The sequence below is a fragment of the Plantibacter sp. MMLR14_011 genome, assembly GCF_001865025.1.
GTDB lineage: Bacteria > Actinomycetota > Actinomycetes > Actinomycetales > Microbacteriaceae > Plantibacter > Plantibacter flavus_A.
This window is the reverse complement of record NZ_MJGW01000028.1, coordinates 220,031-312,590: the sequence shown is the minus strand read 5'-3', so window position 1 is coordinate 312,590 and position 92,560 is coordinate 220,031. Positions and strand designations below refer to the sequence as shown.

Genomic DNA, 92,560 nt, shown 5'->3' with positions numbered 1-92,560 from the left:
CAGCAGATCATCCGCGAGCAGTTGATCGATTATGTGCGTGGTGCGGTGACGCACATGGGTGGGATCTCGCATCTGAAGAAGACGTTGGACTATGCGGCGCAGTACCAGATCAAGTCGGGCATGCACGGGCCGACGGACATCTCCCCGGTCGGGATGGCCGCCGCGATGCACCTGGGGTTGGCGATCCACAACTTCGGCATCCAGGAGTACATGAAGCACGGCGCCAAGACCGACGCCGTGTTCCAGCAGTCGTACACCTGGGAGGACGGCATGCTCCACCCGGGGGACCAGCCCGGCCTCGGTGTCGAGTTGAACGTGGACGAGGCGGGCAAGTACCCGTACCAGCGCGCCTACCTGCCCTACAACCGCCTCGCCGACGGCACCGTCCACGACTGGTGATCCCTGCGGCCAGCGCGGTGCGCTGACCCGACCGCGCCCCTGTGGCGTGAGTGCGCCCCTCCGGAGGCCCGCGCTCACGTCGCAGGGGCGCGCTCGCGAAGGCCTCGGAGCCAGGTCAGCCCGCGAGGAGGGCGACGCCGATCACGACGACGGTCGCCGCGGCGATCCGGCGCACGGGTCGGCCCTCGCGGAGCACGAGTGCACCGAACAGGCTGACGAGGATGACGCTCACCTCGCGCATCGGCGCGACGAGGGCGACCGGTGCCATGGTGATGGCGACGAGCACGAGGATGTACGACATCGGCGAGAGCACCCCGAAGGCGAGGATGCGTGGCCAGTGGGCGCGCAGGACCGCCGGCAGCTCGCGTGCCCGGCGACCGAGCGAACCGGAGAACAGCACGACCTCGACCGCGGTGCAGCCGACCATGTACGCGACGGGCGAGGCGCCCCACGTGCGGACGGCGTGCGCGTCCCAGATCGTGTAGGCCGCGATCGCGACCCCGGTGAGGAGTCCGAAGGCGACTGCAGGGTCGATGCGTCGTCGCGTGGCGCGTACGTCGACGGCGACCGGTGACGGGTCGCTCCCACGATCGACGAAACCGATCGCGACGACGCCGACCACGATCGCCGCGACACCGAGAAGCGCGAGCAGTGACGGGCGTTCACCGAGGATGAGGACGGCGATGATCACGCTGATCGTCGGGCCGGTGCCGCGCGCCGTGGCGTAGACGGTGGAGAGGCGTCCGCTGGCGTAGCCGCGTTGCAGCACGAGCATGTAGACGTAGTGCAGCACGGCGGAGACCACGACGCCGATGGCGAAGCCGGTGAGGTCGTCCGTACCTAGCCCGCCGGTGAAGGGGACGACGATCGCCCACAGCACGGTGCTCGACACGGCCCCCCACCAGAGGAAGGGCATGCCGATCCGGCTGACGCCGTGGGCGACGATGTTCCACGCCGCGTGGCAGACCGCGGCGGCGAGGACGATGGTGACGGCGAGCAGAGACACGTGAGACCCTTCCGATCCTCGCGGGCGCGACGATCAGGGTCCTCCGGGCTTTTGTCCTGTCAGATGACGGCCGTCGGCTGGCCGCCGACCGTGGCGCCGCTCGGACCAGTCGAGCTGTCGCTCCGGAACCCTAGGCGCTATCGCGCACCACGCTACCAGCCTCCGGCGAGACGTGTTCGTTCGCCCGAAGATGGGCGAACGAACGCTCATTCGCCCGAACTCGGGCGAATGGACGTGCGTCAGTCGACGATCGCGATGGCGTCGATCTCGACGAGCATCTCCTCGCGGGGGAGGCCCGTGAAGACCGTGGTGCGGGAGGGCAGGACGCCACCCTTGACGCGCGAGCCGACGAACTCGCCGTAGGCGTCGTTCATGATCGCGAAGTCCTCGCGCTTGGTGAGGTAGACGCGCAGCATCATGACGTCGTCGAAGGTCGCGCCGCCGGCCGCGAGGATGGCCTCGACGTTCTGCAGGGTGCGGGTGGTCTGCGCGGCGACGTCGCCCGGGAACAGGTACTCGTTCGTCGCGGGGTCGACGGGGCCCTGGCCGGAGACCTGGACGAAGTTGCCCTTGCGGACGCCCTGGGAGAAGGTGTGCGCGGGAGCCGGGGCGTCGGTGGTGGAGATGGCGGTGCGTTCGGTCATGGGGTGTGTCCTTCGGTTGGTGGCCCTTCGACAAGCTCAGGGACCGGGGTAGGTGATCAGGGACGGGACGGGTGGGAGGTCAGGAGGTTACGGGTGCCTCCGCGGGCGCCGGTGGCGCGTAGCCGAGTTCGGTGGAGATCGCGGTTGTGGTGGCAAGGAGCTGCGGCAGGAGGGCGCGGACGCCGCTGTGGGGGAGCACCATGGTGGGGACGGAGATCGACACCGCCGCGGTGACCCGGCCGTCGGGCCCGAAGACCGGAGCGGCCACGCAGTTCATGAAGCTCTCGTGCTCCTCGTGGTCCTCGGCCCATCCGCGTTCGGTCGAACGCTCGATCTCGGCGAGCAGGGCGTCGGCGTCGGTGATGGTCTTGTCGGTGTACCGCTCGAACACGATGCCCGTGACGACGCGTCGACGCTCCGCCTCGTCGAGTCCGCCGAGGAGGACCTTCGCGACGCCGGTCGCGTACAGGGAGGCCGGCAGGCCGACGCGCGAATACATGCGGAGGGGCTGACGCGACTCGACCTTGTCGATGTAGAAGACGGAGCCGCCCTCGTAGGCGGCGAGGTGCACCGTCTGGCCCGTGGCCGCCCCCAGCGCCCGGATGTGCGGAGCGGCGACGCCGCGGACGTCCTGCTCGTCGAGCGCGGTCTGGGTCAGCTCGAACATCGCGCGCCCGAGGTGGTACCGGAACGACGCGTCGCGCGTGACGAAGCCGTGCTCCTCGAGCGTGTTGAGCAGGCGCAGCACCGTGGTCTTGTGCACACCGGCCGTCGCCGCGAGCGCGTCGAGGGAGTTGGTGCCCGAGACGATCTCGCGGAGGAGGTCGAGCGCGCGGGACAGGGACTGGCTCATGCGTCGATCATCCCGTGTGCGCCGACGGTGGTCCACGGCAGTGGGCGCTCTGCGGTGATGCGCCACGACGCCCATTCCTCATCGGTCGCCTCGACGATGGTGCTGACACCCTGGGCGTCCGGCACGAGCTCGGGGCGGTCGCCGTGGCAGACGAGCGTCGACGCCGCTACCGCGTGGCCGAGCCGCGTGCAGGCGGTGTCGGAGCGACCCGAGGCCAGCCCGGCGAGGTAGCCGGCGGCGAACGCGTCGCCCGCACCGACGGTCTCGACGACGTCGACCGACAACGACCGCACGTCGACGCCCGCCTCGGACCCGCGGTGGAGGGTGGTCGCGGCGTTCTCCTCGTCCTTGAGCACGATGCGCCGCAGGGTCGGCAGCTCGGCGAAGAGGCGGGTGGCGTCCGTGTGGCCGAAGAACAACTCCGCTTCGTCGACGCCCAGGAACAGGACGGACGCCTGGTCGAGCAGGCGATGCAGCGGGGCGGTCGAGCGACGCTCCCAGAGTCGCGGCCGGAAGTTGAGGTCGACGCTCAGGACGGTGTCTCGGGGGAGCGCGTCGCCCAGCTCGCCTACGAGCAGCGCGGTCGAGTCGGACAGCGCCGGGGTGATGCCGGAGGTGTGCACGATGGCCGAGGCGGTGATGGCCGCCCGGGTCGCTTCGTGCCCAAGGGTGTCGGCGCTGAGCTGCGACGCGGCGGACTCGCTGCGGTAGTAGTGCATCCGCGGCCGACGGTCGCCGTCGGCGCTCACGACCGTCTCCTTGACGTAGAGGCCGGTGGGCCGGTGGTCGTCACGCTCGACGGCGTCGGTGAGGACGCCGTCGAGCCGGGCCGTCTCGAGGATGTAGTCGCCGAACCCGTCGTCGCCGAGGCGTGAGATCCAGTGGGTCGGGATGCCCAGGCGCGCGAGGCTGGAGGCGACGTTGAACTCGGCACCGCCGACGCCCGTCCGGTATTCGCGGGCTTCGGCGACCGGGAGCTGCCCCTCGGGCAGGAGGACGACCATCGCTTCGCCGATCGTGCTCACGGTGGACGGTGATGTCGTCATCACGGTTCCCCTCGCGTCTCGGCCGGGTCCGGTTGACGGCCTGTGGATGCAATGCTAGAACAGACGTAGCGCTGAGTGCAATGTGCGTTGCAAGATGCGCAACGCTCGACGCTCACGGTGTCGGTGGGCGCAGCGCTCGATCGCGAAACGAGGAGACCATGACGGACGACTTCGATGCCGGTGCACTGGGCGTGCTCGACGGCAGCCTCAAGGGCTTCCCACCGGCGTCCGTCGGGACCGACGCCGCCACGTTCCTCGCCGGCCGACCGGCGCTCGCCGACTTCACGACGCCGCTCGTCACGCTCGACCGCTCGGCGGTCACCGACAACGTCGAGACCATGCGACAGTGGTGCGACCGCGCCGGGGTGGGCCTCGCGCCGCACGGCAAGACCACGATGAACCGGGCCCTGTGGCAGCGTCAGCTCGACGCGGGTGCCTGGGGCATCACCGTCGCGACCCCGTGGCAGCTCTCCGTCGCGCTCGACTGGTCGATTCCCCACATCATGCTGGCCAACGCCCTCGTACAGCCCGAACACCTGCGCGCCGTCGGGCGGGCCCTCGCCAGCGGCGACGCCGAGATCGTCGTGTGGGCCGACTCCGTCCGCGCCGTGCAGATCATGTCGCGCGTGCTCGCCGAGCAGCCACCGCGTCGCCCGCTCCACGTGCTCGTGGAACTCGGTGCGCCGGGTGGCCGCACCGGAGCCCGGGACCACGCCACCGCGCTCGAGATCGCCGAGGCCGTCGTCGCCTCGCCCGAGCTCGCGCTCGCCGGCGTCAGCGGCTACGAGGGGGCCCTCGCGCACCACGGCGACGACGGCTCGCTGCAGATCGTGCGTGATTACCTGACCTCGCTCGCCGAGCTGCACACCGGGCTCCTCGCCGCCGGCCGCTACGACGATCGCGTCGAGACCCTCATCGTGACCGCCGGGGGCAGTGCCTACTTCGACGTGGTCGCCGAGGTCCTCGCGGAACTGCGCGACCTCGACGGTGCTCGCGGACGCGCCGTCGACGTGCTGCTGCGCTCCGGCGCGTATGTCACCCACGACGACGGCTTCTACCGGGGGATCACCCCGCTGGGCCGCCACGAGGGCACCGGCGACTTCCGCTCCGCGATCCACGGCTGGGCGACGATCGTCTCCCGCCCCGAGCCCGGCCTCGCGCTCGTCGACGGCGGGAAGCGCGACTTCCCCTTCGACGAAGGGCTCCCCGAGGTGCAGGGCGTCCGCCGCGCCGGATCCGCCACCGTCGAACCACTCCCGGGCGCGACGACCACGGCCATGAACGACCAGCACACCTTCGTCTCCCTGCCGCCCGGCAGCGACGTCGAGGTCGGCGACGTCATCCGCCTGGGCCTCTCCCACCCGTGCACCACCTTCGACAAGTGGCGTGCGCTCGTGGTCATCGACGACGTCCGTCTCGCCGAACCGAGCGCCGTCGACGCCGTCACCACCACCTTCGGCTGAGCCGAACCGAACAGGAGCCCCGCATGACGCTCGAGACCCCTCCCACCACGCCGCACCCCCTCGACGCCCTGTACGCCGACCGCGCCATCGCCGTCGTCCGCGTGCCCGTCATCCCCGACCCGGTCGAACTCTGCCGGGCGCTCGCCGCGGGCGGGATCCGCAGTGTGGAGTTCACCTTCACCACGCCGGGCGTCGAAGCCCTGATCCGTGCCGCGGCCGACGCGATCGGTGACCACGGGGCCGTGATCGGCGCGGGGACGGTCGTGGACCGCGACACCGCGCAGCGCGCCATCGACAGCGGTGCGCAGTTCCTGGTCACGCCCGGTCTGAGCGAGGAGGTGGCCGAGGTCGCCACCGCCGCCGGTATCCCCTTCCTGCTCGGTGCGATGACGCCGAGCGAGGTCATGCGCGCCGCGTCGCTCGGTTCCCACGCGGTGAAGATCTTCCCGGCCGCCGCCATGGGGCCCGGCTTCCTCAAAGACCTCAAGGGTCCGTTCCCTGGTCTCCGGCTCGTGCCGTCGGGCGGACTGCACGCCGGCAACGCCCGTGAGTACATCCAGGCCGGCGCAGCCGCCGTGACCGCGGGGTCGAGTGTGGTCGGTGCGGCCGACGTCGCCGCGGCCGATTGGGCCGGGGTCACCGAGCGTGCGACCGCCTTCACCGCGGCGGCACTCCTGCCGTGACGTCGCGACCGACGGACGGAGCGCGCGCGGTGGTCATCCGCGGCGCTCGCATCGTCGACGGCACCGGCGGACCGAGCGTGCACGGGTCGCTCCGCATCGACGGGGGCCGCATCGCTTCGATCGGGGCGTCTGCGGAAGCCGACGCACCCGCTGACGCCCTGATCATCGACGCCGTCGGTCTCGTCGCATCGCCCGGCTTCATCGACATGCACGCACACTCCGACCTCGCGGTCCTCCGCGACCACGAGCACCTCGCCAAGGTCTCGCAGGGCGTCACCACGGAGGTCCTCGGACAGGACGGGCTCTCCTACGCCCCGACGGACGACCGCACGATGTCGATCGTCCGGCAGCAGATCGCCGGCTGGAACGGGCAACCCGACGACGTCGACTTCGCGTGGCGGACCGTCGGCGAGTACCTCGACCGGGTCGACCGCGGGACCGCGCTGAACGTCGCCTACCTGGTGCCGCAGGGCTCCGTCCGGATGCTCGTGGTCGGCACCGAGAACCGGGCTGCGACCGCCGACGAGATCGCTCGGATGCAGGAGCTCGTCGCCGCCGGCATGCGGGAGGGCGCGGTCGGGATGTCCTCCGGCCTCACCTACGTGCCCGGCATGTTCGCCGACACCGAGGAACTCGTCGCGCTGTGCCGCACCGTCGCGGAGCACGGCGGCTTCTACGCACCGCACCAGCGCTCGTACGGCAAGGGTGCACTCGAGGCGTACGCGGAGATGATCGACATCAGTCGTCGTTCCGGCTGCGCACTGCACCTCACGCACGCGACGATGAACTTCGGCGTCAACGCCGGCCGGGCCGCCGAACTCGTGGCCCTCATCGACGCCGCCATCGCGGACGGCGTCGACATCACGCTCGACACCTATCCGTACCTGCCGGGTTCGACGACCCTGTCGGCGTTGCTGCCGAGCTGGGCGGCGGTCGGCGGGCCGGACGCGACGATCGAGCGTCTGGGCGACGAGGAGGTCCGGGCGCGGATCCGATACGAGCTCGAGGTGCTCGGCACCGATGGCTGTCACGGTGTCGTCACCGACTGGGCCACGATCGAGATCTCCGGCGTCGCGAACCCCGAGCTCGCCGGCTTCGTCGGGCGGACCGTCGCCGACATCGCCGCCGAGGATGCGGGACACGCATGGTCGGGCGACCCGACGGCCCTGTTCTTCGCGCTGCTCGAAGCCGACCGGCTCGCGACCGGCATCCTCCAGCACGTCGGCGACGAGGCCAACGTGCGCACGATGATGGTGCACCCGGCCCACACGGGCGGGAGCGACGGGATCCTGATCGGCGCGAAGCCACACCCGCGTGCCTGGGGCACCTTCCCGCGCTACCTCGGCCACTACGTCCGCGAAGAGGGGGTGCTCGGGCTGGAAGACGCCGTCGCCCACCTCACCTCGCGGCCGGCTGCGCGCCTCGGCCTCAGCGACCGCGGCGTGCTCCGCGTCGGAGCCGTGGCCGACCTCGTCCTGTTCGACCTCACGACCATCGCCGACCGCGCGACGTTCGCCGAGCCCCGGCAGCAGGCCGCCGGCATCCCGTGGGTGTTCGTGAACGGTGCCGCCGTCATCGCCGACGGTCGACGCACCGACGCCGTCCCCGGCCGCTCGATCCGCCGCCCGGCCTGACCGCTTCCCCCGCCTCCCACCGATCCAGAAGGTCTCCCATGCCCATCAACGCCCTCGCGCGCAGCGTCGCGGCCGCCGCTCCAGCATCGAGCGACCCCATCGGCTGGTTGCAGCAGACCACGCCCGGCCTGCTCATCCTGTGTGCCGTCGCCATCGCGGTGCTGCTGTTCCTCATCATCCGGGTGAAGCTCGAACCGTTCATCTCGCTCTTCATCGTCGGCATCGGCCTGGCTCTCGCGACCGGGACGAGCATCTACCAGATCGTCGGCGTGGCCGTGCCGGACCCCTTCGACGACGAGCAGATCAAGCCGGGGGCGTCGCTCCTCGAGACCGGCTTCGGCGGGATCCTCGGGCACATCACGATCATCATCGGTCTCGGCACCGTGCTCGGCGCGATCCTGGAGCGCTCCGGTGGCGCTGACGTCCTCATCCGGAAGCTGCTCGGTCGCTTCGGGGAACGCGGTGCTCCGATCGCGATGGGGCTCACCGGTCTCATCTTCGGCATCCCCGTGTTCTTCGACGTCGGCATCTTCGTCCTCGCGCCCCTCGTCTACATCACCGCGCGTCGCGGCGGGAAGTCGCTCGTGCTCTACGCGCTCCCGATGCTCGCCGGCCTCTCGATGACGCACGCGTTCCTGCCGCCGCACCCGGGCCCGACGGCGCTCGCCGGCACCTTCGAGGTCGGGCTCGGCTGGCTCATCCTCATGGGCTTCCTCTGCGGCATCCCAGCCTTCATCGCGTCGGGCATCGCCTGGCCGCTCTGGATCGGGAAGCGCGTCATGGTCTCGGTTCCCGAGGAGTACGTCCTGGAGCCCGAGGACGACGCCCCCGAGCGCAAGGACGTCTCGCTCTGGAGCGTCGGTCTCATCATCATCACGCCGATCCTGCTGATCCTCGCCGCCACCTTCGGTGCCCTCGCCTTGCCGAACGGACCCGTCCTCGAAGCGTTGACGCTCATCGGCAACCCGGCGGTCGCGCTCACGATCGCCGTCTGCCTCGCGTACTACGTGCTCGGGGTGCGGCGCGGCATGACGCTCGCCGAACTGGGCGAGCTCTCCGGCCAGTCGCTCCGACCGATCGGCATGATCCTGCTCGTCGTCGGTGCGGGTGCGTTCTTCGGCGCCGTCATCTCGGCGACGGGGGTGGGCGCGGCGTTGGCCGAGGTGCTCGGTTCGCTCGGCCTGCCGATCATCGTGTCCGCGTACCTCATCAGTTCCGGCCTCCGCATCGCGCAGGGCTCGGCGACCGCGGCCATCGTGATCACGGCGGGGATCCTGCAGCCGGTCGTGCTCGCGGGTGACTACTCGCAGCCGCAGCTGGCGCTCATCGGCATCGCGATCGCCGCGGGTTCGATCACGCTCTCGCACGTCAACGACGGTGGGTTCTGGATCATCGCGAAGTACTTCAACATGTCGGTGAAGCAGACGCTCGCGACCTGGACCGTGCTCGAGACGATCCTTTCGATCGTCGGCTTCGGGATGGTCGCCCTCATCTGGCTGTTCGTCTAGCCCGAGTCGTGACCGTCGGTCCAGTGCCTTTCTCAGGAGAGTCCGGGCGTGTCGGTGCCGGGTGAAGCCGGCGCGCCGGCGGACTCCTGAGAAAGGTCACTGAGCGGTAGGTTGTGCCTTTCTCAGGAGTGTGCGGGCGTGTCGGTGCCTGGTGAAGTCGGCGCGCCGGAGGACTCCTGAGAAAGGGACTCAGTCGACGTCAGAAGAGGCGGGAGTCGCTGTCGTCGAGGCCACGCATCGCGTCGTAGTCGAGGACGACGCAGCGGATGCCGCGGTCCTGGGCGAGGGTGCGCGCCTGCGGCTTGATCTCCTGAGCGGCGAACACGCCCTGCACGGGAGCGAGGAGTGGGTCGCGGTTCATGAGTTCGAGGTAGCGGGTGAGCTGCTCGACGCCGTCGATGTCGCCGCGGCGCTTCAGTTCGACCGCGACGGACGCCCCGGTCGCGTCGGTGGCGAGGATGTCGACCGGGCCGATCGCGGTCATGTACTCGCGGCGGATGAGTCGGTAGCCGTCACCGAGGAGCTCGATCTGCTCGGCGAGGAGCTTCTGCAGGTGTGCTTCGACGCCGTCCTTCTGGAGGCCCGGGTCGACGCCGAGTTCGTGCGCGCTGTCGTGGTGGACTTCGTGGATCGACACGATGAGGGCGTCACCGGTCTTCTTGTGCGTGACCTTCCACAGCTCGGTGATCCCGGCCGCGGCCTGCGTCTCGTCGGGCTCGACCGTCGTGAGCACGCAGGGCGGGCTCATCCAGTTCAGCGGCTTGTAGGAGCCGCCGTCGGAGTGGACGAGCAGGCTGCCGTCGTTCTTCACCATGAGGAGCCGTTTGGCGAGCGGCAAGTGAGCCGACAACCGTCCGGCATAGTCGACCGAGCACTCCGCAATCACCAAACGCACGACGACGAGCCTACCGCGACACCGCAGCACGTCCATTCGCCCATGTTCGGGCGACGGAACCCCGAATCGCCCGAATATGGGCGGACGAACGGGCTCAGCGCTTGCGGCGGCTGCTCTCGCGGGCGGCCGGAGAGGCAAGGCCGGCGAACACGATGAGCACGAGCACGACGAACAGGGCGTTCAGGAGACCGATGGCGTCGCCGAGGATGCCGATGAGCGGCGGACCGACGAGGAACGCGCAGTAGCCGATCATCGCGACGGCACTCACCCGTGCCGCGGCGCGCTTGGAGTCGTCGGCCGCGGCTGACATGCCCACCGGGAACCCGAGCGAGGCGCCGAGTCCCCAGAGCACGGTGCCGAGGATCATCAGTCCGGTCACCGGCGTCAGGATGAACAGGACGAGCCCGGCGATCGCGGCTCCAGCCGACACCCGGAGCACCGGCACCCGTCCGAAGCGGTCGATGAGGGGCCCGCCGACGATGCGACCGACGGTCATCGCGGTGACGAAGACCCCGTAGACGAGCGCGCCGGTCGTGTTGCTCTGCCCGTGGCCGTCGACGACGGCCAAAGCGAGCCAGTCGTTGGCACTGCCCTCGGCGAACGCCATTCCGAGGATGATGACGCCGATGAGGATGAGCCGGCCGTCCGCCCAGACCGAGAGGCTCTCGCGGAGACGCTCCTGCCACGGCGTCTTCGGTGCGTCGTCGGCCTCGGCGGCCACGTCCTGCTGGACCGGGACGAAGCGTACGGCGACGACGGTCGCGACGGTGATGGCGACCGCCATGATGAGCGCGTGCCAGAACACCTCGAGGCCGATCGCCGAGGCCAGAGCGCCGAGCCCCGCTCCGGCGACCGTGCCGAAGCTGAAGCACGCGTGCATCAGCGGCATCACCGTCTTGCCGAGTTCCTGTTCGGCCGCGGCTCCCTCGACGTTCATCATCACGTCGAGGGCTCCGTTTCCGAAGCCGAAGACGATGAGCCCGACCAGCACGATCCCAGCGAGCGGTACGAGGCTCGCGCCGACGCCGATGAGGAGGAGTCCGGTCGCGACGAGCCCGAGCACCAGCTGCATACCTCGCCGCGGTCCGAGTCGTGCGAGCAGGTGCTGGGAGGCGACGAGGCCGACGACCGATCCGATCGACATGCCCAGGATGAGCAGCCCGACGGTGCCGGTGGTGAGTCCGAGGTTGTCGCGGATGGCGGGGATGCGGGCCACCCACGTCGCGATGCTGAGGCCGCTGAGGGCGAAGACCACGAAGATCGCGTTCCGCCAGGCGAGCAGTTCGCGGCGTGGTCGTAGGGCGACGGGGTCGGTGTGCGGGTTGGTCGGCTCTGACACGTGGTCCTCGGGTTCGATGCTGGTGCGCCTGGGCGCCGTGTGGAACGGGTGGTGAAGCCCGTGGATCGGGAGGCTATCGAATCGATTCGATTCCGTCGACTAAGCTAGCAGACCGTGGACCAGGAAACACGCCCCTCGCGACCGACGCTCGCCGATGTCGCCGAGCGCGCGGGGGTGTCACCATCGACCGCCTCGCTCGCGTTCAGCGGCGCCGGACCCGTGTCCGAAGCGACCAAGCAGCGCGTGCTGCAGGCTGCCGCCGACCTCGACTACGCCGGACCCGACCCCCGGGCCCGCTCCCTCCGTCAGGGACGCAGCGGCATCGTGGGAGCCGTCGTCGCCGGCCGGATCGGGCACTCCTTCCGCGACCCCGTGATGGTCCAGACCCTCGACGGACTCGCCGACGAGCTCGGTGCGGTCGGCGCGGGACTCCTCCTGCTGAACGACGCGCAGGAGGGCACCCTGCAGTTGAGCAACGCGCCGATGGACGGCGTCGTCCTCATCGGCTGCAGTCCGAACCTCGACAGCTCGGTCGCGATCCTCAGTCGACGGGGGATGCCGATCGTGTCGATCGAGGGCCTCGCAGCCCTCGGCGTGCCCGACATCGCCGTCGACAACCGCGGCGGCGTGCGTGCGGAGGCCCAGCACCTCGCCGACCTCGGCCACGAGCGCGTCGCCGTCGTCACCCTCAACCTCGATCCGACCGAACGCCGCGGCCCGCTCACGCCCGAGTGGGAGCGATCCGCCACGACGGTCCCCGCGATCGAGCGCCTGCAGGGCCTCCGCGACGTCTTCCCCGACGCGCAGGGGTTCGTCACCACGGGGTCATCGCTCGAAGAGGGCCGGGTCGCCGGACACTCGATCCTCGACGTCCCGGCGGATGAACGCCCGACGGCGATCGCCGCGCAGAGCGACCTCCTGGCCGCCGGCGTCATCCGCGCAGCCGAGGAGCTCGGCATCGCCGTCCCCGCAGAGCTCAGCGTGGTCGGGTTCGACGGCATCCGGGTCGAGGGGCTCGACTACGACCTCACGACGGTGTGGCAGCCCTCACGCGAGAAGGGTTCGGCCGCGGGCCGTGCGATCATCGCCATGCTCGACGGCCGCGATCCGGAGTGCGAGCAGTTCAGCGTCCGCTTCCACCCCGGCGCGACGACGGCACGGGTCCCCGCTCCACAGCGCTGAGGTCTCGCCGGGGTTTCGACAGATCCTGCCGCGCGGCGGACCCGCCCCGTAGGGTGGAGGCGACGCTCGAAGGAGACCCATGACCGACCAGCCCATCGCCACCGCAGCACTCGTCCAGCAGGAGGCGGCGGCGCTCGCCGCGTCTCTCGCCCCGGTCTACAAGGATCTCCACGCCAATCCGGAGCTCTCCTTCGCGGAGCACCGGACCGCCGCCCTCGTCGCGGATCGCATCACCGGCCTCGGGTACGGGGTCGCGACGGGGATCGGCGGCACCGGCGTCGTCGGCGTCCTGGAGAACGGCGAAGGTCCGACGGTCCTGCTGCGGGCCGACATGGACGGCCTGCCCGTCCTCGAGGAGACGGGCCTCGATTACGCGAGCGTCGCACGCGGGGTCGACCCGGAGGGTAACGACGTCCCGGTCATGCACGCCTGCGGCCACGACGTCCACGTCACCTGCCTGCTGGGCGCCGCCGAACTGCTCGCCACACGGCGCGACACCTGGTCCGGGACGCTCGTCGTCCTGTTCCAGCCGGCCGAGGAGGCCGGTGGCGGTGCGCAGGCGATGGTCGACGACGACCTCTACGCACGCGTCCCGAAGCCCGACATCGTGTTCGGCCAGCACGTCGGTCCGCTGCCGGCCGGTGTCGTCGGCACGCACGGCGGGCCGTCGTTCGCCGCGACCGACGCCTACCGCGTCACCTTCCACGGCCGCGGCGGGCATGGATCCCGCCCGCAGTCGACGATCGACCCGATCGTGATGGCGGCGTCGGCGGTCGTCCGCCTGCAGAGCATCGTGTCCCGCGAGGTCGCCGGGACCGACACCGCGGTGCTCACCGTCGGCACGATGCACGCCGGCACCAAGAACAACATCATCCCCGACACCGCGCAGATCGGCGTCAACATCCGCAGCTACGAGCCGCACGTGCGCGACCGCGTCGTCGGCTCCATGGAGCGCATCATCCGGGCCGAGGCCGCGGCGTCGGGCGCCGAGCGGGAACCGGTGATCGAACACACCGAGGCCTTCCCGGTGCTCGTGAACGATCCCGCGGCGACCGGTGCGGTGAGCGCCGTGTTCGCCGACGCCTTCGGTGCCAACCGCGTCGTCGACCCCGGGCTCGTCACGGGCAGCGAGGACGTCGGCATGCTCGCCACGGCCGCGGACGCGCCCATCGTCTACTGGATCCTCGGCGGCGCCGACCCGCAAGCCTTCGCCGCGGCCTACGCGTCGGGGCGCATGGAGCAAGACCTCCCGGGCAACCACTCCTCGAAGTTCGCCCCGCTCATCCACCCGACGCTCGACACCGGCATCGCCGCCCTCTCGCTCGCCGCCCTGTCGCGGCTCTCCGGAACGGCGGCGACCGCGTGATCGTCGTGACGACGGACACCGTCGCCGGACACCGCATCGACGCCGTCCTCGGCGAGGTCGTCGGGCTCACCGTGCGGGCTCGCGACTGGGGATCCTCGATGTCGATCGGCTTCTCGGCGCTCGGCGGCGGCGAAGTCCCGGGGATGACCCAGCTGCTGTTCGAGTCCCGCCAGGAGGTCATGCGACGCCTGGTGGCCGACGCGGAACAGCGCGGCGCGAACGCGGTCCTCGCGATGCGTCTCGAGACCACCGACATCGGCGGTGCGTGGACGCAGCTGACCGCCTACGGCACCGCGGCGTACCTCGTCCCGATCCCCGCGGGCGAGCCCGGAGCCACCGGCCAGTCCGCCTATGCAGCGGCGCAACCCGACGCCCCGAAGCCCCGGGGTCAGGTCTAGTCCGACGATCGGTCGCGAACGGCGGGAGTGAATCGATCGCACCCGCCGCTCGCGAAATCGGTGGTTGATGGCTGTGGTGTCCGCGCGCTAGCGTGGCTGCACTGCGGCGACAGGGGGTCGCCGCAAGGAGGATCGGGGGATCTGATGCGCAGACGAATGGCGAGGTTCCTGGCCGCGGTAGGCCTCGGCGCGGCACTGGTGGTGGGTGGTGCAACGGCGCCGGCGAGCGCCGCGCCGCAGGTCTGGTACCAGATCACCGGGTCGGTGAAGGCCGACTGCTCGGCCATGTCCGCCAAGTACCGGGGCCTCGGAGCTCGCATTTACACGGGATGCCACCAGCGTTCCTACGACAAGCAGTGGGCGTTCTCCTACTACTGGCCGAGCTGAGCCGCGGAGCCGGGGGCCTTCGTCGGTCGGCCTTGCAGCGCGAGCTGGTCGAGGTCGAAGTCGTCCGACCCGCCCCGTGGCTCGCGCCGGTGCGGTGCGGCTCAGAGCAGGCGGAGCTCCTGGGCACGGGTGACGGCCCGGGTGCGGTCGGCCACCTCGAGCTTCTCGAAGACGTGCAGCAGGTGCGTCTTCACCGTCGACTCCGAGATGAAGAGCGCTGCCGCGATCGCGCGGTTGCTGTTTCCGGCGGCGACGAGCGCGAGGACCTCGAGCTCGCGAGCGCTGAGCTGCGGGCGGGTCGGTGCCCCACCCTGCATGCGGCCGACGAGCGTCGCCGCGATCGTGGGCGCGAGCACCGTCTGACCGGCGACCACTGAACGGATGCCGGCCAGGATCTCCTGCTCGGGCGCCGCCTTCAACAGGTAGCCGCCGGCTCCGGCCTCGATCGCGCCGAGGATGTCGTCGTCGGTCTCGTAGGTCGTGAGGACGAGCACCCGGACGCCTGGCACGCGCTGCACGATGCGCGCTGTCGCCTCCGCGCCGCCGAGGACCGGCATGCGCAGGTCCATGAGCACGAGGTCCGGCCGGTGCTCCTCGGCTGCCGCGACCGCCGCAGCGCCGTCCGCCACCTCGGCCACGACCTCGAGGTCGTCCGCGCGCCCGAGCAGTGCGACGATGCCCGATCGCACGATGGGGTGGTCGTCCGCGACGACGATCCTGATCCGTGTCATCGTGTGTCCTGTCTGGTCCCTGAGCTTGTCGGAATCCCGGTCGCTGAGCTCGTCGAAGGGCTCGCTTCGATCGTCACCGGCACTCGCACCCGAACCGTCGTCCCCGCTCCGGCGGCACTCGTGAGTTCCACCGTCCCACCGAGCAGCGTCACCCGGTCGTGCATGCCGTGCAGCCCGAAGCCCGCGCCCGGGCTGGTCCCGAGGAGCGCGCCGTCCGGGTCCGCGATCCCGACGCCGTCGTCGGTGATCCGCAGTTCGGCCCAGCCGTCGTCGACGGTGAGCACGAGCTCGACGCGGGCGGCGGAGGCGTGCTTCCGGATGTTCGCGAGCCCTTCCTGGGCGCTCCGGAGCAGCACGACCTCGGGTGCCCGCTCGAACCGTTCGGACGGGGCGTCGATGTCGACAGCCACGCCGGTCTCGCGGGCGAACCGCTCGCCCAAGCGTCGGAGGCTGTCACCGAGCGTCGTGTCGGCGGCCGGCATCGCCGCCGTCGTGGCCACGAGGGATCTCGCCTCGCGGAGGGCGTCGCGCGCCGTGCTCTCGATGAGGTCGATGCTGTCGAGGGCGGCGACCGGGCGACCGTCCAGCGGGGAGGCGTCCGGCGTGCCTGCGACGGTCGCGCCGACCTCGGAGCGGGCCCGTTGAGCGAGCAGCACCACGCTCGTGAGGCTCTGCGCGATCGTGTCGTGGATGTCGCGCGCCATGCGTTCCCGTTCGGCGGCCGCTCCGGCTTCCCGGCTCGCCCGTTCCGTTTCGGCCTGGGCCGCCTGCAGACTGACCAGGAGTCGTGCCTTCTCGTCGCCGAGCTCGGCGATCCGGGTGATCCAGAGACCGAGGGACAGCGCGAAGACGAGCGAGACGCTCTGGATCGCGAGTCCCTGCAGGATCACGTCGGGGGTGGCGCCCAGCCCGACGATGAAGCCGAGGGCGAGGGTCGCGGCGCTCGCGATGTTGAGGATGATCGCGTTCCGGGTGTTCGGTGTCAGCACCCACAGCAGCGGGAACACGAGGCACTGCAGGGTCAGGACGTTCGGGGAGAACGCCGTCCCGACGGCGGTGAGCGCGATGAGGGTGATCGCGAACCAGAGCCCGCCCTGCGGTCGCTCCAGGGTGCGTCGCCCGACCGTGTAATACACGAGGCAGAGCGCCGCCAGCACGATCCAGACGCCGACGACCCGTTCCGGCGTCCCGGCAGCGCTGACACTGACGAGCGCGCCGACGATCACGCACCCCGCGCCGAACGCGACATCCCACCACCGTCGTCCGTCCATGTCCCAACCCTCCCATCCCTGCTCGCGAACTGTCACTTCCTGCTGGTTCCGGTGGCGTACACCCACCGGAACTGACAGTTCGCGGGCTAGGAGCGGCGGACCCAGCGGAAGGTGAGTCGGGTGAGGACGAGGCCGATGATCGCCCAGACGACGAGGACGAGCGCAACCGTCGGGAGGTCCCAGCCACCGGACGGCTCCTGCGAGGCGAACCCCTCCGGCAGGAAGACGGAGCGCATGCCCTGCGCGATCCACTTGAGCGGGAAGACACTCGCGACGTTCTGCAGCCACTCGGGGAGCATCGTGAACGACAGGTAGACGCCGGAGATGAACTGCAGCACGAGCACGATCGGGATGATGACGGCCGTCGCGCTCTTGCCCGTGCGGGGGAGTGCCGACAGGGCGATGCCGAGGACGGCCGACGTCGCGATGCCGAGCAGGTAGACCCAGGCGAAGGTGAGCCACCGCTCGGGCTCGGTCGGCAGGGTGACGTCGAACAGGAACCGCGCGACGAGGAGCAGCAGTGCGATCTGGAGCACCGAGGTGACGAGGACCTGCCCCATCTTCCCGAGGAAGTAGGAGATCACCGGGAGCGGGCTGCCGCCGAGACGCTTGAGGGTGCCGTCGCTCTTCTCCGTCGCGATGTCGGTCGCGAGGTTCTGGACGCCCGAGAGGAGGATGCCCGCGGCGATCATGCCGGGCAGGTAGAAGGCGGCCTGACTGACCCCGCCGGTGCCGTCGGGCGCCTCGCCCACGTTCCCCATCGCGCTGAAGGCGGTCGAGAAGATCGCGAGCATCACGACGGGGAAGAGGAAGGTGAAGAACACCTGGTCGCCGGAGCGGAAGTAGATGCGGGTCTCGTAGCCGATCCGGCTCGCTCCGAGTCGGAGGGTGCGTCCACGGGGGAGTGCCGGGACGAGGGGGGTCGTGGTGCGGTCGATGGCGGTCATGCGCCGACTCCTGTCGTGGTGACCTGCGTGGCCGGTGACGGTGCTGCTGATGGGGTGGTCGACGACGCAGCGCCGTCGGCCGCGTGGACGAGCCCGAGGTAGATGTCCTCGAGGCTCGGACGGACGACCTCCAGGTCACGCGGTTCTCCACCTGCGGCAGCGGTGAGGGCGGCGACGCGGGCAGCCGGAGTCTCGGTCCGTTCCTCGCGGAGGCCGTGCTCGTCGCGCCAGCGCACCACCGGGATCCGGGCCTCGGCGCCGCCGATCTCGTCGACCGCGCCGATCTCCACGAGTCGACCCGCCGCGATGACGGCGACGCGGTCGGCGAGCTGGGCGGCTTCGTCGAGGTAGTGGGTGGTGAGGAGGATGGTCGTACCGTCACGTTTGAGCGAGCGGATGAGGTCCCAGAACTGCCGACGCGCCTCGGGGTCGAACCCGGTCGTCGGCTCGTCGAGGAAGAGGAGGGCCGGGCGGCCGACCACCCCGAGGGCCACGTCGACCCGGCGACGCTGACCGCCCGAGAGCTTGCCGATGCGCGTGCCCGCCTTGCTCGTGAGCCCGACCGCCTCGATGACCTCGTCCACATCCCGCGGATCCGCGTAGTACCGGGCGAACTGTGTGAGCTGCTCCCGGACCGTGACGTTGGCGGCCTCGGCGCTCGACTGCAGGACGATGCCGAGGCGGGCCTTCCAGTCGAGACCGCCCTTCGCCGGGTCGACACCGAGGACGCTCGCCTCGCCGCCCGTCCGGTGCCGGTAGCCCTCGAGGATCTCGATCGTGGTGCTCTTCCCGGCACCGTTCGGGCCGAGCAGGGCGAAGGTCTCGCCCGGGTGGATGTCGAAGGAGACCCCGTCGACGGCGGTGAAATCGCCGTACTGCTTGCGCAGCTCGCGGACTTCGATGATCGGTCGTGTGCTCATGGTGACCATGCTCGTCCGCTCCGACGCGCGCCGGTAGCGGTGGAGGGGCTGATCCTCGTATCCACCGATCGGTTGATACGGGCATAGACGGGCGCCGGCGTGGCCGCACCGCGGTACCCGGGTCGAGTGCTGTTCTTCCTGGCCCAGCTGAGCCGCGCCGACGGGAACGCCCGCCCACCCTTGCGCGGGTGGGCGGGCGTCGGCCTGGCAGAGCGGAAACGCTATCCGGCCAGCGCGGTCGCAGCGATGACGACCAGATCCTCCACGTTCTCGAAGCCCGCGGTCTCCTTCGTGAGCGTCGTGAACGGGACGCCGACGACGGTCTGCCCGTCGATCGAGGTGGTGAAGGTACCGCCGGCTTCGGTGACCTCGCCGCCCGCGGCGGTGGCATTGGCAGCGGCCGCGGTGAGTGATGCGGCACCGCCGGAGAGGACGGCGTAGCTGCCGGAAGCCGCGCCGGCTTCGAAGCTCAACATGCACACGACCGGCAGATCGCCCACGACGCTGGCGGGTGTGAAGGAGGCCTTCGCAGCAGCGATACCGGCTGCCGGGACGGACACGCCGCTCGCCGCGCTGAGGGTGTTGACCTGCTCCTCCGTGCACTTCGCGCCGCTCGCAGCGGGCGCCTCCTCGGTGGCCTCCGTCTCCGGCTCACTGCTCGCCGAGGAGGTCGACGCGGGCTTGGAGTCGGACGGTTCCCCACCGCTGCAGGCGGAGAGCCCGAACAGTCCGAGGACGGCGACCGCGGTCACGGCGGACACGCGGAGGCGGTGGTGAGCGAAGTGGAGTGGCATGGTGGTTCCCCCTGAACGGTGTGGATCGATGTCGCCTCCAGACTGGCGTGCCGGCGTTGCGGCCTCAATGGGGACAACTCCCCAATCGTCGTTCAGGCGCCGGTGCGCATCCAGGTGGTCGTCCGGGCACGGAGGCCGAGCGTCGTCGCCCGCGCACCGAGATAGCCGACGAAGAAGGCGAGCGCCAAGCAGGTGAGTCCCGCCTGCCCGCCGGGTGCCCAGGCGAGGACCGCGAGCGCGAACGGCAGGAAGACGAGCGTGTTGAGCAGCCCGGTGATCGCGAGGTACCTCGCGTCACCGGCGCCGATGAGGACGCCGTCGAGGACGAAGACGACGCCACCGAGCGGGGTGGTGACGGCGAGCACGACGATCGCGGGCACGATGAGCGCCGCGAGGTCGGGGTCGCTCGTGAAGAGCAGGCCGATGACCGGGCTCGCGAGGGCGATGACCAAGCCGAGCACGATCCCCGAGCCGACGCCCCACTGCAGACAGCGGACGAGGACGGCGCGCACCCCTGCCACGTCGCCGGCCCCGAGTCCCTTGCCGACGAGCGCCTGCGCGGCGATCGCGAGGGCGTCGAGCGCGAACGCGAGGGTGGCGAAGAGGGTCATGACGAGCTGGAACCCGGCGAGTTCGTCGGTGCCGAGGTCGGTCGCGACGAACACGGCGATGAGCATCGCGGCACGGAGGCTGACCGTACGGAGGAACAACCACCCACCGGAACGGGCCGCTCCACCGAGGCCGGCGCGGTGCGGGCGGAGACGCGCTCCCGTCCGCCGCACGTGGCGCAGGACGACGACGAGGTAGGCGACGACCATGCCCCACTGCGCGATGACGGTGCCGATGGCGGATCCCGCGATGCCGAGTCCGAGGCCGTAGATGAAGAGGAAGTTGAGGCCGATGTTCGCGGCGAACCCGGCGCCGGCGACCACGAGGGGGGTGGTGGTGTCCTGCAGGCCGCGGAGGAGCCCGGTCGCTCCGAAGACGAGCAGCATGGCGGGGATGCCGAGCATCGAGACACCCAGGTAGGTGTCGGCCTGCTGGGCGACGTCGTCCGTCGCGCCGAACAGCCCGACGAGCGTGGGGGAGAAGAACCAGCCGGCCGCACCGATCACGACGCCGAGCCCGAGCGACAACCAGAGGCCGTCCACCCCGAGCGACACCGCACCGCGTTCGTCGCCGTGTCCGAGGCGTCGGGCGACCGCCGGTGTCGTCGCGTAGGCGAGGAACACCATGAGTCCGATGACCGTCTGCAGGACCGCGCTCGCGACCCCGAGACCGGCGAGTGGCACGACGCCCAGGTGGCCGATCATCGCCGAGTCGGCGAGCAGGAACAGCGGCTCCGCCATGAGCGCGCCGAGCGCCGGGACCGCGAGCCGCAGGATGTCGCGGTCGACGGGCCGCAGCCGCCGCCTGTCCTGTCCCGTGCTCACCCGCCGAGCCTAGCCTCGGGCGGTGACACGCCGCGTCGCCGTCCGAGACGGGACGAGTCGACGGCCTACCGCGCGAGCAGCGATCCGCTCAGGCCAGGGAGGTCGCGCAGGCGGATGCCCGTGAGGAATCCCGCGGCAGCGGCGTAGGCGACCCGCGGTTGGTCGGCGTCCTCGCGACAGGCGAGGAGCAGCGGCACGGCGGTGGCGCCCAGGCGCTCGGCGACGTCGGCGATCTCGGTGAAGCCGACGAGCGGGTCGACCCGGTGGGCGATGCCGGCCATCGTGCGCACGGCGACGCCGTCGGGCTCGGTGCCGTCCTGTGCCAGCCCGGAAGCAGCGAACGAGACCATGGCCACGCCCTCCGACGCGAATCGTCGGCAGGCGTCGGTCAGGGCCCGCTCGACGGCTCGGCTGGTGCGTTCCCCCGACGCTGTACCCGCACCCGCACCCGCACCCGCACCCGCAGCCGTGTCGACGTCGTCGTCCGGCAGAGCACGACGTACCGCGTCGAGCGCCCACCCGTGCACGATGCCTCCGGCCCCGGGGATCGGCAACCAGGACACCGCCGCGAGCACGGTGCCTGCGGCGTCGGTCACGACGGAGACCCGGACCGCGGCAGCCGGCTCCTGGTCGTCGCCATCGGGGGCGTCGATGCTCGAACCCACCGTGAGACCGAGCTCGGGCACGTGCCGGTCGGACACCCACACCGACGACAGCGCGCGGATCTGGCTGCGGAGCTCCCACGGCAGTTCGCGCGCGGGCAGCAGGATCGAGGTCGTCGAATCCGCGCCGATGGCTCCCGTCGCATCGTCCGGACCAGCGGGTTCTGATGCACCCGCCTCGCCGAGGTCGAGCACGAGGTCTCGACCGAGCGGCGACACCCGCCAGCCCTCGGGCACGATGCGCGCGTCGCGAGTGGCGAAGACCGCCGGGGTGAGCCCCTCCTGCTCGGCCGCCGTCGCGAACGCCGTCACCGCTGCTGCTGCACCGCCGGGGTCGCCGATCGGCTCGCCGAGGGCCAGCGCGACGCCGGCGTGCTGCTGGTAGGCGACCGCGTGTCCACCGTCGGCCGTGACGAACACCCGGTTCTCGGGGCGGAGCGCCGAGGCCGCCAGCGGTCCGCCGCCGTGTTCGCGCAGCAGCTGCGCCGTCCTGGCGCGTGCTCGCCGCGCACCGGGACCGATCGCCCCGGGCAGGCGTCGCCTGGTCTGGTTCGCCGCGACCCGGAACGCGTGGCGCGACAGTCCGAGGACCACCGCCTGTCCCACCCACAGGACGCTCGCGGAGATCCAGATGGTCGACGCCACGACCGGCACCTGGGCCAGCCAGGCGAGGGCGATGAGGGCGAGGGTGACCAGCAGGTTGCCGACGGTGAGCACCATCGCCGCCCACCAGGCCCAGCGATGACCACGGCGGAGCCAGTTCGCGATCACCAGGATCGCGACGGTGTCGACCCCGACGTCGAGGATGGAGCCCTGCGTCAGGGTGGTCGAGCCGAGCGGCCCGTCGAGCGGCACGAGGGTGACGAGCAGCTGCACCGCACCGATCACGAGCAACCCGGCGACCGCGAAGAGTCGCCAGTCGCGCATGGTCGGTCGTGGAGTCGACCGGTGCTCGCCGAGGAGGAGGCGGGCCACGACGACGAAGACGACGGTCGTGATGAAGTGCTCGAGGTCGTCGATCTTCCCGACGTAGAGGAGCGCGATCGACACCCACGACAGGAGCAGCAGCCGCCAGCGCAGCCGGTAGGGGGAACGCATGAACGCGGTCGCGGTCGCGACGCAGGCGAGGATGCCGCAGCTCGGACCGACGTCGAGCGTGGTCACGAGGGACTGCGCCCACGGCCAGTCGAGCCGAGCCAGCGCCAGGGCCGCACCGAGGGCTCCGAGGACGCCGACGAGATGCCCGGTCACGAAGATCGCCGACGCCCGCAGCGTGCCGAAACGGACCTCGACCCACCCGCCGAAGACGGCCGCGCCGACGATCGCGATGAGGTAGGCGAGCGGGTCGGCGGTGATGAACATGCCCGTCAGGACCGTCCACCAGCGCCCGGCGTCGAGGCTCGGCACCCCGTAGGCGAACGCCGGGTACCAGGCGGCCTGGTCGATCGGGCGCCACAGGCCACTGGTCACGACGCCGAGGGCGACGAAGACGGTGACGAAGGCGGTGGTCGCGGGGGTCGTCCGCAGGGCCCAGCGCAGCGGTGTCAGGACGACGGCGATCGCGGCGCGCAGATCGGTGCGGACGGGGGCCGAGCCGGCAGGGGTGGGCGGCGTGTCTACGCGGTCTCCGGCGTCGGTCGTGGCCGAGGCCGGGCCGGATGGCGACAGCAGTTCGTCGAGCTCCGCCTCGGTCATCGACACGGGCGCGCGATCGGCGGCCGGCTGGGCAGCCCGACGACGGATCCGGAACACGACGACCACCGCGATCACGACGGCCGCGGCGCCGGCCAACGCGAGTGCCGCCCAGGAGAAGCGGTGCAGGAATTCGGTCGCAGCGCTCCCCAGGATGGTGACGACGGTCACCACGAGTGAGGCCCAGGCGATGCCACCCGCCGCATTGGCGACGAGGAAGTGCGGGTACGTCATGCGGAACATACCGGCCAGCGGTCCGGAGAAGACGCGGAGGACCGCGATGAACCGTCCGACGAACACCGCCCACGGCCCCCACCGCCGCATGAGGTGCACCGCGGCGCCCAGCCGCTTCGGCCCCACGTGCTTCGGGAACCTGCGGTTCAGCACCGACAGGAGCCGCCGACCGTATCGCTTGCCGATCCAGTACCCGACCGAGTCGCCGAGGATCGCACCACCGGCGGCCGCAGCGGCGACGAACACCGGATTCAGGCCGCTCGACGCGGCGAGGAGGGTCGCCCCGATGAGCACGGTCTCTCCCGGCAACGGCACGCCGAGGCTTTCGACCGCGACGACCAGGAAGACGACGAGGAGCAGGACGCCGGGCGGGAAGTCGGCCAACCAGTCCACGCGGGCTCCTTCCGGCCGGGTGGGTCAACGGTAGTCCCTCGTTCCCCGAAGCGCTCGCGACGCTCCTCCACAGGACTCCGTCCAGAGCGGCACGCCCGCTCTGAGAGAACACCCGAGCCGTGATCAGGTGCCGTCGCTAGGCTGATCCGCATGACTGACGCGCAGCTCGCCTCCGGCATCGACCGTTCCGAACTCGACCCGGCCGTGCGGCCGCAGGACGACCTCTTCCGCCACGTGAACGGCAAGTGGATGGACCGCACCGAGATCCCCGACGACAAAGCTCGATGGGGATCGTTCCACCAGCTGGCGGAAGACGCCGAGAACGCCGTCCGCGACATCATCGAGGAGTCGCAGACGAACCCCGACGGCGAGGAGGGTGTGAAGATCGGCGCCCTGTACGCGAGCTTCATGGACGTCGACCGTGCCAACGCCCTCGGAGCGACCCCGCTCGCCGACCAGCTCGCCCGCGTCGCAGCGGTCGACTCCATCGATTCCTTCCTCCGTCTGTCCGGCGAGTTCGAGGCCGAAGGGGTCGGCGGCTTCCTGCAGCTCTTCGTCGACAACGACCCGGGCAACCCCGAGCGCTACCTCGTCTTCGCCGAACAGGGCGGCATCACGCTGCCCGACGAGTCCTACTTCCGTGAAGACACCTTCGCCGAGATCCGCGACGCCTACCGCGCACACCTCCAGACGATGTTCGAGCTCGCCGGCATCGACGACGCTGCCGCACGCGCCGACCGCGTGTTCGCCCTCGAGACGGCGATCGCGTCCAAGCACTGGGACAACGTCGCCACCCGCGACAGCGAGAAGACGTACAACCTGTACTCGTGGGACGAAGCGGCGGCGCTCGCCGCGGGTGCCGACCTCGACGGCCCGGACCTCGCCGTCTGGCGCGACGCGATCGGCGCCGCCGACGCGGTGTTCGCCGAGATCGTCGTCCGCGAGCCGAGCTTCCTCGAGGGCCTCGGCGAACTCCTCGTCGCGGAGCAGCTCGAGTCCTGGAAGGACTGGCTGGCCTGGAAGGTCGTCCACGGTGCCGCTCCGTACCTCTCCGAGGAGTTCGGTCGCGCCAACTTCGACTTCTACGGCAAGACCCTCACCGGCACGCCGCAGCAGCGCGAGCGCTGGAAGCGCGGCGTCTCGCTCGTCGAGGGCATGCTCGGCGAGGCCGTCGGGCGTATCTACGTCGACCGACACTTCGGCGCCACGTCGAAGGACGAGATGGACGTCCTCGTCGGCTTCCTCGTCGAGGCGTACCGCGACAGCATCGAGAACCTCGAGTGGATGAGCCCCGAGACCCGCACGCGCGCGCTGGAGAAGCTCGACAAGTTCACGCCCAAGATCGGTTTCCCCGTGAAGTGGCGCGACTACTCGGCGCTGGAGCTCGAAGCCGACGACCTGCTCGGCAACGTCCGTCGCGCCAGCCGGTTCGAGATGGACCGCGAGCTCGGCAAGATCGGTAAGCCACTGGACCGCGACGAGTGGTTCATGACGCCGCAGACGATCAACGCCTACTACAACCCCGGTTTCAACGAGATCGTGTTCCCGGCCGCCATCCTCCAGTACCCGTTCTTCGACGCCGGCCGCGACGCCGCCGCGAACTACGGGGCCATCGGCGCGGTCATCGGCCACGAGATCGGGCACGGCTTCGACGACCAGGGGTCGAAGTTCGACGGCGACGGCCGACTCACCGACTGGTGGACCGAGGCCGACCGCGCGGCGTTCGAGGAGCGCACCGCGTCGCTCATCGAGCAGTACAACGCGCTGGCTCCGGCCCAGGTGCCCGACCACCACGTGAACGGCGCCCTGACGATCGGCGAGAACATCGGCGACCTCGGCGGGCTCGGCATCGCCTGGAAGGCGTACCTGCTGTCGCTCGAAGGCGCCGAGCCGCCGGTCATCGACGGCCTCACCGGCGCGGAGCGGTTCTTCCTCTCCTGGGCGCAGGCCTGGCAGCAGAAGGGGCGCGACGCGGAGGTCATCCGACTGCTGTCGATCGACCCGCACTCGCCGAACGAGTTCCGCTGTAACCAGATCGTCCGGAACATCGACGCCTTCTACGAGGCGTTCGGCGTCACCGAGTCCGACGCCGCATGGCTCGCCCCCGAGGAGCGCGTCACCATCTGGTAGTGCCGCGTCTCGCGGAGCCTGTCGCCCCCTGCCGATGACCCCAGTAGTGGGACATGTGGGAGGGCGGTCGACGCTGCGAGAATCACTCTGGAGTCGACGAATCGTCATCCCGATGCACTCGAGAAGCTCATGGCGCGAGACCCGAACAGCGCCTGAGTGGACCTGGTCCGATCCGTCCGGTTCACAGCAGCGTCGCCGTCGATATCGCCACAGCCCCCGCCGTCCCCCGGCCCGGGCGAGGCGGTACCGGCGGCGACGTGCTCCGCTCCGGTTCATTCGCCCATTCCTGGGCGAATGGGCCTTCCGTCGCCCAAGAATGGGCGAATGAACACCGTGGCGCGCGAACCCGTAGAATCGCAGGCGTGTCTAAAGTCTTGAGCAGCCTCCCCGTCGGCGAGCGCGTCGGCATCGCCTTCTCCGGAGGTCTCGACACCTCCGTCGCCGTCGCCTGGATGCGCGAGAAGGGTGCCGTCCCGTGCACCTACACCGCCGACATCGGCCAGGCGGACGAACCGAACATCGGCGCCGTCCCCGACCGCGCCAAGGAGTACGGCGCCGAGATCGCGCGCCTCGTCGACGCGAAGTCGGCGCTCGTCGAGGAGGGCCTCGTCGCCCTCCAGTGCGGTGCGTTCCACATCCGCAACGCCGGCAAGACGTACTTCAACACGACGCCGCTCGGTCGCGCCGTGACGGGCACCATGCTCGTCCGCGCGATGAAGGAGGACGGCGTCGACATCTGGGGCGACGGCTCCACCTACAAGGGCAACGACATCGAGCGGTTCTACCGCTACGGTCTGCTCGCCAACCCGCGCCTGCGCATCTACAAGCCGTGGCTCGACGTCGACTTCGTGAACGAGCTCGGTGGCCGCAAGGAGATGAGCGAGTGGCTCGTCGCCCGCGACTTCCCGTACCGCGACTCGACCGAGAAGGCGTACAGCACCGACGCCAACATCTGGGGCGCCACCCACGAGGCCAAGCGCCTCGAGGAGCTCAGCTCCGGCATGGAACTCGTCGAGCCGATCATGGGCGTACCGTTCTGGCGTGAAGACGTCGCGATCGCCTCCGAGGTCGTCACCGTCACCTTCGAGGCCGGTCGCCCGGTCGCGCTCAACGGCGTCGAGTACGCCGACGCGGTCGCGCTGGTCCTCGAGGCCAACGCCATCGGTGGTCGTCACGGCCTCGGCATGAGCGACCAGATCGAGAACCGCATCATCGAGGCGAAGAGCCGCGGCATCTACGAGGCCCCCGGTATGGCGCTCCTCCACATCGCGTACGAGCGTCTGCTCAATGCGATCCACAACGAGGACACGGTCGCCAACTACCACAACGAGGGCCGCCGACTCGGCCGCCTCATGTACGAGGGCCGTTGGCTCGACCCGCAGTCGCTCATGCTCCGTGAGTCCATCCAGCGCTGGGTCGGCTCCGCCGTCTCCGGCGAGGTCTCGATCCGTCTGCGCCGCGGCGACGACTACACGATCCTCGACACCTCGGGCCCGGGCCTCAGCTACCACCCCGACAAGCTCTCGATGGAGCGCGTCGGCGACGCGGCGTTCGGTCCCGACGACCGTATCGGTCAGCTCACCATGCGCAACCTCGACATCGCGGACTCGCGCTCGCGGCTCGAGCAGTACGCAGCGGCCGGCATCGTCGGCGGCGCGACCGCCGACCTCGTCGGCAAGCTCGAGCAGGGTGAGGCGCAGGAGATCCTCGGCGGCGAACTCCTCGACCCGACCGCCGACGCCCTCGAGCGCGCGACCGATCTCGCTTCCGAGGGTGCCGCGTTCGACTCCGGCACCGACTAGTCGCACCTCGCAACGCCGGACGCCCGCCGCACTCCAGGAGTGCGGCGGGCGTTCTGTCGTGGTCCCTCCCGTTCCGTTCTCAGGAGTCCTGCGGCGTGTCGACCTGCAACTCCGCCGACACACCGGACGACTCCTGAGTTGGGGACGGCGGGGGTTCACAACTCAGGACCGGTGCGGCGCGTCCCGCCGGGCACGCCGGGTGGCCGATGCGACCCGCCGGGCCGTCCTGAGTTGTGAACCGACCAGGCCTACGCGGGGACGGGGGACTCCGCGTACCGCTCGGGCCGGAAGGTCGCGAGCAGCGGCGAGGGTTCGCCGTCGACGATCTCGTCCGCGAGGAGTTCACCGGCGATGAGCCCGAGTGTCGCACCGCTGTGGCTGAAGGCCGTGAAGAGGCCCGGCAGCTGCGGGACCGCACCGAAGACCGGCTCGCCGTCCCCGGGGATCGGCTTGTAGCCGGCCCCGATGTGGTCGAGTTCGAGGGTCGGGTTGCCGGCGAGCACCCGCGATCCCTCGGCCAACAGCCGCTCCACGGTCGAGTCCGAGATGTGCAGCGAGCCGTCGTCGCGGACCTCGATCTCCTCCTCCGACCACGCGGAGTCCAGCGCGAAGCCGCCCTCCCTGGTGCGACGGACGGCCACCTTCGGCGTGTTGAGGACGGCGACGAGCTCGGATGCGGCGGGCTTCGTGAACGCGACGAACGCGGCCGGGCTCTGGTCGCCGATCGTGATGCCGAGTGCGGCGAGCTGGGCCGGGACGTCGGGACCTGTCGCCAGCAGGACCGCGTCGGCTTCGATGCGGTCGCCGTTCGCGAGCACCGCACCCACGGCACGTCCACCGGACGAGGCGATCTCGGCGCCGGCGTCCGTCACGATCCGCCCGCCGCGGGCGACGAACTCGCGGGACAGCACCTCGATCACGGACGGCAGCTCGACCCAGCCCTCGCCCGGGTTGAAGATCGCGCCCTCCGCAGCCACGGCGGCCGGATCGACACCCGGCGTGACCGAGGCGACCTCCTCCGGAGCCAGCCAGCGGGCGTCGTAGCCGATGCCGCGCTCGTAGGCGAAGGTCTCCGCGTAGGACTCGCCCTCCGGTGCCCACATCAGTCCGCCGTCGAAGCGGAGGAAGTCCGCGCTCGGGATCTGCGCGGCGAAGGTCCGCCAGCGGTCGATCCCGAGGACGCGGAGCGCGTGGTACTCGCTCGACCGCTGGGCTGCGGAGTTCAACCAGGCGAGCGATCGTCCCGAGGCGCCGCTGGCGAGGGAGCGGTCGGTCACGAGGGTCACGTCGGCACCTCGGCGGGCGAGGGCGACGGCGCTGGACGTTCCGAGGATGCCGCCGCCGATCACGACGACGCGTCGGCTGGTCTGGGTGGTGCTGCTCATGCTGTCTGCTCTTTCTGTTCTGGAGTGCTGCGTTCGTGAGGTGCTGCGGCCGCGTGGACGGCCTCGATGATCTCGAGGACGGCGATCGCGTCGGCCGGATCGACCGGTGGAGGGCCGCCGTCGTGGAGGGCGGTCGCCAGGAGGCGGGTGAAGGCGGCGTAGTCGCCGTCGGCCATCGGGACGGTTTCCGTCGCGCCGTCGATGCCGATCGAGCCCCAGCCGGACGGCTCGCGCCGGCCGAATCCCTCGTCGCGTGGGTCGGCACCGGCCTTGAGCGCGGGTTCCTGGCCGTCGAGTCCCCACGAGGTGTAGGCACCGGACGATCCGAGGGCGCGGAACCGCGGGCCGGCTTGGGCGACGAGCGACCCCATCCACAGGTGCGACCGGACCCCCGAACGGTGACGGAGCGCCACGAAGGCGTCGTCGTCCGCGACCGCTCCGGGCCGGACGACACCGAGTTCCGCCTGGACGTCCTCGACCTCGCCGAACAGTTGGATGGCCTGGTCGATCACGTGCGTGCCGAGGTCGTAGAGGATGCCGCCGCCCTCCGCTGCGGTCGCGGCCGTCTTCCACGATGCGGGCGGATCGGGCTTCCACCACTCGAAGCGTGACTCGAAGCGATGGACGTGCCCGAGCGCGCCCTCGTCGAGCAGCCGCCGCACGGTCAGGAAGTCGCCGTCCCAGCGGCGGTTCTGGAAGACCGTGACGAGGCGGTCGGCGGCTGCAGCACGATCGACGACCGCCCGGCCCTCGGCCGCGGTGACGGCGAACGGCTTGTCGACCACGACGTGCAGGCCGGCGTCCAGGGCGGCTGTCGCGAGCGCGGCGTGCGTGCCGGACGGCGAGCCGATGACCACGAGGTCGAGCTCGTCGGCTCGGGCGAAGAGCTCCTCGACGGTCGACACGACCTGGACACCCGGGTACCGGCCGAGCGCCTCGGCCCGTCGATCCGGGTCGGAGGTCACGACGAGGTCGAGCGAGTAGTCGGGAGCCGCGGCGAGGAACGGCGCGTGGAACACCGCGCCGGAGGTGCCGAAGCCGATGACGCCCGTCTTGATCGTGCCGGAGACGCGTGCCGCCATCAGAGGACCTCGGAGAGGAAGCGCTGCAGGCGGGGACTCTGCGGTGCGTCGAACAGCTGCGACGGGGTGCCCGCCTCGACCACACGGCCCTCGTCCATGAACACGACCTGGTCGGCGACCTTGCGGGCGAAGCCCATCTCGTGGGTCACGACGAGCATGGTCATGCCGCGCTGCGCCAGGCCGGCCATGAGGTTGAGGACGCCCTTCACGAGTTCGGGGTCGAGGGCGCTCGTGGCCTCGTCGAACAGCATGACCTCGGGTTCCATCGCGAGTGCCCGGGCGATCGCGACGCGCTGTTGCTGGCCGCCCGAGAGGTCGCGGGGTCGGTGGTCCGATCGTTCGCCGAGTCCGACGTCGTCGAGGCGTGCTGCCGCGACCCGGAGCGACTCGCTCTTCGACATGCCCTTCACGTTGCGGAGCGCGAGGGCCACGTTCTCGAGCGCGGTGTGGTCGGGGAAGAGGTTGAAGTGCTGGAAGACGAGGCCGACCCGCGTCCGGAGCCGTTCCGGCTTCATCTTCAGGGCGCTCTCGCCGGCGAGGAGGACGTCGCCGGACGTGGGCTCGTGCAGGCGGTTCACCCCGCGGAGCAGCGTCGACTTGCCCGAGCCCGACGGCCCGATGATGCACGTCGTGGTGCCGGGCTCGACGTCGATGCTCACCTCGCGGATGACCTCGATGTCGCCGTACGCCATCGAGACGTCGCGGAGCTCCAGGCTCGAGCCGCGGTAGAAGTGCCCGTCGGTGACGGGCAGGGGAGAGGTGTAGGTCATGTGTTGCTCCCGGTGGTGACTGGCAGGGGTGGCTGCACCTCGTCGAGTTCGTCGAGGCCACTCTTCGGCGGGGTGGCCTTCCGGCGTCCCGTCCGGAAGCGGTTGTCGAAGAAGTTGACGAGGTGGGTGAGGGGCACGGTGATGACGAGGTAGAACAGCCCCGCCATGACGAGCGGGGAGAGGTTGCCGGTGAGGACGGCGGCGTCCTGACCGACCCGGAACAGCTCGCGTTCGCTCACGAGGAGCCCGAGGAAGTAGACGAGGCTCGAGTCCTTGACGATGGCGATGAACTGGTTGACGAGCGCGGGAAGGACCCGGCGGATGCCCTGCGGCACCACGACGAGTCGCATCGCCTTGCCGTAGCTCATGCCGAGTGCTCGGCAGGCCTCGAGCTGCCCGCGGTCCACGCTCTGGATGCCGGCGCGGAAGATCTCGCCGATGTAGGCGGATGCGATGAGGCTGAGGGCGAGGATGCCCAGCGGATAGGGCGAGGGGCCGAACAGCTGCTGGCTGAAGCGGGCGAAGCCCTGGCCGATGAGCAGGATGGTGAGGATCGCCGGCAGGCCGCGGAACACGTCGGTGTAGATCCGCGCGGGCACCCGGAGCCAGCGTGAGGGCGAGATGCCCATGATGGCGATGATCATGCCGAGGACGACGCCGATCACCGTGGCGGCGATCGAGATGACGAGGGTGTTCACGAGCCCGGTGCCGAGCAGCTGCGGGAACACCTGCCACATCGCGTGGAAGTCGAAGAAGGTCTTGATGATGCTGTCGAGCCAGTCCATGCTGTCTGCTCCTGAGGGGTGGGATGGTGTGGTGCGGGCCGATGCTCGGCCCGCACCACGAGACGGGGACTACTCGGTCGACGAGGTCGGGCTGGGGCTGGAGGTCTGCTCCGCCTTCGGGAGGTACTGCTCGGGCATCGGGGAACCCGGGAACCACTTCTGGTAGAGCTTCTTCCAGGTGCCGTCCTCCATCGCCTCGGCGAGGGCCTTGTCGAGGGCCTTCTTGAACTCGGGCTTGTCCTTCGCGATCGCGAACCCGGCCGGTGCGTCGAAGGACGGGATGTCGATGGCGTTGACGAGCCCGTACTGGGCCGCGTACTCCTTCGCTGCCTCGTAGTCGAGGAAGTGGGCGTCGATGCTGCCGCTGTTGACCGCCGAGATCGCCGAGTTGTTGTCGGGGAAGCGCACGAGCTCGGTGTCGGTGAAGTGCTTGACCGCGTAGGCCTCCTGGAGGGTGCCCTGGACGACGCCGAGGCGCTTGCCGGCGAGGCTGTCCGCGTCGGTGATGCCGGAGTCCTTCGCCGCCATGACCGTGAGGTACCCGGCGAGGTAGCCGTCGGAGAAGTCGACGGTCTGCTCGCGTTCCTTGGTGATGCCGATGGCGGCGACGCCGACGTCGAACTGGCCATTCGCGACGGCGGAGAGGAGGCCGGAGAAGTCCTGCCCGGTGAAGACGACGTCGTCGATCCCGATCCGCTTGGCGACGTCGGTGAAGAGCTCGACGTCGAAGCCGGTGAACGTCCCGTCGGCGTCGGTGAAGGTGTACGGCTTCGAGTCGCCGAGGCTGGCGACGCGGATCTGTCCGGGGGTGATGAGTCCGTACGGGTTGTCCTCGGTGCTGCTGGCGGTTCCGGCACCACCGGAGCACGCGGAGAGGATGAGGGCGGTCGCCGCAGCGACGGCGAGGAGGGCCGTCCTGCGGAGGGTGAAGCGATTCGTCACGGCGAGTCCAATCGTGGGGAGGAGTTCGTGGTGCGTGGAGGGAACCGTCGGCTCGTGTCTTGTGGACGCCGTCAGCTCCATTGCTGTCGTTCTGCTGGTGAGACCGGTCTCAATGTCGTAAGTTGAGACCGGTCTCAACAGGTTGTCCAGGACAGTACCCTGGTTCTCGGACAACGTCAACGACGCAGCAGACCCCATCGGAGGGCACATGGCAACGGATCCGGGTACCGGCAGACGCGAGGCGACGGTGTCGGACGTCGCGAAGGCGGCTCGGGTCTCGAAGGCCACGGCGGCCCGCGCGCTCGGCGACTACGGGGCCGTGAGCGACGACGTGCGGGACCGTGTGCAGGCCGCCGCGGAACGCCTCGGTTACCGCCCGAACGCCCTCGCGAAGAGCATGAACACGGGGAAGTCGAACACCATCGGGGTGGTCATCGGCGACATCGAGAACCCGTTCTTCGCTCGTGCGACCCGGGGGATCTCCGACGTCGCGCAGGCCGCCGGATTCGACCTCATCCTCGCCAATTCCGATGAGGAGGTCGACGCCGAGACGGCAGCGATCGAGCTCCTCCTCGACAAGCGCGTGGACGGGTTCATCGTCACGCCCGCCTCCTCGATCGAAACGAGAAGTTTACAAACGGCGCTCGCCGAGGGGCGTCCCGTGGTGCTCCTCGACCGCCGTGCGGCCGGTATGGAGGCCGACACGGTCGTCGCCGACAACGCCTCCGGGGCGGCCGCGGCAACCCGGCACCTCCTCGCCGCCGGACACCGTCGGATCGCGTTCATCTCGACGCTCGGGCACGGGGAGCCGTATGCCTCAGGGGACGATGTCGGCTCCTCCTCGGTCGGCGATCGCATCGACGGCTTCACGGGTGCCCTCCGGGAGGCCGGCGTCGAGGACCCGGCCGCATCCGTCCACCTCAACGCGCGTGCGGAGGGGATCGACGTCATCACCCGGAGGGTCCTCGGCGACCCGGACCCCGTGACCGCGATCATCGCCTCCGACAGCCTGGTCGGTTCCGCGGTCTTCCGGACCATCCGCGAACTCGGGCTCGCGATCCCCGACGACGTGTCGCTCATCGCCTTCGACGACGCCGACTGGACGAGCCTCACCACGCCACCCATCACCGTCGTGTCGCAGCCGATCTACGAACTCGGGGCGGAATCCGCACGCCGGTTGATCGCCCGGATCGGTGGGGCGGGGGCAGACGCGGAGGAGTTCGTGCTCGCCCAGACGCTCATCGAGCGCGGCTCCGTGGGTGCGCCCCCGACCCGCTGATCCGTCGATCTCGGTTCTTAACTCAGGACTGCTGTGGCGTGTCGGGTGCGACACGCCGGTCGGGCGTCGCGACGCGCCGAGACGCTCCTGAGTTAGGGACGGGGGGATCCGGTTTGAGCCGGGATGCACGGCGGGTGTTGTTGTGTCCCTAACTCAGGACCTCTGCCGCGTGTCGGGTGCGACACGCCGGTCGGGCGTCGCGACGCGCCGAGACGCTCCTGAGTTAGGGACGGCGACGGAGGACGAGGACGCTGTCGTCGAGCTCGGCGGGCTCGCCGTCTGGCCCGATCGCGGCGCGCGCGACGAGTCCTGCGGTGACGACCTCCCAGTCGGTCGCCTCAAGCTCCAGCGACGCGTGGACCTCGTCGGGCGTCGGGAAGTGCGCGTGCGCGATGTGCTCGGTCGCCCAGGGCGGCGGACCGGCGTGGCCGACGACGAGGAGGGTGCCGCCGGGAGCGACCGCCGATGCCGCGCGACGGAGGACCGCCTCCCGCGGGAACTCGACGGGGGAGTGCAGGAAGGTCGCGGTGACGAGATCGAACGACGCTGACGGTTCCCACTCGACGAGGTCGGCCTGCACCCAGGTGATGCGGTCGGCGACCCCCGCCTCGCTCGCGGTCGACGCTCCGAGGGCGAGCGCGCTCGGAGAGATGTCGACGGCGGTCACGGACCAGCCCTGCCGGGCGAGCCAGACGGCGTCCGCGCCCTCTCCACTGCCGAGTTCGAGCGCGGTGCCGGGCGCCAACGCGTCCACCTCCCGCTCGAGGGCGGCGTTCGGCTTGCCGCTCCACACCTGGCCGCGGCTGCTGTAGCGGTGCTCCCAGAAGGCGGCGGGATCGGTGATGGCGGGCTCGTGCTCGGGGTTCATGGCATCAGCCTGCCGTGACACCGGCTGCGAACAGCCATTTCTTGCCGGAACGGCAACTGATGTTGTCGCCGCGCGGCCTTCGACACTTCGACAGGCTCAGTGACCGGGCTGCGGCTCAGTGACCGGGTTGCGGCTCAGTGACCGGGTTGCGGATGGGCTGATCCGGTCACTGAGCCTGTCGAAGTGCTCGCGGGGAAAGACGGTCCGGTCGCCGCCCCTCGACAGGCTCAGGGACCGGGCATCGACGCCGCGTTCTGCGTCAGGCGCGGAAGTTGAGCGCCAGGTCGATCAGGAGGCGCGTGCCGTACCCGGTCGCACCCTTCGACCGCCACGACTCGTCCGACTCCACGAGCATGGTGCCGGCGATGTCGAGGTGCGCCCACGGGATGTCGCCGACGAACTCCGCGAGGAACAGCGCGGCGAGCGTCGAACCGGCGAACCGGCCGCCGATGTTGGCGAGGTCCGCGACGTCCGAGTCGAGCTGTTTGCGGTAGCTGCGTTCGAGCGGCAACTGCCAGAGCTGCTCGTCGGTGGCCTTCGATGAGGCGAGCGTCTGGTCGACGATGCCCTGGTCGGTGCCGTGCACGGCCGCCGTCTTCGTGCCGAGCGCCATGATCGCGGCACCGGTCAGCGTCGCGATGTCGACGATCGCGTCCGGCTCCTCTTCGACGGCGAGGCTCAGGCCGTCGGCGAGGACGAGGCGACCCTCCGCGTCGGTGTTCTTGATCTCCACGGTGGTGCCGTTGCGGAACGTCAGCACGTCGCCGAGCATCGTGGCCGAGCCCGAGGGCATGTTGTCCGTGCACATGAGGAACGCCGTGACGCTACTCGTGCAGTGCAACTCCTCCAGCGCCGTCATGGCGGACAGGATCGCTCCGGCGCCCGCCATGTCCATCTTCATCGCCGCGTGGGACGGGTCGGACGGCTTGAGCGAGATGCCGCCCGAGTCGTACATGATGCCCTTGCCGACGAGTGCGAGGTGTCCTGCGGCCTCGATCGGCGAGCCGTCGTCGTCCTTCGGCGTGTACCGCAGCTTGATCATGCGCGGTTCCTCGACGCTACCGGCGTTGACGCCGAGCAGGCCCGCGAGACCGAGCTCGATGAGCGCGTCCTTGTCGAAGACCTCGACGTCGAGCCCGTTGGCGGCACCGAGCGTCTCGGCCACCTCGGCGAGGTCGGTCGCCGTGAGATGTCCGGGAGGCGTGTTCGCGAGATCGCGCGCGAGGTTCGCCGAACGGGCGAGAACCTCGCCACGGTGTGCGCCCGTCGCGGTCTCGGGCAGGTCTTCAGCACCGGCGACGAGGTGGAGCGCGACGAGCGGGGTGCGCTTCGTCTCCCGCTTCAACTCGGTGTAGCGGTACCGGGCGAGGAGCGCGCCCTCGACGACGAGCTGCCCGGCGGAGGCCGGGTCGAGGTCGAACGACCGCGCCACGTCGAGGCCGATGCTCGCGAAGGAGGATGCCGCACGGGCGAAGGCAGCAGCGATGTCGCGGAGGGCTGCCGGGGTGCGCTTCTCGGGTGCACCGACGCCGACCGCGATGTACGTCGGGGCGTCCTGGCTGGGGATGACGAGCGTCTGGCCGATCTCGCCGGTGAAGCCGGCGCGGGTCAGCGCCGCGCGGTCGAGTCCGAGCGCGGCGGGGATGTCGTCGCCGGCGCCGTCGGCTGCGGGGGCGACGGCCAGGCCGATCGCCTCGACGCCCTCGGGGAGTTCGATCGCGACGCTCAGCTCGACCGCCTCGGCGTCGAGTGAGGGGGTGCGGGAGAAGGTCGGCGGGATCAGCTTGGTGGGGCGGGATGGCATGCAGCGTCCTTCGTCTCGGAATCGGGCTGGATCCATCGTATGGGCCTCACCTGGCCGCTGACGCGAGGGGTCTGGCAGGATGCCGGGATGGGTGCATGGGGAACGGCGATCTTCTCGAACGACACGGCGTCGGACATCCGCACCGAGTACCGCGAGTACGTGCAGGACCGGGTGCCGGACGACGAGGCGACGCGACGGACCATCGCGTCGTTCGCCCATCTGGTGGAGCGCGAGGACGGTGAGCTGTGGATCCCGCTCGCGGCCGCGCAGAGTGAGGTCGGCCGTCTCGATCCCGAGGTGCGGACGCGGGCGCTCGCGGCGATCGATCGCGGTGCCGACCTCGAGCTGTGGGCCGAAGCGGGCCCGGGGGAGGTCGCCAGGCGGACCGCGGCCCTCGATCGTCTCCGCGAGCAGCTCCTCGGCCCGCAGCCCGCACCGAAGCGCCTCCGACGATCGTGGCGCCATGTGGAGGACGACCTGACGCCGGGCGACGTCCTCGCGTTCACGGCGCCGAACGGACGGACGGCCCTGTTCCGGGTCGCCGGCATCCATCGGTCCCGATACGGTGACTCACCCGAGCTCGACGTGCTGGACTGGGTGGGCGAGCAGGTCCCCGGGCCGGAGACCCTGGCGACGCTGCGAGCGAAGCGCGAGCCGGCCTCGGGCAATCTGCCGGAGCGTCCGGTCGTCTGGCGGCCGGATCGGTTCCGCAAGACGGACCCGGTGTGGCACGAGGTCGGCTTCGTCCGTGTCGCACGCCACGAGGGGTGGCCGAACCGGCCGGGCCGGACCCCTGGTCACTCCGGCCTCTGGCGGGTCCTCAACCTGGTCGTGACCCGCGACCTCCTCGACGGGACCTGGTGAGGTGAGGCGGATCGTCGCTCGCGGGGTGCGCGGGCGACGATCCGCCTCACCTCAGCGGGAGGCGACGAGTGCGGCCCGGACGTCGTCGCGCGGCTCGGCCTCGATCGCCTGCGCGTGCGCCTGGGCGAGCACGTCCGCGATGACCACGCGCTCGCCGGACTCGGCGGACCGCACGGCGGCCTCCACCATCGCGAGGCTCAGCACGTTGGCGTGCACCTCGCCCGAGGGGACACGCCCCGTGCGCAGGGCGTCGACGAACTCGACGAGCGAGCCCGCGATCTCCTCCGGCACGTCCGGCTCGAGCTCGACGGTCTCGACCGCCGACGGAGATCCGCCCTGCGGCGCGAGCTGCCGCTGCGGAGCGGAGTCGCCGTCCCAGACGGCCGTGCCGTACTCGCCGTTCACCCGCCAACTGCCGTTCCACGAGGTCTCCACGCCGTCCGCGCACCAGCTGCCGCTGTAGGTGTAGCGGACTCCTCCGGCGAACTCGAAGATCGCGGTCGCGGCGGCGTCGGCGGAGAACCAGCTCCACCCCGGGTTGTACTCCTCGCAGTACACGGCGATCGGGTCGCTGCCGAGGACGTAGCGGGCGGCGTCGAAGGCATGGATCGCCATGTCGACGAGCAGCACGTGCGGCATCTCCTCGCGGAAGCCGCCGAAGTGCGGTGCCTTGAAGAACTCCGTCGTCGCGGACCCGAGCCGACCGAGCGTGGCGACCTGCTCCCGGAAAGCGGCGATCGACGCGTAGTAGCGACGCGACTGGCTGGTCATGAGCAGTTGCCCGCTGGCCTCGGCCGTCGCCGCCAGGGAAAGCGCCTGCGCGACGGTCGGTGCGATCGGCTTCTCGCAGAGCACCGGCAATCCGGCGAAGAGCGCCTCGGTGTTCACCGGGTGGTGCGCGGCGGGCACGGTGACGTTGACGACCGCGTCCGCCGCCGTCGCCTCGGCGACGACCGACACGCTGGTGCCGACGACGACACCCCCGGGGCCCACGACGAGCCCGGCCTCGGTCACCGCCGACTCCGCGAGGGCCGTGTCGAGGTCGACGACGCCGACGAGTTCCGTGTCCGGGTTCGCGAGGATCGTCCGCAACCACGCCCGTCCCATCCCGCCCGCACCGACGAGCACGAGCCGGACCGGCCTGGTGGCGTCCGCGAGCGTCGCGAAGCCACCGTCGACAGGAGCACTCATCGCGCGAGCGCCCCTTCGTATCCGCGGCCGTTGTAGAAGTCCTCGGTCTCGTACCGCAGCAGGACCGGCACCGCGCGTTCCGGACGCAGCGTCTGCGCCCACCGGACGCCGTTCGCGAGGACGCGACGGACGTGCTCGTGGTGGTAGACGGGGTAGTCCTGGTCGCCGGGGGAGAAGAAGAAGATCTTGCCGAAGCCGCGCTTGTAGGTCATGCCGGAACGGAAGACCTCGCCACCGGTGAAGGTCGACAGGAAGACGAGCTCGTCGGGCGCGGGGACGTCGAAGAACTCGCCGTACATCTCCTGCGCCGGGATGATGAACGGGTGCGGGATCCCCTGGGCGATCGGGTGGGTGGGGTCGACGGTCCAGACGATCTCGCGGTCCTCCTCCGACCGCCACCGGAGCGTGCAGGAGGTGCCCATGAGCTTGCCGAAGATCTTCGACCAGTGGCCGGAGTGCAGCACGAGCAGACCCATACCGGCGAGTACGTGCTGGTGCACGCGCTCGACGACCTCGTCGGCGACCTCGCCGTGAGCCGCATGGCCCCACCAGACGAGCACGTCGGTCGCGGCGAGCACCTCTTCGGTGAGCCCGTGCTCCGGTTCGTCGAGCGTGGTCGTGGTGACCACGGCGTCGGCGCCGAGGTGCTCTTCGATGCCCTCCTTGATGGTCGTGTGCATGCCGTCCGGGTAGATGGCGCGGACCTTCTCCTCGATCTGCTCGTGGCGGTTCTCGCCCCAGACGAGGACGCGGATGGGGGTGCTGCTGTCGGACATGGTGGTGCTCCTTCGAGGATGCGTTGCGTGGTCGGAGAGGGTGTCGGAGTGGTCGTCGGTCATTTCACGGCACCGCCCGTGGCGCCCGCGGCGATGAACCGCTGGGCGATGACGAGCAGCAGGATCGCGGGCAGGGACGAGAGGACGGCGGTCGCCATCACCGCGCTCCAGTTCGAGACCTGCGAGCCGAGGTACTGGTAGATGCCGAGCGTCACTGGCCGGACGTCCTCCGTCGTCGTCAGCGTCAGGGCGAACAGGAAGTCGCTCCAGGAGAAGAGGAAGGCGAACAGACCGGCGGTGATGAGCACGTTGCGGCTCACCGGGAGGACGATCGAGACGAAGGCCCGCACGTGCCCGGCGCCGTCGACCCGCGCTGCCTCCACGATCGACGGCGGGATGGTCTGCATCGACGCCCGCAGGATGAGGATCGCGAACGGGATGGCGTGCGAGGCGTCGGCGAGGATCAGCCCGGGGATCGAGTTGAGCAGGCCGAGGTCGTTGTACGCCGAGTAGAGGGCGTTCGCGATCACGATGCCCGGGATCATCTGGGCGATCAGGATCACGAGGAGGGCGATGCTGATCCACCGGAACCGGAACTGCGCGAGGGCGTAGGCCGCCGGGGCCGCGATCGCGAGGCTGAGGACGACGGTTCCGAGCGAGATGACGAGGCTCGTGACGAGGTGCCCGCCCTGGTCGGCGATCGCCTTCTCGTACCCGGCGAAGCTCGGGTTGACCGGGAAGAAGTCCCCGGTGAGCGTGTTGCCGGAGGGCTGCAGGGACGCGTTCACCATCCAGTAGACGGGGAAGAGCATGATCGCGAGGATGAGGACGCCGAGGACGGTGTAACCGAGGTGGCGCCGGTCGCCGCGGTGGCGACGCGGGCCGACCGGGGCGAAGCGGCGCGTCTGCCGGCCGCCGGTCACGATGCTGGTCGTGGTCATGAGGGTCCGTGTCCTTACTCGTCGACCGCGCGTCGGTTCACGCGCAGGTAGACGATGGCGAAGAGGAGCGAGATGACGATGAGGATGTTGCTGAACGCGGCCCCGACGCCGAACTCGAAGTTCACGAACGACTCCTGATACGACCGCACCGCGAGGGTCTGGGTGGCGTTCGCCGGCCCGCCGTTCGTGAGGCCGAGGATGATGTCGAGCACCTTGATCGTGTAGACGACGCCGAGCACGAGCACGACGCTGACCACGGGGCGGAGGTTCGGCCAGGTGATGTGGCGGAACGCCTTCCAGCCGGTCGCGCCGTCGAGCGCTCCCGCCTCGTAGAGCTCGTCGGGGATGTCCTGGAGGCCGCCGTAGAGGATCGTGACGTTGAACGGGATGCCGATCCAGATGTTGACGAGGACGACCGCGAACAGGGCCACCGACGGGCTCGTCAGCCAGGGGACGCCCGACAGGCCGATGGAGCCGAGGGCGGCGTTCAGGACGCCGCTGTCCTGGTCGAGGATCGACCGCCAGGTGGCGCTCGACACGATCAGGGGGAGGAGCCAGGGGAGCAGCAGCATCGCGCGGAGGAACGAGCTCAGGGGGAAGCGTCGCTTGAAGAAGACGGCGAGCGCGAGCCCGATCACGAACTGCCCGGCGATCGACCCCACCGTGAACAACGCCGTGTTGAGCAGCGCCGGTGTGAACAGTTGGGAACTGAACACGGTCACGTAGTTCGCGAACCCGACCCACGGCGCCTCGCCCGTGAAGAACGTCTTCGTCGTGTACTCCTGGAAGCTCATCGTGACGTTCTTGACGACCGGATAGCCGAAGAAGAGGACGATGTAGAGCGCTGCGGGGAGGACGAAGCCGAGCTTGATCAGGTCTTCCCGGCGGAAGCGTCGGCTCCGGCGGCCGGCCCCGGCGGGGGTGCGCTTGGTCGGCGCGCCCCCGTCGGTGCCGCTGGACCGCTGGTCGGTCTTCCGGTCCTGGAGCGATGCTCCGGCGATGCCACTGCTCATCGGGATCAGCCCGCGGCCGCCTGCTTGAACGCCTCTTCAGGCGTCGCCTGCCCGGTCAGGGCGAGCTGGATGGCGGTGTAGATCTCGGTCGCGGCCTCGGGCCACTCCTCGCCGAGCTCGCCGGTGCGCGAGCGGGCGTTGGCGACCTGCTCGGTGAACGCGGCCATCTCGGGGACCTTCGCGACGTACTGCTCGGCCAGGGCCGTCTTCGTCGGGACGGTGAAGCGGGCCTCCGCGAGGGCCAGCTGGTTCTCGTCGCTCGAGATGCACTCGACGAACTTCGCCGCCTTCGCCTGCTTGTCCTTGTCGCCGGTCACGGGGACGGTCCAGACCTCGCCACCGAGCGGGGCGACGGGCGTCTGGCCGGCCTTGTTGACCGGAACCTGGACGCTGCCGTACTTGAGGTTCGTGTCAGCGCGGAGGGCCGGGATCTGCCACGGACCGTTGATCATCATCGCGGCCTTGCCGGCCATGAACTGGTCGTTCACGTCGGCCTGCGACCAGTTGATGACGCTCTTCGACGCCGAACCCGAGTTCACGAGGTCGACCTGCAGCTGGAGGGCCTCGGCGACGGCGGGCGTCGTGAGGTCGGCCTCGTCGCCACCGTTGGTCCACATGAACGGCAGGAACTGCCAGCTGCCCTCGTAGGTGGCGATGGAGCTGAACGCCAGCCCGTAGGTGTCGCCCTCGGTCAGTGCAGCCGCTGCGGTCTTGAGTTCGTCCCACGTGGTCGGCGGGGTGAGGCCCTTCGCCGCGAGGAGGTCCTCGTTGTAGAAGAGGCCGAGGGTGTTGACCGTCGGTGCCAGGCCGTAGACCTCGCCCTCGTAGCTCGCGGCGTCGAGGATGCCCTTCGCGAAGCCCGAGGTGTCGACGCCGTAGTCGCTGAGTGGCGAGAGGCCGCCGGTCGCGGCGATCTCCTGGACGTCCGGGTTGTCGAGCATGAGGACGTCGGGCAGCGTCTTCGACGACGACTGCTGGAGCACCTTCTGGATGAGGTCCTTGCCGGGGACGGTCTCGCGCTTGATCTTCACGCCGACGTCGTCCGCGCACCGGTCGAGGGCGTCGCCCACGAGGGTCTTGTCGGGCTCGTTGTTGTAGTAGTCGAGGATCGTGAGGGTGCCGGCGTCGCCTCCGGCAGCCGCGCCACCGCCCCCGCTGCACGCGGTGAGGGCGAACGGGGTGATCGCGAGGATCGCGAGCGATCCGAGCACGTGCGGCCGACGGATGATGCGTGGCCGGGTGTCGCGGGTGGTCGTGGATCTCATGTCATGGCTCCTTTGCCTGGTGAGTGGTGTTCGTGATGCGGTGGTGATCGTGGTGCGGTGGGTGGTTCGGTCAGTGGTGAAGTGGGATCCAGGCGGCGCCTGCGTCGGCGCTCGCCGAGACTGCGGTGAGCACGCGCTGCACCCGGAGGCCGTCGGCGAAGCCCGGTTCGGGCGCCCGGCCCGCGGCGAGGTCGCGGGCGAGGTCGGCGACCTCGTGGACGAAGGTGTGCTCGTAGCCGAGGCCGTGGCCGGCCGGCCACCAGGCGTCCGCATACGGGTGACCGGGTTCGGTGACGAGGATGCGCCGGAAGCCCGCCTCCTCGGCCGGGAGGGTGTGGTCGTGGAACTGCAGCTCGTTCATGCGCTCGAAGTCGAAGACGAGCGATCCATCGGAACCGTCGACCTCGAGCCGCATCGCGTTCTTGCGACCGGTGGCGAAGCGGGTGGCCTCGAAGGTCGCCAGGGCGCCGCCGTCGGTCCGGGCGATGAACACGACCGCGTCGTCGACGGTCACCTGCCCGGTGAGCGGCTCCGTGGCCTCGCCATCCTCTGGGTCGTCGCCCGCGGTGGCGCTGAGGCCGCTCGACGAGGTGGGGAGCGGCCGCTCGGTGACGAAGGTCGAGGTCAGGGCGCTCACGCCGGTCAGCTCCTGCCCGGTGACGAACCGCGCGAGATCGATGATGTGGGCGCCGAGGTCACCGAGCGCACCGGAGCCAGCCTGGTCGGCGTCGAGCCGCCAGACGAGCGGGAAGGTGGGATCCGCGATCCAGTCCTGCAGGTACTGAGCACGGATGTGGCGGATCGTCCCGAGGCGACCGTCGGTGACGAGCCGTCGCGCATAGGCGAGCGCGGGGGTGCGCCGGTAGCTGAAGCCGACCATCGCGTGCACGCCGCGCGCCGCCGCCCGCTCGGCCGCGGCGTTCATCCGCTCGGCCTCCTCCATCGTGTTCGCGAGCGGCTTCTCGCACAGGACGTGGATGCCGGCGTCGAGTGCGGCGATCGCGATCTCGGCGTGGAGGTGGCCCGGGGTGCAGATGTCGATCACGTCGACGTCGCCACGGGTGAGGAGCGCTCGCCAGTCGGTCTCGACGTCGGCGATCCCGAACCGGTCGGCGAACGCGCGGGCGGCGTCGGCATCGCGACCGCAGACGGCGACGAGGTCGACTCCGCGGCCGAGGTCGAAGAAGCGGGGAGCGGTGGTCCAGGCCTGCGCGTGGATCGTGCCCATGAAGCTGTACCCGACGATCGCGACGCGCAGTGGCTGCTCGGTCCGGTGGTCGTCGGTGGTCGGTACAGGCATCAGCACGGCTCCTTCGCCGGTCGAGGTCGGATCGCGCAGACCAGAAAGTTAACCGGTTTACTACGCGCTTCGGGAATCAGCATGCACCGCGTCGTCGGAATCGTCAAGGAGCAATTTAACCGGTTTACCGAATCGTGATCCGTGAGAGACTGACCGGACAGCACCGCACCTGAACGGGGATCCATGGCAACGATGCGTGACGTCGCGCGACTCGCAGGGGTCTCGGTCGCCACGGTGTCGTTCGTCGTCAACGATTCGAAGCCGGTGTCCCCGGCCACCCGACTGCGGGTGGAGTCGGCGATGGTCGAGCTGGACTTCCGCCGGAACGCGGTCGCCCGCGCGCTCGCGAGCCGTCGGACCCGCATCATCGCACTGCTGTTCCCGGTGCTGCAGCATCGGTTGTCGGATACGGCGGCCCGCTTCTTCACGGGGGCTGCGGAGGCCGCTGCCGAACTCGGCTACACCGTCGTCCTCTGGCCGGAACCGGACGATCCGGACGCGCTCCGTGACCTCACCTCTGATGGCCTCATCGACGGCGTCATCCTCATGGAGGTGCGTCTCGACGACCGACGCGTCGACCAGCTCCTCGCGGCGAAGACCCCGCTCACACTCATCGGCCGCACGCGTGACCCATCAGGCCTCGACTACGTGGACGTCGACTTCGAGGGCATGGTCGAGCAGTCGATAGATCGGTTGCAGGCGCTCGGCCACCGCGACCTCGTGCTCCTGGAGGAACCGGAGCGCGAGGACCTCGACGGGTACGGGCCGGTGGTCCGTGTCCGGGAGACGTTCCACGCCGTCTGCGCCGCCCGTGGACTCCGTGGCCGGACGCTGCGGTGCCCACCGAACCCCGCGGGAGGTCGTGCGTTCGCCACGACGCTGCTCGAGGAGGCGCCCGAGGCCACCGCACTACTCGTCCTCAACGATCGGGCTGCCGTCGGATTCGTGAGCGAACTCGGCCGGCTCGGCGTCTCGGTTCCGCGTGACCTGTCGGTCGTCCTCATCGGCTCGACCACGGAGGTGTCGGAGACCGCGGACCCCGAACTCGCCGTCCTGGTCTCGCCCGCCGCCCAGCTCGGCCGGATGGGTGTCGAGACCCTCGTCGGCCGTCTCGACGGCACTCTCGGCGAGTTGCGCCACGAACTCGTCATGGGTGCCTTCCTCGAGGGCGCGTCTCTCGCACCGCCGCCCGGTTGAGCCAACTCGTCGCGTGCGTGGCCTTCGACCGACCGGTCACCGCACCTCAGGGTGCCGGGAGGACTCCGCCGCTCGGTTCGCGATCGCCCGGTGCCTTGCCTGCCCGATCAGTGATTGGGTGTAGCCGACGCGGTTCATGGTGTCGTGTCGGGCGAAGTCGGTCGAGATCGGGACCTGCTCGGTGTAGGTGTACGGGCCGGCCTGGACGTTCACTGAGACGAACCCCGAGACACGCCTCTCCTTCGCGAAGAGGAACAGCAGGCTGAGGAAGAAGAACCAGATCAATACGATGACCAGCACGATGGCCCACGCCGGGGTGTGGGTGGTCGTCGAGGTCTGATCGCTCGACGTCACGTTGACGTCCGCGAGCGGCCACGTGCCGGCGGGTGTCATGATCACGTCCTCAGTGACCCTGATGTTCCCGATCTGGACGAGGAGGGGCTGTGGCATCGGCGGGAGCTGGCTGGTCATGGGCATCGACCATAACCAATCGGTTCAGATCGCCGCCGGAGTTCTCCACAGCCCACGGTGGAGTGGAGGCCGGGTCGTGGAGCCCCGCCGCCGTCATGGTCGTTGGAGGCCGATCCGCGGGTAGAGCGCACGGAGCGTCTGGTCCAGCCCGCCCGTGAGCGAGCTGGCGCCGTGGTCGCCGCCCGGTATCGCGAAGGTCTGGACCTTCCAGCCGGCCGACGTTGCGGTGGCTGCGGCGCGCCGCATCATGTCGGTGTAGACCGCGTCCGCCGTCCCAGCGGAGAAGAACGCCTCCGTGTCGGCGTAGTTCGTCTTCGCCATGATGGTCGACGGTTTGATCGCGTCGTACGCGTTCTGGTCGCCGTTGAACATCACGCGCAGGTTGTCCGCCGGGAGCCCGGCTCCGGGATACTCCTCACCCGAGACACTGACGACGTTGCCGAAGGTCTGCGGGTACTTGGCTCCGTAGTAGATCGCACAGCTGCCGCCGGCCGAGTATCCGGCCACCGTCCAATCCTTCGGCGATTGGAGGATGTGCAGGTTCGCCTTCGCCCAGGGGAGCACGTCCTGCGTGACGTACGTCTCCACCTTCCCGTACCGCCCGTCGATGCACAGCGGATCCACGGAAGGGTCGCCGAGCTGATCCACGACGAGCGCGATGGGAGCGAGCCCCTGGTGGTCGGCGGCGATCGCGTCGAGCGCCTCGCCGATCCACTTCGCGTCGGGGTCGCCCGGTTGTCCCATCATCATGAGGACGAACGGGAGCGCCGGGGGATCCTTCACGAGCGCGGCGGGTGGGTAGTAGATCTGCGCCGGGCGTGCGTCGAACCCGGAGTTCGTGTTCGGGATCCGGTCGCCTGTGGGGAGCGGGCCGAACCCGCCCGTCTTCGGCAGGTCGGCCGGCGGCTTCCACGTCTCGTACAGCGGACGGGCCGGATCGCCGGTGGGCGTGCTCGTCGGCGTCACGAGGGTGATCGGCTTGCGGTTCTGGACGTGGAACATCGACCCGAGGGTGGTCTGGACGCCGTACGCGCCGTTGACGCCCAGCGCCGCGGTCGCGCCGAAGACGAGGATGCACGCGACGGCGATGACGCGCCGCTTCCACGAGACGCGCCAGCAGATCGTGAGGACGGCGAGCGCGATGCCGGCGAAGACGCCGATCAACCAGGGCTCCGCGGAGCGGATCAACGGCCCGCCGAAGAGGTTGAGCACGTCGAAGACCAGCCAGACCGTCCCCAGGGCGAGGAGCGCGCCCGCCAGGAGGGCGATGGCGGCGCTCAGGTACCACAGCAGCCCGGACCGACGGATGACGAGGTACAGCAGGCCGGCGATGCTGAGCCCGTCGAGCACCCAGACGAGGGGACCGTCGATGACGTCGAGGTTCCACAGCCAGTCCATCGGTGCTCCATCCTGCGTACCGCGATGGTTGTCAGGCTAAGCGGCCATCCGGTGCCGGACAAGGGTCGTTGGGCGTCCTCACGGGCTCGCCCATAGGATTGAGGGGTTCCGGGAGCGGGCGCCAGCCAGGCGTCAGCACCGGAAGGTACCGCCGCGTGGCAAGCGGCACGGAGGATCCACACCCATGGCAGAGCAGTCCCATCTCGAGTCCGTCATCACCCTGGCGCAGCACCGCGGCTTCGTCTTCCCGTCGGGAGACATCTACGGCGGTACGCGGTCTGCGTGGGATTACGGGCCCCTGGGTGTCGAGCTCAAGGAGAACATCAAGCGTCAGTGGTGGAACGCGTTCGTGCGTGGCCGCGGCGACATGGTCGGTCTCGACTCCGCCGTCATCCTGCCCACCCCGGTCTGGGAGGCGTCCGGTCACGTCAAGGTCTTCAGCGACCCGCTGACCGAATCGCTCATCACCCACAAGCGGTACCGCGCCGACCACCTGTTCGAGGCGTACGAGGCCGAGCACGGCCACCCGCCGGAGAACGGCCTCGCCGACATCCCCGACCCCGAGCACCCCTCGAAGGTCGGCCAGTGGACCGAGATCCGTCAGATGTCCGGCCTCCTGAAGACCTTCCTCGGTGTCGTCGACGACGAGTCTGGTCTCCACTACCTGCGTCCCGAGACCGCGCAGGGCATCTTCACGAACTTCGCGAACGTGCTGCAGACGGCCCGCAAGAAGCCGCCGTTCGGCATCGGCCAGATCGGCAAGGCCTTCCGCAACGAGATCACGCCCGGCAACTTCATCTTCCGCACTCGCGAGTTCGAGCAGATGGAGATCGAGTTCTTCGTCGAGCCCGGCACGGACGACGAGTGGCAGCAGACCTGGATGGACCTCTGCTGGGCCTGGTTCATCGACCTCGGCATGACGCCCGACAACATCCGTTGGTTCGAGCACCCGCAGGAGAAGCTGGCGCACTACTCGAAGCGCACCGTCGACATCGAGTACAAGTTCGGCTTCGCCGGCAGCGAGTGGGGCGAGCTCATGGGTGTCGCGAACCGCACCGACTACGACCTCAAGGTGCACGCCGAGCAGTCCGGCAAGGACCTCAGCTACTTCGACCAGGCCAAGAACGAGCGGTACATGCCGTACGTGATCGAGCCGTCGTTCGGTCTGACCCGTGCGCTCATGGCCTTCCTCGTCGACGCGTACGAGGAGCAGGAGCTGCCGCCGAACGCCAAGGGCAAGATCGAGAAGCGCACCGTGCTGCACCTCGACCCGCGTCTCGCACCCGTCAAGGTCGCCGTGTTGCCGCTGTCCCGCAACGAGGCGCTGTCGCCGCTCGCCCGCCGGATCGGCGACGAGCTGCGCGGCTCGTGGAACATCGACTTCGACGACTCGGGCGCGATCGGCCGCCGCTACCGTCGTCAGGACGAGATCGGCACCCCGTACTGCGTGACGGTCGACTTCGACTCGCTCGAGGACAACGCCGTGACGGTCCGTGACCGCGACAGCATGCAGCAGGAGCGCGTCGCCATCGACGAGCTGTACGCCTACCTCGCCACCCGCCTCAAGGGCGCGTAGGCCTCCGCCGCACACCTGAACGCCCGCTCGCCCATGTCTGGGCGAGCGGGCGTTTCTTCGCCCGAGAATGGGCGAACGGATGCGGATCGCTCGGGTTAGGCGTTGCCGAGTGAGGTGTCGAGGAACGCGAGCGTCTTCACCCAGGCGTCGGCGGCCGCGTCCTCGCGGTAGGTGATCGTGTTGGTGTCGTTGAAGAAGGCGTGACCGGCGTCGGGGTAGACGGTCGCGGTGAACTCGACCCGCGCGTCCTCCATCGTCGTGGTCAGTTCGGGCAGGCTCTTCATGAGGCCCTCGTCCTGGTCGCCGTAGAACGCGAGGACGGGGCAGGCGATGCTCGTCACGGCCTCGGGCTCGGGCGGGTAGCCGTAGAACGGGACGGCGGCGCGGATGCGGCGGTCGGCCGCGGCGAGCGCGAAGCTGTAGCCGCCACCGAAGCAGAAGCCGACGACGGCGACGCGGCCGTCGATCCCCTCCTCGTCGAACAGGGCGTCGACGGCCTTCCCCAGGTACCCGAGCGCCTCCTCGGCGTATTCGGGCGACTTCGAGGCCGAGAGCTTCTCGCGCAGCTTCGGCTGTGCCGCGGTCCTCGTCGCCTCGTCGCTGTTGAAGACGAGGCTCTCCAGCTCCGCACCGATCTCGGGTGTGACGCCGGCGCCACTCAGGATGTCGGGCGCGATGACGAGGTACCCCTCCGCGGCGAACCGGTCGGCGACGTCGGTGATGTGTGGGACGAGGCCCCAGATCTCATGGATGAGCACGAGCCCGCCGCGGAGCTCGACGCCCTTCGGCGGGTCGGCGCGGTAGGCGGTGAGGCCCTTGGTCAGCGTGATGGTCGTCATCTCGCCAGTGTTCCAGCCGACCCTCCGCACCGGCTGGGGGTTGCGCTGCCTCGCGAGTTATCCACAGATCCTGAACGAGCATCCGACCTGATGTTTCAGATGACTACAGTCGAGCTGTGGCGTGCCCACGGGCCGGCTCTCCTCACCGCGAGGCGGCCCCTGGACCTCGACCCACTCCGCTCGGAGTCGTCGACATGCCGACCTGCCCCCTCGTTCCATCCGCGATCAACACCCTCGGAGGTTCTCTCGTCGTGCCCGTTCGACCACTCGCCATCGTCGGCCTGTCCGCCCGCTTCGGTGGCGCGGCAGACGCCCACCAGTACTGGCACAACATCCTGGCGGCCCGACGCAGCGGCTCCGCCGTCCCCCGTTCGAGATGGGATCACGCCACCTTCTTCGCGCCGCACGACCCCAGAGCGGTGCATCACGCCTACTCCGACCAGGGGTCCTTCATCGACGACGTCGAGCAGTTCGCGGCGCGGCACTTCCGCATCCCGCCCAGCCGGGCGCACGCGATGGACCCGCAACATCGCCTGCTCCTCGAGGCTGCGCGAGCCGCCTGGATCGACGCCGGGTTCGAACGTCGTCGTGTCGACCGGTCGTCCATCGGCGTGTTCGTCGGGATGGCTGCGAACGACTACCGCGAACTCACCTCCCTCCGCATCCGGGCGAAGTTCCTCGGCGACGACTCCATTCATCCCGAGCCCGCCGCAGCGGACCTCGGGGCGGCGATGGCGGCGCGCGTCGCCGGCGTGCGTCCGTTCCACGCGTTCTCGATGCCCGGGTGCCTGCCGAACATGGGGCCGGCGTTGGTGAGCAGCACGCTCGACCTCGGCGGCCCGAGCTTCGCCGTCGACGCCGCGTGTTCCAGCAGCCTCGTCGCGCTGCACCAGGCGGTCGCCGCCATCCGATCCGGGCAGTGCTCGGCGGCGCTCGTCGGCGGCGTCAACCTGAGCCTCGTCCCGGATGCGATGGTCGCCTTCTCGCGGATCGGTGCACTGTCACGGAACGGGGTGTGCCGACCGTTCGACGGCGATGCCGACGGATTCCTCCTCGGCGAGGGCGTCGGCATGATCGTGGTCAAACCGCTCGAGGCCGCCATCGACGACCACGACGACGTCTATGCGGTCATCCGCGGCTCCGGGGTGTCCAACGACGGCCGCGCCGAAGGGCCGATGACGCCGACGACGGATGGACAGCTGGCGGCGCTCCGCCGGGCCTACGAGGACGCCGCGGCCGACCCCGCCGACCTGGGCGTCGTCGAGGCGCACGGCACGGCCACCCCGGTGGGCGACCGCACCGAGCTGGAATCGCTGGCGGCGCTGCGTCGTCTCGGGGCATCGCCGCGCCGGACCGCCACGGTCACGGCCGTGAAGGCGCTCGTGGGGCACACGATGGCGGCGGCCGGGATCGCCGGCATCGTCAAAGCGGCGCTCATGGCGAGGCATCAGGCCGTCCCCGGGCAGCCCCGTCTGCGTTCGGAGGCGCACTCCGAGGCGCTCCGAGACGGCCGCCTGGCGCTCGCCTCCCGCACCATCGACCCGGGCGACGACGGTCTGGGCCTCATCGGCGTCAGCTCGTTCGGGTTCGGCGGCACCAACGCGCACGTGGTGCTCGAATCACCGCCGACGCGAGCAGGTCGAGTCCGTCGGCGTGCCGCTGGGGGACCGGCCGACGAAACGCTCCCGCACCTCCTCGTGTTCTCGGCCGCCGACCCCGCGCTGCTCGGCGAGCACCTCCGAGCGGTCCTCACCGTGCTCGAGGCCGCCGACGCACCGTCCATCGCCGGCCTCGCACGGACCCTGAACTCTCGGGCGCTCGCGAGCACCCGTCTGGCGATCGTGTGCCGCACCGCCGCCGAGCTGATCTCCGGGCTGTCGGCCGCCTTGGAGCAGCTCGCCCACGGAACCACCGGGGTGATCTCCGCGGACGTCTGCACCGGGGTCCGTGTCGACGAGGCCGCTCGGCGGATCGCCTTCGTCTTCCCCGGGCAGGGCAGCCAGACCCCGCGGATGCAGTCGGACCTCCTCGATCGATTCCCCGCCTTCCGTGCAGCGGCCGAGACCTTGAACGAGCAGGTGCTCGAGGAGACCGGGGTCGATGTGCTCGCGGCGCTCTCCGCGGCCGACGCCGACACCCCCTCCGGAATCGACCGTCTGACGTCCACCGAGGTCTGCCAACCCGCGCTCGCGGTGACGGCGCTCGCCACCGTGGCGCTGTTGCGCGAGATCGGCGTGGAGCCCGACCTCGTCCTCGGGCACAGCGTCGGCGAGCTTCCCGCCCTGGCGACGGCGGGCGCGCTCGATGCGCCCGACGCCGTGCGGCTCGCCGCGGTCCGCGGACACCACATGCGATCGGCTGCGACGCGACCCGGCGACGGCATGACGGCCCTCGGCTGCGACGCCGAGCAGGTCGCAGCGCTCCTCAGCGGCATCGACGACGCGTGGATCGCGGCCGCCAACGATCCCCGGCAGACGGTGGTGAGTGGAACCGGCGAGGCCCTGCGTGCCGTCGCGGAACGGTGCGTCGAGCACGGCGTGTCGACTCAACCCCTGCGCGTCGCCACCGGGTTCCACTCGCCTCTGCTCGAGCCGATCCGGCCGGCCCTTGTGGCGGACCTGTCGCGGTTCCGGCCTCGCGCGCCGCAGGTGCAGCTCGTGTCGACCGTGACGGGCCGCACGGTCGAGACGGGCGAGGAGCTGGGTCGTCAGCTCGAGGAGAACGTCTTCTCCACGGTGCGGTTCCGCGAGGCGATCGAGTCGGCGTCCGCATCCGACGTCGGCGTCTACGTCCAGATCGGTGGGGGGTCGGCGCTGCTCGGGTCCGTCCGACGCTCCCTGGGTGACGCGCCCGACGTACACGTCATCCCGAGCAGCGCGTCGGCGCCGGACGACGCGGCGACCTTCCTCCGACTCATCGGTCGGCTGACGGTGCTGGGCGCCGACCTCGACCTGGCATCGCTCGTCCCACCAGACACCGCGGGTGTGGCGCTGCCGATCGCGCCGCTGCCGACCGAGCCGTACTGGGTCGTCCGCCCGGACGCCGCCGCCCCGACGGCCACACCCCGAGAACCCACATTCGAGCCGCACCGACCACCCTCCCCCGTCGAACAGGATCCCCACTCCATGCACCACAACCCTCACGACCTGCCGTCCTCCCCCCTCGCCGGACGACCGTCGGCAGGACCGCCGATCCAGCCGCGAGCCGCCGACGCCCAGGCCGACCACCTGCCCGGACTGCTCGCCCTCATGAACCGCCAGCTGAGCCTCATCGAGGGTTCCGGGCAGGCCGGACATGCGCCCGCGTCGACGAATCCGTTCCGTTGGTCGACGGAACCCGGCTCGCCGCAGCCGGAGGTGGTCGCCCGGATGGGCCTCGCAGCCTCCCGGTCGCATCGTGCCGAATCCGACGCGGTCATCCTCGGCATGGTGTCGCGCATCAGCGGGTTCCCGCTGGACCTGATCCGGCCCGACATGCACCTCGTCGAACAGCTCGGATTCGATTCGCTGATGATGCGTGAGCTGATCACCCAGCTGCACACGGAGTGGCCATCGTTGCCGACCCCGGCGCAGCTCGGCGAGCGCTTCGCCGGACGGCCCACCGTGGAGCAGGTGCTGGACGGCGTCGGCTCCCTGCTGCACCCGTTCGCCGAGGAGCCGCAGCACCGGCTCCCGCGGGTCGAGACGAACCCGGTGGCTGCCGCTTCCCCGGCGCCGGCCGACCGCCCGACCCGATGGACCGAGGCCGACGCCCGCATCGAGTGCTTCCCGGAGGCGGTCGCCATGCGGGAACGCCGGCAGCAGACGGACCGCAACCCCTACTTCCTGCTGCATGAGGGGATCATCGACGCCACGACGACGATCGGCGACGCCCAGCTCGTGAGCTTCTCGAGCTACAACTACCTCGGTGTCACCGGCCACCCCCTGGTCGCCGAGACGATCGCCGACGCCGTGGCACGATACGGCAGTTCGGTGTCCGCCAGCCGGTTCCTGTCCGGTGAGCGCCCGATCCACGCCGAGCTCGAGCAGGAGCTCGCCGACCTCCTCCAGGTGGAGTCGGCGCTCACCCTGGTGAGCGGCCATGCGACGAACGTGAGCGTCATCGGGCACCTGGTGGAGCCGGGGGACCTCATCGTCCACGACAGCCTCGCACACGACAGCATCATCCAGGGGGCGAAACTCTCCGGAGCCACCCGGCGGTCCTTCCCCCACAACGACGTGAACGCGCTCGACGAGCTCCTCAGCGCGATCCGCGGCGGGTTCCGTCGAGTCCTCATCGTCGTGGAGGGCGTCTACAGCATGGACGGCGACCTCGTGCCGCTCCCGCAGCTCATCGAGCTGAAGCGGCGGCACGGCGCACTGGTGCTCGTCGACGAGGCGCACAGCATCGGAACGGTGGGCGCCAACGGGGGCGGGGTCGGCGAGTTCTTCGGCGTCGACCGCTCGGACATCGACCTCTGGTCCGGCACGATGTCGAAGTCGCTCGCCGGATGCGGCGGCTACGTCGGTGGCACCGCCGCCGCGATCGACTACCTCAAGTACTCCGTGCCCGGGTTCGTGTACAGCGTCGGCATCACCCCGGCGAACGCGGCCGCGTCACTCGCCGCCCTCCGGCTCATGCGCGACGAGCCCGAGCGCCTCAGCCGCCTGCGGCAGAACGCCGACCGCTTCCGCGAGACGGCCCGGGCCGCCGGCATCGACATCGGCGACAGCGCCGACTCGCCCGTCGTGCCGTGCATCGTCGGCAGCTCGGAACGGGCACTCGCCCTGGCGACGGCGCTCTTCGACCACGGCTTCAGCGTCAACCCGATCCTGTACCCGGCCGTGCCGGACGACCAGGCGCGGCTCCGCTTCTTCATCACCGCGGAGCACACCACCGAGCAGATCCAGCGGGTCGTGGACATCACGGCATCCGAACTCAACCGCATCACCCACGACATGAAGGTATCCGCATGACGAACCACTCCAGAACGACACCCAGACGACGGGCGGTGATCACGCTCCTGATCGGCCTGGTGTTCGCGATCGTGGCGGGCATCGCGGGGGCCGACGTCCTCGACAACCTCAAAACGGGCGGGTTCGACGACCCGCAGTCCGACTCCGTGGCCGCAGCGGACGTGCTCGCCGACCGGTTTCCGGGCAGCGACCCGAAACTCGTCCTCGTCGTGGACGTCTCCGACGGACTCGACAGCGCCGCCGGCAGGGAGGCGCTCGACGACATCGTCGGCGCTGTGGACGAGGTGGACGGCGCCAGCGTCACCGGTTCCTACGCCGACTCGGAGCAGCTGCGGAGCGGCACCGACCGCGGCGTCGTGCTCGTGGCGCTCGCCGGAGACGAGGACACCGTGCAGCGCGCGACCACCGCGCTCCGCGGGACGATCACCGACGAGGTGACGTCGGCCACGGTCCGGTTCGGTGGCATCGCGGGGATCAACGACGACCTCAACGCGCAGGTCAAGACGGACATCATCGTCGCGGAGACGATCGCCATCCCGATCACCCTCGTGCTGCTGTTCTTCGCGTTCCGCGGAGTGGTGGCTGCTCTGCTGCCCGTCGGCGTCGCGGGCGTCACGATCCTCGGATCCCTCGGCCTGCTGAACGTGGTCGCACAGCTCACCTCGGTCTCCCTGTTCGCGGTCAACCTCGTCACCGCATTGGGCCTCGGACTCGCCATCGACTACTGCCTGCTGTTCCTCACCCGCTATCGGGACGAACGCGCGGGTGGAGCCACCGACGAGGAGGCGTTGCGGATCGCTCGGCGGACGACCGGCCGGACCATCGTGTTCAGCGGCGTCGTCGTCGCCGCGGCGCTCGCCACGCTGATGCTGTTCGACCAGTACTTCCTGCGCTCGTTCGCCATCGCGGGACTCGTCATCGTGGCCTGCTCCGTGGTGGGCGCGGTCGTCCTGCTGCCCGCCGCCCTCACCCTCCTGGGTCGCCGGATCGACTGGGGCCGTCTGCGCTCCCGCCGCCCGGCCGGGGCCGAGGGCCGGTTCTGGTACCGGGTGGGCGACCACACGTATCGCCGTCCGTGGTTGGCGGTGCCCGTGATCGCGCTGCTCATCGCCATGGCCGCGCCGTTCGCGCACGCGGAGTTCGGGGTGCCCGACGAACGAGTGCTCCCCGCCGGCGCCGAGAGTCGTGTCGTGGCGGACATCATGCGGTCCGACTTCGACGTCGCCGAGGCGGACGCCGTCTCCGTCGTCACCGAGGACTGGGCGGGGACGGACCGCGAGCTCGACGAGTACGCCGCCGAACTCTCCTCGATCACGGGCGTCGAGGCCGTCACGACGTCCCTCGGCAGCTTCGTCGACGGACGCCTCGTGGCTCCGGCCGACGCGCGGACGGAGCAGCACTTCCGCGACGGTTCGGCGCTCTGGCTGCAGGTCGCGACCGACGTCGTCCCGTACTCGCCCGAGGGCTCGGAGCTCGTCCGCGACGTCCGTGCGGTGGACCCTGGAGCCGCCTCGACCGTCCTGGTCGGTGGCCTCGCGGCGCAGATGATCGACATCGGTGACTCCATCTCGGCGCGTCTGCCGTTCGCCGCCGCGGCCATCGCGCTCATGACGCTGATCATCCTCTTCCTGTTCACGGGGAGCGTGCTGCTCCCGATCAAGGCGCTGGTGCTGAACGTGGTCGGTCTGGTCGGCATCCTGGGCGTCATCGTGTTCCTCTTCCAGGACGGCAACCTGTCGGACGTGCTCGGCTTCACCCCGTCGCCCATCGCCATCTCGATCCCGATCCTGCTGTTCTGCATCGCCTTCGGGCTCTCGATGGACTACGAGGTGTTCCTCCTCGCTCGGATCCAGGAACGGTTCCGTGCCACGGGCGATCTCGCGGAGGCGGTGCGGAGCGGACTCGGCGCGAGCGGTCCGATCATCACGGCCGCAGCGGCGATCCTCGCGGTGTCGTTCTTCGCCATGGCGACCTCCGGAGTGTCGATCATCAAGATGCTCGGCATCGGAACCGGTATCGCGATCCTCATCGACGCCATCCTGATCCGCGGCGTGCTCGTCCCGGTCTTCATGCGCGTCGCCGGGCGATACAACTGGTGGGCGCCGCGGTGGCTCGCGGCGATCCATCGCCGCATCGGGATCACGGAGGACTGAATGGACTCGCGGTTCAGCGGCCTGTCGGCCGATGACGACCTCTCGGCGCTCGTGTCCGAGGCGGCTCGCGCGGCGAACGCCCACAACACGCAGCCGTGGGTCGTGGACCCTCAGGGCGACGAGCTCGTCCTCCGCCGGGATGGCACCCGCACCCTCGGCGCGAGCGATCCGCGAGGACGCGACACGATGTTGTCGTTCGGGGCGTTCGTCGAGTCACTCCTCATCTGTGCGGCCTCCGCCGGTGTCGGACTGCGCTTCGAGGCTGCAACCGGCGGTGACGCGGAGACCGATGAGGTCGGCCGGTTCTCGCGCCACCCGGAGGGCTACCGGACGAGGTTCTCCTCGGCGGACGTCCGTGGACGACGCGTCTGGCGAGGGCGATGGCGGGACGGCGCTCCCGGACCGGACCTCCTCCAGGAGGCCGCGGTGGAGGCGGAGCGCAGGGGTTTCCGGCTCGTCTCCATGCCGACCCGGGACGCGCGCCCGATCCTCGTGCGAGCCAACCGGTGGTTCTTCGGCGAGCGGGCGATCGTCGCCGAGCTCGATCAGTGGACCAGGCTCTCACCAAGACATCCGCGGTACGACGAGGACGGCCTCAACGACGCGATGCTCGTGCTGTCGACGGTCGAACGAGCCGGCCTGCGGACGCTGATCAGCCCGCGGGTGTTCCGCGCGCTTCGCGGCGTCGGGCTGCCCGGGTTGTTGGCGAGGATGTCGGCCTCCGCGACCCGGGGCTCCGGCGCCGTCCTCGGTGTCGTTGGACCCACCGGGGCCCGGCATGAACTCGCCGCGGGGCGACTGCTCACCCGGCTCTGGCTCGGCTTCCAGCGCCACGGCCTGTACGTGCACCCGCAGAGCGCGCCGCTCGACTGTCCGGAGACCCGGGCCGTGCTCGACGAACGCTGGAACGTCGCCCGGGACGAGCAGCTCATCGCCTGGTTTCGGGTCGGCATCCCCGCCTCCGACCCCGCGGCGCGCGTGGCGTCCCCGCGTCGGTCGGATGGCTGAATCCGTAGCCGCGGTGGTCGATGCGCTCCGGATGCAGGTGCCGCCGGGCGTCGTCGTCTCGGCGTCCGTCGGCACCGCATCCGGGCCGTTCCGGGCCCGTCCGACCTCGGCTGTCCGCAGCGCCGAATCCCGCTCGGCGCGCGACTGCGCCAGGGCGGCACTCGCGATGCTCGGCCAGCGCTCCACGGACATCCCGACGGGGGAGGGCGGGCAACCGGTCTGGCCGGCCGGCTTCGTCGGGAGTCTCTCACACTGCCCCGGTTTCACGATCGCAGCCGTCGGTCGCGTCGGCGTCGCGAGCGCCATCGGGATCGACGTCGAGGTGCACCGGCCCATCCGTCCCGCCGTCGCGGCGACGATCGTCTGCGGGAGTGAGGCGTCCATGCTCGCGCGACTCGCCTCGAGCCATCCGGCCGTCGCGTGGGGCGCCGTGCTGTGGAGCGTCAAGGAGAGCGTCTTCAAGGCGTGGTACCCGCTCACCGGGCGATGGGTCGACTACACGGCATGTGAGGTCGTGATCCACCCGGATCGTGGGTCGTTCGACGCACGGGTCGTCGCGCCGGCCGGCCCGACGACGCCGCGCACCTTCGCCGGCCGATGGTCGGTGGTGGGCGCCCATCTCTGCAGCGTCGTCATCGTTGCGGTCTCGCGGCGACAGGACGGGATCGGCTGATCCGGTCCACGCGGGTACCGTTGAGGACGATGTCGTAGACCACAGGAGGAGGGGCCATGCCGGACGAGGAACGGACGACGACCGACTGGCGCGCAGTGGCCGCCGCCCTCGCGAACGACGACACCCGGACGGTGTACGCACAACTCGCCCTCGGGCAGGAGCCTGATCTGGGCGCCACCCAGCGTGCTGTGCGACGGGCCGAGCAGAGCGTCCAGACGTTGTCTCGGGCGGGCCTGCTGGACGACGGCGGGCGCGTCTCGGGCGAGGTGTTCCGAGACCTGCTCGCAGCCGCCGCACCGCCGAAGCGCGAAGGGGTCGACCGTTTCCTCGTTGACGGACGGATCGCGCAGTACCCGTCGAATCCGGACGAGCGGCAGGCGCTGTTGCAGCGCGTCGCGGCATCAGCGCTCCAGCCGGGCGAGGTGGTCGACGAAGCTGAGATCAACGAGCGGTTGTCCGCGTTCCACGACGACGTCGCGGTACTTCGGCGGTACCTCGTGGACGCACAGCTCGTCGAGCGCACGCGCTCGGGGACCGAGTACGCGCTCGTCACCTGAGTCAGCCGCCCTTCGACAGGCTCAGGGACCGGCACGCGCGAGGTCGGACCTGTTCCGGTCTCTGAGCTTGTCGAAGTGCCCACGGGGGTCTTGTGGGGCTGCCCTTCGACAGGCTCAGGAACCGGGATGGGGGCTCAGGGACCGGGGTGAGGCTCAGTGCCCGGGACCGATTGCGTCAGGCGCGGATGTCCTTCGTGAGTTCGGCGACGAGAGCGGCCCGCTGCTCGCGGGTGGACGGCCGACCTTCGGCGTCGGGACGCTCCTGCCACGGGAACGGTCCAGTGGCGCGGCGGTACTCGACCCCGAGGGCGTCGAGGCGGGCGAGGTGCTGCTGCAGCCGTCCCTCGAAGCCCGCGAGGTCGCGCTCGCGGCCGACCCAGGCGACCTCGGCGAGGGCGCACAGTCGCGGATACGCCTGGTAGTCGATGACGCGGGCGGAGTCCATGTGCTCGGTCCAGATGTTCGCCTGCACCCCGATGATGTGCTCGGCCTGCGCCTCCGTCAGCTCCGCCGGCACGGGCTCGAAGGTGTACACCTCCGAGACCGTCAGTGGCGGCCCGACCGGGATCGGCTCACCCGGCAGCTCCGACTCGCGGTAGTCGAGGTAGACCCGGTCGTCCGGGCAGGCGATGACGTCGTAGCCCTGTCGTGCGGCGGCGACCGCACCGAACTCGCCGCGCCATGAGGCGACGGTCGCGTCCTTCGGCAATCCGCCGCCCTCGAGGATCTCGTCCCAGCCGTACAGGCGCCGGCCCGCGGCTGACAGGTGCGCCTCGAGCTGGCGGATGAACCACGCCTGCAGCGCTTCGACGGTGTCCAGCCCACGCTCGGCCATGAGGGCCTGCGTCCGAGCGCTCGCCGCCCAGCGGGTCTTCTTCGCCTCGTCGCCGCCGACGCCGATGAAGGTCGACGGGAACAGCTCCATGACCTCGTCGAACACGGTCCGGAAGAACGCGACCGTCTCCTCGCCCATGTCGAGGATCGCCTCGTTGATGCCCCACCGTGTCCACACCGACGGCTCGTCCGCGTCCTGCGCGACGTCCGGCACACCCAGCTCGGGGTAGGCGGCGATGATCGCTCGCGCATGGCCGGGCAGGTCGATCTCGGGGACGACCGTGATGGACCGCTCAGCGGCGTAGGCGACGATCTCGCGCAGGTCGGCCTTCGTGTAGAAGCCGCCGTGCGGGCGGCCGTCGCCGGGAGCGTGCCGCGCTGCACCGTGCTGGCTCTCGGTCCGCCACCCGCCGACCTCGGTCAGTTTCGGGAAGGCGTCGATCTGGATGCGCCAGCCTTGGTCGTCGGTGAGGTGGAAGTGGAGGACGTTGAGCTTGTGGCGTGCGGCGAGGTCGATGAACCGCAGCACGTCGGACGTGGGGAGGAAGTGCCGTGCCACGTCGAGCATGACGCCGCGCCAGCCGAAGCGCGGGGCGTCGTCGATGGTCGTCGCCGGGACGGTCCAGTCGACGCCGGGGACGAGCGCACGGCGGTTGACCACCGGTGGGAGGAGTTGGGTCAGGGTCACCGCACCGGAGAACGCGCCGGAGGCGTCGGCGGCGACGATGCGCACACCGTCCGCGTCGACCACGAGTCGGTAGCCGCCGGCCGCGACGGTGTCGTCGTGGATGAACGCGATGCTGTCGGTCCGCATGTCGATCCGTGCGTCGAGGTCGAACCCGGTCGACGTCTGCAGCACCCCGCGCAACCAGCGGGTCGCGGCCGTGAAGCGGCGGTCACCGCCGAGCCCGGTCGTCTCGCTCAGCGTGAAGGCGCCGTCGTGCTGCTGGATGGACACGGGCAGTGGAAGCATCGGTGGTTCTCTCCTCGAGTGCTAATGGGCCGTTCTCAGGACATCCGCGGCGCGGCTGGCCGGGAACCCGGTGACACGCCGGAGGACTCCTGAGAAAGGTTCCGGATGGTGGAGGTCAGGACGGGCGGTCGACGAGGGTGGTGAGGCGGTCGGCGATCAGCGTATCCGAGACGACGGTGAGCGGCGACTGACCGGCCTCGGCGGCGAGCTCGGCGATGCTGCGGCCGACGAGCTCGCGGAGGTCGGGGTGCGACACCTGCGCGATGCGCACAGCGGACCAGTCGACGCGCTCGTCGAACGGCGGCTCGGCGAAGGCCCGTTCGAGTTCGTCGACGACGGCGTCGTCACGGAGGCGGTCGATGACGGCGTCGCCGCCACCGCCGGTCACCCAGGTGGGCAGCAGGGCGGTGAGAGCGGTGCCGCGGAGGACGCCGTCGAGCAGGATGGTGCCGGTGCCGTGATCCATGGGCCGCTCTCCAGTCGTCGGGCGATTGCGCATGTTGCAACGGGGGTTGCGTCAATGCCCGACAACTGTAAAGGGTCCGAACAAACGTGTCAACGGTGTGGAGACGGTGTGGCGGGGCGGGTTGCTCGGCACTTCGACAGGCTCAGTGACCGGGGGAAGTAGCTTGGTGACCGGGGAGGGCCTCGGCTCCGCGGTCGGGGCGCCTACTCCACGAGGCGGAGGCGGACCGCCATGAACTGCCGACCGGGCAGCTCGACGCGCACCGTGCCGGAGTGCGTCCCTGGCAGGGTCTCGACCGTCATGTTCCAGGTGTCGAGCACGTCGACGTGGAACTCGCCCTCGGGGAGGAAGACGTTGCGGAACCGCGGCCGGTTGAAGCCGAAGTAGCCGATGACGTAGCGGCCGGCCACCCCGCCCCACGGCACGTCCCAGTCGCCGGGCAGCGGGTCGAGGACGCCCGTCGGGGACTCCGCCGAGATGCGCTCCAGGAACGCGATGCGGTCGGGACTCGAACCGATGAGCGGCCCGCCCTTCGACCAGAACAGCTCCTCCCGGTCGTTGAGGTAGGTCTCGCCGTGGCCGACGTAGCCGCCGCGGATCGCACCCTCCCAGAACCGTCGCACCATCTCCTCGCCGGTGATGTTGCCCCAGCCCTGGTCGATGTCGCCCTCGTAGGCGCACTCGTCGATGACGATCGGCTTGCCCCACTGCTCGCGCCAGGCGTCGGTGTTCTCCGCGGTCCGGTAGACGTCGACGCGCTGCACGCTGCAGTGCGTGATCCACGGCTTGGTGTAGTCGTAGAACCCCTGGCAGTTGTGGATGGAGTTGAGGTGGCCGTGCGGGTCCTCCGCGCCGACGACCGTCGCGAGCCGCTCCCAGTCGTCGTTCGTCTTCGCCCAGAGCAGGTCGTACTCGTTCGCCATCGACCACCACACGTTCGCGAACGCGGCGAGCCGGCGGACGGCGTAGCGGAGGTACCGTTCGTCGACGGCCGGACCGAGGTCCGCGAAGCCCCAGCGGTCGTAGGCGTGGAAGAGGATGAGGTCCGCTTCGATGCCGAGCGCGCCGAGCTGGGTGATGCGGCGCTCGAGGTTCGCCCAGTAGGCCGGGTCGAACCGCTCGTGGTCGAACCCGTCCGCGAGCGAGCCGACGAAGGGGAACGTCTCCGGCTCGTTCGCGTTGTAGAGGTACGACTTCGGGAACACGCACATGCGGATCTTCGTGAACGGCGCGGCCTCCAGGGCGCGCAGCGTCTGCTCCTGCAGTTCCTCGGGCTGGTGCGTCCAGGCGTAGGCGGTCGTGCCGAGCGGGCGATGGCGGGTGCCGTCCGCATGGGCGAAGTGGTAGCCGTCGACGCGCACCGGTCCGTGGCTGTCCGTCGCCGCGGCCGACACGGTGAACATGCCGGCGACGCCGTCGAGCGAGCGGGCGGTCGAACTCGTGGTGAACGACCACTCGCCCTGCTCCTCGGCGAGCAGCCGCACCAGGTACCGGCCGTCGCCGTCGTAGAACCCGCCGAGGGTGAGCTCGCGTGCACCGTTCGTGAACGTCGCGCCGAGTTCGACGTCGACGAACGGGTGGCCGTGCGACGGCCCGTCCAGCCGGATCTCCACGACGCCGTACTGCGGGACGTCGCCGGGGACCGTCAGGGTCGCCGAGCCGCGCTGGACGTCCTCGCCCTCGTAGTCGGGAGCGGGCTCGATCGCGGCGCCGTAGGGTGCGCGGGCCTCGGGACCGTCGTCGACCTGTGCGAGCGCCGCCCAGAGACGATCCTTCGCCGCGTCGTCCTGGAGCTCGGGCACGATCGCCGACAGCTGCCCGAGCCGGATGCTCCGGAATTGCTTGGCCATCGGCGATGCGGCGATGCCGGGCAGGAACTGCTCGAGGACGGTGCGACCCGCCGGGCTCTCGATGACGTCTCCGAAGGCGGAACTGCGGTCGAACATGGATCTCCTGTGATCGGCCGAGCGGGTCGGCGGCGGGGTGCTACTGGTGCAGGCGGTGCGAGTGTTGCACGTGGAACGGTCGAGTGGGGGTTATCGCGCAACTCCTGGTGCCGGAGTGGCTGCAGCCAGCGCCGCGTCCACGTCGTCGAGCATCGACGGCGGCGTGAACATGAGGAGCTGACGGACGGTCCGACCACGACTCCACTGGGTGCCGCGGCGGATGTCGTCGGCCTTGGCCTGATCGTGGGCACCCACCGAGCGCAGGAGGGCGTCGTACGCAGCCGGTCGGTCGATGATCTCGGAGAGCGGCGAGTCGAGGCCGAGCGTGATGTCGTCGGGAGTCGAGCCGGCGTCCGTGACCTCGACCGTCCAGTCGTGACGACCGGACCCGATCGTCTCCTCGGGGGCACCCGGCAACGCGACCGTCGCCGTCGTGTTCGGCGGCACGACCGCCGACACGCGGAGTGAGGACCCATCGCGTCGCCACGCCACCGACGCCTCGCCGTAGGGCGTGACATGTCGGGCCTCGGCGTGGTCGAGCCCGTCGATCGGCCGCGGCGCGATCCGGAGTTCGCGGTAGCCGGGAGCCGCGGGTACGAGGCCGGCCACGGTGCGGTGCAGCCAGTCGGCGACGGCGCCGAGCGCGTAGTGGTTGAACGAGGTCATCTCGCCCGGGTTGACCGAGCCGTCCTCGAGCAGGCTGTCCCAGCGCTCCCAGATCGTGGTCGCGCCCTTGGTGACGGGCGAGAGCCAGGACGGGTTCTCGGTCTGGAGCATGAGGCGGCCGGCCGCGCGGAGGTGTCCGCCGTCGGCGAGTGCGTCGGTGATGAGTGGCGTCCCCACGAAACCGGTGCCGATGCGGTAGCCGTCGGCGCGGACGAGGTCGGCCAGGCGGTCCGCGAGGCGTTGTCGGACGGTGGGATCGTCGACGACGTCGAACCGCAGGGCGAGGGCGTACGCGGTCGGCGCGTCGGACATCATCCGGCCGCCGGGCGTCACGTACTCGGCGGCGAAGGCCGCCCGACTCCGCTCTGCCAGGTCGCCGTACCGCTCGGCGTCCGCCGTCTCCCCGAGGAGCCCGGCGGTGTCGGCGAGGATCCGGAGGGATCGCGCGTGATAGGCGCTCGCGACGATGTCCGAGTCGACCCTGGCCTTCGCCGGCTGGTCCGGCGGCGCGCTCGGGTCGAGCCAGTCGCCGAGCTGGAAGGTGTTCGACCAGAGACCGTCGGTGCTCACCCGGAGGACGGCCTCCACCCAGGAGCGCATCGACGGGTACTGCTCGCGCAGGATCCCGAGGTCGCCGTAGCGCTCGTGGAGCACCCACGGCACGACGGTCGCCGCGTCGCCCCAGGCCGCGGTCGGACCGCCACCGGCGAAGCCCGACAGCGCGGCCGGGACCACCATCGGGACGACACCGTCCTGGTGTCCCTGCTCGAGCGCGAGGTCGCGCAGCCAGGAGTCGAGGAAGGCTGAGCTGTCGTAGAGGAAGCTCGCGGTCGGGGCGAAGACCTGCAGGTCACCCGTCCAGCCGAGTCGTTCGTCGCGCTGCGGGCAGTCGGTCGGGATGCTCAGGAAGTTGCCGCGCATGCCCCAGACGACGTTCTCGTGGAGGCGGTCGAGCAGCTCGTGCGAGGAGGAGAACCAACCCGTCCGCGTGAGGTCGCTGTGGAGGACGACGGCGGTGACCGACGCCGGGTCGAACGTGCCCGGCCAGCCGTCGATCTGCGCGTAACGGAAGCCGTGGAAGGTGAAGCGCGGCTCGATCGTCTGCTCGCCGTCGCCCGAGAGCGTGACGTGGTCGGTGGCCGCGGCGTTGCGGAGCGGACGCAGGGCGAGTTCGCCCTCGTCGAGGACCTCGGCGTGCCGGAGCGTGAGCGTCGTGCCCCGCGGGCCGGCGACGGTGAGCCGGAGGCGGCCGACGAGGTTCTGGCCGAAGTCGAGGATGGTCGAGCCCGACGGCGAGGTGAGCACCTCCGCCACCGCGCGCTCCTCGATGCGACGGACGGGCGCGGCGATGCGGGCCTCCGGTACCGGGTGCGTAGCGTCGTCGACGAGGGCCGGGGCCCAGGTGGACGCGTCGGACGCCGTCGTCGACCAGCCGGGTTCGGCCAGGGTGGTGTCGATCGCCTCACCGGCGTAGATGCCGCTGTCGACGAGCTCGGCACCGTCGGCCGCCGACCAGCTCGCATCGGTGACGAGCGTCTCCGTCGTCCCGTCGAGGTAGTCGAGCTGCAGCTGGGCGGCGAAGCGTGGCTGGTCGCCGTAGATCCGCTCGGCGAACTGGAAGAACCCGTAGCGCTCGGTGTACCAGGCACCGGCGACGGTCGCGGCGAGGACGTTCTCGCCCGGCTCGACGAGCGCGGTGACGTCGACGGTCTCGTGCACGAGGCGGTCGCCGTAGGCGGTCCAGCCGGGAGAGAGGACGTCCTCCGAGGTGGGAACCCCGTTGAGCTGCGGTTCGGCGGCACCGAGGGCGGTCCAGAAGAGCCGGGCGCGACGGACGGGCTGCTCGACGGTGAAGGCACGGCGCACCCGGATCGGCTGCGCCGGACGCCCGGGCGCCGCGAGACCGATGAAGCGGGCGGTCCAGGCTTCGTCGGCGAGGAACGCGGCCTCGACGACGGTCGGCTCGCTCCAGGGTGTCTCCTCACCGGCGGTCGACGCGGCACGGACCTCGACGGTGCGCACCTCGTCCGGCGCGAGCGGGGTGAACGGCCAGGAGACGAGGACGGAGTCGCGGCCCTCGACGCGCGCCGTGGCACCACTGCCGTCCCGGAGCTCGGCCCAGGCCTGCACCCAGCCGGAGCCAGCGGTCTCGACGGTCCAGCTCAACCGTGGCGTCGGTGTCGCCACCGCGGGACTGTCGTCACGGGTCTCCGCCCGCAGCCGACCGATCCGCGCCACGTGCGCGGTCATCGGGAGGTCCCTGCCGCGATGGTGACGACGTGCTCGTCCACGAGGTCGACGACGGACGATCCGATCCGGAGGGTGACGTCACCTGGCTCGACCTGCCAGCCGTCCGCCCAGTGGGCGAAGATCCGCGCAGGCAGGGCGACCTCCCAGGCGACCGATTCGCCGGCGCCCGCGCGGACGACGGCCGATCCGACGAGCCAGCGTACGGGGCGGTCGACCGAGGAGTCCGGTCGCTCCGCGTACACCTGCACGACGTGCTTGCCGGCGCGGTCACCGGTGTTCGTCGCGGTCCCGGAGACGCGGGCGTCACCGGAGGCGACGTCACCCGAGACCTCGCCACCGTCGATGGACCAGCTCGTGTACCCGAGCCCGTGCCCGAACCAGTAGGCGGGCGTGGCACCCGAGCGGAGCCATGCGCGGTAGCCGATGTGGATGCCCTCCTCGTAGCGGAGCACGCCGTCCACCGGGGTGACGTCGAGCACCGGGACGTCGTCGAGCGTCGCAGCCCAGGTGGTGCTCAGGCGACCGCCGGGTTCGGCGACACCGAGGAGCACGTCGGCCAGGGCGTTGCCCATCTCCTGCCCGCCGAACCAGCCGAGGAGCACGGCGGCGACCTCGTCGCTCCAGGGGAGCAGGACCGGGGCGCCGGAGTTGACGATCACGACGGTGCGCGGGTTCACAGCGGCGACGGCCCGGACGAGCTCGTCCTGACGGCCGGGGAGCGTGAGGTCGCTGCGGTCCCAGCCCTCTGATTCGACCTTCGAGTTCGTGCCGACGACCACGACGGCGACATCGGCCGCGCGGGCCGCCTCGACCGCCTGGGCGATGAGGGCGTCGGGGTCGGAGTCGTCGGGAGCGCGACCGACGGTGACGCTGATCGCGCCGAGACCGTTCTCGCTCGGGGAGAGGTCGAACTCCGCGCGGAGTTCGACGGCGACGTCGGCCTGGGCGGCGAACGCCCCCGTCGCCGACGGCGGGGCGAGCAGCGCCGCGCCGAGGTCGTTCCCGACGACCACGGGTTGCTCGTCGACGAGGAGGACGCCGTCGACGAAGAGCCGGCCGTGGAGCCCCGTGGCGAAGCCGAGCCGCAGCTGCTCGGTGGCCTCCGGTGTGTACGTGGTGGTGAGCACGAGCTGCGACGCCGTGGTGACCGGGGCGTCGCCGCCGAACCAGACGAGCGCGGTGGAACGGCGGTCCTCGGTGAAGAGTTCCGCACCGTCGGCGTCGAGGAAGGTGGCGACGAGACCGGGGTCACCCGTGCGAGGGTTGGTGAGGCGCTCGAGCGGCAGTTCTGCGACGCCCTCCTGCACGATCGCGCCGACGGCGTAGTCGATCGTCGCCTCGGGGAGCGCGAGTCGGAGCCCCTCGAGCGGGCTGACGGTGTGTTCGGGGAGGACCGTCGCACTGCCACCGCCCTGGGTGCGGGAGTCGCGGGCATTGTGCCCGATGACGGCGACGCGGGTGAGCGTGGCCGCGTCGAGGGGCAGGGTGCCGTCGTTGTCGAGGAGCACGACGCCCTCGGTCTCGGCCTCGCGGGAGAAGGCGACCCCGTCGACCGGGGCCGGTGCCAGCGCCTCGTCACCGAGTGCGCCGACGCGGACCGCGAGGGCGAGGAGTCGGGCGACCTTGCGGTCGACGTCGGATTCGGCGACGCGTCCGTCGCGGACGGCCTCGACGAGTGCCGCGCTCCATGCGGGAGCGGGACCGGGCATGGCGAGGTCCTGCGACGCCGGCGCCGAGCCGAGGCTGCGGACGCCGGTCCAGTCGCTGACGACGATGCCGTCGAAGCCCCACTCCGAGTTGAGCGGCGTCTCCAGCAGGTCGTTCTCGCTCATCGTGACGCCGTCGACGGAGTTGTAGGCGCTCATGATCGCCCAGGTGCCGGCCTCGGTCACCGTGCGCTCGAACGGCGCGAGGTAGAGCTCGCGGAGGGCGCGCTCGCTCGCTTGCACGTCGACCGTGAAGCGGTCGGTCTCGGAGTCGTTGGCGACGTAGTGTTTGGGGGTCGCGGCGACGCCGTTGTCCTGCAGGCCGCTGACGTAGGCGGCCGCGAGCGAACCGGTGAGTTCCGGGTCCTCGCTGAACGCCTCGAAGTGCCGCCCGCCGATCGGTGAGCGGTGGAGGTTGATGGTCGGGCCGAGGACGACGTCGACGCCCTTGCGGCGGGCCTCGGCCGCCGCGACGGCGCCGTATCGGTAGGCGAGCGACGGGTCCCAGGAGGACGCCAGCGCGGTCGCCGACGGGAGGTTGATCGACGGCGAGCGCTCGTCCCACAGCGGACCGCGGACGCCGGCCGGGCCGTCGGACAGCACCATGGCGCGCAGGCCGATCTTCTCGAGCGGGACCGTGGTCCAGAAGTCGGCGCCGGAGACGAGTGCGACCTTCTCCTCGAGGTCGAGCCGGGCGACGAGGGCGTCGATCGCCGCGGTGTCGACGGGCTTCGTGGCGGCGGCGTGCCGGGGAGTGGTGATGGTCATGCGATGTGGGTCCGTTCTGGGGTGGCCCTTCGACAAGCTCGGGGACCGGTTGTGGGGTCTCGGGGACCGATGGTGGGTGGGTCTCGGGAACCGGATGGTGCGCCCGGCCGGCCAGGTTCCTGGCCCCGGCCGACCGGGCGGTCGAAGCGACGGTCAGGCGGCGGACTCCGCCGCACGCTGCTCGTCGATGAGGCGGCGGCGCTCCACCCGGCGGTCCTCCTGGCGGTCCGGGTCGGGGATCGGTGCCGCCATGAACAGGCGCTGTGTGTAGGGGTGGGCCGGGTGCGCCGTCACCTGGTCGCCGTCGCCGGACTCGACGATCTCCCCGTGGTACATGACCGCCACGCGGTGGCTGATGTGCCGGACGACCGCGAGGTCGTGCGAGATGAACAGGTAGGCGACGCCCGTCTGTTCCTGGATGTCGATGAAGAGGTCGAGGACCCGCGCCTGCGTCGACAGGTCGAGGGCCGACACGGGCTCGTCGCACACGATGAGCTTCGGATCGAGGGCGAGCGCCCTGGCGATCGCGATGCGCTGCCGCTGGCCGCCCGAGAATTCCCGGGGGAGCCGTGAGGCCGCGCCGGTCGGCAGCTGCACCTGGTCGAGCAGGGAGCCGACGCGCTTGCGGGCGTCAGCACCGGAGACGCCGCGGACGGTGAGCGGCTCGGTGAGGATCTGCTCGATCGTGAGCGAGGGGTTGAGCGAGGAGTACGGGTCCTGGAACACGACCTGGATCTCCGAGCTCAGCGCCCGGCGCTCCTTGCGCTTCAGGTGCCCGATCTCCTGGTCGCGGTAGCGGATGCTGCCGCCGGTGACCGGGGCGAGGCCCAGCACGGCGCGACCGAGCGTGGTCTTGCCGGAGCCGGACTCGCCGACGAGGCCGACGGTCTCACCGGGCTTGATGTCGATCGATACGCCCTTGAGCGCCTTGAACGACTGGGCGCGGAACCCCTTGCCCGGGTACTCGACTTCGAGGTCCTTCACCTCGAGCAGTGACGACGTCATCGGGTCTCTCCTGTCAGGTTCGTCGCGAGTGCCGGTCGGGCGGGACCCTCGTCGAGGATCGCGCCGAGCAGCGACTGCGTGTACGGGTGCTGCGCGTGGTTGAAGATCGAGCGCACCGGCCCGGTCTCCACGATGAGGCCGTTCTGCATGACCGAGACGCGGTCGCAGAGGTCGGCGACCACACCGAAGTTGTGCGTCACGAGGAGCATCGCCATGTGGCGTTCCGCCTGGAGGTCGCGCAGCAGGTCCAGGACCTCGGCTTGCACGGTCACATCGAGCGCGGTGGTGGGCTCGTCGGCGATGATGATGTCCGGGTCCGTCGAGACGGCGCCGGCGATGAGCACACGCTGCGCCATACCGCCCGAGACCTCGTGCGGGAATGCGGCGAAGGTGCGCTTGGGGTTCGGGATGCCGACCCGCTCGAGCAGGGCGAGTGCCTTGTCCGTCGCCTCCTTCTTGCTGAGGCCGAGGGTGACGCGCAGGGGTTCAACGAGCTGGCTGCCGATCGTGAACGCCGGGTCGAGGTTCGACATCGGCTCCTGCGGGATGTAGCCGATGCGCTTGCCGCGGATGGCCGTGTACTCGCGCTCCCCGAGGGTGTCGAGCCGGGTGCCCTCGTATCGGATCGTCCCGTCGGTGACCCGACCGCCGCGCGGCAGGAGCCCGAGGACACCCCATGCGGTCTGGGTCTTGCCCGAGCCGGACTCACCGATGAGGCCGTGGACCTCGCCCTTGCGGATGTCGAGGTCGACGCCGTGGACCACCTCGGTCACGCGCCCGCCCTCCTGGTCGTAGCCGACGCGGAGGTCGCGGACGCTGAGGACGAGCTCCTCGGCGCGGACGGCGGCGCGGGCGTCGTCGTCGTGGCGGATGGGCGGGACACCGACGATCTCGTCCTCGCTGATCCCGGAAGTGCTGATCGACTGCGTGACGATCGTGTTCGAGCCCGTCTTCGACGTCGTCACGATCTTGCGACGGCGCCGGCGGACGGACACGGTGCGCTCGAGCTCGTCACGCATCGCGTTGGCGAGCAGGGTGAGCGCGATGCAGGTGAGCGCGATCGCGAGCGACGGCCACACCATGAGGATCGGTGCCTTGTAGATGTTCGTGAAGCCGTCGTTGAGCATCGAGCCCCAGGTCGGCACCGACAGGTCGCCGAGACCGAGGAACTCGAGGCCGGACTGGATCGCGATGGCGATGCCCGCGATGATCGCCGACTGGATGATGATCGGTGCGCGGACGACCGAGAGGATGTGCTTGCCGATGATGCGCGGGTCGCTGAGTCCCGAGACCCGGGCGGCGTCCACGTAGAGCTCGGAGCGGACGGCCGTGACCGCGGCGTAGACGAGGCGGAAGTAGGAGGGCGAGAGCAGGATGCCGAAGATCGCCATCGAGATCCAGACCGACGGGCCGAGGACGGCGCGGGCGGCCAGCAGGACGACGATGCCGGGCAGCGCCATGATGAGGCCCGTGAACCACGAGGACACGGAGTCGAACCACCCCTGGTAGTACCCGGCGATCAGCCCGGCGACGACCCCGATGACGATCGCGACGACGAGGGCGAGGAGTGCTGCGGCGACGCTGATCTGGGTGGCGGCGAGCAGGCGGGAGAACACGTCGCGCCCGGCGCTGTCCGCTCCGAGGAGGTGGTCGGCACTCGGTGGCGCCAGGACCTGCTGCAGGGACGCGAGGTTCGGGTCCTGCGGGGCGATGAGCGGTCCGAAGATGGCGACGACCCCGATGAGTACGAGGAACACGAGGGACGCGGCGCCGATCGGGCGTTTGAGGAGCCGACGTAGGAGGTTGACGCGGACCTGCGGCGTCGGGACGGTGAGGGGGGTTTCGATGGCGGTCATGACAGTCGCACCTTCGGGTTGAGCGCAGCCTGCGCGAGGTCGATGAGCAGGTTGACGACGACGACGATGATGGCCGTCGCGATGACGACCCCCATGACGATGGGGATGTCGCCCTGGGTCGTGGCCTGCACGGCGAGCTGTCCGATGCCCGGGAGGGCGAAGATCTGCTCGATGATGACGGCGCCGCCGAGGAGGCCGATGAACTGCACGGCGAGGACGGCGAGGGCGGGGCCGCCGGCGTTCCGCAGCACGTGCTTGTAGATGACGCGCCCCGTACCGAGCCCGCGGCTGCGGAGCGTCCGGACGTAGTCCTTCGACATCGCGTCGACGACGGAGCCGCGCACCTGCTGCGAGACCGTCGCGATGGCGCCGATCGCGAGGGCGATGATCGGCAGCGTCACCGAGGCGACCCAGCCGGAGAAGGACGTGGTGATCGGGATGTACCCGGTGGCTTTGAACAGGCGGAGGTTGATCGCGAAGGTGATGACGAGCACGAGCGCGATGAGGAAGCTGGGGATCGCGAAGCCGATGACGGAGATGAACTGGACGACGTTGTCGATCCATCCACCGCGACGGGCGGCGAGGACACCGAGGATGACGGACACGATCGCGGCGATGATGGTCGCGCCGAGCACGATCGAGAGGGTGACGGCGAGGCGGCCGGTGACGCCCGAGGACACGAGCTGGCCGGTGAACCACGAGCGGCCGAGGTCGCCCTGGAAGGCGGAGGCGATCCAGTCGAGGTACTGCACCGGCAACGGGCGGTCGAGGCCGAGTTCGGCGGCCTTCTTCGCGACGGTCTCGGTGGTGGCGCTCTGGCCGAGGATCCGGCGGGCGATGTCGCCGCCGCCGAGGTAGAGGAGGGAGTACGCGATCACGGAGATCACGAAGATGAGGACGACGCCGGACACCAGGCGTCTGAGGATGAATCCGAGCATGGGTCACTCCAGGAAGTGGGTGAGTGAGGGGTGTTGGGGCCGGCCCGCCCGAGCGCTGGACACTCTGGCGGGCCGGGGTCGATACGACACGTGCGACCGGTCGGTCCCGGTGCCGGAGCCTGTCGACGGGCGGGCCTGTGACGGGTTCCGGTTCCGGTCCCTGAGCCTGTCGAAGGGCGGACCCGCGACAGGCTCAGGACCAGCGGACTACTTCGGCTGGATGTCGTAGATGGACGGGTACGCGTTCGTCGGGATCATCTTGACGGTCGTGTTGGCGTCCGTCGCGAAGCTGCCCTGCACCCGGTAGAACGGGGCGAACCACGCCTGCTCGACGATGTACTGGTTCAGTTCCTTCGCGACCTTGCCCTGCGTCGCCTCATCGCCGTACTGGATCTGCTTGATGTACTCGTCGACCTTCGGGTCGTCGTACTTGAAGGGGTTGAAGACGGCGTTCGGGGCGATCATGAACTGGATGAGCTGCCAGTCCGGGTTCTGCTCCAGCGCCATGAAGGAGACGGGGAACTTCGGGGCCAGGAGGTCGGCGATGAAGTTGTTGCCCGGGTCCGTGTACTCGGCGGTGATCCCGACGTCGGCCAGCTGCTGCGAGATCAGCGTGTAGGTGGTGGCGCCGAGCACCGTGGAGGACGGCATCGAGAGCGTCAGACCGTCGGCGTAACCCGCCTCGGCGAGCAGCTCCTTGGCCTTCTCGGGGTCGTAGCCGTAGCGGTCGTCGAGCGACTTGTCGAAGGCGGGGGAGTTCTCCGGGAAGACCTGACCCGTGACCGTGCCGTTGTCGTTCTGCAGCGCCTTGAGCAGGGCCGGGCGGTCGAACGCGTAGTTGATGGCCTGGCGGACGCGGACGTCGGCGATCGCCGGGTTCATCGTGCCGGCGCGGTCGAGGAGCAGCATGCCCTGGAAGTCGAGCTCGTTGGCGTTGACGGTCCAGCCGGCGCCCTCGACCTCGGCGAGGTTGTCGTTGTTCGCGAGCTTGATGCCGTTGACCTCGCCCGACTTGACGGCGTTCAGGCCGGCGGTCGCGTCCTGGAGGACGTTGATGGTCAGCTTGTCGTAGTGCTGCCAGTCCTTGTTCCAGTAGTCGGGGTTCGCGGTGTAGCTGTAGCTCGTGCCGGTGACGGTCGCGGCCGTGTCGAGCACGTACGGTCCGGAGCCGACCGGGTTGGTGGCGAGGTCGGGGCTGTCGAACGACTCCGCACTGGCGATCAGGCCGGGGTCGCGGGTGAGGTAGTTGAGCATGGCCGGGTCCGGCGCACTCAGGGTGATGACCACGGTGGTGTCGTCGGGCGCCTCGACGGAGGCGACGCCCGCGAAGTAGCCGGCGTCGGGGGAGGTTCCGGTCTTGAAGCGCTCGAGGTTCTGCTTGACGACGTCGGCGGTGAGCTTCGACTTGTCGGTGAAGGTGACATCGTCGCGGATCTTGAGCGTCAGGACGGTGTTGTCGTCGTTGTACTCGTAGGAGGTCGCGAGCGACGGCACGATCTCGCCGTCGGCGGTGGCGACGAGCAGGGTGTCGAAGACGGCCTGGTAGAAGGGCGAGCGGTTGCCCCATTCGGAGCCGGCCGGGTCGAACGTGGTGGGGGGAGTGATCGCACCCAGGATCAGGGTGCCACCGGAGCCGCTGTCAGAGCCGGAGGTGCTACCGGAGCATCCGGTGAGCACGAGTGCAGCAGCGGTGACCGCGACGGCTGCGGTCGTCTTCCATCGGAACATCTTTGTCCATTCGCTGTGAGCAATCCCTCATCGGATCGCTGGTGATTGAGGACGCTAGCACGAAAGCCGAGTGGTCACTAGCTTTTTGTTTTCGACCATGTCACAGTTGGATCACGACCAGGCCGCGGCGTTCGACGGGGAACGCGCTATCGTGAAGCCGTCCGAAGGGGGAGGTCGTCCGATGACATCGGTCAAGACCGGGAACAAGCCGCAGGGGAAGCCCCGCGGCGCATATGCGAAAACCGGTATGAAGCGCGTCGCGATCCTCGACGCCGCGCTCGCCGTCTTCGCCAACGGGGGATATCGCGCGGGTTCGCTTCGGGAGGTGGCCGCGCAGGTGGGGATGAGCGAGGCAGGACTCCTGCACCACTTCCCGAACAAGAGCGCGCTGCTCGCCGCCGTGCTGTCCCACCGCGACGACCTCTCGGCGACGCTCGTCCCGATGGACGGCGACGACCCGATCGAGACGCTCCGGGGCTTGGTCGCACTCGCCCGGTACAACGCTTCCGTGCCCGGCGTGGTCGCGCTCTACTGCACGCTCTCGGCGGAGGCGACCTCGCCCGACCACCCGGCGCACGACTACTTCGTCGAGCGCTACGAGGGCACGCGCGCGCGGCTCGAGCGCACCTTCGGGTTGCTCGTCTCCGCAGGACGCGTGCGGGCCGGCTTCCCCACCACCAGCGCGGCGTTCATGACCCTCGCGCTCATGGACGGCCTGCAGGTGCAGTGGCTGCTCGCACCGGAATCGGTCGATATGGCGGACGAGCTCCACGCCTTCCTGTCGGGGCTCCTCGGTACCGAGCTCTAGGCGCCGAGCGGCCGGCGCGGCACCAGGAGGTCCGCCCCGGGGCAGGAGCCTTCGAGCGAGTGCGTCCGGCTGCGGCGCTGATCTCCTGCTGTCGCGCTACGGCGTCGTCGCCCGTGCGTCGCGCAGGTCCGTGCCGACGGAGACGTACGAGACGCCGCGGCGGTGCCGGGTGAACGGTACGGAGACGACGGCCGTGGCGACGATGACGAAGCTGAGGATCCCGACGATCCCGACGATCGTCTGCGTGAGGCTGCTCGTGGCGTCGGGTATCTGCGCGGCGGTCGTCGTGGCGATGTACGGCAGGGCCACGACGGACCCGCGGTAGAGGCGCCGCGCCGCCGATCCGCGTCCGTCCGGCCACTGCGGAGCGAGCCAGACGAGGCGTTGCCCGAGCGACGCGCCGCTCCCGATGAGCGCCGGCAGCACGATCACGAGGACGACCGTGCCCGCACCGATGCTGAGCACCTCGGGCAGCGTCGGGTCGTTGGCGGTCCCGGTCGCACCCGTGAGCAGGACGCGTGGGACGACGAACACGAGCGACAGCACCGTGATCGACAGGTTCACGGCGAACGCGTCGAGGACCATACCGAACCAGCGTCGCCAGACGGTGATCGGTCGCGCCCGGTCGCGGGTGGCGCGAAGGGCTCGCGCGCTCGGCATCCACCCGAGGACGATCGGGGCGATGAGCGCTCCGATCGCGGCGCCCGCCGTGTTCGTGATCACGTCGTCGACGTCCGCCACCCGGTAGGCGCATTCGTACAAGCCCCAGATGCCCGTGTACTGCGTCGACTCGATCAGCAGGGAGACGAGCGCCCCGAGCAGGATGGAGACACCGAGCCCACGGTTCCAGTACCGCCGCGCGATGGCGCCGAACGGGATGAACAGGATCACGTTCAGGACGACCTGGAGGAACGCGTGGCTCGTCAGCGTGCTCAGGACCGAGAGCCCGGCGGTCTCCCGTGCGATGTCACCGATCGAGTGCCCGGGGATCAGCTCGAGCGCCCCGTGGGCCGTGCTGCAGTTCGCGCGCTCATCGGGCAGTGGCAGCAGCGTGTAGGCGACGAGGGCCACCGCGTAGACACTGACCGCCGCAGCACCGATCACCCGAGGGAGCGACATCTGGCCGTAGCGACGGAGCTGCACGAGCAGGATCGGACCGAGGACGGCGAAGAAGATCACCGTGCCGCCGACGAGTCCGACCCACGCCTGCCATGTCCACCCGCTCATTCCGACAACTGTAGGGCGCTCGCCGCGCCGTCGGCATCAGTCGGCGGACGGACCCCGGTCATCCTGCAGAGGGTGCCGAACGGCGGATCCCGCGCTCGATGCAGGCGATGATGGAGTGTGCCGACGCTCATCGTGACCACCCATCCCGACCCCGACTCCCTCACCCATCACCTCGCCCAGCGGCTCGCGCACGAGCTGCGTTCGACCTCGGACCCGACCGGCGTGGAGGTCGCGGACCTGGCTGCGGAGGGCTTCGACCCGCGATACACGCTCGCCGACCGCCACACCTACCGCGTCGGCGGGGACTTCGCCCCGGACGTGGCCGCCGAGCAGGAGCGGCTCGACCGGGCCACCGACCTCGTGCTCGTGTTCCCGGTGTACTGGTGGTCGGCGCCCGCGCTCCTCAAGGGCTGGTTCGACCGCGTGTTCGTCAACGGGTGGGCGTTCGGCCTCGACGCGGACGGCGGAATCGTCCGGAGGCTCGACCGCCTGCGTGTGCACCTCGTGCCGATCGCGGGCGACGACGCCGGGGTCTACGACCGCCACGGCTACGAGCAGGCGATGCGGACGCAGCTCGAGCACGGCATCGTCGACTTCTGCGGCGCTCGCCGCGGCGTGACGACCTTCGTCCATGACTCGGAGGGCGAGGACGCCGACGCGCGGACGCGCGCGGTCGAGGCCGCGGTGGGCACGGTCGTCGAGGCGATCCGCGCCTGACCGCCCTTGGATGGCTCAGAGACCAGGCCCGGTCACTGAGCCTGTCGAAGTGCTACGCCGTGAGGGTGCGGTTGAGGCGCTCGGTCGCGGTGTCCATGTGGTGCTGCATCGCAGCCGTGGCCGCCGCGGGGTCGCCCGACATGATCGCCTCGTAGACGGCCTCGTGCTCCTCGAAGGCGCGCTGGGCGTCGACGTCCTCGTGGATGCCGCGCTCCACCCAGATGCGGAGGAGCGAGCGGATGCTCTGCAGGAGGTCGGAGAGCACGCGGTTCCCGGTGGCCGAGGCGAGCTCCAGGTGGAACTTCAGGTCGGCCTCGATGAACTTGGTGCGATTGGCGCCCGCCTCGCTCATGGCGGTGAGGTGGTTGCGCAGCCGGTTGCGTGCCATGTCGTCCATGCGCGTCGCGGCGAGGCCGGCGGCGAAGACCTCCAGCTGACCGCGCACCTCGATGAGTTCGCGGGTCCGCGGCTCGCCGAGCATGAGGCCCCAGCTGAGCGTCTCGGGGAGGAGTTCGGAGACGCTGCCGCGGAGGTAGGTGCCGCTGCCCGGGCGGACGTCAACGACGCCGAGGATCTCGAGCGCCGCCAGGGCCTCGCGGACGGCGGACCGCCCGATGCCGAGGGACGCGGCGAGCTGACGCTCCGGTGGGAGGCGGGTCCCCGGGGCGATCTCACCGCTCGTGAAGTGGTCGAGTAGGCGCTTCGCGACGGCGGAGACGGCGGATCCCACGGCGACCGGTCCGAGGCTGGACGAGATGTCGTCGGTCGGCCGATCCGGGAACGCAGGCATGGGTTCACTGTATCGCGGCGGGTCGGCATGCCCGGAGCCCACTGCTTGAATTGGTCAACCGGTTGATGTATCGTTCATTCCGGTCCGGCCCGGACCACGCCCTGCCCGCGGCATCGATGCCGCCCACCCGAGGAGTCATAGTGGACACCACCGCCCCCGCGGCCAACCCGGCTGTCGAGCGATCAGCCATCCGGAAGGTCTCGATCCGTCTCGTGCCGTTCGTGGCGCTGATGTTCTTCATCAACTACCTGGACCGCACCGCGATCGGCTTCGCCGCCCCCAACGGCATGAACGAGGACCTCGCGCTCTCCGCCGCCCAGTTCGGCTTCGCGTCCGGCGTCTTCTTCATCGGCTACATCCTGCTCGAGGTGCCCAGCAACCTCGCGCTCAACAAGTTCGGTGCCCGCCGCTGGCTCGCCCGCATCATGGTCACCTGGGGTATCGTCGCGGTCCTGTTCACCTGGGTCGCCAACTTCGAGCAGCTCGCGATCCTCCGCTTCGTGCTCGGTGTCGCCGAAGCCGGTTTCTTCCCCGGAGCGATCCTCTTCCTGAGCCTCTGGGTCCCGGCCAAGCACCGCAGCAAGATCCTCGCCCTCTTCTACCTGGCGCAGCCGCTCACCACCGTCATCGGCGCACCCCTCGCCGGGTGGCTCATCGGTCAGCACGGCGTGTTCTTCGGTCTCGAGGGCTGGCGCTTCATGTTCCTCGGCGTCGGGCTCCCGGCCATCCTCATCGGTGTCATCGCCTGGTTCTACCTGAAGGACCGTCCGTCCGAGGCCAAGTGGCTCACCCCCGAGGAGCAGACCTGGCTCACCGCGGCTCTCGCACACGAGAAGGCCACCACGGAGCAGAAGCAGGGCCACGTCAGCCTCAAACACGCGTTCACGAGCGGTCGCGTCTGGATGCTCGCGTTCATCTACTTCGGCTTCATCTACGGCCTCTACGCGCTCGGCTTCTTCCTCCCCACGATCATCGAGGGCTTCCAGGAGACGTTCGGAACCGAATTCAACGTCATGCAGAAGGGCCTCATCACGGCGATCCCGTACGTGCCGGCCGCCATCGCCCTGTACTTCTGGTCTCGTGACGCGACGCGCCGTGGCCTGAAGACCTGGCACATCGTGATCCCCGCGATCGTCGGTGCCGTGAGCATCCCGCTCGCGCTCTTCGCCAACTCGCCCGCCCTCACCATCGCGATCATCGCGGTCACCGCCATGGCGATCTTCGCCGCGCTGCCCAACTTCTGGACGCTGCCCACGCAGTTCCTCACCGGTGCGGCAGCGGCCGCTGGTATCGCGCTCATCAACACGGTCGGCAACCTCGCCGGGTTCTCGGCGCCGTACATCACCGGTGCCGTCGCGGACCTCACCAAGGTCGGCGACACCCCGCAGTACGTCGTCCCGATGTTCATCGTCGGTGGCTTCATGATGATCTCCGCCACGCTCATGGTGATCCTCTCGAAGCAGCGGAGCTCTCGCGAGCTGCGCGTCTCGCACGACGACCTCACGGGTAAGACCCGATGACGCGCCTCTTCAACGACCCGGCGGACTTCGCCGATGAGATGATCGACGGCTTCGTCGCCGCGAACCGTGACCAGGTCCGGCGCGTGACCGGTGGTGTCGTCCGGAGCACCCGGACGCCCGAGGGCACGGTCGCGCTCGTCATCGGCGGTGGCTCCGGCCACTACCCGGCGTTCGGCGGCATCGTCGGCCAGGGCCTCGCGCACGGTGCGGCGATGGGCAACCTGTTCGCGTCGCCGTCCGCCCATCAGGTCGAGTCGGTCGCGAAGGCGGCGCAGCGCGGGGGCGGCGTCCTCCTCAGCTACGGCAACTACGCGGGCGACGTGCTCCACTTCACCCAGGCGCAGGACGCGCTGAATGCAGCGGGCATCCACACCCGGAGCGTCGCCGTCACCGACGACATCTCGAGCGCGCCCGTCGCTGAGAAGCACAAGCGTCGCGGTATCGCGGGCGACCTCACCGTCTTCAAGTCGGCCGCCGCCGCGGCCGAGGCGGGCTACGACCTCGACGAGGTCGTCCGCGTCGCCACCCACGCGAACGAGCGCACCCGGTCCTTCGGCGTCGCGTTCAGCGGCTGCACCCTGCCGGGCGCGACCGAGCCGCTGTTCACCGTGCCCGAGGGGCGCATGGCGGTCGGCATGGGCATCCACGGCGAGCCCGGCATCGACGAGACCGACGTGCCGACGGCCGATGAACTCGCCACCCTGCTCGTCTCCTCGCTGCTCGCGGAACTGCCCGAGGGCGTCTCCGAGGCCACCGGCGCTCGCGTCGGCGTCATCCTCAACGGCCTCGGCTCGGTGAAGTACGAGGAACTGTTCGTCGTCTACCGTGCGGTCGCCGCGCAGCTCGAGGCCGCAGGGGTGGAGATCGTCGACCCCGAGGTCGGCGAGCTCGTCACGAGCTTCGACATGGCGGGCGTCTCGCTCACGCTCTTCTGGCTGGACGAGGAGCTCGAGGGCTTCTGGGCGGCCGGCGCCGACACCCCCGCCTACCGCAAGGGCGTCGTCGCAGCGGCCGAACAGCTCGACCCGTCGGAGATCGTCGCCGAGACGGCTGCCGAGATCCCCGCCGCCTCCGACGCGTCCCGGGCCGCCGCCGCGGTCGTGGTCGAGGCCCTCGACGCGCTCGTCCAGGTCATCGACACGAACGTCGAGGAGCTCGGCCGGATCGACGCCGTCGCGGGCGACGGTGACCACGGCATCGGCATGCAGCGCGGTGCTCGTGCCGCCGTCACCGCCGCACACGCCGCCGCCGATGCCGGGGCCGGTGCCCACACCGTCCTGCACCTGGCCGGCGACGCCTGGGCGGACCGCGCCGGCGGCACGTCCGGTGCCCTGTGGGGCCTCGCGCTCCGCTCGGTCGGAACCGCCCTCGGTGACGAGGCCGCACCAGGGCGCACCGACATCGCGACCGGCGTGCAGGCCGCGGTCGACGGCATCATGTCGTTCGGCAAGGCCGAGGTCGGACAGAAGACGATGGTCGACGCGCTCGTGCCGTTCACCACCACGTTGCGTGCAGCCGTCGCCGACGGTTCCGACCTCGTCGCCGCTTGGACGACCGCCGCTGCGGCTGCCTCGACCGCTGCCGCTGAGACGGCGGACCTCCTGCCGAAGATGGGCCGCGCCCGTCCGCACGCGGAGAAGAGCCTCGGTACGGTCGACGCCGGTGCCTACTCGTTCGGCCTGATCGTCACGGCGATCGTCCCCGTCCTCGAGCGCGCCGCCGGCACCACTACGCCGGACGGCTCCACCAGCACCACCACCAACGAAGGAGTACACGCATGACCGATCAGCTGCGCATCGTCATCGGCTCGGATGACGCCGGGTTCGACTACAAGGAGATCGTCAAGCGCGACCTCGAGCAGCACGACGGCGTCGCCTCGCTCGTCGACGTGGGCGTGGACGCCGATGGTCACACCGCCTACCCGCGTGTCGCCATCGCCGCTGCCGAGCTCGTCGCGTCCGGCGAGGCCGACCGCGCGCTCCTCTTCTGCGGCACCGGCCTGGGCGTCGCGATCGCCGCCAACAAGGTCGCCGGCATCCGCGCCGTCACGGCACACGACAGCTTCTCCGTCGAGCGCGGTGTCCTCAGCAACAACGCGCAGGTCCTGACGATGGGCCAGCGCGTCATCGGCATCGAGCTCGCCCGCCGCCTCGTCCGCGAGTGGCTCACCTACCGCTTCGACGAGACCAGCGCGAGCGCCGAGAAGGTCGCCGTCATCGGTGAGTACGAGGCGACGGGCTCCTGCTGATGACCGCCTCCCCGTCGACCGCGAGCACGTCGACCGCGCCCCGCGTGGTCGGTGTGAGTCTGAAGATGTACTTCGGCCATGCGCAGACCCTCGAGTGGATCGAGCAGGTGGGCGCCTTGGCCCGTCGGCACGAGGCCGTGGTCGATGGTCGCGTGCGACTGTTCGTCATCCCCGGCTACCTCGCGGTCGCGCCGTCGGTGGCGGCCCTCGCCGGGACGGGCGTGCTGGTCGGAGCACAGGACCTCGCGAGCGCGGACCGTGGCGCGTTCACCGGTGAGGTCGGCGGCCCCGAGCTCGCCGAGGTCGGCGTCGCCGTGGTCGAGGTCGGCCACGCGGAGCGTCGTTCGCTCTTCGGCGAGACCGACGAGGTCGTCGCCGAGAAGACCGCCGCGGCCCTCCGCAACGGACTCTCACCGGTCCTCTGCATCGGCGAGGTCGAGCGCACGACGCCCGAGGCGGCTGCGACGGAGTGCGTGCGCCAGCTGGACTCCGCGCTCGCCGATGCCGTGGCTGGGCCGGTGATCGTCGCGTACGAGCCCGTGTGGGCGATCGGTGCGGCTGAACCCGCGTCTGCCGAGTACGTGCGAGCCGTCGGCGCGATCCTGAAGCGATCGATCGCCGAGCGCGCCGACCGGGTCGGCAGCTCCGTCATCTACGGCGGCAGTGCGGGCCCCGGTCTGCTGACCGCGCTCGGTGACGACGTCGACGGTGTGTTCCTCGGACGCTTCGCCCACGACGTCGCGGCGCTCGAGGCCGTGCTCGACGAGGCCCTTCGACAGGCTCAGGGACCGAGGACAGCATGATCGGCTTCGGCACCTACACCTTCTTCTGGGAGGGCTCCGAGCTCGCTCCCGAGCGCTTGAGCGTCATCGGCATGATCGAGCGCACGGCCGACGCCGGCGTCGAGCTCTTCCAGATCTGCGACGACGCCCGCATCGAGTCGATGCCCGACGATGAGCTGCGCCGGATCGCCGAGGTCGCCCGCGAGCGCGGGGTCGCCCTCGAACTCGGGACGAAGGGGATCGCGGTCGCGCACCTCGAACGCTTCCTCCACATCGCCACCGTGCTGGGCGCGAAGCTCCTGCGCAGCATGGCGACCTCCGGCGATGACCGGCCGTCCCACGCGGACGCCGTCGATCGACTCCGCACGGTGCTTCCGGCGTTCGAGGCGGCCGGCGTGACGATCGCACTCGAGACCTACGAGCAGCTGTCGTCGCAGGAGCTCGTCGACCTCGTGACCGCCGTCGACCACCCGAACCTCGGCATCTGCCTCGACCCCGCCAACACCGTCGCCCGGCTCGAGCACCCGAGTGACGTCATCGAGCGCACCGCTCCGTACGTCCGCAACATCCACGTCAAGGACTTCGCGTTCACCCGCCGGGGCGGCTGGGTCGGCTTCACCCTCGAGGGTGCCCCGCTCGGCACCGGCCTGCTCGACTACCCAGCCCTCACCGCCGTCGTCCGACCGGACGAGCGCGGTGTCAACCAGATCATCGAACACTGGCTCCCGCTCGGCGACTCCATCACGGAGACGATCGAACTCGAGCGCACGTGGACCGCACACAACCTGCAGTACCTGAGAGAAGGAAGATCATGACCGACACCACCACCGTCGCGGACCAGCTCACCATCGCCGTCATCGGCGCGGGCGGCAAGATGGGCATGCGCGTCTCGAACAACCTCGTGAAGACCAGCCACACGGTCTTCTACAGCGAGGTCTCGCCCGCCGGCCAGGAGCGTGTGACCGAGGCCGGTCGCGAGCTCACCGAGACCGACGCGGCCGTCACCGACGCCGACGTCGTCATCCTCGCCGTCCCGGACCTCGCCCTGAAGGCCGTGTCCGCCGGCGTCGTCCCGCTCATGAAGTCGGGCGCCGTGCTCCTCACGCTCGACCCGGCCGCCGCGTACGCGGGTCTGCTGACCCGTCGCGACGACGTCATCCAGGCCGTCACGCACCCCTGCCACCCCTCCGTCTTCGTCGAGCGCCACACGCCCGAGGAGTACGCGGACACCTTCGGTGGCATCGCCGCCCTCCAGGACGCCATCGCGGCGATCGAGTCCGACGACGCTGAGAAGCAGGCGCAGGTCGAGGCCGTCGTCCGGGCGATCTTCGCCCCCGTCGGCGAGGTCCACTGGGTCACGGTCAAGCAGCTCGCGCAGCTCGAGCCGACCCTCGTGGAGACGATCGCCTGCATGATCGGCGCGCTCCTCAAGGAGTCGCTCGACGAGGCCGTCAACACCATGGGCGTGCCGGAGCCGGCCGCTCGTGCGATCCTCCTCGGCCACACGCAGGTCGCCCTCGCGAACTCGCTCAAGGGCGACAACCCGTTCTCCGACGCGTGCCTCATCGCGATGGACTACGGCCGCAGCGCGATCATCAAGGACGACTGGAAGAAGGTCTTCCAGGACGACGAGCTCGACAAGAACCTCGCCGCCATGCTCCACCTCGACAAGATCGAGCGGTAACCCGCTTCCCCAACTGTTCGCAATTCAGGACGTGCCCGGTGCGTCGGCCCGCTCCCTCCCCCGATCCGGGTCGGCGCGCCGCGGCCGTCCTGAATTGCGAACGTCACATGCGGTCAACCGGTTGTGCCGGATAGGCTGCAGACGACCCGATGTCGCACCCGCGACAGCCATTGCGACACCCGAGACGACACCCTCGCAACACCGCACGAGAGACAGGCGACGATGACTGGACGACTTGCAGGAAAGACCGCGCTCGTGACGGGTGCCGGATCGGGGATCGGACGTTCGGTCGCCGAGCGGTTCGCTCGTGAGGATGCCGCCGTCGTCTTCTCCGACCGCGACATCCAGGCCGCCCGCGATGCGGCGGCACCCTTCCCGACCGCCATCGCCGTGCGACTCGACATCGCCGACGAAGTGAGCGTCGAGGCCGCCTTCGCGGTCATGGACGCCGCCGGCAAGACCCCGGACGTCGTCGTCGCGAACGCCGGCGTACAGCTCTTCGGCCAGGACGCGAAGATCGCCGACCTCGACCTCGAGGTCTGGCAGCGCACGGTCGACATCAACCTCACCGGCACCTTCCTCACGACCAAGCACGCCGTCCGCGCCATGCTCGGCCGCGGCGGCTCGATCATCCTCACGGGCAGCCCGACCGGTCTCAACGGCGAGGGTGCCGACTTCACGGCGTACAGCTCCACGAAGGCCGGGATCCACGGCCTCGGCCGGACCGTCGCAGCGGCCTACGCCGATCAGGGCATCCGCGTGAACACCGTCGTCCCCGGCTACACGGAGACCCCGCTCGTCACCGCGATCTCCGGCGACCCGGAGTCGCGTGCCGCCATCGTCGGGCGCATCCCGCTCGGTCGTCCCGGCCAGGCCTCGGACGTCGAGGGCATCATGGTGTACCTCGCCAGCGACGAGTCGAGCTTCGCCACCGGAGCGACCTTCCGGGTCGACGGCGGCATGACGAGCCTCTGAGCCGACGATCATGACCTCGCGTTCGGGAACCACCTTCCGCGTCGCATCCGACCTCCTGCTCGACCGCGAGCGCGACGCCCTCACCGTCGGCCGAGGGCCCTGGTCGGCATCGCTCCGCGGCTCGGAGCTCGACGACATCACCTTCGACGGCGAGCCCGTGCTGCGCAGCATCCGCTTCGTCGTCCGCGACCAGGACTGGAAGACACTGCCCGTCATCGTCGACGCGGTCGACCGCACGACGAGTGGCCTGGCCCTGCGCGGCCGGGTCGGCGACGATGGCGAGACCGTCGCCTGGTCCCTGTCGGTCGACCTCGGAGCGTCGACACTCCGGGTCGCCGTCCGGGCCGAGGTGACCGCCGCGTTCCGGCGCGCGCGCATCGGTCTCATCGTGCTGCAGTCACCGGCGCTCGCCGGTACCGAGCTCGTCGTCGGCCACCCGGAGGGGTCCACGACGACCGTGCGCCTCCCGGAGCACGTCGCTCCGCATCAGCCGGCGATCCGCATCGGGTCCCTCGCCTGGACCGGCGACCGCGTCGCGACCACGGTCCGCTTCAGCGGTGACGTCTTCGAGATGGAGGACCAGCGCAACTGGACCGACGCCTCGTTCAAGACCTATTCGACGCCTCTCTCGCTGCCGTTCCCCGTCGCACTGGCGGTCGGTGACGTCGTGGAGCAGTCCGTCGAGGTCAGCTGTGCACGGGTCGGCGCTGCCGAGCCAGCCGACGCCCCACTGGCGACGCCGCTCGCCGTGACCGTCGTGACCGAGACAGTGCTCGCGGGGCAACGAGAGGACTCTGTCCCTGAGGTGGTCGAAGGGTGGATCGGCGCGCCACTCGACAGTGTCGTCCCCACGATCTCGACCTCGGTGTCGAGCGACCCCGATGGCGGACGCGCTGGTGCGGTGGTCCCGGACACGATCACCGGGATCCTCGTGGAGATCGACCCGACGAACCAGGACTGGCCGGCCATCCTCGATCGCGCCGTGCGCCAGGCCGGCGGCGGGCCCCTCGACCTCCGACTCGTGCTCGGGACGGGCGAGGAGGCCGAGCCGGTGCTGCGGCGGCTCCGCGACGCGGCCGTGCCCGTCCTGCGCGTCGGGGCGTTCCATCGCCGGACCCACCTCTCGGAGGTCACGCTGTTGACCGCGCTCGGCGAGGTCCTGCGAACCCTGTGGGCCGAGGTCCCGACGCCGCAGCCCGAGCTCGTCGGCGGCACGCGCGCGCACTTCACGGAGCTCAACCGCAACCACGCGCGCCTCGAGCGCTGGACGGGCCCCGTGGCGTTCAGCATCACGCCGTTCATGCACGACCGCGGCGGGCACCAGCTCGTCGAGTCGCTCGGGATGCAGGCCGTCGTCGTGGCGGACGCGGTCAGGATCGCCGACGGCCGCCCGCTGCACGTCGGGCCGGTCACGCTCGGCGCCCGCTACAACGCGGTCGCCACCACGCGGGCGAGTGCGGGCGACGCCAGCGACCCGGAACCCCGTGCGGGCTTCGGCGCGGAGCACGTGCCCGGCGCCACGGACGAGCGGCAGTCGGCGGAGGCGCTCGGCGCCTGGGTCGTCGGCAGTGTCGCGGCCCTGGCCGTCTCCGGTGTCGAGTCGCTGTCGTACTTCGAGGCGACCGGACCGCGTGGGCTCGTCGCGGCCGACGGGACGCTCACGGCCGCGGGCCGGGCGCTCGGGTGGATCACCGAGCTCAGCGGCCGACGGCGCGTCGCGGTCGAGATCGGCGGGGTGTCGCTCGGTGCCGGGTCGCCCGTCTCGCCGGCAGGTGTGACCGCGATCGCCGCCGTCGATGCCGCAGGCGACACCGTCGTCATCCTCGGCAACCTCGGCGAGACACTGATCCGGGTCGTCCTGACCCGTGCATCCGAGCCGCACACCGTGGACCTTGCCGCGGGTGCGGTCGCCCGGGTCGTGATCGCCCGTTCGGGTTCGTAGATCCCGCTCAGGCGAGCGTGCGGCGCAGGATGGCGAGGTCGAGCCAGCGGCCGAACTTCGTCCCGACCTCCGGCAGCAGGCCGACCTGCTCGAACCCGAGCTTCGTGTGCAGGGCGATCGATGCGGTGTTCTCGGCCTCGATGAGGGCGAGCATGACGTGGTGGCCGTCGGCCGTGGCACGTTCCAGCAACTCGACCATGAGCGCCTTGCCGAGGCCGCGCCCCTGTGCGTCCGGGTGCACGTACACGGAGTTCTCGACGGTGTGGCGGTACCCGTCCTTCGCGGCGTACGGACCGTAACTGCCGTAGGCGAGGACGTCACCCTCGGGGAGGGCGTCGTCTGGGCCGTCGGCGACGGCGACGAGCGCGACCCGGCCCGGCTCCTGGTGGCGGGCGAGCCATGCCTCGCGCTCGGCGAGGTCGGGTGTGACCTCGGTCCAGATCGCGACACCGTTCGCGACGGCGTCGGTGTGGATGGCGAGGACGCCAGGCAGGTCGGCGGGTTCGGCGAGACGGATGCGCATACATCGATCGTAGAGCGCCCTTCGACAAGCTCAGGGACCGGTGGTGTTGGGCTCAGGGACCGGTGATGTCGGGTTCAGGGGGTCGGCCGTGGGGAGCCGGGGTGCCCTTCGACGAGCTCAGGCACCGGCGGTGTCGGGCTCGCGGGCCTGGCGCCCGCGACGGGTAGATTCGAGGCATGTCCTCCTCCACACCGCTCCCGATGGAGCAGCTCACCGCCGTCCTGAACGCCGAAGTCGCCCGCTACGCCGCGCGCGGTTGGACGGTGTCGTCGGTGCAGGGCCAGCAGGCCGTGCTGCAGCGACAGAAGCGCATCGGTTGGTTCTGGAACCTGATCCTGACGCTCCTCACCGGCGGGCTCTGGCTCATCGTCGTGATCATCCGCGTCGTGAACCGCAAGGTCGAGTCGCTCATCGTGACGGTCGACGCCTACGGTCGCATCTCCACGCGACGCTGACGGTCGGAGCATGGGCGAGCGCGGAGAGAGCGATTCCCGGGATTCCGACGCCAGAGCTGCCATCGCCGCCGAGCGAGCCCGCGTCCAGCGGCGGACACTCACGGTCGTCGTCATCAGCCAGGTCCTCGGCGGCGCCGGTCTCGCCGCCGGGGTGACGGTCGGGGCGCTCCTCGTGCAGGACGTCCTCGGCAGCATGAGCCTCGCGGGCGTCGCAGCCGCGCTCCTCACCCTCGGCTCCGCGCTCACCGCCTTCCTCGTCGGGCGCGTCACCCAGCGGCTCGGCCGGCGCATCGGGCTCGGACTCGGATTCGCGGCGGGCGGCGTCGGTGCGATCGGAGTGGTCGTGGCCGCCACCACCGCACTGGTGCCGCTGCTCTTCCTGTCGCTCTTCGTCTACGGCGCTGGCACGGCCACCAACCTCCAGGCGCGCTACGCCGGCACCGACCTCGCGACCCCGGCCCGACGTGGTTCGGCGGTCAGCGTCGCGATGGTGTCGACGACACTCGGCGCCGTCGCCGGGCCCAACCTCGTCGAGCCGTTGGGGGCGTTCGCGACCGGCCTCGGACTGCCGTCGCTCGCCGGGCCGTTCCTGCTCGCTGCGGTCGCCTACCTCGCGGCGGGGACGGCGTTGCTCAAACTGCTCAGACCGGACCCGTTCCTCCTCGCCCGCCGTCTCGATGCCGAGCTCGCGCAGCTGGAGGTGGAGCAGACCGCCGCGGAGCAGGCGGGGTCGAAGCTGGCATCTCCGACGACCGCCGCACGCCCGCGTCCCGGCGTCGGTGCCTACGTCGGCGCCGCGGTCATGGTGGTCACGCAGGTCGCCATGGTCGCGGTGATGACCATGACCCCGGTACACATGCGGGCCCACCACCACGGCCTCGGCGAGGTCGGACTCGTGATCGGGATCCACATCGCCGCGATGTACCTCCCCTCGCTCGTGACCGGTGTCCTCGTCGACCGGATCGGCCGCACCCCGATGGCGATCGCCGCCGGCGTGACCCTCTTGCTCGCCGGTGTCACGGGAGCACTCGCGCCGGCGGACTCGCTCGGCCTCCTCATCCTGGCGCTCGCCCTCCTCGGACTCGGCTGGAACTTCGGGCTCATCGCGGGCACCGCGCTCGTCGTCGACCACACCGTGCCCGCCAACCGGGCACGCACCCAGGGCACGCTCGACGTCCTCATCGCGCTCGCCGGTGCCGGAGCCGGCGTCATGTCCGGCGTCGTGATGGCGGGTGTCGGCTACGGCGCGCTGTCGATCGCGGGTGGCGTGCTCGCCCTGCTGCTCATCCCCGTGCTGCTCTGGGCCCGGCGGGTCACCCCACGCACAGCGGTGAGCTGAGGGCGCGCGAGCTACTCCGCCGCGGCCGGAACGCGGACGGTGAGGGCACCCGGCTCGATCCAGGTGTTGATCGCGATGGCCTTACCGAAGCCGTCGCCGTCGAGTTCGATCTCCTCCGGCTTCGACATGCGGGCGACGAACCGCTTCGCCGTGCCGTACTGGAGGTCGTCGTCGTCCTTCTTCTTGCCGGCCAACGCCCGGCCGGTCTTCGTCCGTCGCAGGACACCGTTCACCCACGCGACTTTCGCCCAGATGCGGATCCAGCCGAGGATCCCACCGGGGCGCATGAACATGAGGTCGAACAGTCCGTCGTCGACGACCGCGTCCGGCAGCAGCAGGATGTTGGCGGGCAGCGAGCCGCAGTTGCCGATGATGACGGTGTGCACGGTGGCGCGCACCTGCGGCTCGTCGTCGATCCGGAACCGGAGGTGCAGCTCGTCCGGATCGCGCAGCGACTTCACGATCGCGTCGACGTAGGCGGCCCAGCCGGCCTTCGCCTTGAGGTCGTCGTCGGTGTTCTTGATCATCTTCGCGTCGATGCCCATGCCGGCCATGACGACGAACACGTGGCGGTCGCGTGAGTGGTCGGCGCGCTCGATGTCGATGACACCGAGGTCGATCGCCTTGTCCTCGCCGGTGAACGCCGCGATGACGGAGCCGGGCAGGTCGTTGAGGGTGAGGTCGAGGTTGCGCGCGAGCAGGTTGCCGGTGCCGGACGGCAGCAACGCGAGGGGGATGTCGCTCCCGCGCAGGGCCTCCGAGACCGCGCGGACCGTGCCGTCGCCGCCGGCCGCGATGACGAGGTCGACCTTCGCGGCGATCGCCTCGGCGGTGACGCCCTGGCCCACATCCTCCACCGACGTCTCGAACCAGAGCGACTCGCCCCAGCCCGCATCGGCGGCGGACCGTTCGACCGATTCGCGGAGCACGTCGAGGTCGACCTTCACGGGGTTGTAGATGACGGCGGCGATCTTGGTCGCCGTCGTGTCGCTCGGCGCGGTCGTGCTCTCAGGTGTCGTCATCCGATCAGCATAGGAGCGGAGGCAGGCGCGAGGGGGATCCGGTCCGTGGGTTGACGTGGCACGTGGGTTCTGCAGGCGGCGGAAGAGTATCGTTGAGTCCTTGCAGGCACCGTCCATGCCCGCCACGAACGCAGTGTCCGCGGCGGCCTCCCCATCGTGATTGCGACATCGTGAAGATCCTCTCCATCCAGTCAGCCGTGGCCTACGGGCACGTCGGCAACTCCGCGGCCGTGTTCCCCCTCCAGCGCATCGGCGTCGAGGTGATCCCGGTCAACACGGTGAACTTCTCGAACCACACCGGGTACGGCGCGTGGCGCGGCCCGCTCATCTCGCCCGAGCAGGTCGGCGAGGTCATCACCGGTGTCGAGGAGCGCGGTGCGTTCCCGCAGATCGACGTCGTGCTCTCGGGCTACCAGGGCGGCGTCGGCATCGGAGATGTCATCGTGGACGCGGTGCAGCGGGTCAAGGCGGGGAACCCCGACGCGCTGTACGCGTGCGACCCGGTCATGGGCAACGCGAAGTCCGGGTGCTTCGTCGCCCCGGAGATCCCCGACCTGCTGCGCGACCGCGTCGTGCCGAACGCCGACATCATCACGCCGAACCAGTTCGAGCTCGGCTTCCTCACGGGTACCGAGCCCGGCTCGCTGGAGTCGACGCTGGCGTCGGTCGAACTTGCCCGCGCGATGGGCCCGTCGGTCGTCCTGGTGACGAGCGTCGAGCGTCCCGACCGCGACCCGGAGACGATCGAGATGCTCGTCGTGGACGACGCCGGCCGGTGGATCGTGCAGACGCCGTTGCTGCCGTTCAAGGCGAACGGCTCGGGCGACGTGACGGCCGCCCTGTTCGCCGCGCACTACGGCGAGACCCGCGACGCGAAGCTCGCCCTCGAGCGCACGGCGTCGAGTGTGTTCGACCTCGTCGAGCTCACGTACCGCTCGGGCCAGCGCGAGCTGCAGCTCGTCGAGGCACAGGAGTTCTACGCGAATCCACGGATGCAGTTCACCGCGACGGCGGTCTGAGCCGCTGAGTCGCCCGGATCTGTTCGGAGCCGGGCGATCTCTGTGCAGTTCTGGGCGACTCAGCGACCCACGCTCACCGCACGGCGCGGCAGGCGAGGTGGAGCGCGAGGCGCACCTCCGGGTCCGCCATGTCGACGCCGAGGAGCTCCTGCGCGCGGGTGATCCGCGTCGCGACGGTGTTGCGGTGCAGCCCGAGTGCGGCGGCGGTCGGCGCGACCGCGGACTCGTGGTCGAGGTAGGCGGACAGCGTCGTCAGCAGCTCGCCGTTGCCGGTCTGCAACGGGGCGAGGAGCGACCGTGCAGCCGGGACGAAGGTGTCGTTGCCGGTCCACGCGAGCAGCAGCTGTTCCAGGCCGAGGCCGTCCACCCGCACGAACCAGCCCGTCGTCGACCGGTTCGCGGCGATGCGCACCGCGTCGGACGCCTCCCCGAGTGATGAGGTGAGACCCGCCGATCCGCTCGCCAGCGACCCGACGGCCGTCGCGACGTTGAACGATCGCCGCGCCTCAACGTGCAGGTCGCGGAGGGCGGCGATGTACCGCTCGACCTGCGGCGGCTCCGGCGGTTCGGCGAAGGTCAGCCAACCGCTCACCCCGCGCCCGCTCGTCGTCGCGTGGGAGTCCACGGCGATCCGACCGAGCGCGCCGGTGACGAAGCGGAGGAGTTGCAGGGCGTCCACCCGGCTCCGGCCGACGATGCGGAACGCGAGGTGGTAGCCGGTCGTCCGCCAGCCCCGCTCGAGCATGCGACGTTCGACGTCGGGATCGGGGCGGCCTCGGAGGTCCACGAAGTCCCGCAGGACGCCGGACGACACGGACGCGTCACTGACCTCGGCCACCTCGTCGATGAGGATCCGCGCCGCGACGGCGGGCATGGCGACCTCGGCGGCGACCGCGAGCGCGCTCAGTTGTCGGTCGTCGAGTCCGTCCCCGAAGAACGCGACCCGGAGGCCCTCCCGACTCGGGCTGTCCACCCGGACCGATGCCGCAGCGCCGCGCCCGGCCTTCGTCAGGTCGACCCAGGGGCCGAAGTCGATCGCCGCGTGCACCTCGGACGGCAACCGCCCGCCGGCCTCGAGCAAGACCCCCTCGCTGTCGATGAGGGCGATCCCGTGGCCGATACTCGTCGAAAGGTGGCGGAGGAGGTCGGCCAGGCCCTCGGCGTGGTACTCGATGGACTGCGCGACCTTGCGGACGTACCCGAGGGTCAGGGAGTCGCGGGCCTCGACGAGCTGCCAACACGCCTTCGCGAGCAGCATCGGTCGGTCGACGTGCAGGAGCGAGAAGCCGAGTCGGTCGGCGAGCGCGCGCGTCCCCGCGCCGAAGCCGTCGGCCTCCGGGATCGCCAGGGCGAGGAAGCCACGATCCCGGGTGCGACGGACGAGCGCATCCTGCTGCCACGGCCTCGTGGGTGGGACGCCGGTCACCACGGCGAGTCGACCGGCGCCGTCCTCGGGGAGGGCCGCCTCG

The 92,560-nt window shown here is 70.4% G+C and carries 76 protein-coding genes (1 of these 76 only partly in view); 33 read left to right on the top strand and 43 right to left on the bottom strand.

What is annotated here, in order from left to right:
• A partial coding sequence (locus BIU99_RS12690) for an enolase C-terminal domain-like protein (RefSeq protein WP_305790363.1) occupies positions 1-399 on the top strand: 399 nt, incomplete at its 5' end.
• Between the two features lie 115 nt (positions 400-514).
• Here BIU99_RS12690 and BIU99_RS12685 read toward each other — a convergent pair.
• The 4 genes from BIU99_RS12685 to BIU99_RS12670 all read right to left on the bottom strand — a co-directional run bounded on the left by BIU99_RS12685 (position 515) and on the right by BIU99_RS12670 (position 3,948).
• Complete coding sequence (locus BIU99_RS12685) at positions 515-1,405, bottom strand: EamA family transporter (RefSeq protein ID WP_071261506.1); 891 nt, start codon at positions 1,403-1,405, stop codon at positions 515-517.
• Positions 1,406-1,644: 239 nt separating this feature from the next.
• Positions 1,645-2,049, bottom strand: coding sequence for a RidA family protein (locus BIU99_RS12680; RefSeq protein ID WP_064293914.1), 405 nt, complete (start codon positions 2,047-2,049; stop codon positions 1,645-1,647).
• A 79-nt stretch (positions 2,050-2,128) separates the two neighbouring features.
• A complete protein-coding gene (locus tag BIU99_RS12675) occupies positions 2,129-2,902 on the bottom strand; it encodes an IclR family transcriptional regulator (RefSeq protein ID WP_071261505.1) in 774 nt (257 codons plus the stop codon).
• Positions 2,899-3,948 carry a sugar kinase gene (locus tag BIU99_RS12670; RefSeq protein WP_064293912.1) on the bottom strand — a complete coding sequence of 350 codons (1,050 nt, stop codon included), beginning with the start codon at positions 3,946-3,948 and terminating at the stop codon, positions 2,899-2,901. Before BIU99_RS12670 ends, BIU99_RS12675 begins: the two co-directional genes overlap by 4 nt.
• A gap of 158 nt (positions 3,949-4,106) precedes the next feature.
• On the opposite strand from BIU99_RS12670, the gene BIU99_RS12665 reads away from it, so the two are divergent.
• From BIU99_RS12665 to BIU99_RS12650, 4 genes are read left to right on the top strand one after another with little or no spacing between them, the layout of a single operon-like run.
• On the top strand, positions 4,107-5,411 hold the full coding sequence (locus BIU99_RS12665; RefSeq protein ID WP_064293911.1) for an amino acid deaminase: 1,305 nt from the start codon (positions 4,107-4,109) through the stop codon (positions 5,409-5,411).
• Positions 5,412-5,434: 23 nt separating this feature from the next.
• On the top strand, positions 5,435-6,094 hold the full coding sequence (locus BIU99_RS12660) for a bifunctional 4-hydroxy-2-oxoglutarate aldolase/2-dehydro-3-deoxy-phosphogluconate aldolase (protein ID WP_071261504.1): 660 nt from the start codon (positions 5,435-5,437) through the stop codon (positions 6,092-6,094).
• A complete protein-coding gene (locus tag BIU99_RS12655) occupies positions 6,091-7,728 on the top strand; it encodes an amidohydrolase family protein (RefSeq protein ID WP_175484390.1) in 1,638 nt (545 codons plus the stop codon). Before BIU99_RS12660 ends, BIU99_RS12655 begins: the two co-directional genes overlap by 4 nt.
• A 38-nt stretch (positions 7,729-7,766) precedes the next feature.
• On the top strand, positions 7,767-9,236 hold the full coding sequence (locus BIU99_RS12650; protein ID WP_071261502.1) for a GntP family permease: 1,470 nt from the start codon (positions 7,767-7,769) through the stop codon (positions 9,234-9,236).
• 199 nt (positions 9,237-9,435) lie between these two features.
• On the opposite strand, the gene nucS is transcribed toward BIU99_RS12650, so the two are convergent.
• Complete coding sequence (gene nucS, locus BIU99_RS12645; RefSeq protein WP_064294112.1) at positions 9,436-10,131, bottom strand: endonuclease NucS; 696 nt, start codon at positions 10,129-10,131, stop codon at positions 9,436-9,438.
• Positions 10,132-10,225: 94 nt separating this feature from the next.
• Positions 10,226-11,470 (bottom strand): MFS transporter, encoded by a 1,245-nt coding sequence (locus BIU99_RS12640; RefSeq protein ID WP_071261501.1) that lies wholly within the window; start codon positions 11,468-11,470, stop codon positions 10,226-10,228.
• Positions 11,471-11,584: 114 nt separating this feature from the next.
• On the opposite strand from BIU99_RS12640, the gene BIU99_RS12635 reads away from it, so the two are divergent.
• The 4 genes from BIU99_RS12635 to BIU99_RS12620 all read left to right on the top strand — a co-directional run bounded on the left by BIU99_RS12635 (position 11,585) and on the right by BIU99_RS12620 (position 14,803).
• Positions 11,585-12,652 carry a LacI family DNA-binding transcriptional regulator gene (locus tag BIU99_RS12635; protein ID WP_071261500.1) on the top strand — a complete coding sequence of 356 codons (1,068 nt, stop codon included), beginning with the start codon at positions 11,585-11,587 and terminating at the stop codon, positions 12,650-12,652.
• 79 nt (positions 12,653-12,731) lie between these two features.
• Positions 12,732-14,018, top strand: a complete 1,287-nt coding sequence (locus tag BIU99_RS12630) for an amidohydrolase (RefSeq protein WP_083397334.1) — start codon at positions 12,732-12,734, stop codon at positions 14,016-14,018.
• Positions 14,019-14,023: 5 nt separating this feature from the next.
• The gene (locus tag BIU99_RS12625; RefSeq protein WP_371263805.1) at positions 14,024-14,416 is read left to right on the top strand and encodes a YbjQ family protein; all 393 of its coding nucleotides are present in this window, start codon (positions 14,024-14,026) and stop codon (positions 14,414-14,416) included.
• 144 nt (positions 14,417-14,560) lie between these two features.
• Positions 14,561-14,803: a hypothetical protein gene (locus BIU99_RS12620; RefSeq protein WP_139205426.1), complete on the top strand. Its 243-nt coding sequence runs from the start codon at positions 14,561-14,563 to the stop codon at positions 14,801-14,803.
• 101 nt (positions 14,804-14,904) lie between these two features.
• Here the strand turns inward: BIU99_RS12620 and BIU99_RS12615 are convergent, their stop codons facing one another.
• The 7 genes from BIU99_RS12615 to BIU99_RS12585 all read right to left on the bottom strand — a co-directional run bounded on the left by BIU99_RS12615 (position 14,905) and on the right by BIU99_RS12585 (position 23,880).
• On the bottom strand, positions 14,905-15,534 hold the full coding sequence (locus BIU99_RS12615; protein WP_071261495.1) for a response regulator transcription factor: 630 nt from the start codon (positions 15,532-15,534) through the stop codon (positions 14,905-14,907).
• Positions 15,531-16,805 (bottom strand): sensor histidine kinase, encoded by a 1,275-nt coding sequence (locus BIU99_RS12610; protein ID WP_071261494.1) that lies wholly within the window; start codon positions 16,803-16,805, stop codon positions 15,531-15,533. Before BIU99_RS12610 ends, BIU99_RS12615 begins: the two co-directional genes overlap by 4 nt.
• An 86-nt stretch (positions 16,806-16,891) precedes the next feature.
• Positions 16,892-17,752: an ABC transporter permease gene (locus BIU99_RS12605; RefSeq protein WP_071261493.1), complete on the bottom strand. Its 861-nt coding sequence runs from the start codon at positions 17,750-17,752 to the stop codon at positions 16,892-16,894.
• Entirely contained in the window at positions 17,749-18,672 is a 924-nt protein-coding gene (locus BIU99_RS12600) for an ABC transporter ATP-binding protein (protein WP_083397338.1), read from the bottom strand. The genes BIU99_RS12605 and BIU99_RS12600 overlap by 4 nt, the downstream gene beginning before the upstream one ends.
• Positions 18,673-18,893: 221 nt before the next feature.
• Positions 18,894-19,466 carry a hypothetical protein gene (locus BIU99_RS12595; protein WP_064293900.1) on the bottom strand — a complete coding sequence of 191 codons (573 nt, stop codon included), beginning with the start codon at positions 19,464-19,466 and terminating at the stop codon, positions 18,894-18,896.
• A gap of 92 nt (positions 19,467-19,558) precedes the next feature.
• Positions 19,559-20,899, bottom strand: coding sequence for an MATE family efflux transporter (locus BIU99_RS12590; RefSeq protein WP_256374753.1), 1,341 nt, complete (start codon positions 20,897-20,899; stop codon positions 19,559-19,561).
• 65 nt (positions 20,900-20,964) lie between these two features.
• The gene (locus BIU99_RS12585; RefSeq protein WP_071261490.1) at positions 20,965-23,880 is read right to left on the bottom strand and encodes a VTT domain-containing protein; all 2,916 of its coding nucleotides are present in this window, start codon (positions 23,878-23,880) and stop codon (positions 20,965-20,967) included.
• A 150-nt stretch (positions 23,881-24,030) separates the two neighbouring features.
• Between BIU99_RS12585 and BIU99_RS12580 the strand changes: the two genes are divergently transcribed.
• Both BIU99_RS12580 and argG read left to right on the top strand, forming a co-directional pair.
• Positions 24,031-26,010, top strand: a complete 1,980-nt coding sequence (locus tag BIU99_RS12580) for a M13 family metallopeptidase (protein ID WP_071261489.1) — start codon at positions 24,031-24,033, stop codon at positions 26,008-26,010.
• Between the two features lie 362 nt (positions 26,011-26,372).
• Positions 26,373-27,812, top strand: coding sequence for an argininosuccinate synthase (gene argG, locus BIU99_RS12575; RefSeq protein ID WP_071261487.1), 1,440 nt, complete (start codon positions 26,373-26,375; stop codon positions 27,810-27,812).
• A gap of 248 nt (positions 27,813-28,060) precedes the next feature.
• On the opposite strand, the gene BIU99_RS12570 is transcribed toward argG, so the two are convergent.
• The 5 genes from BIU99_RS12570 to BIU99_RS12550 all read right to left on the bottom strand — a co-directional run bounded on the left by BIU99_RS12570 (position 28,061) and on the right by BIU99_RS12550 (position 32,776).
• Positions 28,061-29,197: an FAD-binding oxidoreductase gene (locus BIU99_RS12570; RefSeq protein WP_064293896.1), complete on the bottom strand. Its 1,137-nt coding sequence runs from the start codon at positions 29,195-29,197 to the stop codon at positions 28,061-28,063.
• Positions 29,194-30,279 (bottom strand): Gfo/Idh/MocA family oxidoreductase, encoded by a 1,086-nt coding sequence (locus tag BIU99_RS12565; RefSeq protein ID WP_083397333.1) that lies wholly within the window; start codon positions 30,277-30,279, stop codon positions 29,194-29,196. The genes BIU99_RS12570 and BIU99_RS12565 overlap by 4 nt, the downstream gene beginning before the upstream one ends.
• Complete coding sequence (locus BIU99_RS12560) at positions 30,279-31,049, bottom strand: amino acid ABC transporter ATP-binding protein (protein ID WP_064293895.1); 771 nt, start codon at positions 31,047-31,049, stop codon at positions 30,279-30,281. The genes BIU99_RS12565 and BIU99_RS12560 overlap by 1 nt, the downstream gene beginning before the upstream one ends.
• Positions 31,046-31,834, bottom strand: coding sequence for an amino acid ABC transporter permease (locus BIU99_RS12555; protein ID WP_071261486.1), 789 nt, complete (start codon positions 31,832-31,834; stop codon positions 31,046-31,048). Before BIU99_RS12555 ends, BIU99_RS12560 begins: the two co-directional genes overlap by 4 nt.
• A gap of 69 nt (positions 31,835-31,903) precedes the next feature.
• Positions 31,904-32,776 carry an ABC transporter substrate-binding protein gene (locus BIU99_RS12550; RefSeq protein ID WP_071261542.1) on the bottom strand — a complete coding sequence of 291 codons (873 nt, stop codon included), beginning with the start codon at positions 32,774-32,776 and terminating at the stop codon, positions 31,904-31,906.
• Between the two features lie 208 nt (positions 32,777-32,984).
• Between BIU99_RS12550 and BIU99_RS12545 the strand changes: the two genes are divergently transcribed.
• Positions 32,985-34,055, top strand: a complete 1,071-nt coding sequence (locus tag BIU99_RS12545; RefSeq protein WP_071261484.1) for a LacI family DNA-binding transcriptional regulator — start codon at positions 32,985-32,987, stop codon at positions 34,053-34,055.
• Positions 34,056-34,278: 223 nt separating this feature from the next.
• Here BIU99_RS12545 and BIU99_RS12540 read toward each other — a convergent pair whose 3' ends face one another.
• Positions 34,279-34,923 carry a cyclopropane-fatty-acyl-phospholipid synthase family protein gene (locus BIU99_RS12540; protein ID WP_071261482.1) on the bottom strand — a complete coding sequence of 215 codons (645 nt, stop codon included), beginning with the start codon at positions 34,921-34,923 and terminating at the stop codon, positions 34,279-34,281.
• Positions 34,924-35,182: 259 nt separating this feature from the next.
• Positions 35,183-36,727: a leucyl aminopeptidase gene (locus tag BIU99_RS12535; RefSeq protein ID WP_071261481.1), complete on the bottom strand. Its 1,545-nt coding sequence runs from the start codon at positions 36,725-36,727 to the stop codon at positions 35,183-35,185.
• 87 nt (positions 36,728-36,814) lie between these two features.
• On the opposite strand from BIU99_RS12535, the gene BIU99_RS12530 reads away from it, so the two are divergent.
• A complete protein-coding gene (locus tag BIU99_RS12530) occupies positions 36,815-37,591 on the top strand; it encodes a hypothetical protein (protein WP_139205425.1) in 777 nt (258 codons plus the stop codon).
• A gap of 51 nt (positions 37,592-37,642) precedes the next feature.
• Here the strand turns inward: BIU99_RS12530 and BIU99_RS12525 are convergent, their stop codons facing one another.
• The 6 genes from BIU99_RS12525 to BIU99_RS12500 all read right to left on the bottom strand — a co-directional run bounded on the left by BIU99_RS12525 (position 37,643) and on the right by BIU99_RS12500 (position 44,077).
• The gene (locus BIU99_RS12525; RefSeq protein ID WP_071261478.1) at positions 37,643-38,782 is read right to left on the bottom strand and encodes a Gfo/Idh/MocA family protein; all 1,140 of its coding nucleotides are present in this window, start codon (positions 38,780-38,782) and stop codon (positions 37,643-37,645) included.
• The gene (locus BIU99_RS12520; RefSeq protein WP_064295429.1) at positions 38,779-39,558 is read right to left on the bottom strand and encodes a ThuA domain-containing protein; all 780 of its coding nucleotides are present in this window, start codon (positions 39,556-39,558) and stop codon (positions 38,779-38,781) included. Before BIU99_RS12520 ends, BIU99_RS12525 begins: the two co-directional genes overlap by 4 nt.
• Before the next feature lie 59 nt (positions 39,559-39,617).
• Complete coding sequence (locus BIU99_RS12515) at positions 39,618-40,499, bottom strand: carbohydrate ABC transporter permease (RefSeq protein WP_083397332.1); 882 nt, start codon at positions 40,497-40,499, stop codon at positions 39,618-39,620.
• 14 nt (positions 40,500-40,513) lie between these two features.
• Entirely contained in the window at positions 40,514-41,512 is a 999-nt protein-coding gene (locus BIU99_RS12510; RefSeq protein ID WP_079000603.1) for a carbohydrate ABC transporter permease, read from the bottom strand.
• A gap of 5 nt (positions 41,513-41,517) precedes the next feature.
• Positions 41,518-42,777: an ABC transporter substrate-binding protein gene (locus BIU99_RS12505; RefSeq protein WP_083397331.1), complete on the bottom strand. Its 1,260-nt coding sequence runs from the start codon at positions 42,775-42,777 to the stop codon at positions 41,518-41,520.
• Between the two features lie 70 nt (positions 42,778-42,847).
• Positions 42,848-44,077, bottom strand: a complete 1,230-nt coding sequence (locus BIU99_RS12500) for a Gfo/Idh/MocA family protein (protein ID WP_071261477.1) — start codon at positions 44,075-44,077, stop codon at positions 42,848-42,850.
• A 183-nt stretch (positions 44,078-44,260) separates the two neighbouring features.
• Between BIU99_RS12500 and BIU99_RS12495 the strand changes: the two genes are divergently transcribed.
• A complete protein-coding gene (locus BIU99_RS12495; protein WP_231884346.1) occupies positions 44,261-45,274 on the top strand; it encodes a LacI family DNA-binding transcriptional regulator in 1,014 nt (337 codons plus the stop codon).
• A gap of 36 nt (positions 45,275-45,310) precedes the next feature.
• Here BIU99_RS12495 and BIU99_RS12490 read toward each other — a convergent pair whose 3' ends face one another.
• Positions 45,311-45,745 carry a hypothetical protein gene (locus tag BIU99_RS12490; protein ID WP_064295426.1) on the bottom strand — a complete coding sequence of 145 codons (435 nt, stop codon included), beginning with the start codon at positions 45,743-45,745 and terminating at the stop codon, positions 45,311-45,313.
• Positions 45,746-45,838: 93 nt separating this feature from the next.
• Positions 45,839-47,143 (bottom strand): esterase family protein, encoded by a 1,305-nt coding sequence (locus tag BIU99_RS12485; protein WP_071261475.1) that lies wholly within the window; start codon positions 47,141-47,143, stop codon positions 45,839-45,841.
• Between the two features lie 184 nt (positions 47,144-47,327).
• Here BIU99_RS12485 and BIU99_RS12480 point away from each other — a divergent pair, with 184 nt between their 5' ends.
• Positions 47,328-48,719 (top strand): glycine--tRNA ligase, encoded by a 1,392-nt coding sequence (locus BIU99_RS12480; protein WP_071261474.1) that lies wholly within the window; start codon positions 47,328-47,330, stop codon positions 48,717-48,719.
• Between the two features lie 95 nt (positions 48,720-48,814).
• Here BIU99_RS12480 and BIU99_RS12475 read toward each other — a convergent pair whose 3' ends face one another.
• A complete protein-coding gene (locus BIU99_RS12475) occupies positions 48,815-49,558 on the bottom strand; it encodes a dienelactone hydrolase family protein (protein ID WP_071261472.1) in 744 nt (247 codons plus the stop codon).
• Positions 49,559-49,809: 251 nt separating this feature from the next.
• Here BIU99_RS12475 and BIU99_RS12470 point away from each other — a divergent pair, with 251 nt between their 5' ends.
• Genes BIU99_RS12470 through BIU99_RS12450 form a run of 5 tightly spaced genes read left to right on the top strand, consistent with a single transcriptional unit; the run spans position 49,810 to position 58,904 of the window.
• Positions 49,810-54,513: a type I polyketide synthase gene (locus tag BIU99_RS12470; protein ID WP_175484389.1), complete on the top strand. Its 4,704-nt coding sequence runs from the start codon at positions 49,810-49,812 to the stop codon at positions 54,511-54,513.
• Positions 54,510-56,666, top strand: a complete 2,157-nt coding sequence (locus BIU99_RS12465) for an MMPL family transporter (RefSeq protein ID WP_083397329.1) — start codon at positions 54,510-54,512, stop codon at positions 56,664-56,666. Before BIU99_RS12470 ends, BIU99_RS12465 begins: the two co-directional genes overlap by 4 nt.
• Complete coding sequence (locus BIU99_RS19975) at positions 56,667-57,674, top strand: hypothetical protein (RefSeq protein WP_071261469.1); 1,008 nt, start codon at positions 56,667-56,669, stop codon at positions 57,672-57,674.
• Positions 57,667-58,347 (top strand): 4'-phosphopantetheinyl transferase, encoded by a 681-nt coding sequence (locus tag BIU99_RS12455; RefSeq protein WP_175484388.1) that lies wholly within the window; start codon positions 57,667-57,669, stop codon positions 58,345-58,347. Before BIU99_RS19975 ends, BIU99_RS12455 begins: the two co-directional genes overlap by 8 nt.
• A gap of 56 nt (positions 58,348-58,403) precedes the next feature.
• Positions 58,404-58,904: a DUF2087 domain-containing protein gene (locus tag BIU99_RS12450; RefSeq protein ID WP_071261466.1), complete on the top strand. Its 501-nt coding sequence runs from the start codon at positions 58,404-58,406 to the stop codon at positions 58,902-58,904.
• Positions 58,905-59,079: 175 nt separating this feature from the next.
• On the opposite strand, the gene BIU99_RS12445 is transcribed toward BIU99_RS12450, so the two are convergent.
• From BIU99_RS12445 to BIU99_RS12405, 9 genes are all read right to left on the bottom strand, one after another.
• Positions 59,080-60,711 carry a beta-N-acetylhexosaminidase gene (locus BIU99_RS12445; protein WP_071261464.1) on the bottom strand — a complete coding sequence of 544 codons (1,632 nt, stop codon included), beginning with the start codon at positions 60,709-60,711 and terminating at the stop codon, positions 59,080-59,082.
• 115 nt (positions 60,712-60,826) lie between these two features.
• Complete coding sequence (locus tag BIU99_RS12440) at positions 60,827-61,177, bottom strand: hypothetical protein (protein WP_071261463.1); 351 nt, start codon at positions 61,175-61,177, stop codon at positions 60,827-60,829.
• A gap of 203 nt (positions 61,178-61,380) precedes the next feature.
• Positions 61,381-63,123 (bottom strand): DUF5605 domain-containing protein, encoded by a 1,743-nt coding sequence (locus BIU99_RS12435; RefSeq protein ID WP_071261462.1) that lies wholly within the window; start codon positions 63,121-63,123, stop codon positions 61,381-61,383.
• A gap of 90 nt (positions 63,124-63,213) precedes the next feature.
• The gene (locus BIU99_RS12430; protein WP_071261461.1) at positions 63,214-66,039 is read right to left on the bottom strand and encodes a family 78 glycoside hydrolase catalytic domain; all 2,826 of its coding nucleotides are present in this window, start codon (positions 66,037-66,039) and stop codon (positions 63,214-63,216) included.
• Positions 66,036-68,513, bottom strand: coding sequence for a beta-glucosidase (locus BIU99_RS12425; protein WP_071261460.1), 2,478 nt, complete (start codon positions 68,511-68,513; stop codon positions 66,036-66,038). The genes BIU99_RS12430 and BIU99_RS12425 overlap by 4 nt, the downstream gene beginning before the upstream one ends.
• Before the next feature lie 153 nt (positions 68,514-68,666).
• A complete protein-coding gene (locus BIU99_RS12420) occupies positions 68,667-69,518 on the bottom strand; it encodes an ATP-binding cassette domain-containing protein (protein ID WP_064295413.1) in 852 nt (283 codons plus the stop codon).
• A complete protein-coding gene (locus tag BIU99_RS12415) occupies positions 69,515-71,374 on the bottom strand; it encodes a dipeptide/oligopeptide/nickel ABC transporter permease/ATP-binding protein (protein WP_071261459.1) in 1,860 nt (619 codons plus the stop codon). The genes BIU99_RS12420 and BIU99_RS12415 overlap by 4 nt, the downstream gene beginning before the upstream one ends.
• Positions 71,371-72,312: an ABC transporter permease gene (locus BIU99_RS12410; protein ID WP_064295411.1), complete on the bottom strand. Its 942-nt coding sequence runs from the start codon at positions 72,310-72,312 to the stop codon at positions 71,371-71,373. The genes BIU99_RS12415 and BIU99_RS12410 overlap by 4 nt, the downstream gene beginning before the upstream one ends.
• A 207-nt stretch (positions 72,313-72,519) precedes the next feature.
• Entirely contained in the window at positions 72,520-74,040 is a 1,521-nt protein-coding gene (locus tag BIU99_RS12405; protein ID WP_071261458.1) for an ABC transporter substrate-binding protein, read from the bottom strand.
• A gap of 97 nt (positions 74,041-74,137) precedes the next feature.
• Here BIU99_RS12405 and BIU99_RS12400 point away from each other — a divergent pair, with 97 nt between their 5' ends.
• The gene (locus tag BIU99_RS12400; RefSeq protein ID WP_254773617.1) at positions 74,138-74,848 is read left to right on the top strand and encodes a TetR/AcrR family transcriptional regulator; all 711 of its coding nucleotides are present in this window, start codon (positions 74,138-74,140) and stop codon (positions 74,846-74,848) included.
• Between the two features lie 96 nt (positions 74,849-74,944).
• Here the strand turns inward: BIU99_RS12400 and BIU99_RS12395 are convergent, their stop codons facing one another.
• Positions 74,945-76,075, bottom strand: coding sequence for a VanZ family protein (locus BIU99_RS12395; RefSeq protein WP_071261457.1), 1,131 nt, complete (start codon positions 76,073-76,075; stop codon positions 74,945-74,947).
• Between the two features lie 117 nt (positions 76,076-76,192).
• Between BIU99_RS12395 and BIU99_RS12390 the strand changes: the two genes are divergently transcribed.
• Entirely contained in the window at positions 76,193-76,792 is a 600-nt protein-coding gene (locus BIU99_RS12390; RefSeq protein ID WP_071261456.1) for an NAD(P)H-dependent oxidoreductase, read from the top strand.
• A gap of 52 nt (positions 76,793-76,844) precedes the next feature.
• Here the strand turns inward: BIU99_RS12390 and BIU99_RS12385 are convergent, their stop codons facing one another.
• Entirely contained in the window at positions 76,845-77,582 is a 738-nt protein-coding gene (locus BIU99_RS12385; protein ID WP_064295407.1) for a FadR/GntR family transcriptional regulator, read from the bottom strand.
• Between the two features lie 140 nt (positions 77,583-77,722).
• On the opposite strand from BIU99_RS12385, the gene BIU99_RS12380 reads away from it, so the two are divergent.
• The 8 genes from BIU99_RS12380 to BIU99_RS12345 all read left to right on the top strand — a co-directional run bounded on the left by BIU99_RS12380 (position 77,723) and on the right by BIU99_RS12345 (position 86,733).
• Positions 77,723-79,102 carry an MFS transporter gene (locus tag BIU99_RS12380; RefSeq protein ID WP_231884344.1) on the top strand — a complete coding sequence of 460 codons (1,380 nt, stop codon included), beginning with the start codon at positions 77,723-77,725 and terminating at the stop codon, positions 79,100-79,102.
• On the top strand, positions 79,099-80,883 hold the full coding sequence (locus BIU99_RS12375; protein ID WP_071261455.1) for a dihydroxyacetone kinase family protein: 1,785 nt from the start codon (positions 79,099-79,101) through the stop codon (positions 80,881-80,883). The genes BIU99_RS12380 and BIU99_RS12375 overlap by 4 nt, the downstream gene beginning before the upstream one ends.
• Complete coding sequence (locus BIU99_RS12370; RefSeq protein WP_071261454.1) at positions 80,880-81,350, top strand: ribose-5-phosphate isomerase; 471 nt, start codon at positions 80,880-80,882, stop codon at positions 81,348-81,350. Before BIU99_RS12375 ends, BIU99_RS12370 begins: the two co-directional genes overlap by 4 nt.
• On the top strand, positions 81,350-82,153 hold the full coding sequence (locus BIU99_RS12365) for a triose-phosphate isomerase family protein (RefSeq protein ID WP_071261453.1): 804 nt from the start codon (positions 81,350-81,352) through the stop codon (positions 82,151-82,153). The genes BIU99_RS12370 and BIU99_RS12365 overlap by 1 nt, the downstream gene beginning before the upstream one ends.
• Positions 82,150-82,947, top strand: coding sequence for a sugar phosphate isomerase/epimerase (locus tag BIU99_RS12360; RefSeq protein ID WP_071261451.1), 798 nt, complete (start codon positions 82,150-82,152; stop codon positions 82,945-82,947). Before BIU99_RS12365 ends, BIU99_RS12360 begins: the two co-directional genes overlap by 4 nt.
• The gene (locus tag BIU99_RS12355) at positions 82,944-83,816 is read left to right on the top strand and encodes a phosphogluconate dehydrogenase C-terminal domain-containing protein (protein WP_079704514.1); all 873 of its coding nucleotides are present in this window, start codon (positions 82,944-82,946) and stop codon (positions 83,814-83,816) included. The genes BIU99_RS12360 and BIU99_RS12355 overlap by 4 nt, the downstream gene beginning before the upstream one ends.
• 222 nt (positions 83,817-84,038) lie before the next feature.
• Entirely contained in the window at positions 84,039-84,791 is a 753-nt protein-coding gene (locus tag BIU99_RS12350; RefSeq protein WP_071261450.1) for an SDR family NAD(P)-dependent oxidoreductase, read from the top strand.
• A gap of 10 nt (positions 84,792-84,801) precedes the next feature.
• On the top strand, positions 84,802-86,733 hold the full coding sequence (locus BIU99_RS12345) for a hypothetical protein (protein ID WP_071261449.1): 1,932 nt from the start codon (positions 84,802-84,804) through the stop codon (positions 86,731-86,733).
• Between the two features lie 7 nt (positions 86,734-86,740).
• Here the strand turns inward: BIU99_RS12345 and BIU99_RS12340 are convergent, their stop codons facing one another.
• The gene (locus BIU99_RS12340; RefSeq protein WP_071261448.1) at positions 86,741-87,256 is read right to left on the bottom strand and encodes a GNAT family N-acetyltransferase; all 516 of its coding nucleotides are present in this window, start codon (positions 87,254-87,256) and stop codon (positions 86,741-86,743) included.
• Positions 87,257-87,432: 176 nt separating this feature from the next.
• On the opposite strand from BIU99_RS12340, the gene BIU99_RS12335 reads away from it, so the two are divergent.
• Together BIU99_RS12335 and BIU99_RS12330 are read left to right on the top strand one after the other, a co-directional pair.
• Entirely contained in the window at positions 87,433-87,711 is a 279-nt protein-coding gene (locus BIU99_RS12335; protein WP_064295400.1) for a hypothetical protein, read from the top strand.
• Positions 87,712-87,721: 10 nt separating this feature from the next.
• The gene (locus tag BIU99_RS12330) at positions 87,722-89,050 is read left to right on the top strand and encodes an MFS transporter (protein WP_071261447.1); all 1,329 of its coding nucleotides are present in this window, start codon (positions 87,722-87,724) and stop codon (positions 89,048-89,050) included.
• Between the two features lie 11 nt (positions 89,051-89,061).
• On the opposite strand, the gene BIU99_RS12325 is transcribed toward BIU99_RS12330, so the two are convergent.
• Positions 89,062-90,072 carry a diacylglycerol kinase family protein gene (locus tag BIU99_RS12325; RefSeq protein WP_064295398.1) on the bottom strand — a complete coding sequence of 337 codons (1,011 nt, stop codon included), beginning with the start codon at positions 90,070-90,072 and terminating at the stop codon, positions 89,062-89,064.
• 170 nt (positions 90,073-90,242) lie between these two features.
• On the opposite strand from BIU99_RS12325, the gene pdxY reads away from it, so the two are divergent.
• Entirely contained in the window at positions 90,243-91,091 is an 849-nt protein-coding gene (gene pdxY, locus BIU99_RS12320) for a pyridoxal kinase PdxY (protein ID WP_071261445.1), read from the top strand.
• 73 nt (positions 91,092-91,164) lie between these two features.
• Here pdxY and BIU99_RS12315 read toward each other — a convergent pair whose 3' ends face one another.
• Positions 91,165-92,560 carry the 3' portion of a CdaR family transcriptional regulator gene (locus BIU99_RS12315; protein WP_064295396.1) on the bottom strand. The gene runs 113 nt beyond the window's last position, so only the last 1,396 of its 1,509 coding nucleotides appear in the window; the start codon falls outside the window, past its right edge; its stop codon occupies positions 91,165-91,167.

Excerpts from the sequence above, each read along its gene's own strand:
- BIU99_RS12425 (WP_071261460.1), bottom strand. The coding sequence starts at position 68,513 with ATGACCATCACCACTCCCCGGCACGCCGCCGCCACGAAGCCCGTCGAC.
- BIU99_RS12345 (WP_071261449.1), top strand. The coding sequence starts at position 84,802 with ATGACCTCGCGTTCGGGAACCACCTTCCGCGTCGCATCCGACCTCCTG.
- BIU99_RS12445 (WP_071261464.1), bottom strand. The coding sequence starts at position 60,711 with ATGCTTCCACTGCCCGTGTCCATCCAGCAGCACGACGGCGCCTTCACG.
- BIU99_RS19975 (WP_071261469.1), top strand. The coding sequence starts at position 56,667 with ATGGACTCGCGGTTCAGCGGCCTGTCGGCCGATGACGACCTCTCGGCG.
- BIU99_RS12650 (WP_071261502.1), top strand. The coding sequence starts at position 7,767 with ATGCCCATCAACGCCCTCGCGCGCAGCGTCGCGGCCGCCGCTCCAGCA.
- BIU99_RS12355 (WP_079704514.1), top strand. The coding sequence starts at position 82,944 with ATGACCGACACCACCACCGTCGCGGACCAGCTCACCATCGCCGTCATC.
- BIU99_RS12630 (WP_083397334.1), top strand. The coding sequence starts at position 12,732 with ATGACCGACCAGCCCATCGCCACCGCAGCACTCGTCCAGCAGGAGGCG.
- BIU99_RS12675 (WP_071261505.1), bottom strand. The coding sequence starts at position 2,902 with ATGAGCCAGTCCCTGTCCCGCGCGCTCGACCTCCTCCGCGAGATCGTC.
- BIU99_RS12490 (WP_064295426.1), bottom strand. The coding sequence starts at position 45,745 with ATGACCAGCCAGCTCCCGCCGATGCCACAGCCCCTCCTCGTCCAGATC.
- BIU99_RS12430 (WP_071261461.1), bottom strand. The coding sequence starts at position 66,039 with ATGACCGCGCACGTGGCGCGGATCGGTCGGCTGCGGGCGGAGACCCGT.
- BIU99_RS12350 (WP_071261450.1), top strand. The coding sequence starts at position 84,039 with ATGACTGGACGACTTGCAGGAAAGACCGCGCTCGTGACGGGTGCCGGA.
- BIU99_RS12580 (WP_071261489.1), top strand. The coding sequence starts at position 24,031 with ATGACTGACGCGCAGCTCGCCTCCGGCATCGACCGTTCCGAACTCGAC.
- BIU99_RS12680 (WP_064293914.1), bottom strand. The coding sequence starts at position 2,049 with ATGACCGAACGCACCGCCATCTCCACCACCGACGCCCCGGCTCCCGCG.
- BIU99_RS12535 (WP_071261481.1), bottom strand. The coding sequence starts at position 36,727 with ATGCCATCCCGCCCCACCAAGCTGATCCCGCCGACCTTCTCCCGCACC.
- BIU99_RS12505 (WP_083397331.1), bottom strand. The coding sequence starts at position 42,777 with ATGAGATCCACGACCACCCGCGACACCCGGCCACGCATCATCCGTCGG.
- BIU99_RS12510 (WP_079000603.1), bottom strand. The coding sequence starts at position 41,512 with ATGAGCAGTGGCATCGCCGGAGCATCGCTCCAGGACCGGAAGACCGAC.
- BIU99_RS12570 (WP_064293896.1), bottom strand. The coding sequence starts at position 29,197 with ATGAGCAGCACCACCCAGACCAGCCGACGCGTCGTCGTGATCGGCGGC.
- BIU99_RS12455 (WP_175484388.1), top strand. The coding sequence starts at position 57,667 with ATGGCTGAATCCGTAGCCGCGGTGGTCGATGCGCTCCGGATGCAGGTG.
- BIU99_RS12410 (WP_064295411.1), bottom strand. The coding sequence starts at position 72,312 with ATGCTCGGATTCATCCTCAGACGCCTGGTGTCCGGCGTCGTCCTCATC.
- BIU99_RS12530 (WP_139205425.1), top strand. The coding sequence starts at position 36,815 with ATGGGTGCATGGGGAACGGCGATCTTCTCGAACGACACGGCGTCGGAC.
- BIU99_RS12420 (WP_064295413.1), bottom strand. The coding sequence starts at position 69,518 with ATGACGTCGTCACTGCTCGAGGTGAAGGACCTCGAAGTCGAGTACCCG.
- BIU99_RS12610 (WP_071261494.1), bottom strand. The coding sequence starts at position 16,805 with ATGGACGGACGACGGTGGTGGGATGTCGCGTTCGGCGCGGGGTGCGTG.
- BIU99_RS12400 (WP_254773617.1), top strand. The coding sequence starts at position 74,138 with ATGTCACAGTTGGATCACGACCAGGCCGCGGCGTTCGACGGGGAACGC.
- BIU99_RS12515 (WP_083397332.1), bottom strand. The coding sequence starts at position 40,499 with ATGACCACGACCAGCATCGTGACCGGCGGCCGGCAGACGCGCCGCTTC.
- BIU99_RS12360 (WP_071261451.1), top strand. The coding sequence starts at position 82,150 with ATGATCGGCTTCGGCACCTACACCTTCTTCTGGGAGGGCTCCGAGCTC.
- BIU99_RS12365 (WP_071261453.1), top strand. The coding sequence starts at position 81,350 with ATGACCGCCTCCCCGTCGACCGCGAGCACGTCGACCGCGCCCCGCGTG.
- BIU99_RS12465 (WP_083397329.1), top strand. The coding sequence starts at position 54,510 with ATGACGAACCACTCCAGAACGACACCCAGACGACGGGCGGTGATCACG.
- BIU99_RS12560 (WP_064293895.1), bottom strand. The coding sequence starts at position 31,049 with ATGACCTACACCTCTCCCCTGCCCGTCACCGACGGGCACTTCTACCGC.
- BIU99_RS12325 (WP_064295398.1), bottom strand. The coding sequence starts at position 90,072 with ATGACGACACCTGAGAGCACGACCGCGCCGAGCGACACGACGGCGACC.
- BIU99_RS12450 (WP_071261466.1), top strand. The coding sequence starts at position 58,404 with ATGCCGGACGAGGAACGGACGACGACCGACTGGCGCGCAGTGGCCGCC.
- BIU99_RS12520 (WP_064295429.1), bottom strand. The coding sequence starts at position 39,558 with ATGTCCGACAGCAGCACCCCCATCCGCGTCCTCGTCTGGGGCGAGAAC.
- BIU99_RS12480 (WP_071261474.1), top strand. The coding sequence starts at position 47,328 with ATGGCAGAGCAGTCCCATCTCGAGTCCGTCATCACCCTGGCGCAGCAC.
- BIU99_RS12385 (WP_064295407.1), bottom strand. The coding sequence starts at position 77,582 with ATGCCTGCGTTCCCGGATCGGCCGACCGACGACATCTCGTCCAGCCTC.
- BIU99_RS12415 (WP_071261459.1), bottom strand. The coding sequence starts at position 71,374 with ATGACCGCCATCGAAACCCCCCTCACCGTCCCGACGCCGCAGGTCCGC.
- BIU99_RS12375 (WP_071261455.1), top strand. The coding sequence starts at position 79,099 with ATGACGCGCCTCTTCAACGACCCGGCGGACTTCGCCGATGAGATGATC.
- BIU99_RS12435 (WP_071261462.1), bottom strand. The coding sequence starts at position 63,123 with ATGTTCGACCGCAGTTCCGCCTTCGGAGACGTCATCGAGAGCCCGGCG.
- BIU99_RS12620 (WP_139205426.1), top strand. The coding sequence starts at position 14,561 with ATGCGCAGACGAATGGCGAGGTTCCTGGCCGCGGTAGGCCTCGGCGCG.
- BIU99_RS12660 (WP_071261504.1), top strand. The coding sequence starts at position 5,435 with ATGACGCTCGAGACCCCTCCCACCACGCCGCACCCCCTCGACGCCCTG.
- BIU99_RS12485 (WP_071261475.1), bottom strand. The coding sequence starts at position 47,143 with ATGGACTGGCTGTGGAACCTCGACGTCATCGACGGTCCCCTCGTCTGG.
- BIU99_RS12405 (WP_071261458.1), bottom strand. The coding sequence starts at position 74,040 with ATGTTCCGATGGAAGACGACCGCAGCCGTCGCGGTCACCGCTGCTGCA.
- BIU99_RS12565 (WP_083397333.1), bottom strand. The coding sequence starts at position 30,279 with ATGGCGGCACGCGTCTCCGGCACGATCAAGACGGGCGTCATCGGCTTC.
- BIU99_RS12545 (WP_071261484.1), top strand. The coding sequence starts at position 32,985 with ATGGCAACGGATCCGGGTACCGGCAGACGCGAGGCGACGGTGTCGGAC.
- BIU99_RS12670 (WP_064293912.1), bottom strand. The coding sequence starts at position 3,948 with ATGACGACATCACCGTCCACCGTGAGCACGATCGGCGAAGCGATGGTC.
- BIU99_RS12595 (WP_064293900.1), bottom strand. The coding sequence starts at position 19,466 with ATGCCACTCCACTTCGCTCACCACCGCCTCCGCGTGTCCGCCGTGACC.
- BIU99_RS12340 (WP_071261448.1), bottom strand. The coding sequence starts at position 87,256 with ATGCGCATCCGTCTCGCCGAACCCGCCGACCTGCCTGGCGTCCTCGCC.
- BIU99_RS12395 (WP_071261457.1), bottom strand. The coding sequence starts at position 76,075 with ATGAGCGGGTGGACATGGCAGGCGTGGGTCGGACTCGTCGGCGGCACG.
- BIU99_RS12495 (WP_231884346.1), top strand. The coding sequence starts at position 44,261 with ATGGCAACGATGCGTGACGTCGCGCGACTCGCAGGGGTCTCGGTCGCC.
- BIU99_RS12500 (WP_071261477.1), bottom strand. The coding sequence starts at position 44,077 with ATGCCTGTACCGACCACCGACGACCACCGGACCGAGCAGCCACTGCGC.
- BIU99_RS12605 (WP_071261493.1), bottom strand. The coding sequence starts at position 17,752 with ATGACCGCCATCGACCGCACCACGACCCCCCTCGTCCCGGCACTCCCC.
- BIU99_RS12475 (WP_071261472.1), bottom strand. The coding sequence starts at position 49,558 with ATGACGACCATCACGCTGACCAAGGGCCTCACCGCCTACCGCGCCGAC.
- BIU99_RS12540 (WP_071261482.1), bottom strand. The coding sequence starts at position 34,923 with ATGAACCCCGAGCACGAGCCCGCCATCACCGATCCCGCCGCCTTCTGG.
- BIU99_RS12370 (WP_071261454.1), top strand. The coding sequence starts at position 80,880 with ATGACCGATCAGCTGCGCATCGTCATCGGCTCGGATGACGCCGGGTTC.
- BIU99_RS12440 (WP_071261463.1), bottom strand. The coding sequence starts at position 61,177 with ATGGATCACGGCACCGGCACCATCCTGCTCGACGGCGTCCTCCGCGGC.
- BIU99_RS12525 (WP_071261478.1), bottom strand. The coding sequence starts at position 38,782 with ATGAGTGCTCCTGTCGACGGTGGCTTCGCGACGCTCGCGGACGCCACC.
- BIU99_RS12615 (WP_071261495.1), bottom strand. The coding sequence starts at position 15,534 with ATGACACGGATCAGGATCGTCGTCGCGGACGACCACCCCATCGTGCGA.
- BIU99_RS12335 (WP_064295400.1), top strand. The coding sequence starts at position 87,433 with ATGTCCTCCTCCACACCGCTCCCGATGGAGCAGCTCACCGCCGTCCTG.
- BIU99_RS12600 (WP_083397338.1), bottom strand. The coding sequence starts at position 18,672 with ATGAGCACACGACCGATCATCGAAGTCCGCGAGCTGCGCAAGCAGTAC.
- BIU99_RS12555 (WP_071261486.1), bottom strand. The coding sequence starts at position 31,834 with ATGGACTGGCTCGACAGCATCATCAAGACCTTCTTCGACTTCCACGCG.
- BIU99_RS12330 (WP_071261447.1), top strand. The coding sequence starts at position 87,722 with ATGGGCGAGCGCGGAGAGAGCGATTCCCGGGATTCCGACGCCAGAGCT.
- BIU99_RS12665 (WP_064293911.1), top strand. The coding sequence starts at position 4,107 with ATGACGGACGACTTCGATGCCGGTGCACTGGGCGTGCTCGACGGCAGC.